General features: G+C 60.9%; 100 protein-coding genes, 2 pseudogenes and 2 riboswitches (1 of these 104 running past the window's edge). Of the genes and pseudogenes, 46 read left to right on the plus strand and 56 right to left on the minus strand.

Going from position 1 to position 115,343, the window contains the following annotated elements:
- The 4 genes and pseudogenes from AC1D17_RS04710 to iolB form a co-directional block, all read left to right on the plus strand.
- Nucleotides 1-215, plus strand: a pseudogene (locus AC1D17_RS04710) (integrase core domain-containing protein); the annotation flags it as partial.
- Nucleotides 216-248: 33 nt separating this feature from the next.
- A pseudogene (locus tag AC1D17_RS04715) lies at nucleotides 249-443 on the plus strand (2-deoxy-5-keto-D-gluconate 6-phosphate aldolase domain-containing protein); the annotation flags it as partial.
- A gap of 1 nt (nucleotide 444) precedes the next feature.
- Nucleotides 445-2,286, plus strand: coding sequence for a 3D-(3,5/4)-trihydroxycyclohexane-1,2-dione acylhydrolase (decyclizing) (gene iolD, locus AC1D17_RS04720; protein ID WP_477564271.1), 1,842 nt, complete (start codon nucleotides 445-447; stop codon nucleotides 2,284-2,286).
- Between the two features lie 61 nt (nucleotides 2,287-2,347).
- Entirely contained in the window at nucleotides 2,348-3,160 is an 813-nt protein-coding gene (gene iolB, locus AC1D17_RS04725; RefSeq protein ID WP_477564272.1) for a 5-deoxy-glucuronate isomerase, read from the plus strand.
- A gap of 207 nt (nucleotides 3,161-3,367) precedes the next feature.
- On the opposite strand, the gene AC1D17_RS04730 is transcribed toward iolB, so the two are convergent.
- On the minus strand, nucleotides 3,368-5,074 hold the full coding sequence (locus AC1D17_RS04730) for an adenylate/guanylate cyclase domain-containing protein (protein ID WP_477564273.1): 1,707 nt from the start codon (nucleotides 5,072-5,074) through the stop codon (nucleotides 3,368-3,370).
- Nucleotides 5,075-5,706: 632 nt separating this feature from the next.
- Between AC1D17_RS04730 and minC the strand changes: the two genes are divergently transcribed.
- From minC to AC1D17_RS04775, 9 genes are all read left to right on the plus strand, one after another.
- Nucleotides 5,707-6,441, plus strand: coding sequence for a septum site-determining protein MinC (gene minC, locus AC1D17_RS04735; protein ID WP_477564494.1), 735 nt, complete (start codon nucleotides 5,707-5,709; stop codon nucleotides 6,439-6,441).
- Between the two features lie 31 nt (nucleotides 6,442-6,472).
- Complete coding sequence (gene minD / locus AC1D17_RS04740) at nucleotides 6,473-7,288, plus strand: septum site-determining protein MinD (protein WP_112839848.1); 816 nt, start codon at nucleotides 6,473-6,475, stop codon at nucleotides 7,286-7,288.
- Entirely contained in the window at nucleotides 7,285-7,548 is a 264-nt protein-coding gene (minE, locus tag AC1D17_RS04745; RefSeq protein WP_056331628.1) for a cell division topological specificity factor MinE, read from the plus strand. The genes minD and minE overlap by 4 nt, the downstream gene beginning before the upstream one ends.
- A 264-nt stretch (nucleotides 7,549-7,812) precedes the next feature.
- Complete coding sequence (locus tag AC1D17_RS04750; protein ID WP_477564274.1) at nucleotides 7,813-8,127, plus strand: hypothetical protein; 315 nt, start codon at nucleotides 7,813-7,815, stop codon at nucleotides 8,125-8,127.
- Between the two features lie 104 nt (nucleotides 8,128-8,231).
- Nucleotides 8,232-8,627 (plus strand): Ohr family peroxiredoxin, encoded by a 396-nt coding sequence (locus AC1D17_RS04755; protein ID WP_477564275.1) that lies wholly within the window; start codon nucleotides 8,232-8,234, stop codon nucleotides 8,625-8,627.
- A 96-nt stretch (nucleotides 8,628-8,723) separates the two neighbouring features.
- Nucleotides 8,724-9,461, plus strand: coding sequence for an SDR family NAD(P)-dependent oxidoreductase (locus tag AC1D17_RS04760; protein ID WP_477564276.1), 738 nt, complete (start codon nucleotides 8,724-8,726; stop codon nucleotides 9,459-9,461).
- A 527-nt stretch (nucleotides 9,462-9,988) separates the two neighbouring features.
- The gene (locus AC1D17_RS04765; RefSeq protein ID WP_477564277.1) at nucleotides 9,989-11,173 is read left to right on the plus strand and encodes a hypothetical protein; all 1,185 of its coding nucleotides are present in this window, start codon (nucleotides 9,989-9,991) and stop codon (nucleotides 11,171-11,173) included.
- A 905-nt stretch (nucleotides 11,174-12,078) separates the two neighbouring features.
- A complete protein-coding gene (locus AC1D17_RS04770; protein WP_477564495.1) occupies nucleotides 12,079-13,440 on the plus strand; it encodes a TadE/TadG family type IV pilus assembly protein in 1,362 nt (453 codons plus the stop codon).
- A 258-nt stretch (nucleotides 13,441-13,698) separates the two neighbouring features.
- Nucleotides 13,699-15,630, plus strand: coding sequence for a DEAD/DEAH box helicase (locus AC1D17_RS04775; RefSeq protein ID WP_477564278.1), 1,932 nt, complete (start codon nucleotides 13,699-13,701; stop codon nucleotides 15,628-15,630).
- A gap of 197 nt (nucleotides 15,631-15,827) precedes the next feature.
- Here AC1D17_RS04775 and AC1D17_RS04780 read toward each other — a convergent pair whose 3' ends face one another.
- Genes AC1D17_RS04780 through pcaD form a run of 5 tightly spaced genes read right to left on the minus strand, consistent with a single transcriptional unit; the run spans nucleotide 15,828 to nucleotide 19,477 of the window.
- Nucleotides 15,828-16,880 carry a 3-carboxy-cis,cis-muconate cycloisomerase gene (locus AC1D17_RS04780; RefSeq protein WP_477564279.1) on the minus strand — a complete coding sequence of 351 codons (1,053 nt, stop codon included), beginning with the start codon at nucleotides 16,878-16,880 and terminating at the stop codon, nucleotides 15,828-15,830.
- Nucleotides 16,881-16,892: 12 nt separating this feature from the next.
- Nucleotides 16,893-17,507, minus strand: a complete 615-nt coding sequence (gene pcaG / locus AC1D17_RS04785; protein WP_477564280.1) for a protocatechuate 3,4-dioxygenase subunit alpha — start codon at nucleotides 17,505-17,507, stop codon at nucleotides 16,893-16,895.
- On the minus strand, nucleotides 17,507-18,256 hold the full coding sequence (pcaH, locus tag AC1D17_RS04790) for a protocatechuate 3,4-dioxygenase subunit beta (protein ID WP_477564281.1): 750 nt from the start codon (nucleotides 18,254-18,256) through the stop codon (nucleotides 17,507-17,509). The genes pcaG and pcaH overlap by 1 nt, the downstream gene beginning before the upstream one ends.
- Nucleotides 18,257-18,267: 11 nt before the next feature.
- Nucleotides 18,268-18,672: a 4-carboxymuconolactone decarboxylase gene (gene pcaC, locus AC1D17_RS04795; protein ID WP_477564282.1), complete on the minus strand. Its 405-nt coding sequence runs from the start codon at nucleotides 18,670-18,672 to the stop codon at nucleotides 18,268-18,270.
- Nucleotides 18,665-19,477, minus strand: coding sequence for a 3-oxoadipate enol-lactonase (gene pcaD, locus AC1D17_RS04800; protein ID WP_477564283.1), 813 nt, complete (start codon nucleotides 19,475-19,477; stop codon nucleotides 18,665-18,667). Before pcaD ends, pcaC begins: the two co-directional genes overlap by 8 nt.
- A gap of 93 nt (nucleotides 19,478-19,570) precedes the next feature.
- Here pcaD and pcaQ point away from each other — a divergent pair, with 93 nt between their 5' ends.
- Both pcaQ and AC1D17_RS04810 read left to right on the plus strand, forming a co-directional pair.
- Nucleotides 19,571-20,518 (plus strand): pca operon transcription factor PcaQ, encoded by a 948-nt coding sequence (gene pcaQ, locus AC1D17_RS04805; protein ID WP_477564284.1) that lies wholly within the window; start codon nucleotides 19,571-19,573, stop codon nucleotides 20,516-20,518.
- Between the two features lie 122 nt (nucleotides 20,519-20,640).
- On the plus strand, nucleotides 20,641-22,578 hold the full coding sequence (locus tag AC1D17_RS04810; RefSeq protein WP_477564285.1) for an adenylate/guanylate cyclase domain-containing protein: 1,938 nt from the start codon (nucleotides 20,641-20,643) through the stop codon (nucleotides 22,576-22,578).
- 141 nt (nucleotides 22,579-22,719) lie between these two features.
- Here AC1D17_RS04810 and AC1D17_RS04815 read toward each other — a convergent pair whose 3' ends face one another.
- A complete protein-coding gene (locus AC1D17_RS04815) occupies nucleotides 22,720-24,507 on the minus strand; it encodes an APC family permease (protein WP_477564286.1) in 1,788 nt (595 codons plus the stop codon).
- A gap of 292 nt (nucleotides 24,508-24,799) precedes the next feature.
- Here AC1D17_RS04815 and AC1D17_RS04820 point away from each other — a divergent pair, with 292 nt between their 5' ends.
- On the plus strand, nucleotides 24,800-27,169 hold the full coding sequence (locus AC1D17_RS04820; protein WP_477564287.1) for a DUF1989 domain-containing protein: 2,370 nt from the start codon (nucleotides 24,800-24,802) through the stop codon (nucleotides 27,167-27,169).
- 58 nt (nucleotides 27,170-27,227) lie between these two features.
- Here AC1D17_RS04820 and AC1D17_RS04825 read toward each other — a convergent pair whose 3' ends face one another.
- The 9 genes from AC1D17_RS04825 to AC1D17_RS04865 all read right to left on the minus strand — a co-directional run bounded on the left by AC1D17_RS04825 (nucleotide 27,228) and on the right by AC1D17_RS04865 (nucleotide 34,953).
- A complete protein-coding gene (locus AC1D17_RS04825; protein WP_477564288.1) occupies nucleotides 27,228-27,494 on the minus strand; it encodes a type II toxin-antitoxin system ParD family antitoxin in 267 nt (88 codons plus the stop codon).
- Between the two features lie 76 nt (nucleotides 27,495-27,570).
- Nucleotides 27,571-28,170: a PAS domain-containing protein gene (locus AC1D17_RS04830; protein WP_477564289.1), complete on the minus strand. Its 600-nt coding sequence runs from the start codon at nucleotides 28,168-28,170 to the stop codon at nucleotides 27,571-27,573.
- 131 nt (nucleotides 28,171-28,301) lie between these two features.
- Entirely contained in the window at nucleotides 28,302-29,639 is a 1,338-nt protein-coding gene (locus tag AC1D17_RS04835; protein ID WP_477564290.1) for an NAD(P)-binding domain-containing protein, read from the minus strand.
- 204 nt (nucleotides 29,640-29,843) lie between these two features.
- Nucleotides 29,844-30,884, minus strand: a complete 1,041-nt coding sequence (locus AC1D17_RS04840) for a heme-dependent oxidative N-demethylase family protein (protein ID WP_477564291.1) — start codon at nucleotides 30,882-30,884, stop codon at nucleotides 29,844-29,846.
- Between the two features lie 18 nt (nucleotides 30,885-30,902).
- Nucleotides 30,903-31,868 carry a PDR/VanB family oxidoreductase gene (locus AC1D17_RS04845; protein WP_477564292.1) on the minus strand — a complete coding sequence of 322 codons (966 nt, stop codon included), beginning with the start codon at nucleotides 31,866-31,868 and terminating at the stop codon, nucleotides 30,903-30,905.
- Nucleotides 31,865-32,470 (minus strand): dimethylamine monooxygenase subunit DmmA family protein, encoded by a 606-nt coding sequence (locus AC1D17_RS04850; RefSeq protein ID WP_477564293.1) that lies wholly within the window; start codon nucleotides 32,468-32,470, stop codon nucleotides 31,865-31,867. Before AC1D17_RS04850 ends, AC1D17_RS04845 begins: the two co-directional genes overlap by 4 nt.
- 4 nt (nucleotides 32,471-32,474) lie before the next feature.
- The gene (locus tag AC1D17_RS04855) at nucleotides 32,475-33,608 is read right to left on the minus strand and encodes an aminomethyl transferase family protein (RefSeq protein WP_477564294.1); all 1,134 of its coding nucleotides are present in this window, start codon (nucleotides 33,606-33,608) and stop codon (nucleotides 32,475-32,477) included.
- A gap of 278 nt (nucleotides 33,609-33,886) precedes the next feature.
- Nucleotides 33,887-34,135, minus strand: a complete 249-nt coding sequence (locus AC1D17_RS04860) for a DUF982 domain-containing protein (protein WP_477564295.1) — start codon at nucleotides 34,133-34,135, stop codon at nucleotides 33,887-33,889.
- A 113-nt stretch (nucleotides 34,136-34,248) separates the two neighbouring features.
- Complete coding sequence (locus AC1D17_RS04865) at nucleotides 34,249-34,953, minus strand: GntR family transcriptional regulator (RefSeq protein ID WP_477564296.1); 705 nt, start codon at nucleotides 34,951-34,953, stop codon at nucleotides 34,249-34,251.
- Nucleotides 34,954-35,222: 269 nt separating this feature from the next.
- Between AC1D17_RS04865 and AC1D17_RS04870 the strand changes: the two genes are divergently transcribed.
- The 4 genes from AC1D17_RS04870 (at nucleotide 35,223) to AC1D17_RS04885 (ending at nucleotide 39,543) form a co-directional block, all read left to right on the plus strand.
- Entirely contained in the window at nucleotides 35,223-36,311 is a 1,089-nt protein-coding gene (locus tag AC1D17_RS04870; protein ID WP_477564297.1) for an ABC transporter ATP-binding protein, read from the plus strand.
- A gap of 48 nt (nucleotides 36,312-36,359) precedes the next feature.
- Nucleotides 36,360-37,649 carry an ABC transporter substrate-binding protein gene (locus AC1D17_RS04875; RefSeq protein WP_477564298.1) on the plus strand — a complete coding sequence of 430 codons (1,290 nt, stop codon included), beginning with the start codon at nucleotides 36,360-36,362 and terminating at the stop codon, nucleotides 37,647-37,649.
- Nucleotides 37,650-37,871: 222 nt separating this feature from the next.
- A complete protein-coding gene (locus AC1D17_RS04880; protein ID WP_477564496.1) occupies nucleotides 37,872-38,720 on the plus strand; it encodes an ABC transporter permease in 849 nt (282 codons plus the stop codon).
- A gap of 1 nt (nucleotide 38,721) precedes the next feature.
- A complete protein-coding gene (locus AC1D17_RS04885) occupies nucleotides 38,722-39,543 on the plus strand; it encodes an ABC transporter permease (RefSeq protein WP_477564299.1) in 822 nt (273 codons plus the stop codon).
- Nucleotides 39,544-39,561: 18 nt separating this feature from the next.
- Here the strand turns inward: AC1D17_RS04885 and AC1D17_RS04890 are convergent, their stop codons facing one another.
- Nucleotides 39,562-39,786, minus strand: a complete 225-nt coding sequence (locus AC1D17_RS04890) for a hypothetical protein (RefSeq protein WP_477564300.1) — start codon at nucleotides 39,784-39,786, stop codon at nucleotides 39,562-39,564.
- Between the two features lie 119 nt (nucleotides 39,787-39,905).
- Here AC1D17_RS04890 and AC1D17_RS04895 point away from each other — a divergent pair, with 119 nt between their 5' ends.
- Nucleotides 39,906-41,207, plus strand: coding sequence for a flavin monoamine oxidase family protein (locus tag AC1D17_RS04895; RefSeq protein ID WP_477564301.1), 1,302 nt, complete (start codon nucleotides 39,906-39,908; stop codon nucleotides 41,205-41,207).
- A gap of 33 nt (nucleotides 41,208-41,240) precedes the next feature.
- On the opposite strand, the gene AC1D17_RS04900 is transcribed toward AC1D17_RS04895, so the two are convergent.
- Complete coding sequence (locus AC1D17_RS04900; protein WP_477564302.1) at nucleotides 41,241-42,038, minus strand: DUF1194 domain-containing protein; 798 nt, start codon at nucleotides 42,036-42,038, stop codon at nucleotides 41,241-41,243.
- 169 nt (nucleotides 42,039-42,207) lie between these two features.
- On the opposite strand from AC1D17_RS04900, the gene AC1D17_RS04905 reads away from it, so the two are divergent.
- A complete protein-coding gene (locus AC1D17_RS04905) occupies nucleotides 42,208-43,497 on the plus strand; it encodes a glucoamylase family protein (RefSeq protein ID WP_477564303.1) in 1,290 nt (429 codons plus the stop codon).
- 23 nt (nucleotides 43,498-43,520) lie between these two features.
- Nucleotides 43,521-44,390 (plus strand): IucA/IucC family C-terminal-domain containing protein, encoded by an 870-nt coding sequence (locus tag AC1D17_RS04910; protein ID WP_477564304.1) that lies wholly within the window; start codon nucleotides 43,521-43,523, stop codon nucleotides 44,388-44,390.
- Between the two features lie 47 nt (nucleotides 44,391-44,437).
- On the opposite strand, the gene AC1D17_RS04915 is transcribed toward AC1D17_RS04910, so the two are convergent.
- Both AC1D17_RS04915 and AC1D17_RS04920 read right to left on the minus strand, forming a co-directional pair.
- Nucleotides 44,438-45,211 (minus strand): CbtA family protein, encoded by a 774-nt coding sequence (locus tag AC1D17_RS04915; protein WP_477564305.1) that lies wholly within the window; start codon nucleotides 45,209-45,211, stop codon nucleotides 44,438-44,440.
- 187 nt (nucleotides 45,212-45,398) lie between these two features.
- Complete coding sequence (locus AC1D17_RS04920) at nucleotides 45,399-45,575, minus strand: CbtB domain-containing protein (protein ID WP_082512317.1); 177 nt, start codon at nucleotides 45,573-45,575, stop codon at nucleotides 45,399-45,401.
- Nucleotides 45,576-45,622: 47 nt separating this feature from the next.
- Nucleotides 45,623-45,892, minus strand: a riboswitch (cobalamin riboswitch).
- 256 nt (nucleotides 45,893-46,148) lie between these two features.
- Between AC1D17_RS04920 and AC1D17_RS04925 the strand changes: the two genes are divergently transcribed.
- Nucleotides 46,149-47,972: a bifunctional diguanylate cyclase/phosphodiesterase gene (locus tag AC1D17_RS04925; RefSeq protein WP_477564306.1), complete on the plus strand. Its 1,824-nt coding sequence runs from the start codon at nucleotides 46,149-46,151 to the stop codon at nucleotides 47,970-47,972.
- On the opposite strand, the gene AC1D17_RS04930 is transcribed toward AC1D17_RS04925, so the two are convergent.
- Nucleotides 47,932-48,786 (minus strand): LysR family transcriptional regulator, encoded by an 855-nt coding sequence (locus tag AC1D17_RS04930; protein WP_477564307.1) that lies wholly within the window; start codon nucleotides 48,784-48,786, stop codon nucleotides 47,932-47,934. The two genes, AC1D17_RS04925 and AC1D17_RS04930, sit on opposite strands and share 41 nt — an antisense overlap.
- Nucleotides 48,787-49,076: 290 nt before the next feature.
- Here AC1D17_RS04930 and AC1D17_RS04935 point away from each other — a divergent pair, with 290 nt between their 5' ends.
- The 3 genes from AC1D17_RS04935 (at nucleotide 49,077) to AC1D17_RS04945 (ending at nucleotide 55,437) form a co-directional block, all read left to right on the plus strand.
- Nucleotides 49,077-51,524: a GcvT family protein gene (locus AC1D17_RS04935; protein ID WP_477564308.1), complete on the plus strand. Its 2,448-nt coding sequence runs from the start codon at nucleotides 49,077-49,079 to the stop codon at nucleotides 51,522-51,524.
- A complete protein-coding gene (locus tag AC1D17_RS04940; RefSeq protein ID WP_477564309.1) occupies nucleotides 51,521-53,968 on the plus strand; it encodes a GcvT family protein in 2,448 nt (815 codons plus the stop codon). The genes AC1D17_RS04935 and AC1D17_RS04940 overlap by 4 nt, the downstream gene beginning before the upstream one ends.
- A 239-nt stretch (nucleotides 53,969-54,207) precedes the next feature.
- Nucleotides 54,208-55,437: an aromatic ring-hydroxylating oxygenase subunit alpha gene (locus tag AC1D17_RS04945; RefSeq protein WP_477564310.1), complete on the plus strand. Its 1,230-nt coding sequence runs from the start codon at nucleotides 54,208-54,210 to the stop codon at nucleotides 55,435-55,437.
- A 15-nt stretch (nucleotides 55,438-55,452) separates the two neighbouring features.
- Here the strand turns inward: AC1D17_RS04945 and AC1D17_RS04950 are convergent, their stop codons facing one another.
- Entirely contained in the window at nucleotides 55,453-55,980 is a 528-nt protein-coding gene (locus AC1D17_RS04950; RefSeq protein ID WP_477564311.1) for a hypothetical protein, read from the minus strand.
- 158 nt (nucleotides 55,981-56,138) lie between these two features.
- Here AC1D17_RS04950 and AC1D17_RS04955 point away from each other — a divergent pair, with 158 nt between their 5' ends.
- Entirely contained in the window at nucleotides 56,139-56,639 is a 501-nt protein-coding gene (locus AC1D17_RS04955; protein ID WP_477564312.1) for a YciE/YciF ferroxidase family protein, read from the plus strand.
- A gap of 43 nt (nucleotides 56,640-56,682) precedes the next feature.
- Here AC1D17_RS04955 and AC1D17_RS04960 read toward each other — a convergent pair whose 3' ends face one another.
- From AC1D17_RS04960 to AC1D17_RS05010, 11 genes are all read right to left on the minus strand, one after another.
- Nucleotides 56,683-57,795 carry an ABC transporter substrate-binding protein gene (locus AC1D17_RS04960; protein WP_477564313.1) on the minus strand — a complete coding sequence of 371 codons (1,113 nt, stop codon included), beginning with the start codon at nucleotides 57,793-57,795 and terminating at the stop codon, nucleotides 56,683-56,685.
- Complete coding sequence (gene fhuF, locus AC1D17_RS04965; protein ID WP_477564314.1) at nucleotides 57,792-58,556, minus strand: siderophore-iron reductase FhuF; 765 nt, start codon at nucleotides 58,554-58,556, stop codon at nucleotides 57,792-57,794. The genes AC1D17_RS04960 and fhuF overlap by 4 nt, the downstream gene beginning before the upstream one ends.
- Nucleotides 58,557-58,560: 4 nt before the next feature.
- Nucleotides 58,561-60,747 (minus strand): TonB-dependent siderophore receptor, encoded by a 2,187-nt coding sequence (locus AC1D17_RS04970; RefSeq protein WP_477564315.1) that lies wholly within the window; start codon nucleotides 60,745-60,747, stop codon nucleotides 58,561-58,563.
- A 236-nt stretch (nucleotides 60,748-60,983) separates the two neighbouring features.
- Nucleotides 60,984-62,411 carry a gamma-aminobutyraldehyde dehydrogenase gene (locus AC1D17_RS04975; protein ID WP_477564316.1) on the minus strand — a complete coding sequence of 476 codons (1,428 nt, stop codon included), beginning with the start codon at nucleotides 62,409-62,411 and terminating at the stop codon, nucleotides 60,984-60,986.
- Nucleotides 62,412-62,531: 120 nt separating this feature from the next.
- Complete coding sequence (locus AC1D17_RS04980) at nucleotides 62,532-63,347, minus strand: ABC transporter permease (protein WP_477564317.1); 816 nt, start codon at nucleotides 63,345-63,347, stop codon at nucleotides 62,532-62,534.
- A complete protein-coding gene (locus AC1D17_RS04985) occupies nucleotides 63,337-64,290 on the minus strand; it encodes an ABC transporter permease (RefSeq protein WP_477564318.1) in 954 nt (317 codons plus the stop codon). Before AC1D17_RS04985 ends, AC1D17_RS04980 begins: the two co-directional genes overlap by 11 nt.
- On the minus strand, nucleotides 64,287-65,285 hold the full coding sequence (locus AC1D17_RS04990; protein WP_477564319.1) for an ABC transporter ATP-binding protein: 999 nt from the start codon (nucleotides 65,283-65,285) through the stop codon (nucleotides 64,287-64,289). The genes AC1D17_RS04985 and AC1D17_RS04990 overlap by 4 nt, the downstream gene beginning before the upstream one ends.
- A gap of 183 nt (nucleotides 65,286-65,468) precedes the next feature.
- A complete protein-coding gene (locus AC1D17_RS04995) occupies nucleotides 65,469-66,629 on the minus strand; it encodes an ABC transporter substrate-binding protein (RefSeq protein ID WP_477564320.1) in 1,161 nt (386 codons plus the stop codon).
- Between the two features lie 129 nt (nucleotides 66,630-66,758).
- Entirely contained in the window at nucleotides 66,759-67,670 is a 912-nt protein-coding gene (locus AC1D17_RS05000; RefSeq protein WP_477564321.1) for a LysR family transcriptional regulator, read from the minus strand.
- A 68-nt stretch (nucleotides 67,671-67,738) separates the two neighbouring features.
- Nucleotides 67,739-68,044 (minus strand): type II toxin-antitoxin system RelE/ParE family toxin, encoded by a 306-nt coding sequence (locus AC1D17_RS05005; protein ID WP_477564322.1) that lies wholly within the window; start codon nucleotides 68,042-68,044, stop codon nucleotides 67,739-67,741.
- A complete protein-coding gene (locus tag AC1D17_RS05010; protein ID WP_477564323.1) occupies nucleotides 68,041-68,301 on the minus strand; it encodes a type II toxin-antitoxin system ParD family antitoxin in 261 nt (86 codons plus the stop codon). The genes AC1D17_RS05005 and AC1D17_RS05010 overlap by 4 nt, the downstream gene beginning before the upstream one ends.
- 129 nt (nucleotides 68,302-68,430) lie before the next feature.
- Here AC1D17_RS05010 and AC1D17_RS05015 point away from each other — a divergent pair, with 129 nt between their 5' ends.
- The gene (locus tag AC1D17_RS05015; protein ID WP_477564324.1) at nucleotides 68,431-69,342 is read left to right on the plus strand and encodes an alpha/beta hydrolase; all 912 of its coding nucleotides are present in this window, start codon (nucleotides 68,431-68,433) and stop codon (nucleotides 69,340-69,342) included.
- Here AC1D17_RS05015 and msrA read toward each other — a convergent pair whose 3' ends face one another.
- Nucleotides 69,343-70,026 carry a peptide-methionine (S)-S-oxide reductase MsrA gene (gene msrA, locus AC1D17_RS05020; protein ID WP_477564497.1) on the minus strand — a complete coding sequence of 228 codons (684 nt, stop codon included), beginning with the start codon at nucleotides 70,024-70,026 and terminating at the stop codon, nucleotides 69,343-69,345.
- Between the two features lie 257 nt (nucleotides 70,027-70,283).
- Between msrA and AC1D17_RS05025 the strand changes: the two genes are divergently transcribed.
- Nucleotides 70,284-70,688, plus strand: a complete 405-nt coding sequence (locus AC1D17_RS05025) for an ACT domain-containing protein (protein WP_477564325.1) — start codon at nucleotides 70,284-70,286, stop codon at nucleotides 70,686-70,688.
- Here the strand turns inward: AC1D17_RS05025 and AC1D17_RS05030 are convergent.
- The gene (locus AC1D17_RS05030; protein ID WP_477564326.1) at nucleotides 70,681-72,681 is read right to left on the minus strand and encodes a CocE/NonD family hydrolase; all 2,001 of its coding nucleotides are present in this window, start codon (nucleotides 72,679-72,681) and stop codon (nucleotides 70,681-70,683) included. The two genes, AC1D17_RS05025 and AC1D17_RS05030, sit on opposite strands and share 8 nt — an antisense overlap.
- 54 nt (nucleotides 72,682-72,735) lie before the next feature.
- Between AC1D17_RS05030 and AC1D17_RS05035 the strand changes: the two genes are divergently transcribed.
- Complete coding sequence (locus AC1D17_RS05035; RefSeq protein ID WP_477564327.1) at nucleotides 72,736-73,071, plus strand: PAAR domain-containing protein; 336 nt, start codon at nucleotides 72,736-72,738, stop codon at nucleotides 73,069-73,071.
- Between the two features lie 50 nt (nucleotides 73,072-73,121).
- On the opposite strand, the gene AC1D17_RS05040 is transcribed toward AC1D17_RS05035, so the two are convergent.
- The 9 genes from AC1D17_RS05040 to bcoG form a co-directional block, all read right to left on the minus strand.
- Nucleotides 73,122-74,753 carry an ABC transporter ATP-binding protein gene (locus tag AC1D17_RS05040; RefSeq protein WP_477564328.1) on the minus strand — a complete coding sequence of 544 codons (1,632 nt, stop codon included), beginning with the start codon at nucleotides 74,751-74,753 and terminating at the stop codon, nucleotides 73,122-73,124.
- Nucleotides 74,746-75,573, minus strand: coding sequence for an ABC transporter permease (locus AC1D17_RS05045; protein ID WP_477564329.1), 828 nt, complete (start codon nucleotides 75,571-75,573; stop codon nucleotides 74,746-74,748). The genes AC1D17_RS05040 and AC1D17_RS05045 overlap by 8 nt, the downstream gene beginning before the upstream one ends.
- Nucleotides 75,570-76,694, minus strand: coding sequence for an ABC transporter permease (locus tag AC1D17_RS05050; RefSeq protein ID WP_477564498.1), 1,125 nt, complete (start codon nucleotides 76,692-76,694; stop codon nucleotides 75,570-75,572). The genes AC1D17_RS05045 and AC1D17_RS05050 overlap by 4 nt, the downstream gene beginning before the upstream one ends.
- The gene (locus tag AC1D17_RS05055; RefSeq protein ID WP_477564330.1) at nucleotides 76,679-78,268 is read right to left on the minus strand and encodes an ABC transporter substrate-binding protein; all 1,590 of its coding nucleotides are present in this window, start codon (nucleotides 78,266-78,268) and stop codon (nucleotides 76,679-76,681) included. The genes AC1D17_RS05050 and AC1D17_RS05055 overlap by 16 nt, the downstream gene beginning before the upstream one ends.
- Before the next feature lie 299 nt (nucleotides 78,269-78,567).
- Nucleotides 78,568-79,350 (minus strand): carnitinyl-CoA dehydratase, encoded by a 783-nt coding sequence (locus tag AC1D17_RS05060; RefSeq protein WP_477564331.1) that lies wholly within the window; start codon nucleotides 79,348-79,350, stop codon nucleotides 78,568-78,570.
- A gap of 5 nt (nucleotides 79,351-79,355) precedes the next feature.
- On the minus strand, nucleotides 79,356-81,410 hold the full coding sequence (locus AC1D17_RS05065; protein WP_477564332.1) for an acetate--CoA ligase family protein: 2,055 nt from the start codon (nucleotides 81,408-81,410) through the stop codon (nucleotides 79,356-79,358).
- A gap of 2 nt (nucleotides 81,411-81,412) precedes the next feature.
- Nucleotides 81,413-82,573 (minus strand): acyl-CoA dehydrogenase family protein, encoded by a 1,161-nt coding sequence (locus tag AC1D17_RS05070; protein WP_477564333.1) that lies wholly within the window; start codon nucleotides 82,571-82,573, stop codon nucleotides 81,413-81,415.
- Nucleotides 82,574-82,745: 172 nt separating this feature from the next.
- Nucleotides 82,746-84,236, minus strand: coding sequence for a carnitine 3-dehydrogenase (locus AC1D17_RS05075; protein WP_477564334.1), 1,491 nt, complete (start codon nucleotides 84,234-84,236; stop codon nucleotides 82,746-82,748).
- A 180-nt stretch (nucleotides 84,237-84,416) separates the two neighbouring features.
- A complete protein-coding gene (gene bcoG, locus AC1D17_RS05080) occupies nucleotides 84,417-85,319 on the minus strand; it encodes a 3-dehydrocarnitine:acetyl-CoA trimethylamine transferase BcoG (protein WP_477564335.1) in 903 nt (300 codons plus the stop codon).
- Nucleotides 85,320-85,430: 111 nt separating this feature from the next.
- Here bcoG and AC1D17_RS05085 point away from each other — a divergent pair, with 111 nt between their 5' ends.
- Entirely contained in the window at nucleotides 85,431-86,402 is a 972-nt protein-coding gene (locus tag AC1D17_RS05085; RefSeq protein ID WP_477564336.1) for a GlxA family transcriptional regulator, read from the plus strand.
- 50 nt (nucleotides 86,403-86,452) lie between these two features.
- On the opposite strand, the gene AC1D17_RS05090 is transcribed toward AC1D17_RS05085, so the two are convergent.
- Nucleotides 86,453-87,673 carry a LysR family transcriptional regulator gene (locus AC1D17_RS05090; protein WP_477564337.1) on the minus strand — a complete coding sequence of 407 codons (1,221 nt, stop codon included), beginning with the start codon at nucleotides 87,671-87,673 and terminating at the stop codon, nucleotides 86,453-86,455.
- A gap of 139 nt (nucleotides 87,674-87,812) precedes the next feature.
- Between AC1D17_RS05090 and AC1D17_RS05095 the strand changes: the two genes are divergently transcribed.
- The 7 genes from AC1D17_RS05095 (at nucleotide 87,813) to AC1D17_RS05125 (ending at nucleotide 96,197) form a co-directional block, all read left to right on the plus strand.
- The gene (locus AC1D17_RS05095) at nucleotides 87,813-89,351 is read left to right on the plus strand and encodes an aromatic amino acid lyase (RefSeq protein ID WP_477564338.1); all 1,539 of its coding nucleotides are present in this window, start codon (nucleotides 87,813-87,815) and stop codon (nucleotides 89,349-89,351) included.
- Between the two features lie 12 nt (nucleotides 89,352-89,363).
- Nucleotides 89,364-90,743: a dihydroorotase gene (locus AC1D17_RS05100; RefSeq protein WP_477564339.1), complete on the plus strand. Its 1,380-nt coding sequence runs from the start codon at nucleotides 89,364-89,366 to the stop codon at nucleotides 90,741-90,743.
- The gene (locus AC1D17_RS05105; protein ID WP_477564340.1) at nucleotides 90,743-92,011 is read left to right on the plus strand and encodes a Zn-dependent hydrolase; all 1,269 of its coding nucleotides are present in this window, start codon (nucleotides 90,743-90,745) and stop codon (nucleotides 92,009-92,011) included. Before AC1D17_RS05100 ends, AC1D17_RS05105 begins: the two co-directional genes overlap by 1 nt.
- Entirely contained in the window at nucleotides 92,011-93,108 is a 1,098-nt protein-coding gene (locus AC1D17_RS05110; RefSeq protein WP_477564341.1) for a DUF917 domain-containing protein, read from the plus strand. The genes AC1D17_RS05105 and AC1D17_RS05110 overlap by 1 nt, the downstream gene beginning before the upstream one ends.
- 12 nt (nucleotides 93,109-93,120) lie before the next feature.
- Nucleotides 93,121-93,450: a TfoX/Sxy family protein gene (locus AC1D17_RS05115; protein ID WP_477564342.1), complete on the plus strand. Its 330-nt coding sequence runs from the start codon at nucleotides 93,121-93,123 to the stop codon at nucleotides 93,448-93,450.
- 101 nt (nucleotides 93,451-93,551) lie between these two features.
- Nucleotides 93,552-95,213 (plus strand): urocanate hydratase, encoded by a 1,662-nt coding sequence (locus tag AC1D17_RS05120; protein ID WP_477564343.1) that lies wholly within the window; start codon nucleotides 93,552-93,554, stop codon nucleotides 95,211-95,213.
- Nucleotides 95,214-95,321: 108 nt separating this feature from the next.
- Nucleotides 95,322-96,197: an aldose 1-epimerase family protein gene (locus AC1D17_RS05125; RefSeq protein ID WP_477564344.1), complete on the plus strand. Its 876-nt coding sequence runs from the start codon at nucleotides 95,322-95,324 to the stop codon at nucleotides 96,195-96,197.
- Between the two features lie 19 nt (nucleotides 96,198-96,216).
- Here AC1D17_RS05125 and AC1D17_RS05130 read toward each other — a convergent pair whose 3' ends face one another.
- The 5 genes from AC1D17_RS05130 to AC1D17_RS05150 form a co-directional block, all read right to left on the minus strand.
- Entirely contained in the window at nucleotides 96,217-96,978 is a 762-nt protein-coding gene (locus AC1D17_RS05130; RefSeq protein ID WP_477564345.1) for an SDR family NAD(P)-dependent oxidoreductase, read from the minus strand.
- Nucleotides 96,975-97,805 carry an ABC transporter permease gene (locus AC1D17_RS05135; protein ID WP_477564346.1) on the minus strand — a complete coding sequence of 277 codons (831 nt, stop codon included), beginning with the start codon at nucleotides 97,803-97,805 and terminating at the stop codon, nucleotides 96,975-96,977. The genes AC1D17_RS05130 and AC1D17_RS05135 overlap by 4 nt, the downstream gene beginning before the upstream one ends.
- Nucleotides 97,805-98,671 (minus strand): ABC transporter permease, encoded by an 867-nt coding sequence (locus tag AC1D17_RS05140; RefSeq protein WP_477564347.1) that lies wholly within the window; start codon nucleotides 98,669-98,671, stop codon nucleotides 97,805-97,807. Before AC1D17_RS05140 ends, AC1D17_RS05135 begins: the two co-directional genes overlap by 1 nt.
- Nucleotides 98,672-98,883: 212 nt before the next feature.
- Nucleotides 98,884-100,044 carry a polyamine ABC transporter substrate-binding protein gene (locus AC1D17_RS05145; RefSeq protein WP_477564348.1) on the minus strand — a complete coding sequence of 387 codons (1,161 nt, stop codon included), beginning with the start codon at nucleotides 100,042-100,044 and terminating at the stop codon, nucleotides 98,884-98,886.
- Nucleotides 100,045-100,086: 42 nt separating this feature from the next.
- Nucleotides 100,087-101,169, minus strand: coding sequence for an ABC transporter ATP-binding protein (locus tag AC1D17_RS05150; protein WP_477564349.1), 1,083 nt, complete (start codon nucleotides 101,167-101,169; stop codon nucleotides 100,087-100,089).
- Between the two features lie 200 nt (nucleotides 101,170-101,369).
- On the opposite strand from AC1D17_RS05150, the gene AC1D17_RS05155 reads away from it, so the two are divergent.
- Nucleotides 101,370-102,173: a helix-turn-helix transcriptional regulator gene (locus tag AC1D17_RS05155; RefSeq protein WP_477564350.1), complete on the plus strand. Its 804-nt coding sequence runs from the start codon at nucleotides 101,370-101,372 to the stop codon at nucleotides 102,171-102,173.
- A 41-nt stretch (nucleotides 102,174-102,214) separates the two neighbouring features.
- Here the strand turns inward: AC1D17_RS05155 and AC1D17_RS05160 are convergent, their stop codons facing one another.
- From AC1D17_RS05160 to AC1D17_RS05185, 6 genes are all read right to left on the minus strand, one after another.
- The gene (locus AC1D17_RS05160; protein ID WP_477564499.1) at nucleotides 102,215-102,688 is read right to left on the minus strand and encodes a 6,7-dimethyl-8-ribityllumazine synthase; all 474 of its coding nucleotides are present in this window, start codon (nucleotides 102,686-102,688) and stop codon (nucleotides 102,215-102,217) included.
- A gap of 93 nt (nucleotides 102,689-102,781) precedes the next feature.
- Nucleotides 102,782-102,946, minus strand: a riboswitch (FMN riboswitch).
- 124 nt (nucleotides 102,947-103,070) lie between these two features.
- Complete coding sequence (locus tag AC1D17_RS05165) at nucleotides 103,071-104,135, minus strand: ABC transporter ATP-binding protein (protein ID WP_477564351.1); 1,065 nt, start codon at nucleotides 104,133-104,135, stop codon at nucleotides 103,071-103,073.
- Nucleotides 104,136-104,149: 14 nt separating this feature from the next.
- Nucleotides 104,150-104,938 (minus strand): ABC transporter permease, encoded by a 789-nt coding sequence (locus tag AC1D17_RS05170; protein ID WP_477564352.1) that lies wholly within the window; start codon nucleotides 104,936-104,938, stop codon nucleotides 104,150-104,152.
- Nucleotides 104,935-105,807: an ABC transporter permease gene (locus AC1D17_RS05175; RefSeq protein ID WP_264221589.1), complete on the minus strand. Its 873-nt coding sequence runs from the start codon at nucleotides 105,805-105,807 to the stop codon at nucleotides 104,935-104,937. The genes AC1D17_RS05170 and AC1D17_RS05175 overlap by 4 nt, the downstream gene beginning before the upstream one ends.
- A gap of 72 nt (nucleotides 105,808-105,879) precedes the next feature.
- The gene (locus tag AC1D17_RS05180; protein ID WP_477564353.1) at nucleotides 105,880-106,983 is read right to left on the minus strand and encodes an ABC transporter substrate-binding protein; all 1,104 of its coding nucleotides are present in this window, start codon (nucleotides 106,981-106,983) and stop codon (nucleotides 105,880-105,882) included.
- Nucleotides 106,984-107,225: 242 nt separating this feature from the next.
- Nucleotides 107,226-108,083, minus strand: a complete 858-nt coding sequence (locus tag AC1D17_RS05185) for a MurR/RpiR family transcriptional regulator (protein WP_477564500.1) — start codon at nucleotides 108,081-108,083, stop codon at nucleotides 107,226-107,228.
- Between the two features lie 289 nt (nucleotides 108,084-108,372).
- Here AC1D17_RS05185 and AC1D17_RS05190 point away from each other — a divergent pair, with 289 nt between their 5' ends.
- The 6 genes from AC1D17_RS05190 to AC1D17_RS05215 all read left to right on the plus strand — a co-directional run.
- Nucleotides 108,373-109,140 (plus strand): N-formylglutamate amidohydrolase, encoded by a 768-nt coding sequence (locus AC1D17_RS05190; RefSeq protein ID WP_477564354.1) that lies wholly within the window; start codon nucleotides 108,373-108,375, stop codon nucleotides 109,138-109,140.
- A 112-nt stretch (nucleotides 109,141-109,252) separates the two neighbouring features.
- Nucleotides 109,253-110,800, plus strand: coding sequence for an amino acid permease (locus tag AC1D17_RS05195; protein WP_477564355.1), 1,548 nt, complete (start codon nucleotides 109,253-109,255; stop codon nucleotides 110,798-110,800).
- Between the two features lie 104 nt (nucleotides 110,801-110,904).
- Nucleotides 110,905-112,275 carry a glutamine synthetase family protein gene (locus tag AC1D17_RS05200; protein WP_477564356.1) on the plus strand — a complete coding sequence of 457 codons (1,371 nt, stop codon included), beginning with the start codon at nucleotides 110,905-110,907 and terminating at the stop codon, nucleotides 112,273-112,275.
- A gap of 88 nt (nucleotides 112,276-112,363) precedes the next feature.
- A complete protein-coding gene (locus AC1D17_RS05205; protein WP_477564357.1) occupies nucleotides 112,364-113,743 on the plus strand; it encodes an aldehyde dehydrogenase family protein in 1,380 nt (459 codons plus the stop codon).
- 3 nt (nucleotides 113,744-113,746) lie between these two features.
- Nucleotides 113,747-114,892, plus strand: coding sequence for an iron-containing alcohol dehydrogenase (locus AC1D17_RS05210; protein ID WP_264221581.1), 1,146 nt, complete (start codon nucleotides 113,747-113,749; stop codon nucleotides 114,890-114,892).
- A 227-nt stretch (nucleotides 114,893-115,119) separates the two neighbouring features.
- A protein-coding gene (locus AC1D17_RS05215; RefSeq protein WP_477564358.1) for an AAA family ATPase crosses the window boundary here: on the plus strand, nucleotides 115,120-115,343 show its 5' portion. It continues 469 nt past the right edge of the window; only the first 224 of its 693 coding nucleotides appear in the window; it begins with the start codon at nucleotides 115,120-115,122; the stop codon falls past the right edge of the window.

Raw genomic sequence — 115,343 nt, forward strand, 5'->3', positions numbered from 1 at the left:
TCGAAGCTCAGGGACGAACTGCTCAACGGAGAAATCTTCTACACGCTCAAGGAAGCGAAGATCATCATCGAGGGCTGGCGGCGACACTACAACACCGTGCGTCCGCACTCGTCACTGAACTACAAGCCACCGGCACCTGAAGCCACCGTGTGGCCGCGCGTCAGAACGGCCCAGCTTCAACGCCAGCAGTGGCGGTCAAACCCAGCATGCACTAACATTAAACCCGGATCACCCGATGGGGGCAGACCAGCTCCTTCGAGGTGGCGGCTTCTTACGATCTGGTGAAGGGATTTGCTGTTGGCCGCACCATCTTCGGCGAGGTGGCGCGCTCCTGGTTAACCGGCGAGATCGAGGACGAAACTGCCGTGGCGGAGATGGCACGACGCTACACCCGGCTTTGCGAGATTTGGGACGCGGCGCGCAAAGCTGCAAAGGAGAATTGATATGACGACGATCCGGTTGACGGCCGCGCAGGCCATGGTTCGCTGGCTTTCGGTGCAGATGACCGAAGAAGGCGATCGTTTCATCGAGGGGATGTGGGCCATCTTTGGTCACGGCAATGTCGCCGGTCTTGGCGAGGCGCTGCAAGGTATCGGCAAAGCGTTGCCGACCTGGCGGGGGCAAAACGAGCAGACCATGGCCCATGCTGCAATCGCCTATGCAAAGGCAAGCAAGCGCAAGCGTGCCCAGGCGGTTACCTCATCTATTGGTCCCGGCGCCACCAACATGGTGACGGCGGCGGCCCTGGCCCATGTCAACCGCCTGCCGGTTCTTTTCATCCCCGGCGATGTCTTCGCCAATCGCCGTCCGGATCCTGTGCTCCAGCAAATCGAGGATTTCGAGGATGGAACGGTCTCAGCAAACGACTGCTTCCGGCCCGTCAGTCGCTATTTTGACCGGATCATGCGACCGGAGCAGTTGCTGAGCGCGCTGCCGCGGGCACTGCGCGTCATGACCGATCCTGCTATCTGTGGGCCGGTCACGCTTGCCTTTTGCCAGGACGTGCAAGCCGAAGCCTATGATTGGCCGGAGAACTTCTTCGAACCGACCGTGTGGACAATCCGCCGACCCGAGCCGGATGCTCGAGAACTCGAGAGGGTTGTAGATATCATTAGGTCTGCGAAAAACCCGGTGATCGTCTGCGGTGGCGGTGTGATCTATTCGGAGGCCGAAGGGGTGCTGGGTGAATTTGCAACGCGCCATGGCATTCCCGTCGTCGAGACGCAGGCCGGTAAGTCGGCGTTGGCGCAGGCACATCCGATGAACTTCGGTGCGGCAGGTGTCGATGGATCCGCCGCCGCCAATGCACTTTGCGAAAGTGCGGATGTTGTCATTGGTGTCGGTACCCGTTTCCAAGATTTTACCACCGGTTCCTGGTCCCTGTTCCGGCAACCGGGTCGTAGACTCCTCTCAATCAATGTACAGGCCTATGATGCCGGCAAGCATGGTGCTGTCGGGCTCGTTGCAGATGCTCGCGTCACACTGGGAAAACTTTCCGCATCGCTCCAGGACTATAAGGCTTCGGCATTCGACTCGAAGTCTCGTGTCGAATGGTTGGCTCGTGTCGATGCCCATTGTGCTGCTCCTGGTGAAAAACCGGAAGGCTATCGACCGACGGATGCGCAGGTCATCGGGGCCGTTCAGCGCATATCCACCGAGAAGACCATAGCGATGTGCGCCGCCGGCACTATGCCTGGCGCTCTAAAATTGCTCTGGCAACCAGCCCAAGGTGGGTACCACATGGAATACGGCTATTCTTGCATGGGTTACGAAGTGGCCGGGGCGATGGGCATCAAGCTTGCTCTGCCCGAAAAGGAAGTCATCTGCTTCGTCGGCGATGGTTCCTACATGATGGCCAACGCCGAGCTTGCAACTGCAGTCATGCGGCGCGTGCCGTTCACGGTCGTCCTCACCGACAACCGCGGCTATGGCTGCATCAATCGTTTGCAGATCGGCTGCGGCGGGGAAGAGTTCAACAACATGTACAAGGACTGCAATATCGAAGAGCAGCCGGAGATCGACTTCGTCTCCCATGCAGCTTCGATGGGAGCTCATGCCGAGCGCGCCACGGGTATTGCCGATCTGGAGCTCAAGATTGTCGCTGCGCGCGCCCGCAACCAACCAACGGTCATCGTCATCGACACCGACGCTACGCATGGTCCCGGAGAAGCAGGAGGCGGCCATTGGTGGGACGTCACAGTTCCAGAGATCGGTCGGACCGACAAAATCGCGGATGCCCGGTCGCGCTATGTCGAGAACCAGGCGCGACAGAACCTCCTCAACTGAGATTGCTTATAGCCCCGCTGCGGTCTGCGGCTGCGGCGAGTTCAATGAGGGAAGAAACCCTATGTCCGATCTGCTACGCAAACCCTTTGGAACTCATGGCAAGATCCATGAGATTACCCCTCAATCGGCCGGCTGGCGCTATGTTGGGCTTTCGCTTTATCGGCTGCGCGAAGGCGACAAAGTCGGTGAAGCGACCGGCACGAATGAAGTGATCCTTGTGGTGGTTGAGGGCAAGGTCGCGTTCGAAGCTGCCGGGAAGGACTGGGGCATCCTGGGGGAACGAATGAACGTCTTCGAAAAAGCGCCGCCACATTGCCTATACGTGCCGAATGGCGAAAACTGGGAAGCTTTGGCCGTGACCGACTGCACCATCGCCGTCTGCGCGGCACCCGGCAAAAGTGGCTACGAAGCTCGCCGCATTGGGCCCCACGGCATCACACTTACCGAGCGCGGCAAAGGTACCAACACGCGCTACATCAACAATATTGCTATGGAGAATGACGATTATTGCGACAGCCTTTTGGTCACGGAAGTATTCACGCCGGCGGGGCATTGGTCGAGCTACCCGTCCCACCGTCACGACGAAGATGATTTCCCTCGGATCACTTATCTGGAAGAAACCTACTACCACCGCCTGAATCCGGCCGATGGATTTGGCATCCAGCGGGTTTATACGGATGATGGCCTACTGAACGAAACCATGGCGGTCAGGGACGGTGACGTCGTTCTGGTGCCGCGCGGTCACCACCCCTGCGGTGCGCCTTATGGCTTCGAGATGTACTATCTCAATGTGATGGCCGGTCCGCTGCGCAAATGGCGCTTTGTTGCCGATCCTTCGGTAAAGTGGATCATGGAGCGTGACAGCAAAGAGTGAGAACCGCAAATTTGGAATGTGAGGGGATATGCATTGGCCACCATGATGCCAGGCGGTCCAGCGGAAAAGTCATGCGAGACTCGGGCTGGGTGATGCGTTTGTGGAGCGTCTGAAGAAGCTTGGCACTACGTTCCAGGCCGCCGTTCTCGCGCAGCGCATAGCCGTTGATCAAGGCCTTCAACGCGTCGCGATTGTCCCCACCCGCTGTCACATCTCCGGCAGGCCGGCCTTTCGGAAGCCGTCGACAAAGTGGTCTCGTACAGATGCATCGCGCAGCGGCTGGGAGCTGAGCCAGTGGCCGATCGTGAAATGAGGGTGGGCGATCAGGAACAATTCTGCTTCTCGCCGCGCCTCCTCACGGTGGCCCAATTGCGCAAGCGTAGCAGCCAGGAATTTGCGTGAGTTGGTACGATACGTGTCTTCCCTGCGGAGTGTAGCGGTTGCCGCCTCATAGTCACGCGCGGCGTATTGCGCCTGCCCAAGATGACAAAGATACCAGCAGGTTGGATAGGGATTGAGCCGTAGAGCTTTTTCGATCTGCGCTAGTCCGTCGGCAACCCTGCCGTCCAGCACGGATATGTCCGACATGGCGGCCCAGGTGTCGGCGTGGTTGGGGTCCAGCTCCAGGGCCTTGGCGAAGGCGGTCTCCGATTCCTCCCATCGCCGCTCATAAGCCAAAATGGTCCCCAGAACGTAACGGCAGCCGGCATCGTTGGGATCTAGTTTGACCGCCTTCTGCGCGAACGTCGCCGCCATCCGACGGTTAGGATCTTCGGGCTCGCCGAAATGAGTCCAGGCAAGCCAACGGTTATACGCGAGCAGACCGAGCGCCTCGGCATATGATGGCTCGAGCTTAACCGCGCGTTGGAGCAGCATATAGGCCTCACGCTCAGTTTGCGGCGACTCTTCCGTCAGGCGGCGGGCGCGTACACACAGATCGTACGCCTCAAAGTTCTTCGGCCGATTGCGCTGCTTCGGGATGGTCAGCCGGCCGACGAGGGCTTCAACAATCTTGGCGTTAACTTCATCCTGTAATTCGAAAACATCTTCCATCGTCCTGTCAAACCGGTCGGCCCACAAGTGCTGGCCACCAAGTGCGTCGATCAATTGGGCATTGATGCGGACACGGCCCATTGCGCGTCTGGCGCTCCCCTCCAGGACGTAGCGGACGCCGAGTTCCTGGGCGACCAGCCGTATGTCGACCGGCTTGCCCTTGTAGCCGTACACGGAATTGCGCGCGATGACGAACAGGCCAGCCGTACGGGAAAGGTCGGTGATCAGGTCTTCGGTCAAGCCGTCGACGAAAGGCGCGTCCGCTTCATCCCCACTCATATTCGTGAACGGCAATACAGCGATCGAGGGACATTCGGGCAGCGGCAACATGCTCTGCAGCGCATCCGGCCAATGCCACACGTGGACCGGGCGGGTCAGGTTCTTTAGGTAGCGTTCGCCTGCATCAAAGAACCGGTCGCCGATCTTGCCGACGATCTCGCCGTGAACTTTGGCTGAAATGCAGATACCTCCCGGTGCGGCCTGCGTCTCGAGGCGCGCCGCGACATTGACGCCGTCGCCGAGGACGTCTGAACCGTCGTCAATGACATCTCCCAGATTGACGCCGACACGCAAAAGCAGGCGCCGGTCTCCGGAAGCCTCAACAGCAGTGGTGGCCCGTTGCATTTCCAACGCTGCTGCGACCGCATCCACCGCGCTACCGAATTCGATTAAGAATCCGTCGCCCATGACCTTGAAGATGCGACCGTTGTGACGCATCACAGCCGGCTCGATAACGCCAGAACGGAGTTCCCTGAGGCTCGCCAGCGTGGCGGCTTCATCAGCCTCCATCAGGCGTGAATATCCCACCACATCGGCAACGACGATGGCGGCAAGGCGACGTTGAAGAGATCGATCCGTCATGTGAGGACAAGCCTAACGACCGAATTAGCAAGTTATTGTTCAACCGCGGGTGAGTCAACAAGTGGTAAGAGGTAATGTCCAGGCGATCTCTACCTCCGTCGAGCCGTCATCCTTCTTTGTAACCGACGGCGTCGAGGTGGACGACTCGGAAATGAGTATCCACGGAAAGCGGGCGGTTCTTGAACGTCTGATGACGGGCGGCGAGCGGGGGCTGCGGCGGAAGTGCCCAGTTCTGTTCGCGAAATGTCGTTCCGGGGGAGACCCGAACTGCAACTGCGCTAAGTCTGCATGTCTGGCTAACTCTCCAGATACGGCCAGTCTCCTTCCGGCCCCCTTCCGATTGAGACGCCACGATTTTTGGACAATACTGCCTCCGGACACGATTTGCGGTCATCCAATCGACACGCCAAGACCGCCTCTTTCCCTGGTCGTGACTCCAATCTCCGCAGGCCATCGCTATCGGGCGAGGGACCACCTCAGAGCGTGTCGATCAATCCTGCGGACATCCGCATGCCCCTCTCGCTCCATCCTCGCGCAAGCTATCTGGGTGACTTTGGGTGGTTACCCAACATGCCGTTAACTCCTTGTTAACCATTCCCTCGCTACAGCCATGCAACGCAAAATTAACAAAGTTGAATGATGTGTTAACCCAACCTCGCCCAATCCGTCTTAAGGGACGATCGTTCCTCGCACTTGCCTTGAACCCCGAGATGCCGGTCGATGATTGGCTGGTCCAGCTGGATAATCTCGCGGCCCGATCGGCTGGTTTCTTCCTTCGGAAACCAATCGTACTCGACTTGACTAACCTCGACATCGGGCAAGACGAGCTTCGAGATCTCGTGGCCAAGCTTGCCACGAGAAAAGTCCGCATCATGGGCATCGAGGGCGCGAAAGCTTCTTTGCTTACTCCCGATCTGCCGCCCGCGTTGACCGACGGGAAAGGTACTTCCGACGTCGAAATACCCGCCGTCGAAGAGTCCTCTGCCCAGGCGGCAGCGGCAAATCTTGCACTTACGGTCTCCGCACCACCACGCGCTAATTCATCCGTGGTCGTAAGCCAGCCTATTCGCTCGGGCCAGTCGCTTCACCATGCGGAAGGGGATGTCACTATCGTTGGTTCGGTGGCGTCTGGCTCCGAGGTGGTCGCGGGCGGCTCTATCCATATCTATGGGGCCTTAAGGGGCCGCGCCATGGCGGGGACTATGGGCAATTCCACGGCACGAATCTTTTGCAGGAAGTTGGAGGCGGAGCTAATCGCGATTGATGGCTTCTATCTGACGGCCGAGGATCTTGAGCCAAGTTTGCGCGGGAAAGCAGTTCAGATCTGGCTTGAGGGCGAAACCATAAAAGTGGCCGCGGTGATCTAAATCGATGAGTTTGGAAAAAAATGGAGATGATATGGGCAAGGTCATAGTCGTTACGTCTGGCAAAGGCGGCGTCGGCAAAACGACGTCCACGGCCGCGTTGGGTGCCGCGCTCGCGCAGAACGGCGCGAAGGTCGTGGTTGTGGATTTCGACGTCGGCCTACGCAATCTCGATCTCGTCATGGGTGCGGAACGGCGTGTCGTGTACGATCTGGTGAACGTCATCCAGGGTGAAGCGAAACTCACGCAGGCCCTGATCCGAGACAAGCGCGTGGAAACACTGTTCCTACTTCCGGCGTCACAGACCCGCGACAAGGACAATTTGACGCCCGAGGGCGTGGAGAAAGTCATCACGGCACTCAAGAATGCTTTTGACTGGGTGATCTGCGACAGTCCGGCGGGCATCGAACGCGGAGCAACGTTAGCCATGCGCCACGCGGATGTGGCCATCGTCGTCACCAATCCGGAGGTTTCTTCGGTTCGTGACTCGGATCGCATCATCGGCCTGTTGGATTCGAAGACGTTGAAGGCGGAGAATGGCGAGACGATGGAGAAACACCTCCTTCTGACCCGTTACGATTCCGCGCGCGCCGAACGAGGGGATATGCTGAAGGTCGATGACGTGCTGGAAATCCTTTCGATCCCGCTTCTTGGGATTATTCCGGAGAGCATGGACGTGCTGCGGGCATCTAACGTGGGCTCTCCCGTCACCTTGGCTGACGGTCGTAGCGCTCCGGCAATCGCGTACTTCGAGGCTGCCCGTCGACTCAACGGCGAGGCGTTGCCGGTCGTTATCCCCGGAGACAAGCGAGGCTTGTTTGGGAAAATTTTCGGTAGGAGAGCTGCATGAATCTCCTCCGAATGTTTTCCCGGCAGCAATCCGGAGCGGCCGCGCGCGAGCGACTTCAAGTCCTTCTGGCGCATGACCGCGCCTCCACGGGCGATTCCGAACTCGTAACAAAGTTGCGCGACGAAATACTCCGCGCGATTTCCAAGCATATGGAAGTCGACGCCGATAAGGTCAGCGTGAAATTAGAACGGGGCATCCCGGTGTCCACACTTTTCGTCGACGTCGAAATCCCCCATGATGCGGAAAGGAAGGCGGCCTAAGAGCCGCCTTCACAACGACAAATTCCTGCTGGCCCTACGTCTTCAAAAGCCTGTCCACGATTGCCGGGATAAGGTGGCGCGGGCCAGGCCCGTCAGGGCAGCGATGTATGCGTCCATCACAATTCTCCTCCCGGAACGAGTGTGGCGTGCCCAGGAAGATGACGAGGCCGCGCGCAGGCAAGCTTCCTGCGCGGCGGGTTCGTCGTCCGTAGGTCTACCCTGCCAGGGGTGGGCCTACCCAGCCTCCGCGCTCAGCAGCTCCTGTTGCGCATCGTCAAGGATCGACAGCGGAACAGCTCCCGACTGCAGGAGCGTCCTTGCCCGGTTGAAAGCCAGTATCCTCTGCGCGAGGACGGCCTGAGCCGACCCCACGGCGGCGCGGGCCACGCTTACATCCGCCTGTTGTTCCGTGTCGTTGAGCCGCGCAAGGATGTCGCCGGCTCTGACATGCGATCCCACCTCCGCCTTTCTCTCAAGCACTCGGCCGCTAACCCGAAAGGAGCGTTCGGTCTGGACCGGCGCCTTGACCTCGCCGGTGATTTCCGCATGCGGTTTTCGGTCGTCGCGCGTGTCACCTAACAACGTCTAACAATGCATAACGTGCGGTTCCGGCCAAGCCGAAGTATCTCATTGGGCAAGCACCGAGGTGCAGACGCTCAATCAGCAACTAAGGGAAATTCGCTATGACCTCCAAGGTTCTCTTTACTGGAAAGACACACAACACCAACGGCCGCGACGGCGGTACGCGCAGCAGCGACGGTCAATTGGACCTCAAGCTCAAGCAGCCGCATCCCGCTGCGGAACACCTCTTCGGCGCCGCCTGGTCAGCCTGCTACATGGGCGCGATAGAGCTTGCCGCAACGGAGCGGCAGATCAAGCTGCCGGCCGGAACATCGGTCGATGCAGAGATCGATTTGAACTCCAATGAGGGCAATTACTTTCTCAGCGCTCGGCTCAATGTCAGCGTACCCGGCATCGATCCTGTCGTTGCGCGCGAATTGCTCGACGCCGCGCACACCATCTGCCCGTACTCCAAGGCGACGCACGGCCACGTCAATGTTGCGACAAACCTCATCTGAACGATTCCCGTCGGGGCCGCCTGTCCAGGCAGACCCGACCATCCAATCGCACGCGAGAGGCTTAAGTCTCACGGCGTATTTTAAAGGAACGGAACAATGACAACGAAGCTTGCAGGTAAGGTAGCAGTCATCACAGGCGGCAGCGCCGGCATCGGGCTTGGCGTCGCAAAGCGCTTCGTGGAGGAAGGCGCACAGGTTTTCATTACCGGTCGTCGCCAGTCGGAACTCGACAAGGCCGTCGAGGAGATTGGAGAACACGCTACGGCAATTCAGGCCGATGCCTCCAAACTCGCCGATATCGACCGGATCTACGAGGTCGTAAAGGCAAAGGCCGGTCGTATCGATATCCTCCTTGCAAATGCTGGCATGTATGAATTCGGGCCACTCGGCGAGATCACCGAAGAGCACTTCGACAAAACCTTCAATACGAATGTTCGCGGTGTTCTCTTTACGGTGCAGAAGGCGCTTCCGCTGCTATCGGCAGGCTCCTCGGTGATCCTGACGGGGTCGGTTGCATCCATAAAGGGCCTGCCGGCCTTTTCCGTCTATAACGCGACCAAAGCGGCGGTCCGTTCGTTTGCCCGTAGCTGGATTGTCGATCTGAAGGGACGTGCGATCCGAATTAACGTGCTGAGCCCTGGCAACACACAAACGCCAGGCCTTTCAGGTCTTGTCGACAAGAGCGTACGCGATGCGATGAAGGAGAACGTGCCGCTAGGCCGCTTGGGCACGCCGGACGATCTCGCCAAGGCCGCCGTCTTCCTGGCTTCCGACGACAGCAGCTATGTTACCGGCATCGAGCTCTTCGTCGACGGCGGGCTAGCCCAAATTTAATCGAGGCGGCGGGTGTACCACCCGACACATTCGCCGCGACGCCACCAGGGAAAAGGATGAACGCAAGATCACTTCTTTCCGAGGCGGACCCGATCGGCGCCCTTGGTGTAGACCTCAGCCTGCTGCGTCGTTGACCACCGAACTGAGCCATCAGTTCGTGCGTCGTTGCGCCGCCGTTTGCAGCGAGGGTAGCTGGCAGCTTGCGGATGCCGTGGGCAGTTGAGTGCGTAAGCAGCGGCCTAGACATTCACAATATTATGGATGGCGATTTGATCCACCTTAATATTATTAATCATGAATATATCGAAGTGTATGCGTCGGGTTTTTCTAGTTGCGTGCGCGAAATCTCTCGACTAATTTAGATTAACAAACAATTAACAACTCTTGGGAGGTCAGACTAAGAAAGGGATTGCGCTCACCTGGCGTGAGCAAAGCAACACAGTACCGACGATGATTAAAATCGTCGCTAAATACATTTTAAATACTAAATTTGAGTTTGCCTTATCAGATGGCATTTGGGGGGAATTATGACTGATACCGTTTTCAATATGTCCGGCAGCATCGCTTCGCAAGCGACGCTGTCAAAAGCCTATGACGCCTGGCTGACCGGGGAGGTCCTCTCCCTATCGGAAAACTTGGCCTTTGATGCCCACAAGGACGGCATGGCCGTCAATGAAGCCGTCGCTCTGCGTTCGGCCATCGAGGCTGGTTCGTTTACCCTCGGCGACGTCTTTACCGCCGCGCAGTCCAAGACTGGCGCTATCGCCGACATTGCCGGCACGCCTGCCCCAAAGGTGACGGTGACTTATCTTGTCGATGGGGTTTCCAAGACGCACACTTTCAACCTCGCCGATTTCATGAGCGGCCAGGCAACCTCGACCTGGAAAGACTCCGGCAAGAACGGGCAGTACCACAGCCGCGAATATCTGACCGACGTCAACCACGATTTGCCTGCGGATTACGACGCGAATTGGGATAATCCGCCGCCGCCCAATCTGGCGCCTGTGGCTTCTGACTTCGATTTCGGCAGCCTTTCCGAGACAGCCGCCAACCCGGATGGCAGCAAGGCCAGCGGTGACTTTGTTTCCGTCGTCGATCTGGACGATCTGGTGACGGACGACCACGATCAGGGCGCACTGACCTTCGCAATCGACTCGCTACCCGCCGGCGTCACCTATGACGCGGACACCCATCAGATCTCCGTGGATCGCAATTCTTCCGCCTTTGATCACCTCAAGCTGGGTGAAACCGAGAGCTTTGAAATAGCGTATACTGCCACGGACAGCGGCGGCCTGTCGGATACGGGTAAGCTCAGTTTCTCGATCGTCGGCACCGCTGATCTGTATCATGAGGAAGACACCTTCAGCTTTGCCAAAACCGATTCATCCGAGCAGGGTCGGGGTTTCACCGAGAACTTTGCCATCGAGGAGGGGTCGAACTACAGCGGCACCGTTACGATCTGGGGTTCTGCCGATCTGAATGCAAAAAATGAAAGCCTGACGGTTACCGTCGAAGGCGGCACCGGTTGGAATACAGTTGGCGCCGATTCGAACTCCAGCGGCACTGAACAACTGACTGGCTACTCGCATGATATTGCCGTCAATAGCGTCGCTTTCACCGATGGCAACGTTGTGATCAGCGGCGAATTTTCCCAGCAGGTCGCCAACGGATCGACGATCAATGTCGAGCTCAACTACGCCTACTGGGCGTGACCTGAAAACAGCAAAGGACCAGGACGCCTTCGAACCGTGACAAACTCTCAAGTCCTCGCGCGGGTGACCACGGATGTACTGGCAGCGGCGGGAGACGACAGCCGATTTCAGACGGGACAGGGGCAGCTTGGCGAAAGGCATATTGCCGATCGTTCCCTCAGACCTTCGATCCGCACTCGAACGTCTGAGCGTGGCCATCTCTCACGCCTGGGGGATGGCCTGCGGCTCTTTGGGCCTCTCGAAGCGTACCGGATATCTCCAATCGGGTAATCTTGCCTCCCGCGTGTGGTCTGCCAACGGTGAGGGGGGCGATTGAAATAGCGAAATGAAAACAATGACGCATTTTAGGGGGGGCTCTTAAGCCTTTGATCTCGGCCAAGACTACGACAACCTCCGGGCCCACCATTTTTGTTCATCGTCACATCAACCCGTGACTGTCGTCGCGCAAGTCTGGATTCGCCCTCGCACAAGTCTGGCCTCGAGAAATCCGACCGACCTCAGAACCAAAGGCAATGCTGATCTAAAATCGGTAATTCGGCAGACGCGGTCGTTCCAACTGCCGAGTGACCGATGCCAGACGCACCGCCTTATAAGTGCCAAGATCAGATCGTCAATCTACGGTTGTTCTATTTAGTTTTATTTGTATTTTTACGTGTATTCTGCATTTCCCGGTATTGTTTCCCGGTTTCGAACCAATAGCGCATAGGTTAAATATCGATGTTGCTTTGCACTCAATAGGTGCGTTTCGCTTTTTTCACTAAAATAACGGTTGCTTGAATTACGTTTCGATTAACTACGGCGCTTTACCCCCGTTTAGAGTTTCGCCCCTACTGTCCGCCCCCTGAGGGAATACATCGGCTCCAGATCATGCAGGTTGTGGAGACAGGGGGATCACAGTGCGCCTATTGAAGAAGCTGTTTGCCGACCGGACGGGCAATTTTGCCATCATGGGGGCCATCGCCATCGTTCCTATTCTTGGCTGTGCCGGCATGGCGGTGGATTTCAGCCGCGCCATGGAACTCAAATCACGTTTGCAGAATGCCGCCGATGCCGCGGTGCTTGGATCGATCGCGGAAAAATCTGCAGGCGTCGCGCAGGCAGTCGGCATGACCTCGGATGGGCCTGTGCCGCTCAGCGAGGCGGAGGCGGTAGCGCTTTTCAATGCCCAAGCCGAAGCCAAAAAAAGCGCGCTGCAGGAAGCGGGTATCGAGAAGGAAAAGGTCGAGGCCGAGGATATGAAGCTCGATCTCGTTCAGGCAAAGGTCACCAAGAACGGCAAGGATATCAACGCCCAGCTGACCTATCAGGCAACGTTGAAAACATCCTTCCTGCGCATCATCGGCAAGCAGAGCATCACGGTTGCCGGGTCTGCCAAAGCGGTGTTCCAATCGCAGTCCTTCATGGATTTCTACATGCTGCTCGACAACACGCCGTCCATGGGGGTGGCCGCGACACCCGCTGATGTCGACAAGATGATACTGGCAACGAAGAGTGTCGCGGATTCCGGTTCCAGGAATTGCGCATTTGCCTGCCATATTGTCTCGGAAAAAGGCGTCATAGATACGACCAGCAATTATTTCGTCGCCAAGGCGAAAGGCGTCGCCATCCGGATCGACGTTGTCGCGAAGGCCGTCAAGGCTCTGACGGATGAGGCTGAACGCCAGCAGAGCTACTCCAATCAATTCCGCATGGCCGCCTATACATTCGGGGAAACGGCACAGGACGTGAAGCTGCTCAAGGTGGCGGACCTGTCGGCCGATCTTTCCAAGGTGAGAACCGGCACTCAGAACATCAAGCTGATGAGCATTCCCTATCAGGGATACAACAACGACCAGCAGACGAGCTTCGACAGTGCGTTGACGAAAATCAGTGCGGAAATCAGCGCGCCGGGCAACGGGACGACGTCGGCCAATCCTGAGAAAGTCGTGTTCTTCGTTTCCGACGGTGTGGGCGACAGCAACAAGCCGAAGACCTGCACGAAGAAGCTTACCGGTACACGCTGTCAGGAGCCGATCGACATTACCTATTGTCAGGCCTTGAAGGACCGCGGCATCAAGATAGCCGTCCTCTATACGACCTATCTGCCGCTGCCGAACAACAATTGGTACAATAGCTGGATCAAACCCTTCCAGTCTGAAATCGGGACGCGGATGCAGGCCTGTGCATCCCCGGGCTTCTATTTCGAGGTGAGCCCGACGGAAGGGATCGAGACGGCGATGAAGACGCTGTTCAACAAGGTCGTGCGGACGCCGCGGTTGACCGGCTGAGCCGTAGCAGCGATCCGCAGCATTAACGAACGGCCATGCATCCTTTGGGGACAGCATGGCCGTTCTGCATTCCATCGCCGTTTTCCAACGCCGTTCCTCAGCGTTTTTGCAGTGCAGCATTGTGACACTCTGTACAATTGGCCTCAGGCGCAGTATGAGGGCGCGCATGTATTGGCTGGCGACGTGCCGGCCGCGGGGACTGCGCTTACCCTCATCCATCGAGGAGCGCACGACATCCGAATTCCGAAAGATAAACATATGGTAGAGTTAGACGGCATCGCTCCGGCGATCGCTCAGGCATTGAGCAAGCGCGGTTATTCCGAGTTGACGCCGGTTCAGAAGGCTGTTTTGGGCCCTGAACTCGAAGGCAGGGACGCGCTGGTCTCGGCGCAGACCGGATCGGGAAAGACCGTCGCCTTCGGCCTGGCGCTCGCTTCCACCCTGCTCGACGGCAAGGACCGTTTCGGCCAGGCAGGCGCGCCGCTGGCGCTCGCCGTCGCTCCGACCCGCGAACTGGCACTGCAGGTCAAGCGCGAGCTGGAATGGCTCTATGAACTGACCGGCGCAACGGTTGCCTCCTGTGTTGGCGGCATGGACATGCGCAGCGAACGGCGCGCGCTCGATCGCGGCGCCCATATCGTTGTCGGAACGCCCGGCCGTCTCTGCGACCATATCCGCCGCAGCGGTCTCGACATGTCGGCGCTGAAGGCCGTCGTTCTCGACGAAGCCGACGAGATGCTCGACCTCGGTTTCCGCGAAGACCTCGAATTCATTCTTGAGGCAGCGCCGTCCGAACGCCGCACCCTGATGTTTTCGGCGACCGTGCCGCGCTCGATCGCCAATCTGGCAAAAAGCTACCAGCGCGATGCCGTCCGCATCACCACGCAGGCCGAGCAGAAGCAGCATCTCGACATCGAATACCGGGCGCTGACGGTTGCGCCGTCCGACCGCGAAAACGCGATTATCAATGTACTGCGCTTTTACGAGGCGAAGAACGCGCTGGTGTTCTGCTCGACGCGTGCTGCCGTCAATCATCTGACCGCGCGCTTCAACAATCGTGGCTTTTCGGTCGTCGCCATGTCCGGCGAACTCAGCCAGAACGAGCGCACCCATGCGCTGCAGGCGATGCGCGATGGACGCGCCCGCGTCTGCATCGCCACCGACGTTGCCGCGCGCGGCATCGATCTGCCGGGCCTCGAGCTGGTTATCCACGCCGATCTGCCGACCAATCCCGACACGCTGCTGCACCGGAGCGGGCGCACCGGCCGTGCTGGGCGCAAGGGCGTCAGTGCGTTGATCGTCCCCAACAGCGCGCGCCGCAAGGCCGAGCGCCTGCTGCGCGACGCAAACATCAACGCCGACTGGGGCCGGCCGCCATCGGCCGACGAGGTGAGCCGCCGCGACGACGAGCGGGTTCTGGCCGACCCGGCGCTCACCGAAGCGATTACGCCGGACGAGGCCGATTTCATCCGCGAACTCTTGGAAAAGCACGGTGCCGAACAGGTGGCTGCGGCTTTCCTCAGGCAGGCGCGCGCCGGGCGTTCGGCGCCGGAAGATCTGATGGATACCCCGTCCTACACCCCGTCGGGTGATCGTCCCGACCGTGGCGACCGCCCGGAACGCGGCGAACCGAGGGCCCCACGTGGCGATTTCGGCGACAGTGTCTGGTTCTCGCTTTCGGCCGGCCGCAAGCAGAATGTCGAGCCGCGCTGGCTGATCCCGATGCTGTGCCGCATCGGCCGCATCACCAAGCAGGAAATCGGCGCGATCAAGATGCAGACCGAAGAGACCTATGTCGAGATCGCTCGCGGCTGGGTGGATCGTTTCGTCGAGGCAATCGGGCCGAAGCGGGCGCTCGAAAAGGGCATTGTCGTGACGCAGCTCGACGGCATGCCGGATCTGTCCGGCGGCTCGCGCGGCGGGTTTGCCGGCAAGAAGCCTTACCCGGCAAAGCAGGCCGACTGGAAGGGCGAAGGCAAGCCGAAGCGCAAGTTCGACGGCAAGCCCGATGCCGCAAGTGCCGATCATCGCCCGGCTGAAAAGACCGACAGCAAGCCTTGGACGAAGAAGGCCGGCAAGCCCGGCTTCGACAAGCCGAAGTTCGATAAGCCGAAATTCGACAAGCCGAAGTTTGACAAGTCCGGAACGGAAGGCGCCAAGCGCAAGCCGTTCAAGAACAAGTCGAACTGAGGCTTGGCGGCTGGGTATATTTCAAATCCAGCTCCGATCTGCTGCATAATTCCTTAAATCGGCAGCAGATTTAAAGTGCTACAGCGACCTTCACCCTAACCTTCTCCCCGCATGCAGGGAGAGGGTGCCCGACAGGGCGGATGAGGGTGGCCGCCCGGCATCGGAATTGCCACTCCTGCCTAGCCGCGACTATTCTTTCAATTGCCAAGCCGCTCGATCTGACCCACAAGCACTGAAGCCAGCCGCGTACTCGCGCCACAGGCAATGACCATCTGCGGCAGGATCATCCATTCGAGTGTCCACGCAGCCCCCGACCGTTCCTGTTCGTGCACCATCGACTGATGGATGCCGGAAAGCTGGACGGCATTGAAGCGGGCGAGGGACACGAGGGCTTCAGCAGCGACCGGATTCTGCTTGTGCGGCATGGCCGAGGATGCGCCGCCGCCGGAAAGTTCGATTTCGGCACCGGCCTGGGCAAGCAGGGCAATGTCCTGGCCGAATTTTCCAAGGCTGCCCGATATCAGCGACAGGATGTGGGCGAGGTCGGCGACCGTTGTGCGCTGGCTTTGCCATTGTGGATGATCGGCGAGACCGAGATATTCGGCAAGGGACGCGCGCACGGCGCTGGCCTTGCCGCCCAGCTTTTCGAGAGTGCCTGCTGCGCCTCCGAATTGCACTGGAAAAGACACGACGTCCATGCGCTCCAGACGGTCCTGGTAGCTGGCGAGCGGTGCACTCCACGCGGTGACGCGATCCGAAACCCGGATGGCGATGGCAGCCTGCATACGCGTTTGCGCCATCAACGCGTTTGAACCCCATTTCCGGTCGATCTGCTCGAAAGCGGAGAGAAGGCCGCTCAAACGGCCGCACAGGAGCCGGCAAACCGATGTCAGGCGCAGCATCAGGCTGGTGTCGATGACATCCTGGCTGGTGGCACCGAAATGCAGCTTTTCGGCAGCATCTCCACCGATCGCCTTGCGCAACTGGCGGACAAGGCCGGGGACGACCACGCCGTCCGTTGCCGTCGCGCGCCGCAGGGCCAGAACATCGGGCAGAAAGTTACTGCAGACGTCGGCGATGCGTGTTGCAGCCGCCTCCGCGACGACGCCATGCGTCGCTTGTGCCTTCGCCAGTGCTGCCTCGAACGACAGCATGGCGCGGATATCCGCTTCCGCCGAGAAGAAGGCGGCAATTTCCTCGTCGCCCAACAGGCCCGAGAGAAACGGATGATCGAAGACGGAGGCGGTCATGTCTGTCTGGGCCTATATATCGAGGAACACGGTTTCCTTCTCACCCTGCAAATGGATATCGAAAGTATAGACCAATCCGTCGCGCTGCGCGACCAGTGTCGCGACGCGGTGGCGGTGCTCGATGCGGGCAAGCAGCGGGTCTTCGCTGTTGGCTTTCGCCTCGTCGGCAAAATACATGCGGGTGTGCAGGCCGATATTGATGCCGCGGGCGACGATCCAGAAGGTGATGTGCGGCGCCATTTTCCGCCCGTCCTTGAAGGGCGCACGTCCGGGCTTGATGGTCTCAAACGTGAAGATGCCGTCGTCGGCGCCGGTTGGGCAGCGGCCCCAGCCGGTAAAATTGGGGTCGGCGGTGCCGCGCAGTTCCGAAGGGCTATTGTAGAGGCCGGCCGCATCCGCTTGCCAGATTTCGACGAGCGCGTCCTTCAAGGGGACGCCGGCGCCGTCGATCACCCGGCCTTTGATGGTGATGCGTTCGCCGAGCGTCTTGTCGTTGACCATCGAGGTGCCGAGGTCGGTGTCGTAGACGCCGGTAATGCCGGCGAAGTTCGGCGTGCAGCCGATATGGACGTAAGGGCCGGCGGTCTGCGACGGGGATTCCTTCAGGTAGCCGAGATCCTGGACCATCAGTTGCCCTCCATCCGGTTTTCAAACAGCGTCGAGCGGCGGCCGCGCAACACAATATCGAACTTGTAGGCGCGGGCATCCATGGGGATGGTATTGGCCCAATCGAGCGGTGCGATCAGCTGTTCGATAGCGCTTTTGTCGGGAATGGTCGTGGCAATCGGACATTTCCAGATCATCGGATCGCCTTCGAAATACATCTGGGTGATCAGCCGCTGGGCGAAACCATGGCCGAAGATCGAGAAATGGATATGGGCCGGGCGCCAGTCGTTGACGCCGTTCGGCCAGGGGTAGGGGCCGGGCTTGACGGTGCGGAAGCGATAGGCGCCGTCCTCATCGGTGATGGTTCGGCCGCAACCGCCGAAATTCGGATCGAGCGGTGCAAGATAGCTTTCTTTTTTGTGGCGGTAGCGTCCGCCGGCATTGGCCTGCCAGAATTCCAGCAGCGCGCCGGGAACCGGCCGCCCGCGTTCGTCGAGTACGCGGCCATGGACGATGATGCGTTCGCCGATGGCGCTTTCGCCCGGTTTGGCGAAGTTATGGATGAGGTCATTGTCGAGCTCGCCGAGCAGGGAATGGCCGAAGACCGGGCCGGTGATCTCGGAAAGCGTGCCGTCGAGCGACAGCAGCGCCTTTTGCGGCGAGCGTAGCACCGAGGTCTTGTAGCCGGGCGTCAGGGCCGGGGCGTGCCAGGCGCGGTCACGCTGGAAGAAGGCGCCGGTCTCGGGTTTTCTGTTGGAAAGATCAGACATGTCGTTCTGCCTCACGCCGCCTTTTCGGCGTCCATCTGTTCGAAAACCTGTTTGGCGATCTTGATCGCGCGGTTGGCGGCGGGGACGCCGGCATAGATTGCCACATGCAACAGCGCTTCGCCGATATCCTCGCGGCTGGCGCCGGTATTGGCGGTGGCACGCACATGCATCGCCAATTCCTCGTCATGGCCAAGGGCGGCAAGCAGGGCGATGGTGACCATCGAACGCTCGCGTTTCGTCCAGGCCGGCCGTGACCAGAGGTTGCCCCATGCGGCTTCGGTGATCAACTCCTGAAACGGCTGGTCGAAATCGGTGGTCGCCGATTGCGCCCGATCGACATGCTGGTCGCCCAGCACGGCCCGGCGGGTGATCAGGCCCTGACGGTAACGTTCGGTGGAAACTGCGGCGTCACTCATGGGCTTTTTCTCCAGACAGGACGATATCGATAAAGGCGCGCAGCACGGCGGTCAGCGCCTCCGGTTGCTCGACGCACGGGATATGGCCGGCATCGCGGATGACTTCGTAGCGGGCGTCGGGGATGAGCCTGGCCATAGACAGGACGACATCCGGCGGCGTCGAGCCGTCCTGATCGCCGACGATGCAGATCGTTGGGACGGCGATGCGCTTGGCCGCTTCGGTAAAATCGGCATCGCGGATCGCAGCGCAGGTGCCGGCATAACCGGTCACCGGTTGGCGGATGAGCATGTTGCGATAGCCGTGATAGGCGTTGTTTTCCGGCCTTCGGAAGGCGGGGGTGAACCAGCGTTCGAGAATGCCGTCGGTAATGCCGGCTATGCCATTCTCTTCGATCGCGGCGATGCGGGTGTCCCACAAGTCTGCCGTGCCGATCTTGGGGGCGGTGTCGCAGAGGGCGAGTGCCCGCACCAGATCCGGCCGTGCGGCATAAAGGCCCTGCGCGATCAGGCCGCCGACCGAAAGACCGCAGATGACTGCCTGCTTGACCGACAACAGATCGAGAAGGCCGGCGAGATCGGCGACATGCAGGTCCATCGAATAGGGCATGTCTCCGACATCGGAGAGGCCATGGCCGCGCTTGTCATAGAGAACCATGGCGAAATCGCCGGCGAACCTGACGATGACGTCGCGCCAGATGCGGAAATCGGTGCCGAGCGAATTGGCAAAGACCAGCACCGGCTTGTCGTTGGCAGCACCAATGACCTGGTAATGAATGGTGATGTCGTTGATACGGGCAAACTGCACTGGAATTCTCCTCAAAACCAGATTGGAACTTTAATCTGGTTCGGTAAAATGACATTTTATTGCCTATCATTAACTCATGAGTTATGAATTGCCATGATCGACGCTCGTGTGAAATTCCGCCATTTACAGACCTTTGTCGAGGTTGCCCGCCAGAAGAGCGTGATGAAGGCGGCCGGCCTTTTGCATGTCAGCCAGCCGGCGGTGACCAAGACCATCCGCGAACTGGAAGAGGTTCTGGGGGTTTCCGTCTTCGAGCGCGACGGCCGCGGGATCAAGATCACCCGCTACGGCGAGGCTTTCCTGCGGCATGCGGGGGCGGCGCTGACGGCACTGCGGCAAGGGCTCGATTCCGTATCGCAGGAGCGGTCCGGCGACGGGCCGCCGGTCAGGGTCGGCGCGCTTCCCACCGTTTCGACACGGATCATGCCGCGGGCCATGGTGAATTTCCTGAAGGAGGAAACCGGCAGCCGGATCAAGATCGTCACCGGCGAGAATGCGGTGCTTCTGGAGCAATTGCGGGTCGGCGATCTCGATCTGGTCGTCGGAAGATTGGCAGCGCCCGAGCAGATGACGGGGTTTTCCTTCGAGCATCTCTATTCCGAGCAGGTCGTTTTCGTGGTGCGGGCAGGGCACCCGCTGCTTTCGGCAAAACAGTCGGTATTCGACAATCTCGGCGTCTATCCCGTGCTGATGCCGACGCGCGCCTCGATCATCCGGCCCTTCGTCGAACGTTTTCTGATTGCCAACGGTATTGCCAGCCTGCCGAACCAGATCGAAACCGTCTCGGATTCTTTCGGGCGGGCCTTTGTGCGGGCGAGCGATGCCATCTGGATCATTTCAACCGGTGTAGTGGCCGGCGATATCGAGGACGGTACGCTCGCGGTGTTGCCGATCGATACCAGCGAGACGAAAGGCCCCGTGGGCCTGACCATGCGTGCCAACGCCATTCCCTCTCTACCTCTGGCCATGCTGATGCAGACGATACGGGAGGCGGCCGCCGAGGTTTCTCCGATGTCCGCGAACAGTGCAGGACGGCCATAGTGTAGCACCGCTGTCGTCAACTGAGGCTTGGTGGCTTACTGTACGAAATTACCACCCGGTGATAATCTCTATTCAACTCCAGGTTTTGGATTCCATTGACGTTTTCGGGGCAGAGGCAAAGCATGACGGAAATATCGATTGCACCTGCTGCAAAAGGCCAGTCCAAGGTCTGGACCAGGTCATTGAGGTCGCTGCTGGGCCTTGCGATGGCAGCCCTGTTGATCGCCGTTTCGGGCACGCTGGTCGGTTTCGGCTACGTGCGGGCGCGCGATGCGGCCATCGTCAATGCCGAGGTCGAAATGCGTGCCTTTTCCGATCGTCTGATCGATCGTCTGGGCATTCTTTCCGGGCGCACGACGGCGCTGGTGGGGTTCACGGCCTCGATCGCCAATTCCATTCTTGTGCCGCCGCCGGAGCGCATGAGCGACAAGATCAAGCTGCTGCGTGAGATCATCGCCCAATCCTCCAATCTGGACGGCATTTTTGCCGGCTATCCGGACGGAGCTTTCATTCAGGCTGTCGACCTCAGAGCGCCGGCGTGGCGCGCGGCTCTCGATGCGCCGGAAATGGCGGCGATGGCGGTTCGCTCGATGCAAATGGAGCCGGCGGGCGAGCCAAGCAACCGCCTGATCTTCCTCGACAAGGACGGTAATCAGATATTGGAGCGGCGTCTCCTGCCTACCGGGTTCGATCCGAGGAAGCGTCCCTGGTATCAGGCTGCGGTCAACGGCACGATGCCGGCAGCGATCGGGCCTTATACGATGGCGACGACCGGCGCTCTTGGCATAAGCATCTCGCAGGCTCACCGCGGCAATGGCGGTATCGTCATCGGCGCGGATATCGACCTTGGTACGATCACCGAATTCATGGCGCGTGAACGTCTGACCCCGGAAACGGTCGCCTTCGTGATGGACGCGGCCGGAAAACCGATCATGCATTCCGATGGCCGGCTGATGGCAGATATGGCAGTGCTGAAGGAAAAAGGCGAACTGGATGTTTCAAGATCTGTCGATCCGTTGCTCGCCGGCATCAAGGCCAACCTGCCAATGGACAATGGCGTGAGTTTCGCCGATATCGGCGGGCGCACCTACGTCATCATGGCGTCCTCGGTGACGTCGGTTCTCCTGCTTTCCGGACATCGCACCGTGGTGGCTGCACCTCTGGACGAGCTGACGGCAACGGCAAATCGCAACCTTTATCAGGGGCTCGCCATTGCAGGCGCCATCGTCATCTTCGGGCTGCTTGCCGCATTGTTCATGGCGCGGCTGGTCACGCAGTCACTTGGCCAGTTGACTGCCAGCGCAAACCGGCTGCAGGATCTCGACTTTACCGCGCCGAGCCAGGTCGCCTCGCACGTCACCGAGATATCGACGCTCGGGCGGGCGATGAACCGCGCGCGCGATGCAATCTTCACTTTTGCGCTCTACGTGCCGAAGGAACTGGTGCGCAAGGGCATTGAATCTGGTCAGTTTGCGGGCAGAGGCGCGCGCCGGCAGGAGGTGACGGCGTGGTTTACCGATATCTACGACTTCACCACGCTGAGCGAGCAGCGCACGCCGGAGGAAGTTGTTGCGCTGTTGTCCGACTATTTCGACATCTTCAACGACACCGTCAGCGCCCATGGCGGCGAGATCATCCAGTTTCTCGGAGACTCGGTGTTTGCCATGTGGAACGCGCCGGTGGCAGACGAACACCATGCGGAAAATGCCTGCCGCTGTGCGCTTGCGGTCGAAAGAAAACTTCAAGTGTTCAATGCCGATCTGAAGGCGCGGGGCCTGCCGGAATTGCGCACCCGGTTCGGCATCCATACCGGCGCGGCGGTTGTCGGCAGCGTCGGGGCAAGGGAGCGGCTGCAATATACGGCGATGGGCGACACCGTGAACGTTGCCTCGCGCCTCGAAGGTATCAACAAGGTCTATGGCACGGCGATCATGGCGAGCAGCGCGGTGGTCGCATTGTGCGGCGACGCGATCATCTTTCACCCGCTCGGCCAGGCGCAGGTCAAGGGCAGGGCGACCGCGCTGGAACTCTACGAGGTTATCGGCGAGAAGACCAACTGAACCGAAACCGTGGTTTCTGTGGAGCGGACCTGACGCCCGGTCGCCTGGTGGCGGTGTTCGCGCCAGAGATCGGCCCGCAACGCAAAAGTCCGCGCACCTGCCGATGCGCGGACCCTGTCGAAGATGACTGCACCAGACCGGTCAGGCCGGCAGCTGGAAGTAGGCGTTTGCGGCCAGAACGACGGCAAGGCCGGCGGCGAGTGCCATGTAGGGCAGGATACCGGCTTTCTTGACGCCCAGATCCTGGCCGACGAGGCCAAGGTCTTCCATCGCGCCTGCCGGGAACTTGCCGCCGTCACGCACATAGTGACGATAGGCAAAGACCGGCAGGATGAGAGCGGCGAAGATGAAGCCGATCCAGAGCGCGTTGGAGTAGCCCCAGACCTTGGCGCCGGCGCCGAGGAACAGCGCGTTGACGAAGGCAAGAACCGTATTGAGGCCGATCAGCCAGGTCGGGGCTTTCCAGGGGCGCTGGACGTGGCTTGAGTCCATGCGATGGATCCAGCCGGCATTGAGGTTGAGGAAGTTGAAGATGATGTAGCCGACATTGGATACGGCCAGCACGAAGAAGTAGCCGGCCACGTCGGAGGCGATGGCGAGCAGGATGAGGTTGAAGGCGAAGTCGGTCCACATGGCGCGGGTCGGAGCGCCGTGCTCGTTGACGTGATCGAGATACTTCGGCAGCCAGCCGTCCTTCGAGCCCTGGTAGAGGGTACGCGACGAACCGGCCATTGCAGTCATGATGGCGAGGAACAGCGCCATGATCATCAGGATGACGAGGATCTGCGTGATGATCCTGCCGCCATGAACGAGGCTTGCCAAGGCTTCCGCAACGCCGGTGCCATCGACGATACCGGGTGCGAGCATGCCCGCATGGCCGAGAACGCCCTGGAAGGTGAAGGGAATGAGGAAGAAGAACAGGCAGCAAAGCAGGCCGGAATAGAAGATCGCCTTGAACGTATCGGTCTTCGGGTTCTTCAGTTCGCGGGTGTAGCAGACAGCCGTCTCGAACCCGTAGGTCGACCAGGCGGCGATATAGAGACCGCCGAGAAACAGCGTCCAGCCGCCATTGCTCCAGAGGCCGTCGACACCGGAGTAACCAGCTGTCGGCGGCACGAGGCTGGTGACATTGGCGCTGTCGATCTGGCCGGAGAAGATCGGGTAGAGACCGATAATCAGGAGCGGCAACAGGACGATGATGGCGAGCCATTTCTGCACGCTCGCCGTGCCCTGAATGCCACGATGCTGGATCGCGAAGATGATCAGCATCAGGATGCCGCCGATGAAGAAAGTGGCGTTCAGGTTTGCCGTTGCAAGAAACGGAATGTCGAAAGTGATCAGCGACCAGCTGCGGATCGCCGGGGTGAGGGCGGCGATGGCATCGGTCGAAAGCAGCGCGGAGATGCCGTCCTGTGACGTCTTGCCGGCATTGGCGGCGAGCCATTCGGCCACGCGCGGGCTATCGGCCGTCAGCGTTGCCATATTGGCATTGATCCACTCCATCACGGCCGGGGAGTCGGCACCGGGAATGGGGAACAGGGCGTTGAGGATATAGCCTGCGGCGATGGCGCAGCCGAGCGACAGCACCGGCGACCAGGCGAACCAGTTGCACCACACCGACAGGGGCGCGATGAATTTCGAATAACGCAGCCAGGCGGTTGCGCCATAGATCGATGCGCCGCCCGATTTGTTGCCGAACATGCCGGCGATTTCGGCATAGGTAAAGGATTGCAGGAACCCCATGACCATGGAAATGATCCAGACCACGAAGGCGAGCTTGCCTGTCGTGCCTGCGATGCCGCCGATGGAGAAGAGCACCAGCGGCGGTACGCCGGCGGCGACCCAAAATGCCCCTTTCCAGTCCAACGCGCGAATCAGCCCGGTGCCTGAGGCAGCGGCCGATCCCTCGGTCTCAACGATTGATGCCATAAACAGTCTCCTCGACCAGTTTTGTCTTGAAGCGCGTTTCCGCGCATCCCCTTTATGATGGTTATCGCTGCGGTATCTTCGCTGGATGGCGCCTGCGTTTTCGCAGTGTCGCCATCTGTTCCCGTTTCAATTTCGCGACCGCAACTTATCTTCATAGTGAATTTTTTTTCTTCTGGGTCAAGTCTCTCTTTACTTTCGGCCGCCTCCCATAGGATAGTTTGGCCATATTGCCGGTGCATAAAGCGGAGCTTGTAGACCGCCACACCGGCTGTGCCCTCGGATGGGAGCTGAGATGACCGATTCCGGACGATTTGCAGGCACATTGATGCCGCCGCGGCCGAGCACGATTCTGCGGCCGGGCATTCCGGTTCTGCCGGCCGGCGTCGAGCGCTACCGCGTCAAGGGGCGCGGAACGACGGTCGTCAAGGTGATGGCGGGCGACCGGATCGCCATCAAGGATGTCGAAGGCGGACAGCTTGGCGAAGTCAGCTTTATCGATGCCGGGGGCCGGTTCAACGCGGCCGGTCTTGGGGTCAGCTTTTCGCGACCCGCCTATGGGCTTCAGGAAATTCTTGCCCGCGACGAAGACAGCGCGCGGCGAACGCTGAGCGCTCTGAAACGGAGAAACGTCAATCCCGCCGGGGCGCAGGCGCTGGTCCTGTTCGGCGAAAGCTCGCCGCCGGGGGCTGCGGCCGAATTGACGATTGCGCTCGACGGACTGCTGATTGTCGCGGCGCCGGCGCCGCCGATGGATGCGGAGGAACAGAACACCGCGACTGCGCTCGAACTGCGCGTGACCCGCTGCAGGATCGAGCGCACGTATGAAGAAATGCTGCCGGAGCCGCTGGCCGATCCGGTGCAGGATCTGCGTATTCAGGCGGCGAGGGCTTCGGCCTATTTCGTGCGGGCCGGCGAGTTCATTCAGGTCATCGATGTCTCCGGCCGGCAATGCACCGATTTTCAGGCTTTTTCGGCCCGCAAGGTCGACAAGGGGCTGGATCTGGCGCTGGATGCGACGGTGACGAGGACCTTGCTCGGGCGTAGCTATCCGACGCCCGGCCTGCCGTCGAAGGCGTTCGACCGGGATTTCGAGCCGCTGGTGGAGATCGTGCAGGATACGGTCGGGCGCCATGATGCGTTCGCCACCGCCTGCAATTCGCGCTATTACGACGACATGGGCTATCCAGGCCATGTCAATTGTACCGACAATTTCAACCATGCGCTGGCGCCATATGGCATTGCACCGCGCAAGGGCTGGGAAGCGCTCAACTATTTCTACAACACCAATGTCGATCACCATAACCAGCTCTATCTCGACGAGCCCTGGTCGCGCCCGGGCGATTATGTGCTGATGCGGGCGCTGACCGATCTGGTCTGCGTGTCCTCTTCATGCCCCGACGATATCGATGCCGCCAATGCATGGAACCCGACCGACATTCATGTCCGCACCTATTCGGACAAAGAGAAATTCTCGCGCGCCGTCGCCATCCGAATGACCCCCGATGCAGAGCCCGAAATGACCCAGGAAACCGCGTTCCACCCCCGCTTCTCAGGCCTGACCCGCAATCACACCGAGTATCGCGGCTACTGGCTGCCGAACCGCTTCAACAATGAAGGGCCGATCGAGGAATACTGGGCCTGCCGGGAGAAGGCCGTGGTCATGGACCTGTCTCCGCTCAGGAAATTCGAGGTGACCGGGCCGGATGCGGAGGCGCTGCTGCAATATTGCGTCACCCGCGATATCCGCAAGCTTTCGCCGGGGCAGGTGGTCTATACGGCCATGTGCTACGAGAACGGCGGCATGATCGATGACGGCACGGTGTTCCGTCTTGGGGACAACAATTTCCGCTGGATCGGCGGCGATGACGTCAGCGGTATCTGGCTGCGCGAGCAGGCCGAGAAAATGGGCTACAAGGCCTGGGTGCGCTCATCCACCGACCAGATGCACAATCTGGCCGTCCAGGGGCCGAACAGCCGCGAGATCATCAAGGAGATCATCTGGACTGCACCGTCGCAGCCATCGATCGGCGAGCTTGAATGGTTCCGCTTTGCCGTCGGCCGTATCGGCCATTTCGAAGGTGCGCCGGTCGTCGTCTCGCGCACCGGCTATACCGGCGAACTCGGCTACGAAATCTTCTGTCATCCGAAGGACGCGCTTGCCGTGTTCGATGCCGTCTGGGAGGCGGGCCAGAAGCATGGGTTGAAGCCGATGGGGCTGGAAGCGCTCGACATGGTGCGCATCGAGGCAGGCCTCGTCTTTGCCCATTATGATTTCTCCGACCAGACCGACCCCTTCGAAGCCGGCATCGGCTTTACCGTGCCGCTGAAGTCGAAGACCGAGGATTTCATCGGCCGCGAGTCGCTGATCAAGCGCAAGGAAAACCCGCGCTACAAGCTGGTCGGGCTCGATATCGACGCCAATGACGCCGTTGGCCACGGTGATACCGTGCATATCGGCCGCGCCCAGGTCGGTGTCGTCACCAGTTCGACGCGCTCGCCGCTCCTGAAGAAGACGATCGCGCTGGCGCGGATGGATGTGCTGCATTCGGAGGTCGGCACCGAAGTCGAGATCGGCAAGCTCGATGGCCAGCAGAAGCGGCTGCCGGCGAGGATCGTGCCGTTTGCGCATTACGATCCGCAGAAGCTGAAGCCGCGGTCATAACGTTGATAGGCCGGGCGCTGTAGGCCTGTCGCAGAGAACACCTTGGAGTTTCAGCAGGCTACTCAGGCACGACGCCCCTTGCCCTTGCAAGGCGTTCGRCATTCTCGAAAACCTCGTCGATGCTCTGCCTGCCGGTGCCGCTGGGCCGTGAGCCGGCAACGATCTGGCGCAACTCTTCGATCGTCAATTCCTGATCCCGGCGGGATCGATCGCGGCGGACGAGATCGCGCACATAGTCGCTGGTGCTCGCATATTCGCCCTTACTGATCTGGGCTTCGATCCATTCTTTCATGGGATCGGGCAGGGATATCGTCATCGTTGCCATGCGGAATACTCCTTTCGGGCATCCTGTCATGGATAAGAACAAATCACAAAAATGCTTATTGCGCGTTATGCAGCCGTCAGCCCGATTTACCCTGCGCAGTCGCAATCTGCCGTGCGACGGCTTCGGAATCGTTGGCTAGCGTGCGCATTTCCGAGGCGAGGACGGCGAAGCCGGCGCCGGCTGTTCCGGCACGTGCCGCCTCGATGCCGGCGTTGACGGCGAGCAGTTTCAGGTAGCGTAGGGAATGGAGGATCTCTGCGGTACGCGAGGCTGTCGCGCGCATGTCGGCGGTTTGTTCGTCGATGCGCTGGTAGAGGGATTCGATGTTGACGATGCTGCCTTCAAGATAAAGCAGTTCGCCATTCTCGTCCCAGACGCCGCCGCCCGTTTCCGTGACCCAGATGAGATGACCGCTATTGTGGCGGATGCGGTATTCGAGCGTCCAGTCGGTGCGGCTTTCCAGCGCCTTGCCGACCACGGCGTCCATCGCAGGCACATCTTCCTCGCACATGATCGAGGTGAAGGTGCGCACACGGTTGCCGACGATCTCGTACACGGGATAGCCAAAGATCCGCTGGATGCCATCGGTCATCTCCAGCATCGTATAATGCTCGTCGGCCCGGCACCGGTAGAGAAACCCGTTCATGCGGCCGAGAACGCTGCTCAGAAAGTCCATGGCTAATCCGGTCATGGCTGGAGGGTGGGCAAAAAGACGAATGAATTTATCTTGGAATATTTCGGCAATCTGAAATCGTTGCGCCGAAGGCCGTCACATGGGCCTTCGGCTGTATTATCGGCAAAGCGCGATCAGTTCTTCAGGTAGACTTCCAGCGTATCATCCATCGCCTCCAGCCAGGGCGTGTGATGCTTGGGCGCCATCGTGCCGGTCATCAGCGATTTGTAGGCATTGTCACGGAAGCCCATGATGTTTTCGGCCTTGTGGTGCTCCCATTCCATGAAGGTCTTGTTGGTGCCCTTGACGTCGAACTTCGGATAGTCGGTGTGCTCCAAAAGCTCGATGACGTAATCGCCCTGGAACCAGATCATCTGCTCGGCATCTTCAAGCGTTTCCTCGCGGGCGCGCCAGGTGTCGAAATGCGCCTTCATTTCTTCCTTCGAGGGCAGCTTGATCCGGTCCATGATCACGTCGCGGGCGAACCAGGCCTGGGCGTCGAACATGTTGAAGGTGTAGAACTGGTCCTGCATGCCGATATACATCAGTTGCGGATTGTCCTCGTAGACGACGCCCTTGTAGAGGTTGTCGGACCAGAGGCGGTTGGCCGTCTTCAGGCGCAGGTCGTCGGGCAGGAACGGGAAGTGGTGGAGATAGCCGGTGCACAGGATCAGCGCATCGACTTCCTTGGTCGAACCGTCGGCGAAATGGGCGGTCTTGTTGACCAGTTTCTGCAACAGAGGCCGCTCCTCGAAGCGCTCCGGCCATTTGAAGCCCATCGGCTTGGAGCGGTAGCTGGTGGTCACGGATTTGGCGCCGTATTTCCAGCATTGCGAGCCGATGTCCTCGGCCGAATAGCTGCGGCCGACGATCAGCACGTCCTTGTCCTTGAATTCCAGCGCATCGCGGAAATCATGGGCATGCAGGACGCGGCCGCCAAAGGTTTTCACGCCTTCGAAATAGGGGACGTTCGGGGTGGAGAAATGGCCGGAGGCGACGACGACATAGTCGAAGATTTCGTCATACATGACGTCGTTGACGCGGTCGTGGGCGGTGACCGTGAAGGTCTTTGATTCCTCGTCGAACCGGACCATGCGCACCGGTGTCGAGAAGCGCACCCATTTGCGCACGTCGGCCTTTTCGACCCGGCCCTTGATGTAGTCCCACAGCACGGCGCGAGGCGGGTAGGAGCCGATCGGCTTGCCGAAATGTTCCTCGAAGGAATAGTCGGCGAATTCCAGGCATTCCTTCGGGCCGTTCGACCAGAGGTAGCGATACATGCTGCCGTGGACGGGCTCGCCATATTCATCAAGCCCGGTGCGCCACGTGTAATTCCACAGACCACCCCAGTCGGCCTGTTTCTCAAAGCAGACCACTTCGGGGATATCAGCGCCCTTCTGGGCGGCGGACTGGAAGGCTCTTAGCTGAGCAAGGCCCGAGGGCCCTGCGCCGATCACGGCTACTCTGGTCATGTCTGTCAGTTCCCTTTTTATGTCGTTGTCAGTGTTCTCGGTCGTTGCCGATCGTCTAGCTTCAAGGACTGCCCCTCACCCTCATCCCGCATGCGGGGAGAGGGGACGGCGGAGTTTGCCGCTTGTGCCTTCTGCCCGTTTACGGGGAGAAGGTGCCCGCCATTCGCCTTGACGGAGAAGGGGCGGATGAGGGGCAGTCGTGTCTCAATCCGGATAGATCCCCGCGCTCGTCGGTGCTCCGTCGTCGTATTTGGCCAGCCAGTCGATCATGATCGGCCGGTTGCGGGTCAGGCCCTTGTAGTCGGCGATTTCCGGCGGCAGGCTTTTGAGCACACGCGGCAGGCGCCGGCCCCATTTGGGAACGGTTACCAGTTCGTCGAGGCTGATCAGGTAGCAGCGGATGACGAAAAGGATGGCGTTGGAGCGCGGCAGGCGCCACAGGCTCTGCAGTTCGACGCGCAGATGCATCTTTTCGCCGACATTCTCCGGTGTCACCGTCGTGCGGTCCGGACCCCATTTGTGGTAGTTTTCCGGCGAGGTATCGAGCCTCGGATTGACGGTCATCGTCCAGTTGAGGCGGCGCGTCGGCTTGCCCTGCTGCAGGTTCAGGAGGAATTTCAGCGCCCGGTCGAACACGCCGATCTGGTGGGCGAGCGGCACCGGGCCGTGCCATTCCATAAAATTCATGCCGATGTCGAAATCGAGCGACCAATCGGCCTGGGTGGTGACCATGCCGGCATCCATCCAGAGATTGTTGTCGCGCTGATCGACGATGCAGAAATCGCCCTGGGCCTGCCTGGTGATATATTCCATCGGCGGATAGGGCAGAGTGGAGGGATCGCCGAAGGTGAAGGTGTCGTCGATGCCCATCGGCCGGTTGATCCAGCGCCAGCGGTCGCCGTCTTTTGTCAGCGTGAAGTGCTCGGGATAATCCTGCGCCTGATGCTCCATCAGGAGTTCCAGCGTGTCCCATTGCGCCGCCATCATGTGCGGCAGGGCCTGGCAGCGCAGCGGATCCTCCTTCAGCACCAGCGCCCGGTCGTGCATCTCGGCGACATAGTGCTCATCGACATCGATCAGGTTTTCAAAAACGCTGTCCGCCTTGCCCCGGATATGCGGCTCCATGTTGACCGAGTACATGTACTCGTCGCGATCGAAGGGGAAGGGAAACCGCCTGATATTGTAAAGGCTGTTGCGGAAGGTGAAGTCGTCGCGGAACGTTTCGCTCTTGAACGTGATGGTCATCTGTCCGGCCCTCCGGTGCTAAAGTTGAAGAACGAGTTGCTGGCCCTTGAAGCGTGACACACAGATCATGACTTTCTTGCCGGACGCCTTTTCCTCGTCCGACAGGTAGATGTCGTTGTGCTCAAGCGTACCGTCGCAGGACGACACTTCGGTTTCGCACTGGCCGCAGGCGCCGCCGCGGCACATGTAGGGGGCGTCGCAGCCATGGGCCTCGGCTGCTTCCAGGATGCTCTGATGCTCGCCGACGGTCATGTGGATGTTAGATTTTTCGAGAAAGACCTGGAACGGCAGGCCGGCGGGCGGCGCAAGGAAACGTTCGGAATGCAGGTTTTCCTTCGGCCAGCCGGCCTTGAGCGCTGTCATCAGCACGCCGTCGATCATGCCGGCCGGGCCGCAGACGTAGAGATGCGTACCGAGCGGTTGGTTTTCGGCGATCTCGGCAACGGGAATGTAGGTTTTTTCCTCGTCGACATAGATCTTGATGCGGCGCGGGCCGTAGCGGTCGAGCAGCTGCTGCCAGTAAGCGCCGTGCGAGCGCGAGCGGATGGCATAGTGCAGTTCGAAGGCGATGTTATCACGGCTGAACTGTTCCATCATGGCGATGAACGGGGTGATGCCGATGCCGCCTGCAAACAGGATGTGCTTGCGGCCGCGATGATCCGGCGCGAACAGATTGACCGGCTGGCTGACGGTCAGCTGATCGCCGGGCCGCACCTGTTCGTGCATGAATATCGAGCCGCCGCGGGAATTGGGAACCCTCAGCACGCTGATTTCATAGGCGCTGTTGTCGTCGGGATTGGACATCAGCGAATAGGGATTGCGGCGCAGCAGGCCGTTGTCGTTCATCGAGACGACGACATGGGCGCCACCGGAAAAGAACGGCATGGGATGGCCGTCCATCCGCTCGAAGCGGAAGCGTTTGACCAGATCGGTCACCTGCGTCACCGCCGCGACCCGGACAGGCATGTCGGTATTGAGGCTCACGGGAACATCTCCTCAGGGGCAGGCGCAGTACCCGGTTCTTCTGCATCGATATTGACGCCCTGGAAGGCGCCGAGGCGTCTGGAATAGTGATCCCGCACCAAAAGCGGCAGGCCGCAGTGGGAACAGGCAAAGGGGCTCGTCGTCACATTGTCGGTGATGCCCTTGCAGTGCACGCATTGCACGCGCCGTGCCGTCGAGCCGCGATGCTCGGTGTGGATCGAGTTGAAATCGATGCCGAATTCCAGCGCAACCTGCATGATCTGGCCGATGAAGCCTTCCGTGCCGGCGATATAGAGCCGCGTTCCCATCCGCGCCTGCTCAAGACAGGCGCGAAGGCGAAACAAAAGCGGCTGAAGCGTCGGCGCCTGCCAGAAGATATCCGGCGACAGCGCCAAAAGCACGGCGTCATAGGCTTTGGGGGCAGCACCGGCGGCAAGATAGAGGATTTCCGATCTTGCAAGGAAATCGCTGCCCTTGGCTTCCACCTGATCGGTAAGGGCTGCTGCCCCTTCGCCCTCAAGGACGAAGAGGTGACGTTTCGCGTGGGGATCGATGTCGAGCCCCTTATATTCCGGCCTGCTTTTGATCCCTTGTACGAGCATGCCGTCAGCCCTGCGCCGTCCGTTTCGTTTTCTTCGGATCGTCGAAGGTGATCGTATGGGCGATCGCCGGCGCGTTGATGGTCTTGCCCTTTACTTCGAGCTTGGTGCCCTGAACGGCATAGGGAACATCGACGCGCATGATCGCCATCGAGCGATTGGTGAGCTTGGAATAGGAGGGGCAGGTGATGACGCCGACCTTTTTGTCGCCGGCCCACACTTCGTCGCCAAGGTCCGTCGGACCGTCTGCATCGACCAGGAGGCCGAAGATCTTGAAGCGTTCCTTGCCCTTCAGGCGGGCATGTTCTTCGGCGCCGCGGAAGCCGGTCTTGCCGGGGCTGACGGTAAAATCGAGGCCGAGTTCCCACAGGCTGTCGCCGGGCTGCTCGTTGGCAAACGGGTACATCTGCGAATTGTCGTAGGGGTAGAACAAAAGGTAGCTTTCGACGCGCAGCATATCCAGGACGCTGAAGCAGACGGGGATGATGCCCATCGCCTTGCCTTCATCGACGATGCGGTCCCAGACCATGCCGGCATCCTGGCCGCGCACGAAGATTTCGTAGCCGCGCTCGCCGGTATAGCCGGTGCGCGAGATCATCACCGGTGCGCCGAACAGTGTCGTCTGCATGTGATGGAAATATTTCAGATCGCGGATGCCGGGCACATATTTTTCGAGGTAGTCGACGGCAAGCGGCCCCTGCAGCGACAGGTCGTGCAGGTCGTCATCGAACAGCACGGCGCAATTGCGGCCCTGCGCCTGCTTGACGATTTCCTCGAAGCCCGAGCCCGAGCCGTGCACCAGCATCCAGGAGTTCGGGCCTGTGCGATAGACGATGCAGTCGTCGGTGAAATGGCCGCGATCATTGAGCATGCAGGCATAGACGGACTTGCCGGGATAGACCTTGGTCATGTCGCGCGTGGTGATATATTCCAGAACGGCGATCGCGTGCGGGCCGACGAGGTGGACCTTCTTCAGGCCGGAGACATCCATGATGCCGGCCTTGGTGCGCACGGCGATATGCTCTTCGTAGATGTCCTTGTCGTAGGTCCAGGCGGTTCCCATGCCGCTCCAGTCCTCAAGGTTGGATCCCAATGCCCGATGTCTGTCGCCCAAGGCGGAAAAACGCCAGCTAAGTGCCATGTTATGTTCCCTTATTTATTTCACTCTGTGGAAATAATTATTCCTGAGTATATTCGCGTTTTTGGGAACGGCAAGCCCGCGATTTGGATTTCTCGCCGGAAATTGCGGTGTCGCGAACGGCGAGTGTCCTGCCGCTTCTGCACTCCGGCGGACCGCGCAGCAGACATTCAACGCGGGGCAGGCGGCATTTTCAAGCGGTAAAATGTTGGAGAATATCCGAAAACGAAAATGCCCGGAGCAAAGGTCCGGGCATCGGGGGCGCTTGAAGAACAGGGGAATCAGGCGAGCAAGCCTTCTTCCTTTACGGCTGCTGTAAATGAGGCCCAGGCCTTTGCCGCACTGAGAATACCGTCGAGTGCATCGAGGCAATGCTGCAGAGCGCGGCGATAGGTAAGGCCGCGCTTGCCGGGCCAGCGGCGCAGGAACTCGACGGCGTCCCAGGCGGTTGCGATAATGTTTTCGTGGCTCTGTTCGATGACCACCCTGACAGGGGTTGGAAAGCGTTTGTAACTCAACGTCGTCCTCATGCTGCTTCTTGAAATTGCAGCACGGTAACGTCTGGTTTCCGGGAAGGTTCCAGCGTTGATGTCGTTTCGGAATCTGCTTGAAAAACGATGTTCGGAAGAACGGGGTACGCAGCCTAAAGCCTGAAAGCCTCCCTAAGGTCGCTGCCCCTGTTTTCGCGCATGTCGAGGTCGGCTTCGATATGGTCGATGTGGTGCACAATCAGTTGGCAGGCGTGCTCGATATCCTTGCGTTCGATCGCCGTGACGATGTCCTGATGTTCCTGATGGCCGCAGCTTGAAGTAGCCGACTGCCCATAGAGCGCAATGACCAGAGAAGAGCGGGCGACGAGTTCGTCCATGAAGCGCTGCATGACGGCATTACCGGTCATCGAGGCGAGCATCAGGTGAAAATCGCCCGACGCCTTGATCTCGGCGCGCCGCGCCGTCTGGCCGCGTTCGTTGATCAGGCGGCCTTCTTCCATCAGCAGTTGCCTCAGGTGCTGGAGATGCGACGGGTCTATATGCTTGGCGGCTTCGCGCAGAATGCCGGGCTCGATCATCCGGCGGGTGGCAAAGATCTGGCGTGCTTCCTCAGGCGAGGGGTAGGCGACGAAAGCGCCGCGGTTCTTCTCGACATTGACGAGGCCCTCATACGACAGTGCCTGCAGGGCGCCACGGACCAGCGTGCGGCTGACGTTGAACAAGGCGCCGACATCGGCTTCCGAAAGCTTGGTGCCGGGCGCAAGCCGGCGATCGACGATCGCATCGCGGATGGTATCGCGGATATAGTGCGTACTGACGTCGATCTGGTTTTCGGCGGGCGTTGCTGTGGTTTCCATCAAGTCTCGTTCCGGGTTCTTGGCGCTTATCCTACCGTTCTTTCCGGGCGAAGTTAACCCGAATTTGTCGGCTTGCGATTGGTGAAATTGTACACAATCAATTGATGGTATTGCAGACGAACGGCTATATTTTGAGCAATTCTCACGCTGTTCGAAATTGCAACCAGTATCTGGCCGAGGAAAATTTTAGTGAGTTTTCAATTGTTTGCTTTCGGTTGGTCCATCTGGCACGCTTGATGCATCGTTCTTCCCGTCACAGGGGAGACAAGATGTCCAAAGCGGCAGAAATCGATATCATATCCGTTTCCAAGGTCTATGGCAGCACCACTGCTGTCCATTCCATCAGCTTGAAGATACCCTCTGGCAGCTATTGCTGCTTCCTTGGGCCGTCCGGCTGCGGCAAGACCTCGACGCTCCGGATGATCGCCGGCCACGAGAGCATTTCCTCGGGCGATATCCGGCTGGGCAACATTGTCGTCACCGATTTTCCGCCGGCCAAGCGCGGCACGGCGATGATGTTTCAATCCTATGCGCTGTTTCCGCATCTCGATCTCATCGACAATGTTGCCTTCAGCCTGAAGATGAAGGGCGTCGATAAGGAAGAGCGCCGGGGCAAGGCGCTTGAGATGCTGAAGCTGATGCAGATGGAGCCCTACGCCAACCGGCGCCCGGCCCAGCTTTCCGGTGGCCAGCAGCAGCGCGTGGCGCTTGCCCGGGCCCTCATCACCGATCCGGAAGCGCTGCTGCTCGACGAGCCCTTGTCGGCGCTCGATCCGTTTTTGAAAATCCGCATGCGCGCCGAGTTGAAGAAGCTGCAGAAAAGCCTCGGCATCACCTTCGTGCATGTCACCCATAGCCAGGAAGAGGCGATGGCGCTGGCCGATATCATCGTCATCATGAACGATGGCCGGATCGAGCAGGCGGCCCATCCGCGCGAAGTGTTCGAACGTCCGGCCACCGCCTTCGTCGCCCGGTTCATGGGCGATCACAATGTCCTCACCGGCCGGGTCGTTGAAAGCGGCGAGGGCAAGGTGACGCTGGAGGTCGCAGAAGGCCAGGCATTCACCGTCGCCGGTCCGGCGCAGCAGCCGGGCGCGCCGATCGATATCGGCGTGCGCACCGATCGTGTCCGGCTTTCAGCGCCAGCGGAGAAAACGCTCGGCTTCAACGGCATCGTCACCAATGTCGAATACCGCGGCGCCTCCGTGAAGATCACCGTCGCGGGTGCCGGCAGCGACGATTTCACCGTTATCGCCACCGATGCCGACTATTTCGAGAAACCCGTCTCGGTCGGCGATGCGGTGCCGCTCAGCTGGGGCCTCGAGGATGCCGTCCTGCTTGGCCGCATCGCTGCCTGATCCTTTCCATCACAAAAACCATCACCATCACAAAAAGAGGGAACTGACATGACCACTGACACCAAGACCCCCAAGGGAATTTCAAGGCGCGGCCTGTTGAAGACCGGTGCCGCCGCGACCGGCGCCGTGATCGGCTCCGGCCTGATCACCGGCTTTCCGACCATCTGGGCGCAGAACCCGATCACGCTGCGCCAGTTCGGCACCGGCGTATCGAACATCAATGCCATCGCCGAGAAGTGCAAAGCCGACCTCGGCATCACGCTTGAAATGACGGCGAYGGATAGTGACGCGGCCGCCCAGCGCGCCGTCACCCAGCCGGATAGCTATGACATCGCCGACATCGAATACTGGATCCTGAAAAAGGTCTTCCCGGCCGGCGTCATCCAGCCGATGGATATCAAGAAGCTGAAATACTACGACAAGATCGTGCCGCTGTTCAAAACCGGCAAGCTGAAGCCCGACAGCGTCATTGCGCAGGGTACAGCGCCACATACGGTCGGCTATGTCGAGGCGCCCGGCGACAAGACCTTCGCCAAAGGCGAAACCCAGTTCTTCACCATGGTTCCGACCATCTACAACGCCGATACGCTCGGCATCCGCCCCGACCTCGTCGGCCGCGATATCACCTCCTGGGCCGATATCATGGACCCTGCCTTCAAGGGCAAGGCCTCGATCCTCAATATCCCGTCGATCGGCATCATGGATGCGGCGATGATCATGGAGGCCCTCGGCAACATCAAATACGCCGACAAGGGGAACATGACCAAGGAAGAGATCGACGCGACGATCGACTTCCTGATCAAGGCCAAGCAGGACGGCCAGTTCCGCGCTTTCTGGAAGTCGTTCGACGAGTCGGTCAACCTGATGGCATCGGGCGAAGTGGTCATCCAGTCGATGTGGTCGCCGGCCGTCGCTGCCGTCCGCTCGAAGGGCATTGCCTGCAAATACCAGCCGCTCAAGGAAGGCTACCGCTCGTGGGGTGGCGGCCTCGGTCTTGCTGCCCATCTCGAAGGCGCGCAGCTCGATGCGGCCTATGAATACATCAACTGGTACACATCCGGCTGGGTCGGCGGCTACCTCAATCGTCAGGGCTACTACTCCGCCGCGATGGACACCGCCAAGGACTTCATGTCGGCCGACGAATGGGGCTACTGGATCGAAGGCAAGCCCGCAACGGGCGACATCATGTCCCCCGAAGGCAAGGTCATGGAGAAGGCCGGCGCGGTTCGCGACGGCGGCTCGTTCGAAGAGCGCATGGGCAAGGTCGCCTGCTGGAACTCGGTCATGGACGAGGACCGCTACATGGTGAAGCGCTGGAACGAATTCATCGCTGCGTAAGGAAAATGCCCCTCACCCTAGCCCTCTCCCCGCATGCGGGGAGAGGGGACTACGGAGTTTGCGGCAGAAGGTGCCCGGCAGGGCGGATGAGGGGCCTTTCGCCCGCATATTGAATGCAGTTCGACGGAACCGGAGACCCACCACGTGACAGCAGCCATCACGGAAGACGACACGCAGATCGACGCTGCCGGAAAGCCGGGGTTCGTCGCCAACATCGGCAAGATGTCATCTCACGTCGCCTCCTACCTGCAGGCAGTGCCGCTGGCGCTGATCCTCGGGTTCTTTTTTCTGCTGCCGATTTTGACGATCGCCGTCGTCAGCTTCTGGGATTATGACTTCGCCGGTCTCTATCCCGATTTCCTGACCATGAACTACACCGATACGCTTGGTTCCTGGGTGACGTGGAAAACCTATCTCAACACGCTGAAATACACAGTTGTGGTCTGGGGCCTGACATTGCTGATCGGCTTCTGGGTCGCGTATTTCCTGGCGTTCCACATCCGCACGACCACGATGCAGATGGTGCTGTTTCTGGTCTGCACCGTGCCGTTCCTGACGTCGAACATCATCCGGATGATCTCCTGGATCCCGGTGCTGGGACGCAACGGCCTCGTCAATACGACGCTGATCGAGATGGGCGTCATTCCGCAGCCGATCGAATGGCTGCTCTATTCCGATTTTGCCGTCATCCTCGCTATGGTGCATCTGAACACGCTGTTCATGGTGACGCCGATCTTCAACACGCTGATGCGCATCGACCGCTTGCTGATCGAGGCGGCGCGCGATGCCGGCGCCAATGGCCGACAGATCCTCTGGAACGTCATCATACCGCTGGCAAAACCCGGCATCGCCATCGGCTCCATCTTCGTCGTCACGCTGGTCATGGCGGATTTTTCCACGGTGCAGGTGATGTCCGGCGGGCAGAGCGCTTCGGTGGCGCTGATGATGAAGAACCAGATGTCGCTGCTGCAATATCCGGCCGCCGCCGCCAATGCCGTGGTGCTTCTGATCGTCGTGCTCCTGATGGTCGCCGCCATCCTGCGCGTCGTCGATATCCGCAAGGAGCTTTGAGATGAGCCACGAAAAACGCACCCTCGAATTCTATGTTCTGGCAGCCTTCTTCACACTCTTTGTGCTGTTCCTCTACGGGCCGCTATCGGCCGTTTTCATCCTGTCCTTCCAGGGGCCGGACGGAGGGCTGACGTTTCCGCTCAATGGCGTGTCCGTGCATTGGTTCTTCAACCTGTTCGAACAGCAGGCCGTCGGCGATTTCGGGGCGTCCTTCAAGCGCTCCTTCACGCTCGGCCTGATGGTGATGATCGTCAACGTCGTCGTATCACTGCTCGCCGGTCTTGCCTTTCGCCGCAAGTTCAAGGGATCGACGGTGCTGTTCTACCTGACGGTCGCCAGCCTTGTGGTGCCGTCGATCATCATCTCGCTTGGCATCGGCGTCGTGTTCCAGCAGTTCGGCCTGAAGCCCGCCTGGTATTCCTCGGCTTTTGGCGCGCACCTGACCTGGACTTTGCCCTTCGGCGTGCTGATCATGTTTGCGGTCTTCAATCGCTTCTCGCCAGCCTATGAGGAGGCGGCGCGCGATCTCGGCGCAACTTCGTGGCAAACGTTCCGTCATGTGGTTCTGCCGATGATCGCCCCCAGCCTGATCGGCGTTGGCCTGTTCGGCTTTACGCTCTCCTATGATGAATTTGCCCGCACACTGATGACATCGGGCACCTACAATACCCTTCCGCTGGAAATCTACGGGATGACGACCAATGTCACGACGCCGGTGCTCTACGCGCTCGGCACGGTCACCACGCTCTTCTCCTTCTCGATCATCCTTTTGGCGCTCGCGATCATTCTGGGGCTGCGCCGCCGCCAGGCGAAAGCGGTCTGATCCCGCATGCGCACCTCGCTAGGCCAGAATATTGCCTTCAATTTCAAGGCCGACGAGCACGTGCTTGAGAGATTGATTCCGCCTTGCTTCAAGCATCGCTTTATGTCCGTCATCAATCCAGCCCGCCGGAATACGGGCATGGCCGGCGCGCGGCGGCGTCTCCGCCGTCGTGAAAACAGCGGCACGATATCCTGCGGCGATGCGGGCTGACTGGTTTAGGACCTTGAAGGCTGCCAGTACCACCTGTCCCGGCAGGAACCCTCACGTCGGGAAAGCCAGGCAGAAGGCTCTTGACACCGGGCAACATTGTCCCGCTCATCTGCCCGCTGAGAAAACCGGGTGGACGAAGATCAAGGCAGGCGATGAGCGGATATGATGCAGATGTGATCATTGTCGGGGCCGGCTTTGCTGGTCTTTCGGCGGCTGAAGCGCTGGTCTCGGCTGGTCTCGATGTCATCGTGCTCGAAGCGCGCGACCGCGTTGGCGGGCGGGTTGAGGCAGACGCTTTTGCCGATGGTGTGTGGATGGACACCGGCGGGCAGTTCATCTGCGACGAGATGCCCAATGTGATGGCACTGACGCGGCGGTTCGGTTTGCCGCTGGCGGAAACGCCGATGGAAGGGGCCTTGCTGGTCCGGCCGCAGGCTTTTGCCGGGGACGGTTCGTCCTTCGCGGAGGCCGGCCGTATCCGTGCCCGTGCCAACAGGATCGACCCGGGCGATCCGGAGATTGCCGGCGTGACTGCGGGCGAATGGCTTGCCCGCCAAAGCGATCCGCCGGGCGCAAAAGCCAGCTATCAGGCGATGGTCCAGGGGCTCTGGTGCCGGCCGATCGGCGAGATTCCGCTCTGGTACCTGATCGACAATGACCGGCGCACGATCAGCAATGGCAACGAGCTGCAATATTTTGCCGAAGGCACGATCCATGCAGCGGCCGTGGCTCTGGCGGCAACGCTTGGTCAGCGCTTGCGGCTGGGAACACCCGTCGTCCGCATAACGCGCGCAGACGGTTCGGTATCGGTAACGACCGGTAAAGGCGAGATGCTTTCGGCGCGGCAGGTGATCATCGCCGTGCCGCCGGTGATGGCGTCGCGCATTGCGCATCGGCCTGATCTGCCCAAGTCGCTTGCCGACGCACTCGGCGCCTGGAAGAGCGGAACGGTGATCAAGGCGCTGGTCCGCTACGAGCGGCCGTTCTGGCGCGATCGCGGTTTGAGCGGAATGGTCGTGTGGCGCGATACGCTCGGGCTTTTTGCCTGCGATGTCAGCAGCGCACAGGCGACGGCGCTGGTCGTGTTCGTAGGCGGCCCGCTCGCCGCCGTATGGAGCGCGAAGGGGAGTGCATTCATCGAGGCCGACATTCGCGCGCGGTTGATCGAAGCCCTGGGTGAATCCGCGGCCGATGTCACCGGTCTGCTGATCCGCGACTGGGTTGGCGATCCCTGGAGCGGCGGGGGCTATAGTGATGTGATCACCGATCTTCAGGCCTATGATGCCGAAGATATTCTCCGCGCCGGTGTGCCGCCGGTTCACTTTGCCTCATCGGAGCTGGCCTCGTCGTTTCCGGCCTATATCGAAGGTGCCATCATCGCCGGCCGTGAGGCGGCGGCCCGTGTGATCGGGGCGGCCCGATCAGCCAGCGCCACCGGCGCATCCGGACGGTAGGCGGCCGCATCGCCCAGCACGAAGGTGATCGTGCTATTTATCCAGTTCCGGATAAACCCGGTCGAGAAAGCCGGGACGCAGTTTCTCGCCTATCAGGCAGTCGGTGGATGGGTTGCTCTGAACCGGGACAATCTGCGCCGCCGGCCTCGCGCGGCTGACCTCCATGACCAGTTTCTGACGGATGGCAACGGCGAAATCTTCCGGCTGATGGACCGGCAGAACGAAAGAGCCGGGGCCGCCRATAACGCAATCGGCATAGTACCGGTCAAGCGAACCCGCACCGCCGGAGGGGCGGATGAGAATGGCAAGGCCGTTGATGGTGATACCACCGGCAACGGCTGCGTCGCGGGCCGGATTGACCGGAGGCCCCAGATTGTTCGGCCCGTCACCGGAGACGTCGACGACGTGGCGCAACGCTTGGTAGGGACTGGCGGCCATGAGTTTCGATGCAAACGAGATGGCATTGGAAATCGACGTGCCGCGGCGGGTAAATACGGGCCGGGAGGCAAGTTGCTCGGCCAGTGCTGCGGCATCATTTGCGTCGTCGATCAGCTGCCAGCCGACCACGGAGGTTTCATTGACGCTGCCGGCCCATTCGAAATAGCTGATAGCGATTCGGCCGTTGAGGCCCGCGGTGACCGCGTTGATGAAATCCGGATGGCGCAAAGCTTCGACATAGCCCATGCGCTGCACGCGCGCCTCTTCCAGATCCATCGAGCCTGACATATCGACGGCAAGCACCAGCGCGACATCGACTGGTGCCGTGCCGGCCGCCGGCGTCGCGACTGGCGTGCTTGAAAGCGCAAAAAGCAGCGCAAGCGTAGTGAGCATCGTGTCATCCAATCACTGCTGCGGATCGTATGAAACTGAAATGTAACATAACTCGGACGTTCCGTGACCGTTCCATAACCGTTCGAGACGCCGACGAGTTCAACAATCGGTGATTTGTATCGGTTGTCACCATGTGGTGAAACTGGCAATTGACTGGAGTGAGCCTGCAATGCTTCTGAAAAATGACACCGACGCGGTCATTCTCGACCGGTTGCAGCAAGCAGCGTTTGGGTACTTTCTTGACTTCGTTAATCCTGAAAACGGCTTGATTGCCGATACCTCGCTGCCGGGTGCGCCATCGAGTATCGCCGCGACCGGATTCGGACTTTCCGCCTATCCTGCCGGCGTTGAGCGAGGATGGATCAGCCGGCAGGACGCCGCGGCAAGAACGCTGACAACCTTGCGGTTCTTTGCCGGAAGCCTGCAAAGCCGCAACAAGGAGGCCACCGGCTACAAAGGGCTCTACTACCACTTTCTCGACATGAAAACGGGTTTGCGGACATGGCGCAGCGAGCTTTCGCTGATCGACAGCGCGCTTCTGGTTGCCGGCATGATAACCGCGGCCGGGTATTTCAACCACGACAATGAAGTCGAGACCGAGATCAGGTCCCACGCCGATATGCTCTATGCCCGGGCTAACTGGACCTGGGCGCTGGACGGCAAGGGGGCCTTTTGGCTGGGGTGGAAGCCGAGGACGGGGTTTCTGCCCTATCACTGGAAATCCTACAGTGAAGCGATCATTCTCTACACGCTCGCTTTGGCCTCTCCGTCCTATCCAATCGACAAGGACAGTTATGACGGCTTTGCGAGCAAGTTCGACTGGATGACCGTGAACGACAAGCCGTTCCTCTATGCCGGCCCGCTCTTCATCCACTTGTTTTCACACGCGTGGATTGATTTCAGGGATATCCGCGATGCCGCCATGGCGGCACATGATACGGATTATTTCGAAAACACCCGGCGCGCCATTGCCGTCCAGCGCGATTATGCGATTGCCAATCCCGGCAACTTTACAGGCTACGGCGCCGACGCATGGGGGCTGACATCCTGCGACGGTCCGCTGCGTCCGCGGCGCCTGCACGATGGACGGCGCCAGCAGTTTGCCGGTTACGCCGCGCGCGGTGCGCCGCTCGGACCGGATGACGGCACGATTGCGCCGTGGGCGCCGCTTGCATGCCTGCCGTTCGAGCCGAGGGCCGCGATGTCGGCAACGCGGCATATCCTCTCAAGCTATCCCGATGTGGTCGCGGCAGGACGTTTTGTCGGCAGTTTCAATCCGAGCGTTCCCGGCAAGACGGCGGAGGGCTGGCTCAACGACCGCAGCGTTGGTCTTGACCAGGGGCTCTTGGTGATGATGATCGAGAACTATCGCAGCGGCCTGTATTGGGACATGCTGCGCCAATCGCCGGTTATCCGGCGCGGCCTCAGACGGGCGGGCTTTTCCGGCGGCTGGCTTTGAGGTAAACGGGCTGCCAGGAGACAATGGGCGCCCCTTTGGACGAGAACCGAGATTCAGGCCGTATTCGAGATGCCGACGGACAGCAGGCAGAGGTTGCCATGGCCTGGCAGGCGGAGCATTTTCCGCAGGTCGCCGTGTCTCTCGGGCTGCAGGACAGCGATTTTCTGCCCGTGACTGACGCATGGCGTCGTGATGGAACTATGGTCGAGTGCCTGCTCGACTATCAGAACCGCTTTGCAACCGGCATGGATGACCGCGTAAGAGGCGCTCATCTGATCGCGTTCTACAGCCACCATCTCAGCATAGCGGCTGCCGCAGTCTATTTGCGGACAGGTCTGGTTCCCGACCTGCGCCCGGATAGTCTGGCGATCCGGTTCGAGCCTTTCGTTCAAAACGGTCTCGTTTCCCCTGGGGAAACCGGCCCATCCGATGTCCGCCGCTTTCATTTCCGCTTCGGGTGCAGTTTGCCCAGTCATGATCGGGCGTCACTCTTTCACGATGTGCTCGTCGAAAGCTTCAATCCGGTGATCGGCGCGCTGCAAGCCCGCACCAGCCTGTCTCCCGGCGCGCAATGGCGGCTGGTGGCCGATGGCATTGCGGGTGCTTTTCTGGAGGTCGGCTCAGCCTTGGGCGAAGAGGATCGCGCGATGACCGCAGCCCTTGCCATCATCAACAGGGCGGGATCGCCGCTCTTCTCCGAGGCGGCGCGCTATACGAAGATCACCGCCGTTTTTAAGGGCGTTCCAACTGAGCGCAACTTCCGTCTAAGGGGTGGCTGCTGTCTCTACTATCGAACAGAGGGCGGGGATTTTTGCGATGTCTGCGTGCTTCTCGATGGTCAGACGCAAAAAGACCGCCTGCGCGCCCATATCGAGCGTGCCGGCGGTCTGTGATGGCGTTGCCGCGCAAAGGTGCCTTGCGCGGCGATGATTGAGGAGGCTCAGGCCGATTTCAAAAACCGCTCATTCAGGTAGCCCGAGATCACGCCGAGCACGATCCAGAACGCCAGCGTGGTTGCCAGGGCTGCGACTGCGAATTCCGCGCCGAGAACGGCCGGAACCGGGCTTGAAATATCCGACGGCTGCGGCGCACCATAGGCATGCGGCGCGGCAAGCAGAGCAAGACCGATGACCTTGGCGGGGATCTCACTACGCAACACGATCAGATAGAGGCCGGCCACGGAGAGTGCGATCGTTGCAATCCACCAAATCTGCCGGTCGTGAAGATCGGCGGCAGGAAAGCCCGGTAATTCCGGCGGCAGGCCGATGGCGGGCAGGAGGTGGACCGCCAGCCAGCCGCAGGCGCCCCACAGCGCGCCGTTGCGCAGGGTAATCGGATGGTTGAAGACAAGGCTGGCGCCCGCGAGCAAGAGGCTAAAGCCTGCGCCCGCCACCAGATTGGCGAACAGCGTACCGGAGAACCGGCTCATGCCGAACATGATGCCGCCCTCGTCTTCGTGCTCGCCCTCATGGGCGTAGGCGGGCGTAATCGGTGAGAGTGCCGACAGCATCTCGCCGATCAGCGAGGAACGGCCGAGTGAGGAGTGCTGCTGCTCGCCTTGCGTGCCGGCCGGTTGTTCAGCAGCGGGTTCCTTTGCTTCATATTCCTCGGCATGAAGGATGAGCGGGACCACCCGCAATTCCTGCGCGGCTGTCATGAAGACGCCCGCGATCAATCCGGCCACCAATGCGGCCAGAAGTGTTTTGACAATCATTTGATACCCCTAAACTCAAGCGGAGCAGATCAGTGCTCGCACGCTTGCTATGTTTCGATTTCCCACGGCAAAGGCCGCCCGATGCCAAGGCATGGGCGCAATCCACCGTCGCGCGATTTCCATAGGAAACCCGCAATGCTACTCGTCGATAGAGTGCGGAAAGCGCAGAGCCTTCCACGGCCCTACATCAGTGGCAGGGGAAGCCGTAGGAATGGCGAACGTCGTGAGCGGTATCGTGCAGCACGGCGGAATTGGCAAGGCCGGCACCGAAAACCAAAAATCCGCCGATCAAAAGGGCGAGAATAGCGGTCGTGATGCGGTCGTTGAGGGAAAGCGGGACGCTCGAAACTGTAGTCGTAGCCATGACAACCTCCGTGATGGCGCGTGGGAAATATCCCACCAATTGGGCACCATGCCCTTCATCAACCGGCAGGTTTCCTGGCTCGCGGCGTCAGGCGCTTTCACGCCAAGGAGCCTGTCTCGCCTTCCCGTGGCAGGGACCCAAGGTCCGTCACCACAGTGGCTTTTACCGGCTCAATGCACCGGCATGACACGCTCTGACCGCTCTACAGTCGCGGGGTCGGCCGTGATAGAGATGCCCAGAATGGGTCCACCCGTCACGTTCCCATTTACTCCCCGAAAGCGCCTCGCTCCCAGGGAACCAATTGATCCGTCAATGATTATGCTGTCGCGCCGGTCATGTCAATTCGGAGCTGCGACGCCCCATGCCGCATTGGCGTTGCTGTTTTTTGGCGTTCGCTCGCACTTACCGTTCCGAATTCCATGCCGCGAATGCAAGCTTTTTGCTTGAAATGACACCGAATGGTTGCTTGCATTACCGATTGCAAGTCGCGATGAGTGAAACAATAGTTCTTTAGGAACCTTGGTGCAGGATAGCGCCAACGCTGATGTGCGAAGTGTCCTCACAGAGAGAACCATGAAGGCGGCGAGGTCCGAACAGGAATTCCAGAATATTCTTCGCCGTTTGGGACTTGCGCTTGATGCATCTCAAATCGGTGTGTGGGAGCACGATACCAAAAAGGATGAAGTCGTCTGGGATTTGCAGATGCACCGGCTTTACGGAACCGGCAAGACGCAAAAACGCGTCAAGGCAGAAGTATGGGTGAATGCGATTCATCCGGATGATCTCGCGCAAGCCCAGGCCGATTTCGATCGGGCGATTGTCGCCAAGGATGTCTATTCTTCGGAATACCGGATCATTCTACCGGATGGCGAAACCCGCTATCTTCGTTCACGCGCGCATTGCTTCGAGGAAGACGGCAACATCACCTTCATCGGGGTCGAATGGGATGTGACGGCGGATGTGCTGCTCAACCGCGAACTGCTGCGGCAGAAGGCGATCGCGGAGGCGCGTGCAGTTGCTCTTGAGGCAAGTACCCAGCGGATCGAATATGCGGCCGAGCACGATTATCTGACGGGGCTTCCCAACCGCCGCTTCTTCGACCGGCGATTGGCGGAGCTTGCCGGGGATGCCGGACCTGAAAAGCTGGCGATCCTGCATATCGGTCTGGACCGGTTCAAGCAGATCAATGACGCCGCCGGCCATGCGACCGGCGACGAGGTTTTGAAATCCTGCGCCAGGCGGATTGAACAAGGCGTGCCGAAGAACGCGTTCGTTGCGCGCGTCAGCGGCGATGAATTCGCGGTTCTGATTGCAAACTTCGTCTCACTGGATGATCTCAAAATCCGTGCCGAGCGGCTGACGAAGCAATTGAAACAGTCGGTCTGGCACGATGACGAGGTCTTGCGCGTCGGGGGGTCGATCGGTGTCGCCGCTGCCAGTGGCCGCAACATAGCCAGCCTGCTGGCGCAGTCCGACATTGCCCTGCACCGCGCAAAGAGGCTCGGCAGGGGACGGGTCGAGGTGTACTCGGCACAGCTGAAGGCCCAGCTCAACAATGAACAGCGCGTTGGCAGGCAACTCGCCCATGGACTGGAGAAAGGGGAGTTCATTCCCTACTATCAGGCCCAGGTCGATGCGCGGACCCGGCGCATCGTCGGGGTGGAGGTTCTGGCCCGCTGGCACCATCCGAAGCGCGGTTTGCTGCTGCCGGGCGAATTCATCAAGGTTGCGGGCAATCTCGGCCGACTGGACGATCTCGATGCTGAAATATTGAAGGCGGCGCTGAAAGATCGCCAGACCTGGATGCGGCAGGGCGTGCATGTTCCCCGCATCGCGGTGAACGTATCAGCCGCCCGTCTGTCGGATCCGCATTTGATCGATGAACTGCGGCATCTGGATGTTCAGCCGGACATGCTGTCATTCGAGTTGCTGGAAACCATTTTCCTCGACGACAGCGAGGATGACGTGTTTTTCAATGTCGCCGGTCTGAAGGCCATGGGCATCGACATCGAGATCGATGATTTTGGCTCCGGTCACGCCTCGATCATCGGGTTGGTGAAGCTGAAACCGCGACGGATGAAGATCGACCGGCAGCTGGTTTTGCCGATCACGACGTCGCGCGAACAGAAGCGCTTGTTGCGCTCGATCATCGACATCGCCAAGGCGCTCAATATCGAGGTCATTGCCGAAGGCGTCGAGACGGTGGCGCACGCCAAACTGCTGACACGCCTCGGCTGCGATGTCCTGCAGGGTTATGCGATCTCCTATCCGGTCCCGGCCGCCGAGATGCTGGCGCAGTTGAGGCAGGACCGGCAACTGGGTCTTGCCGAGCAGCACCGGGAGCGGCGGCCCTTCCTTATCCCGACGGTCCCAAAAGATCCTGCATGGCGCCGATGATGCGGCGGTGCTGGTGGGCGTGGCGTGTGCGGATGCTGGTGGCGGCATAGACCGCCTGTTGGATGGTAGGGGCGTCTGCGACCGGAAAGGCGGCGCGTTCGCCTTCAAGCCGCAAGGCGGTGCCGCCTGTCACGTAGGCAGCGCCTCCCAGCGTTTTCAGGAGCCCGGTTATGGCGATGTTCTGTCCCGATGCCAGCGGGGCTGCCGAAAGCTGCGGCAGGGCCAGCCTGTGCGCGCGATCGAAAGCCGGTGAATAGACGGCTTGAATATAAGTTTCGGGCAGCAATTCGCCGACCGTTTTCGCCGTGGTGGCGACCAGCGTATAGGTCATTTCGCCGATGCGCTCGTAGTGAAGATCCGGCAGGTAGTGGGGCGTGTAGAGGATGGCGAGATCGAGATCGCCGGCGGCGAGATCGCGGTTCATCTGGTTGGAATAATCGGCCTCCATATAGATCGAGGTGGCCGGCAATTCCGCGCGAATGGCTGATAGCCATTTTCCGGCAAAGGCTTCGGCCAGGTCATGCTGGATGCCGAGCCGCATCGAACGTTCATAGGTTCCGGCGTTCTCGACCGCCCGCGTCGCCTCGTGCCACTGATGCTGCAGCGCCTTGGCGTGATCGAGAAACCGCAGGCCGGATGCCGTCGGCACGGTGCCGCCCTTGTTGCGGGTGAAGAGCTTGCGGTTGAACTGTGCCTCCAGCGCCTTGACGCGGTGGGAGACCGTTGATTGCGTGATGTTCAACCGATCCGCCGTCCGATTGAAACTGCGGGTTTCCATAAGGTCGAGGAAGGTTTCGATGAGGTCGATCTGCATTCCCAATTCCCTCATTCACGCCGATGCTTGCCCCTCACCCTAGCCCTCTCCCCGCATGCGGGGAGAGGGGACGACGGATTTTGCCGCAACTTCCGCCGATACCCGATAGACGGATGTGGAAGGTGCGGCATATCCCTTCTCCCCGCGAGCGGGGAGAAGGTGGCCGACAGGCCGGATGAGGGGCTGTTACATTTCAATCTAATCGAATTCTTCGATCAATAAAGCAAAATCTGACCGCTTGATGCCGGCCCGCATCGTTGCCAAAACTGAACCCAAACAAGGGAACAGACATGTCGAATTTGCCGTCTTATGCACGCGTCGTGATCATCGGGGGAGGTGCGGTCGGCGCCTCCGCGCTCTACCATCTGGCCAAGGCGGGATGGACGGACTGCGTGCTTCTGGAAAAGAACGAGCTGACGGCCGGTTCGACATGGCATGCTGCCGGCAACGTGCCGACATTTTCGTCTTCCTGGTCGATCATGAACATGCAGCGCTATTCGGCCTCGCTTTACCGCGAACTGGGCGAATTGGTCGATTATCCGATGAATTATCACGTCACCGGTTCGATCCGGCTTGGCCATTCGAAGGAGCGGCTGCAGGAGTTCAAGCGCGTCGTCGGCATGGGCCGCTATCAGGGCATGGACCTCGATATCCTGTCGCCCGACCAGATCAAGTCGAGATATCCGTTCCTGGAAACCCATGACCTGACCGGCGCGCTCTACGATCCCTATGACGGCGATATCGACCCGGCGCAGCTGACGCAGGCGCTGGCAAAGGGTGCCCGTGACATGGGTGCGAAAATCTTCCGCTTCTGTCCAGCCACCGGCGCCCGCCGGGAAAACGAGGAGTGGATCATTTCCACGCCGCAAGGCGACATCCGCTGCGAATATGTCGTCAATGCCGCCGGTTACTACGCCCGCGAAGTGGGCAAATGGTTCGGCCGCGATGTGCCGATGATGGTGATGAGCCATCAGTACATGCTGTTTGAGGAAATTCCGGAGCTGGCCGCATGGTCGAAGGAGGCAGGGCACAAGCTGCCGCTGCTGCGCGATGTCGACAGTTCCTATTACCTGCGCCAGGAAAAGACCGGGATGAACCTTGGTCCCTATGAGAAGAATTGCAAGGCACACTGGATCACCCCGGATGATCCGATGCCGGAGGATTTTTCGTTCCAGCTTTTCCCCGACGATCTGGAGCGGCTGGAATGGTACCTGAACGATGCCGTCGAGCGCGTGCCGATCCTCGGCACCGCCGGCCTGTCGCGGATGATCAACGGTCCGATCCCCTACGCGCCGGATGGCAACCCGCTGATCGGTCCGATGCCGGGTGTTCCGAATGCATTCGAGGCCTGCGTCTTCACCTTCGGCATCTGCCAGGCGGGCGGCGCTGGCAAGGTACTGGCCGAATGGGTGACTGAGGGGCAGACGGAGTGGGACATGTGGTCCTGCGATCCGCGGCGTTTCACCAGCTTTGCCGATCAGGACTATTGCATCGCCAAGGGCATGGAAATCTATGGCCATGAATATGCCATGCATTTTCCGAAGCACGCCTGGCCTGCCGGACGCAACAAGAAGCTGTCGCCGATCCATGACCGGATTGCAGCCCTCGGTGCGCAGTTCAAGCCTTACAATGGCTGGGAGCGCGCCAATTGGTACGCCAAGCCGGGCGACGACCTCTCGGAGGGGGCGACGCAGACCTGGAACCGGGCAGGACCGTGGCAGAAACGCATCGAAGAGGAATGCCTGGCAGTGACGCAGGCTGCCGGTATTCTCGATCTTCCCGGCTTCTCCCGTTACCGGCTGAAGGGCGAGGGCGCCCGTGACTGGCTGCTCGGCCTCACCACCGGCAAGGTGCCGAAGCCGGGCCGTATCGGCCTTGCCTATTTCTCCGACGACAAGGGCCGCATCGTCACCGAAATGTCTGTTATGGCGCTGGAGGAAGATTTCTTCTTCCTGATCACCGCAGCGACGGCGCAGTGGCACGATTTCGAGTGGCTGAAAAAACACCTGCCGAAGGATGCCGCTTTCACGCTGGATGATATGACAGAAAGTTTCACCTGCCAGATTCTATCCGGCCCGAAGTCGCGCGACATTCTGGCCGAGGTCTGCGATGCCGACCTTGCCAAGGGCTGGCTGACACATCAGTCCGTGCAGATTGCCGGGCGCTGGTGCCAGCTGGTGCGCGTGTCCTTTGCCGGTGAACTCGGCTGGGAAATCCACACCAAGATCGATGACACAGCCGCAATCTTCGACACGGTCTGGGCGGCGGGCCAGAAACATGGCCTCAAGCCTTTCGGCATGGAGGCGCTGGACTCGCTGCGCATCGAGAAGGGCTATCGGGCCTGGAAGGGTGATCTTTCGACCGATTATACCATCCTGCAGGGCGGGCTGGAGCGCTTCGTCGATTGGGGCAAGGCCGATTTCAAGGGCAAGACGGCGCTGGAGCGCGAGAAGCAGCAGGGCGTCACCAAGCGGTTCGTGACGCTGGTCGTGGATGCCGGTGCGTGCGATGCGCCCTACATGTCGACGCTCTGGCATGCCGGCCAGGTGGTCGGCGAAACGACGTCGGGCAACTGGGGCTACCGCATCGGTAAATCGGTGGCGCTCGGCATGTTGCGTGCCGATCTGGCGGAGCCCGGAACCGAAGTCGAAGTCGAAATCTACGGCGACCGCTTCAAGGCAATTATACAGGCCGATGAGCCGTTGTTCGACCCCAAGAATGAAAGACTGCGCGCATGAGCAAGCCGATCCCCACCAAGGCCCGCGCGGTCATCATCGGCGGCGGCGTGTCCGGCTGTTCTGTTGCCTATCACCTGGCGAAACTCGGCTGGACGGATGTGGTTCTCCTGGAGCGCAAGCAGCTGACGTCGGGCACCACTTGGCATGCCGCAGGCCTGATCGGCCAGCTGCGCGCCTCGCAGAACATGACCCGGCTCGCCAAATATTCGGCCGATCTCTACACCAAGCTCGAGGCCGAGACCGGCATTGGTACGGGCATGCGGCAGTGTGGCTCGATCACCGTGGCGCTGACCGAGGAGCGTAAGCAGGAAATCTACCGTCAGGCTTCGCTTGCCCGCGCCTTCGATGTCGATGTGCGGGAAATCTCGCCGGACGAGGTCAAGGCGATGTATCCGCATCTGAATGTGTCGGATGCGGTTGCCGCCGTGCATCTGCCGCTCGATGGCCAGTGCGATCCGGCCAATATTGCCATGGCCTTGGCCAAGGGCGCCCGGCAGAATGGGGCGACGATCCTTGAAGGCGTCAAGGTGACGGCTGTCCACAAGAAGGACGGCCGGGTGTCGGGCGTCACCTGCGAGCAGAATGGCGAGACGTTCACCATCGAGACCGAGAACGTCGTCAATGCCGCCGGCATGTGGGGCAGGGAGCTTGCCAACATGTCCGGCGTCACCGTGCCGCTGCATGCCTGCGAGCATTTCTACATCGTCACCGAGCCGGTCGCCGGGCTGCAGCGCCTGCCGGTTCTGCGCGTGCCGGACGAGTGCACCTATTACAAGGAGGATGCCGGCAAGATGCTGGTCGGCGCCTTCGAGCTCAAGGCCAAGCCCTGGGGCATGAACGGGATCAGCGAGGACTTCTGCTTCGACCAGCTGCCGGAGGATTTCGATCACTTCGCGCCGATCCTCGAACAGGCGGTCAACCGCATGCCGATGCTGGAAACGGCCGGCATCCACACCTTCTTCAATGGCCCTGAGAGCTTTACGCCAGACGACCGCTACTATCTCGGCGAGGCACCGGAGCTGAAGGGTTACTGGGTTGCCGCCGGTTACAATTCCATCGGCATCGTCTCTTCCGGCGGTGCCGGCATGGCGCTGGCACAGTGGATGAACGACGGCGAGCCGCCATTCGATCTCTGGGAGGTCGATATCCGCCGGGCGCAGCCGTTCCAGAAGAACCGCACCTATCTCAAGGAACGGGTGACCGAGACGCTCGGCCTGCTCTATGCCGACCATTTCCCCTACCGCCAGATGGCGACGGCACGCGGTGTTCGCCGCTCGCCCTTGCACGAACATCTGAAGGCGCGTGGCGCCGTGTTCGGCGAAGTGGCGGGCTGGGAGCGGGCGAACTGGTTTGCCAAACCAGGCCAGGAGCGTGAATACAAATACAGCTGGAAGCGGCAGAATTGGTTCGACAACCAGCGCGAGGAACATCTGGCGATCCGGGGTGGCGTCGGCCTGATCGACATGACGTCCTTCGGCAAGATCCGCGTCGAGGGCCGCGATGCGCTGGCCTTCCTGCAAAAGCTTTGTGCCAACCAGCTGGATGTCGCCGCTGGCCGTATCGTTTACACTCAGATGCTCAATGCCCGCGGTGGCATCGAGAGCGACCTGACCGTCACCCGGCTTTCGGAAACGGCGTTCCTGCTGGTCGTGCCGGGCGCCACACTTCAGCGCGACCTTGCCTGGCTGCGCAAGCATATCGCCGATGAGTTCGTCGTCGTCACCGATATCACTGCCTCGGAATCGGTGCTCTGCGTCATGGGGCCGAAGGCGCGCGAGCTGATGCAAAAGGTCAGCCCCAACGATTTCTCCAACGCCGCCCATCCATTTGGCACAGCGCGCGACATCGAGATCGGCATGGGCCTCGCCCGCGCCCACCGTGTCACCTATGTCGGCGAACTCGGCTGGGAGCTTTATGTCTCGACCGACCAGGCGGCACATGTGTTCGAGACGCTGGAAGAGGCGGGGGCGGATATCGGCCTGAAACTCTGCGGCATCCATACGCTCGATAGCTGCCGCATCGAAAAGGCCTTCCGCCATTTCGGCCATGACATCACCGATGAGGATCATGTGCTGGAAGCCGGTCTTGGTTTTGCCGTGCGCACCGCCAAGGGCGAATTTATCGGCCGGGATGCCGTTTTGAAAAAGCAGGAAAGCGGCCTGTCGCGCCGGCTGGTGCAATTCCGCCTCACCGATCCGGAGCCGCTTTTGTTCCACAACGAGGCGGTGGTCCGCGACGGCAGGATCGTCGGGACGATCACCTCGGGCAACTACGGTCACCATCTCGGCGGCGCGATCGGCCTGGGCTATGTGCCCTGCAGGGGCGAGAGCGAAGCGGATGTGCTGGCGTCGAGCTACGAGATCGAGATTGCCGGAACGCGGGTGAAGGCTGAGGCGTCGCTTGTGCCGATGTATGATCCGAAGTCGGAGCGGGTGAAGGCCTAGGCCTTTCGCTCTTGGACAAGAGTTGCCCCTCATCCGCCCTGTCGGGCACCTTCTCCCCGTCAGGACGGGGAGAAGGGACAAGCGGCAAACTCTGTCGTCCCCTCTCCCTGCTTGCGGGGAGAGGGTTAGGGTAAGGGGCTTTTGTCCTCCCGGAAAGAGGGAGCAAAATGTGCTCCCGAGCATTGAGTGCGCGCGCCGGAACGCGATTTTTCCGGTGAAGTCCTTCAGGAGATAAAAGCATGCTCGCGCCCGAACTTTCCAAAAGTGTTGCCGAGGGCGACCGCATCGGCCGGCTCGTCGCGGCCCGCAAGCAGGGTCACGGTCTTGCCCGGCCATTCTACCTGGATGCGGACATTTACGAGCGCGATCTCGAGCGGGTCTTCCGCCGCCACTGGCACTGCGTCGCGCACGAAAGCGTCATCCCGAAGCCGAACGATTTCGAAGTTTTTCGCATGGCCTCCGAGCAGGTGATCCTGACGCGGCATGCGGATGGAACCATTCACGCCATTCTCAATGTCTGCCGCCATCGCGGCGCTGAGGTGTGCACCAAGGACAAGGGCAATGCCCGTGTCTTCGTCTGTCCCTATCATGCCTGGACCTATGGCAATGACGGGGCGCTGAAGGCTGCGCGGCTGATGCCGAAGGACTTCAAGCGCGAGGATCATGGGCTGAAGAAGCTGCATGTGCGTGTGGTTGAAGGTCTTGTGTTCATTTCCTTTGCCGAAAATCCGCTGGATTTCACGGAAGTCGAAAATCTGCTGCATGCCACTTGCGGCCAGTATGGCTGGGGCCAGGCCAAAGTCGCCTACCGGCAGAGCTATCCGGTCGACGCCAACTGGAAGCTGGCGGTCGAAAATTATGTCGAGTGCTATCACTGCGGCCCGGCGCATCCTGAATATTCGCAGACCCATGCGCTGGAACAGCCTTTGCACATGATCGAGGCACTGAATGCGGCGATGGAAGAGCGCACCTGCGCGCTCGGCATTCAGGTCGGTTCCGGCGACCATTGGCAGACGTCTGAAAACGGCAAGGAAACCATCCATGCCTTCCGTTATGCGCTCTATGACGGTGTCAAGACCGGCAGCCAGGACGGGTCGCCTCTGGCGCCGTTGATGGGCCGCTTCACTGAATATGACGGCGGTGTCACCTCCGTCCATCTCGGCGGTACGTCCTTCCTGGTCTGCTATCCGGATCACGGCATGATCTACCGCTTCATTCCGAAAGGGCCGGAAGCCTGCGAGATGGAGCTGATCTGGCTGGTCAATGGCGAGGCGGAAGAGGGCGTCGATTACGACCTCGAAAAGCTGAAATGGCTCTGGACGGTGACCACCGACGAGGACAAGTCGATCATCGAACACACCTCGCGCGGCGTGCGCTCGCATTATTTCGTGCCAGGCCCGATCGCGCCGATGGAGCAGAACGAGCTGCGCTATATCAACTGGTATCTCGACGAGATCAGCCGGGCCTGACGGAGACGCGGCGCGTTACTGCGCCGCGACACCGTGTACGTTGGATATCCGCGTCGTCCATTTCGGCGCTGAAGGTTCGATACCGAAGCGGTTCGGGAAAGTGAAGAAGGTGTCGAACGCCTGCTGCCTGCCGGCAGGGACGCGCGCAAGGATCAGGGCCGTGTCTTCTCCGACGGTCTTGCACGTCTCGTTCGGACAATCTTCAAGCCTCACCGTCAGATTGAAATTGGTGAGGTTGGCGGCGCTCCTGTTCAGAACCGTACCGGTGACGCGATAGCTGGTGTCCGGCCGGTTGCGGGTGAACTGCAGTCCTTCCAGCGCTATTTCCTCCGGCAGAATGACCGGACGGTTTTGGGTGAAAGGCGGCGGATCGTTGACGTTACTTTCTGCACCACCTTCCCTCATCCAAATCACGAAAGCCAAAACAAGCCCCAATGCGACGAGAATGCTGAGCACCGGTTCTGCAAAGCGCCGGAAGCGCGACGAACGCATGGCGAAATACACGATCAACAGACCGGCAACCGCAGGAAATATCCAAATCATCGAAGCCCTCCGATTCTCTATATAGGCGGGGCGATGGCGGGAGGGAAGCGGTTCGAATTTGATCCAGCGATTGCCGCGGGTGGCGGAACAAAGCGCCAGATCACCCGTTACTTGCCCGTCGTCCCCGACATGGTTCAATTGTGGAAAGGAAGAGACCAATGGCAGGAAAAGCCCTGGAAGACCTGTTTCACGACATACTCAAGGATGTCTACTACGCAGAACGCAAGATACTGAAGGCTTTGCCGAAAATGGCTAAGGGCGCGCAGAGCCCGAAGCTGAAGGCGGCTTTCGAAAAACACCGCGATGAAACCGAAGGCCAGATCGAACGCCTGCAGCAGGTGTTTGAAATCTTCGGCAAGCGTGCCGTCGGCAAGACCTGCCCGGCCATTGACGGGATCATCGAGGAAGGCGAGGAAATCCTCGATGAATTCAAGGGTTCTCCGGCACTCGATGCCGGCCTTCTGGCCGCAGCGCAGGCCGTGGAGCACTATGAGATGGCCCGCTACGGCACATTGAAGACCTGGGCAACGATGCTGGGCCTCAACGATGCCGTCAAGCTGCTTGACGAAACCCTGCAGCAGGAAGGCAAGACCGATCACGCGTTGTCGGCACTCGCGCAAGCCTCCGTCAATGCGACAGCCCTCAAGAAGGCCGCGTAATAACTCCCTCAAAATGGCCGGATATCGCATCCGGCCATTTTTGTTATTTCAGGCTGATCCAGTAGGCGCCGTTGAACGGAACGGCGGCAAAGCGCTCGTTGATTTCCTTCAGGCTCTGATCCGGATCGATATCGGCAAACAGCTCCGGCCTGAGCCAACGGGCAAAAGCCTCCGCTGCCAAAATGTTCAACGGCACGGCGTTGAAGAAATTCCACAAGCCATGCGCCCGGCCTTTCTGCACACCCGACAGATTGGCGAGCACCGGGTTTCTCACGGCTTGGCCAAGCGTCCTGCGGGCCTCCTCGGCGGGAACGCCGGGGCCTACGGAGAAAATGCTGTAGGTGCCGCCGGGCGAGGCCGTGGCGATATAGACGTCCGGATCGGCCTTAATCAGATATTCGCTGCTGACGATACCGCCTTGGCGCGGCAGGTTCTTATTCGCGATGTTGCGGCTGCCGGTGATGCCGATGAATTCTCCAAGCCCCCCTATGCCATAGGCGTAGCAGCAGCGATCCGGATTGGGGAAGGCATCCATCAGCACCGTGGGGCCGGGCTCGGGATTGGCTGCCACGCGCTCGGTGATGCGCTTCAGATGGTCCTCGTAGAAATCGGCAAAGGCGTTTGCCTGTTCCTCCCGTTCGAAGATCCTGCCAAGCAGCCGCATGTTGTCCGGCGTGTTCTTCAAGGGATCGCTGTTGAAATCGACGACGAAGACGGGAACGCCGGTGCTTTCCAGATAGTCGATCGCCCGCTTGCCGAGTTCGGTATCGGCCTGCCAGTTGGCCATGATGGCAAGATCGGCTTTCAGGGACAGGATGGTCTCGAAGGACAGGCCGTCGCCGGTACCGTCGCCAATGATCGGCACATCCGCGAGCGCTGGAAACTTTGCGGCGAAATCCTTGTAGATTTCGGGATTGTCGCCCTTCATATCGCCGGACCAGCCGGCAAGCAGGCTGATCGGATCGGGGTGGATGAGCGACAGCGCGACCAGATTGAAACCGCTGCCGAGCAGGACTGCCTTCGGCTTGGCCTTGATCGTCACCTGGCGGCCGATGCCGTCGGTGAGCGTCATCGGCCAACGCTCCTTGGCAACGGCCACGGAGATACAGGCCAGAAACAGGCAAAGGGTCAGAAGAAGAAGGCGTTTCACGATCATTGCTTTCTTTGGGCGGGAAGGGCGCAAAGTTCGCCGCAGCTCGGAATGCCCGGCAGAAGGTAGCGCAGGCAGCAGACCTTGCGTCGGCAGACGGTTTCTTCGCCATTAATCTCGTGACGAAGACAGCCGAGGAAGGGGTTGGCCGAACCATCAGGCAGTTGCGGTTGCGAAAACAGGGAACGCGAGGCCCAGGCATCGCCATCGGCCGGGCGCTCCTGCTCGGTCGCATTGAAGGCATAGTCGATATAGACGGCCGCGTTGTTCCAGGCGAGTTTTGGGGCAATGCCGCCCAGCGCCTTCAATTGTGCGACGATTTCGGCCAGGTGCTGGCTGACCAGAGGCATGACGAAGGACAGGAGGTCGGTGCCATTGCCCTCGCTCCAATCGCCTTCCCGGGCAAGCCCGAGCGCGCGCGGCAGCCCGTCTTCGGCAAGCGCGATCGTCATGTCGCCGGCAGCAACCGGCAGGGCGTGGCCGGCCCGGCGGGCGACGATGTAGGGGATGGTCAGCATCGAGAAATAGTAGAGCGACCACATGGAGGCGACCGCGCGCCGGTCAGTGCCGCCATGGGCGCTTGCATAGGTATCGAGAGCTGCGGAAAAACCGCCAGAACCGAAGAACTCCGACAACGGAACGGCCCCGTCCAGCTCCGATGACAGCATCATTTTCTCGCCGCACCAGGCATGTTCACCGGAAAACACCGCCTTCAGCCCGGATGGACCGACGGCGGTGTTTGCGTCGTGACGGGTGGAGGGGCTCAACGGATCACCAGCTGTATTTCAGCGAACCGATAACGGCGCGGCCCTGGTCGCGGTAGCAGAAGCCTGCCGAGCAAACGGTATCGCGCCGGTCAAAGACGTTGGTGGCGTTGACCTGTAGGCGCAGGCCTTCGTACTTCTTGTCGATGGCCGCGAAATCATAGTGGGCGGCGGCGTCGAAAAGCACGCGCGCGGCGTTGCGGGTCGTGTTCTGGTCGTTGCCGTAGCTCGATCCGAGGAAGCGTGCGCCGGCACCGAAGCCCAGGCCAGCTGCCGGGCCGTCCTCGGGCATTGTATAATCCGCCCAGATCGACGCCATGTGGCGCGGTACCGACGACACATAGTTGCCGACCGTATCGGCCGGGCCCTCGGTGATCTTAATGTCGGTATAGGTATAGGACGCGATCAGTGAAAGGCCGTTTTCGAGGCTGGTATTGGCCTCCAGTTCGAAACCGCGCGACCGTACCTTGCCGCGCTGAACCTGGATGTTCTCCGGGCCTGTCGGCAGGTCCACGACCTCATAATAGAGGCTGTTCTTCTGGTCGATGTTGAAGAGAGCCGCGGTGATCATGGTATTGCTGTTGGGCAGCAGATACTTGACGCCGACTTCCTCCTGCTGGCTTTCGGTCGGCTTGAATGGCTGTTCGGTCTCCTTGTTCCAGCCGGCATTGGGCGAGAAGGCGGTGGAGTAGCTGATGTAGGGCGCAAGGCCGAAATCGGTTTCGTATGTCAGGCCGATACGGCCGGAAAATGCCTTGTCCTTCTGCGATACAGGATCCACGACGCCGGTGGCCAGATCGGTCTTGTCCGTGTCGGTGGAGACCCAGTCGTACCGTGCGCCGGCTGTCAACGTCCAGGCGTCGTAGCGAATCTGGTCCTGAATGTAGGTGCCAAGCTGCCACTGGTCCTGGACGACACGCTCGTCGAAATCGATCGGATCGGTCGGGCGGCCTTGCGTCGGGTTCCTGGTGTCGAGCGGCGGTGTGAAGCCGGTGCCGGCCAGCGACTTGAACCGCAATTTTGTGTAGTCGATGCCGGTGAGCAAAGTGTGGTCGAGCGCGCCGGTATCGAATCTGGCCTCCATCTGATTGTCGATCACCACGGAGCTCAGGCGCTCGTCGAATGTACCGGCGCTGCTGTCCAGCAATGCCGGGTCGATGGCGTTGGGCGCATAGGCAAAGGCCCAGTCGGTGTCGATATGCAGCGTCGAGACGCGCATGTTCTGACGGAAGGTGAAGACGTCGTTCAACCGGTGCTCGAATTCATAACCGAGGCGGGCTTGCGTCTGCACCGAGTCATTGAAGTCGGGGTTGCCAGCGAAGATGTCCGTGACTTTGCCGGTCAGCGGGTCATTGTAATAGGCTGCAGAACCGCCTGTCTTGGTTCGGGAATATTCACCGAGGATCGTCAGCTTGGTGTCTTCGTCCGGCTTCCAGGTCAAGGCTGGCGCGATATAGGCGCGGTCGTCAGGCACACTGACCTGCTCTGTGTCGGCGCTGCGCAACAGACCGGTCATACGATAATAAAGCGGATCGGTATCGTTGATCGGACCGGAAAAATCGAACTGTCCCTGATAGCGGTTGTTGGTGCCGTATTGCAGCTGCAACTCGCGCAGCGGTTCGTCGGTGGGGCGCTTGGTGATCAGGTTGAAGAGGCCTCCGGCACCGGAAGCGCCGTAGAGAGCCGACGACGGACCGCGCAGAATGGAGACGCCTTCAAGGCCATAGGGCTCATTCTTGAACAGCGAGGAGCTGGCACCGGGCTGACGCAGATTGTCGCGGAACATGCCATTATAGGTGACATCGAAGCCGCGCACCGTGAACGAATCGAAGCGCGGATCGAAACCGTAGGCGCCGATGCGCGATCCGGGCGTATAGGCCAGCGTCTCGAGAAGCGTCTGCGGGTTGCGATCCTTCAGCTGCTGTTCGGTCACGGACGAGATCGATTGCGGCGTCTGCAGGAAAGGCGTGTCGACCTTGGCGCCGGTGGCGCTGCTGGTGCCGACGTAACCATCGGCCGTGATGACGCCGCCGCTGCCGCCTGTCACCGTCAGTGCCTCAAGCGCCGTCGCTCCGTCGGTCGTCGTGGACTGCGCCGCGTCCTGCGCAAAAGCCGTCAGCGAGAGGGCAAGCAGCGAGGTGCCGGCAAGGGCAAAACGGACGGTGGACCGGGTGGTGCGGCGAAGATGGGGCATGTCATGCACTTTCTGGATAGGCGAGAGCTATAAGATGACTCTTTCTATCAAGATTATCTTCGCAGAAAAGCAGAATCTATGAGTTAAATACTCATGTTTTACGGCGTGTGGGATTTGCGCAACATTTCGGAAAATCCCGTATGTTTTTCCATCGGTTAGCATAAAACTCGCAACGGCCGCGCTTTGGGCGCGGCCGTTGCAGGTCCGGTTCGATGTTTGTGCTGCTGCTGCAGCTTCTATCCGTGATTGATCATCACATGACGAACGGCGGTGTAATCCTCGAGCGCGTAGATCGACATGTCCTTGCCGTAGCCGGACTGCTTGACGCCGCCATGGGGCATTTCGTTGGTCAGCATGAAGTGGGTGTTGATCCAGGTGCAACCATATTGCAGGCGCGACGCAGCCTTCATCGCCTTGGAGATATCCTTGGTCCAGACGGAAGACGCGAGGCCATAGTCGCTATCATTTGCCCAGGCAACGGCCTGGTCGTTTTCCGTGAAGCGGGTGACGGAGACGACGGGGCCGAAGACTTCGCGCCGGACGATCTCGTCGTCCTGGGTGGCGCCGGCAACGACCGTCGGCTGGAAGAAGAAGCCGTCCTTGCTGCCGAGGTTGCCGCCGGTGGTGATCTCGATGTGTTTTTGCTCGGTGGCGCGCTCGACGAAGCTCGCCACGCGGTCGCGCTGGCGCTTGGAGATCAGCGGGCCGATCTCGTTTTCGGTATCGTCTGTACGGTTGTACCTGATCGTCGAGACGGCGGAGGTCAGGTCGGCAACCAGCTTTTCGTAGATGCCGTCCTGCGCGTAGATGCGGCAGGCGGCTGTGCAGTCCTGACCGGCATTGTAGTAACCGAAGGTACGAATGCCGTTGACGACGGCGTCGAGGTCGGCATCGTCATAGACGATGACCGGTGCCTTGCCGCCGAGTTCGAGATGGGTGCGCTTGACGGTCTTTGCAGCCGCCTGCAGCACCTTCTTGCCGGTGGCGATATCACCGGTGATCGAGACCATGCCGATCTTCGGGTGGTTGATCAGTGTGTTGCCCACCGTTTCGCCGCGCCCGAGAATGACGTTGACGACGCCTTCCGGCAGGATACCGGCCAAAAGCTTCGCCATCTTGAGCGCCGTAAGCGGCGTCTGTTCGGATGGCTTGAAGACGACGGTGTTGCCGCCGGCGATCGCTGGCGCCAGCTTCCAGGCCATCATCATCAGCGGGTAGTTCCACGGCGCGATCGAGCCGATGATGCCGACGGGATCGCGCCGGATCATCGAGGTGTGGCCGGGCAGGTATTCACCCGCCACCGTCGCATGCAGCGAGCGGATGGCACCGGCAAAGAAGCGCCAGCAGTCGACGATCGCCGGCAGTTCGTCATTGCGCACGGCATTGATCGGCTTGCCGCAGTTCAGGGCCTCGAGCGCTGCGAACGCATCGGCATCCTTCTCGATCGCATCGGCGATCTTCAGAAGGTAGCCGGAGCGTTCGGCAGGCGTCGTCATCGACCAGCTGGAAAAAGCCTTCTCGGCTGCATCGACGGCACGCTCGATCTGGGCTTGCGAGGCCTCGGCGAGATCGATGATCTTGGCACCGGTGCGTGGGTTGAGAATCAGTTCCTCGGCTTCTGTTCCGGCCTCGAATGCCGATCCGATCAGCAATTGTGTGTCCATGTTCGTTCTCCGTTGTTTTGACGGAGCGAATAGTGAATAGCGAATAGCGAATAGGGCATTATAACCACTCGTGGACGTCACATCCTATTCGCTATTCGCTACTCCCTATTCGCTCGATGTTCATTTTCCCGCACCGGCGATCTGGTCGCCGTCGCGGGTGAGGTAGTAGGCGGCCAGGATCGGCAGGAAGGTGACAAGCATCACCACCATGGCGACGACATTGGTGACCGGCCGCTGGCGCGGGCGGATGAGTTCTTCGAGCATCCAGATCGGCAGCGTCGACTGCTGGCCGCCGGTGAAGGTGGTGACGATGACCTCGTCGAAGGACAAAGCGAAGGCGAGCATGCCGCCGGCCAGAAGTGCGGTACCGATGTTCGGCAGGATGATGTGGCGAAAGGTCTGGAAACCGTCGGCGCCGAGATCCATGGAGGCCTCGATCAGCGAACCGGAAACGCGGCGGAAGCGGGCGACTGCATTGTTGTAGACGACGACGATGCAGAAGGTCGCGTGGCCGAGAACGATGGTCCAGAACGAGAAGGGGATATCGGCAAAAGAGAAGGCCGAGCGCAGCGCAATGCCGGTGATGATGCCGGGCAGCGCAATCGGCAGGATGACCAAAAGCGAGATCGTTTCGCGGCCGAAGAAACGCGTCTGGCTGACGGCGGCAGCGCAGAGCGTGCCAAGCACCAGCGCGATTGCCGTGGCGATGGTCGCGACCTTGACCGACAGGGCAAGCGCTGCCCAGACGTCCGGCCGGTTCCAGGTCACAATGAACCATTGCAGCGTCAGGCCGGGCGGCGGGAACTGGTAGCTCTTTTCCTCTGTGGTGAAGGCATAGAGGAAGATCAACAGGATCGGGATATGCAGGAAGGCAAGGCCTCCGATGGCGGCGAGCTTCAGGCCAAGCGGAGCGGACGTGGAGCGGTCAGAGCGCATCGAAGGCTCCCATGCGTTTGGCCATCCAGAGATAGAGGCCCATGATGACGATCGGAACGACGGTGAAGGCAGCCGCTAGCGGAATGTTGCCGGCCGTGCCCTGCTGGGCATACACGGCCTGGCCGATGAACAGGCGCGACGAGCCGACGATCTGCGGGATGATGTAGTCGCCGAGCGTCAGCGAAAACGTGAAGATCGAGCCTGCGACGATGCCGGGCAGGGCGAGCGGAAAGAGCACGTGGCGAAATGTCTGCTGCGGCGTGCCGCCGAGATCGGACGAGGCTTCGATCAGGTTGCCGGGAACACGCTCCAGTGCTGCCTGGATCGGCAGGATCATGAACGGCATCCAGACATAGACGAAGACGAGGAAGGTGCCGGTATAGCTGACCGAGAGCGAATTGCCGCCGATGATCGGAAGTGCCAGCCAGCCGTCGAGCAGCCAGAGCAGATGAAGCTTGGTGAAGGCCCAGGTGAGGATGCCTTCCTTGGCGAGGATCAGTTTCCAGGCGTAGATTTTCACCAGATAGCTCGACCAGAGCGGCAGCATGATGCCGAGATAGAACACGGCCTTCCACTTTCCCTTGGCATAGCGCGCGGCGTAGTAGGCAATCGGGAAGGCGATCAGCGCCGAAAACAGTGTGACCGTGGCGGCCATCGTCACCGTGCGGACGATGATATCGAAATTGGCGTCCGACAGCAGCTGCCTGTAGGTCGCCAGCGTGAACTCGTAATTGATCAGGCCGGAAAAATCGTCGATCGAGAAGAAGCTCTGCAGCAAAAGCGCAAACAGCGAGCCGAGATAGATGATGCCGAGCCAGAGCAGCGGCGGGCCGAGCAGAATCGCCAGAAGAACGTGCGGGTGCTTCCACAGGAAGTCCGATACCCGTCCCATCGGGCCGGGCCTGTTCGGCAGGATTGCGGCTGGAGTGACGAGCGCGCTCATGCTTCCTCCATCAGATGAAGGTCGTTGCGCGAAAAGGCGAGCTGCACCGCAGCGCCGAGGTCGGGAACCGGCATGGCGGCGGGGCTGGCGACGATGATCTTTTCGCCGTCGCAGTCGATACTGATGCGATTGGTTGCGCCAAGGAAGCTGCGAGCGGTGACGGTGCCCGGCAGGCTCAGCTGCTCGGCCCAGGAGGTCCCGATGGCAATGGCTTCGGGCCGCAGGCTGGCGGCTTTCGCGGCAACGCCGAGCTTGGCGCAAGTGACGCTGGAGAGCACATTCGACGAGCCGACGAAATCGGCGACGAAACGGGTCTGCGGGCGTTTATAGATGTCTTCCGGCGTGCCCAATTGCTGGATCTTGCCGTCGTTGAACACGGCGATCCGGTCGGCCATCGACAGGGCTTCGCCCTGGTCATGAGTGACGAAGACGAAGGTGATGCCGAGTGATTTCTGCAGGCTTTTCAATTCCTCCTGCATCTGCTCGCGCAGCTTGAGATCCAGCGCGCCGAGCGGTTCGTCGAGCAGCAATACCTTGGGTTTGTTGACCAGAGCACGGGCGAGCGCAACGCGCTGGCGCTGGCCGCCGGAAAGCTGGCCCGGCCGCCGCTGGCCATAGCCGGGCAGCTTGACCATGGCGAGCGCATCTTCCGCTGCTTTCCGCCTCTCCTCCTTGCCGATGCCCTTGACCATCAGGCCATAGGCGACATTGTCGAGAATGGAGAGGTGCGGGAAGAGGGCATAGTCCTGAAACACCGTATTGACGCTGCGGCGATAGGGCGGCACGCCTTCGGCGGTCTCGCCGAAAATCTCGATATGGCCATGGGTCGGCTGCTCGAAACCGGCCATCAGCCTGAGGCAGGTGGTCTTGCCCGAACCGGAAGGGCCGAGCATGGCAAAGAACTCGCCGGCCGCAATTTCAAGGTCGACCGCATCGACGGCTTTGACGAGGCCAAAGTGGCGCGAAACGTTTTCGAACAGGACGGCGGCGCTCATGGGGTACTCCGTGGGTAACGACGATCAATCCTCATCAGCGATGAAGAATGACAAGTAAGTGGCTGCTGGCTCAGATAACTCCATCCCCTTGTGGGGAGGGTTGGGGAGGGGACTTCTCAAAGAAAAGAGCCCTCCCGGCCCTTCGGGCAACCCTCCCCACAAGGGGGAGGGAAAAATCAGCGCTCAACGCCCGCCGATGACGCCGATATAGTCGGAGACCCAGCGGTGATAGGGCACGCACTCGCCCTGGCTTTCGCATTTCGAGGTCGGCGTCTTCCAGAACTTCACCTTGTCGAAGTCGTCATAGCCATTGGCCTTGCAGCCGCCGTCGGTCAAAAGCTCGTTGCCCTTGCAGGCGGCTCCAACAGACGGGTTGGCACCGAACCAGGCGGAGACATCGCCCTGGACCTTGGGGGACAGCGAGTGTTCCATCCACATATAGGCGCAGTTCGGGTGCGCGCTTTCGGCATGCAGCATGGTCGTGTCGGCCCAGCCGGTCACGCCCTCCTCCGGAATGGTTGAGGCGATCGGCTGTTTTTCGGACTGCAGCAGATTGACCTGGAACGGCCAGGAGCCGGACGCGACGACGCCTTCGTTCTTGAAGTCGTCGATCTGGATCATCGCATCATGCCAGTAGCGGTTGGCGAGGGTGCGCTGGGTGCGCAAGACGTCGAGCGCTGCCTTGTACTGGTCTTCGTTGAGTTCGTAAGGGTCCTTGATGCCGAGTTCCTTGTTGTGGAACATCAGGTAGTTGGCGGCATCGGCAACATGGATCGGGCCGTCATAGGCCTGGACGCGGCCCTTGTTGGACTTGCCGTCCGGCAGCTTCATTTCCTTGAAGACGACGTCCCAGCTCTTTGGCGCCTCGTCCTTGAAGGCCTTTGTATTGTACATCAGCACGTTCGGTCCCCAGACATAGGGAACGCCGTAGTGGACGCCCTTGACGGTGTACCAGGGCGACGATTGCATGCGCTCATCGACGGTCTTGAAGCTCGGGATGAGGTCGGTGTTGATCGGCTGGACGCGCTTGCCGGCAACCAGGCGCAGCGATGCGTCGCCGGATGCGGTGACGAGGTCGAAACCGCCTTCGTTCATCAGCGCGACCATTTCGTCGGAGGTCGCTGCCGTCTTGACGCTGACCTTGCAGCCGGTGTCCTTTTCGAAGCCGGTGACCCAGTCATAGGCCTTGTCGGACTCGCCGCGCTCGATATAGCCGGCCCAGGCGACGATCGACAGTTCGCCTTCGCCCTTGCCGAGTTCCTTCAAGGGTTCTTGAGCGAAAGCGTGGGTGGCGAAAGCGAGCGAAAGGGTGAGCGCGGTGCAGGATTTCAGAATCTGCTTCATCTTCAGTCTCCCGGTTTGGTGTCCGAATTTTTCGGTCTTGTTCCCAGAATGAAGGGTGCCTCTATTTCGCCGCTTTCGCAAATTCATTAATCAGAATGTCGCTATCGGTTTTTCCGATATCGCTCGGTTTTATCGCGAACGGCCGCTGCGCAAGGCCTCGGCAACCCCGATGAAATCCTTTGCCGCTTGCGGCAGGCCGGACCCCTTGCGCCAGACCATGCCGACTTGAACGACGGGCAGGGCGCCGGAGACGTCGCGGCTTTCGATACGGTCGCCTTCCAGTGACCAGGGCCGATAGACGAGGTCAGGCAAGAGCGCGATACCGGCGCCGGTGGCGACAAGGCTGCGGACCGCCTCGACGGATCGCGTGCGGAAGGCGACATGCGGGCGGGCGCCGAGCGCAGTCAGGAGCTTGCCGGTGTTCTCCTCGATTTCATCGACCGTCAGCATGATCAACGGCTCCTTGGCGATATCGGCAACCGAGATGATATCGGCCGAGACCAGCGGATGGCCGAGCGGCAGCCAGAGGCGGTAGGGCGAGGTTTCGATGATTTCGGCCTGCAGCGCCATGCGGTCGCGCAGATTTGAAATGACCATGACGGCGACATCGAGCTCGCCGCCAACCAGCAGGTGCTCGAGATAGGAGCCGTTGTCCTCGATGGCGCTGACCTCGACGCCGGGGCAGGCGCGGCGATAGCGCGCGAGCAGGTCGGAGAGCACGTAGCCGGCAACCAGCGAGGTGACGCCGAGATTGAGCTTGCCGCCGGTGCGCGCCTCCCGCTCCTGCGAGAAGGAACGGCGGGCATCGGAAACGCCGGCGAGAATCTTGGTCGCATGGCGCAGGAACTGGTGGCCGTTATGGGTGATATGCAGCCCGCGCGGATGGCGCTCGAACAGCTCGACGCCAAGGTCGGTCTCTAGCTCCTTGACGGCTTCGGTGATCGACGATTGCGAAATCGACAGGTTCTGCGCCGCGCGGGTGACGGACCCCTGTTCGGCGACGGCGACGAAATACTGGAGCTGACGGAGTGTGAAGGCCATGGCCTAGCTAACATGGCAAGAGGGGGAGATGGCAAGATGCAGGGCGGTTTAGTCGGAAGCCAACGTGATCAGGTGTCGTTCCAATCCTCGGGAAAGTCTCGACCTCCATAGAAAATGCGCAGGATGCGAACGCTCTCGCCGTCGACCACGAACGCGATTGATACACGCCGTTCGAAGCCAAGGATGCGCAGGCCCGGATGAAGATCATCGCGCTGCGTGCCGCGAAAGGGAAAATCGGCAAGGGCCATGCATGCTTTTTCGATACGATCAATATAGCCGCCGGCTCGATCACGGCCGCTGTTTTCGGCAATGTATTGGTAGACCGCGACAAGGTCGTTTTCTGCGATGGGACGCAGGACGACCTTATGAGTCATTCTGACTTGTCTTCCATATGGCGTGCGCGAAGGCGTGAAAAGACCTCCGCCGCAGGAACGTCAGGCCGGGGATCGTCTATCGCATCCCGAATTTTGGAACGCATGATCTCGCTCAGAGCTGCCTCTTCACGGTCAAGGGCGCGTAAGCCGGCGCGGATGACTTCGCTGGCGGACTCGTACTCGCCTGACTGCAGACGACTGTCCAGCAGTGCCTGCTGTTTACCAAGGGTGACAGTGATGGGTTTGCTCGTTCGCATATGCAGAGATTAACATGGCGCATGACATTGTCATACTCGAAAAGCTGGAGAATTTCGGGGATGTCGGATTGAGAACAGAGCGGGCTACAAATCCGTTTATGTTCGGGTATCAATCAGGATCGTTTCTCGATGACAAACCCAATCCCCACCGAGCCCGGCATTCTCGCCTTTCACAACCGCTGCGAGGCGTTCTATCCGGCGGATGCCGTCGATGCGTCGATTGAGCAGCAGCGCGCATGGTATGACGCGCTCTGCGCCGAGTTCGATGCGCCGTCGCCCGAAGGGCTGACGCGGCGAGATGAGATCGTCGGCGGACGGGTTCCGGTGCGGCGGTACAGGCCGGCCGAAATCGCGACGCAGACTCGTCTTTTCTACATCCACGGCGGCGGCTTTGTCGTCGGATCGTTGCAAAGCCATGATGCCATCTGCGCTGAAATCAGCCATGCGGCAAAGGCCGAACTGGTGTCGATCGATTACCGGCTGGCGCCGGAACATGTCTGGCCGGCGGCGTTCGACGATTGTTACGAGGTGCTGGCTTGGCTACTGGCTGATCATCGGCCGCTGGTGGTTGTCGGTGACAGCGCCGGCGGCAATCTGGCGGCGGGCATGGTGCTGAAGGCCAAGGCGGAGGCGCTGACCGGAATCGTCGGGCAGGTGCTGATCTATCCGGGCTTGGGCGGCGATCTCGTCTCCGGTTCCTATGCACAAATGGCCGAGGCGCCGGGCCTGTCGACGGCCGATGTCGCCTATTACCGGGATGTCCTGAAGGCGCCTGGGGAGAATGCTCTTGCCCATCCGTTGAAAGCGGCTGATTTTTCCGGACTGCCGCCGGCCTATATCACGTCAGCGCATTTCGATCCGTTGCGCGACGATGCGGCGCTCTATGCGCAGCGGCTGATTGCTGCGGGTGTCAGCGTCACCTATCGCGATGAGCCGCAGATGATCCATGCATGGCTGCGCGCCCGTCACATGAGCGAGGGCGCGCGGGAAGGATTTAAGCATCTGTGCCGCGGTGTCAGCGATCTGGTTCGAACGCTGTGATCAGCCCTTGGCTTTCAGGACGAGGACCGGATCGGCACTGAATTCCGCCGGGAACAGCGCCTTGAGGTTCTCGATCTTCGGCATGTCGTTGTAGACGATGTAGGGATAGGTCGGGTTGAGCGTCAGGAAATCCTGGTGGTATTCCTCGGCCGGGTAAAAGGCGGTCATCCCGGACACCTTGGTGACAACCGGTTCGCCATAGACCTTCGCCTTGTCCAACTGGGCGATGTAGCTTTCGGCGATCTTCTTCTGCTCGCTGGTGGTCGCAAAAATTTCCGAGCGATATTGCGTGCCGTGGTCCGGGCCCTGATAGTTCAGCTGGGTCGGGTTGTGCGCGACCGAGAAGTAGATCTGCAGCAGCCGGCCGTAGGTGACTATCTTCGGATTATAGGTGATTTCGACGGTTTCGGCATGGCCCGTGTTGCCGCCGCTGACGGTCTCGTAGACGGCGGTATCCTTGGCGCCGCCGGAATAACCCGAGACTGCGTTCTTGACACCTTTCACATGCTGGAAGACACCTTGCACGCCCCAGAAGCAGCCGCCGGCAAAGACAGCCTTCTCGGTCGTCGCGCTGGCTGTTTCGTCGATGGCCGGAGGGGGAATGACCACGGCATCCTCGGCGGCACTGCTGAATGTCGAGGACATGGCAAACAGGGCGGCGGCAATGGCCGTCATGCCGGCCATTCCGAAAACGAAAGGTCGTTTGGTTGGAAGCTTATGGAATGCGCTCTGCGGCATGGTATTGCTCCTTCAATGGCCTTGGGCACAGGTACGGCACCCCGCTGCCGATTGTAGCGGCTGCGCCCTTGCTTTATCAGCAACCTGTGGCCAACACCGGCTTGCGGTCAAATCGCAAATGCGTGCGTAACGCCAAAGTGAGAGGCCACAGACCGGCATACACGTCCGTGTGATCGGGAGATCGAGGCAGGGAGTTGGAGAACATGACTGGGATAACCGATCTCGCAACGCTCTTGCGCGAGATGCGTCCGCACTTGCGTCCGGGCGACTATGTCTATTGCAGCGTTCCGGCGCATGAGACCGGATGGCCTTCACTGGAGCCGCTCGGGTTCTTCCGGGAGGAAGAGGGCCTGACTTTGGTTCTGGAAAAAGCGGCTGCCGACAAGGCCGGGCTGGCCTATGGCCCGGTGATGCGCTGCATCACGCTGACGGTTCATTCAGCGCTTGAGGCCGTCGGGCTGACGGCGGCGGTTGCCGTGGCGCTGACGCGGCATGGCATCAGCGCCAATGTGATCGCGGCCTATCACCACGACCACATCTTCGTACCTGCGAAAGATGCGGAGCGGGCGCTTGCCGCCCTGGCAGAGGTCTCTCCCGAAATCACATGAAGTCGCGGGCCACGCGCTTCTCGAAGGTTTTTTCGAAGATCTGTGTATCACCTTCGAAGGCTGTCACCGAGGCAGAGGTCAGCCACTCCGTCGCGGTGCAGCCAATGCGTGAGATTGAAACGGTTTTGACCGACCAGTTTTCGCGTTTGGCAATGCAGGTCCAGGTCGAGACACCGGTCATCGACAGCGGATCGTCGGTAGCGATGGTCCAGATCTCGTTGCGAATCTCCTGCGTGGCAAGACCGGTATCCGGATGCTCGAAAAGGCCGGTATCCTCATAGATGTAATAGTGCGTCCTGCCCGTCGTCATGTCGCGCTCGACCCGGCGGCTGGAACTGCCCGGCGCAAGCTCGGTATATTTCGGCAGCGGGTCGGGGTTTTCCGGTTCCGCCATCGTGATCGCCTGATACTCGCCAAGTTTCGGCAAAGCGAGCCCCAGTGAAGCGAGATCCAGTGTCAACCCTGGATCGGACGGGGCGGGAAGGACCATCGGCCAATAGGCGGTCGAGAGCGACAGCCGGATGCGGTGACCTGCACCGAAGCGGTAGCCGCAGGCGTCCAGAACCAGAGTGATCCGGGTCTTCTTGCCCTTTTCCAGCGGCTTGGGCTCGGCATTGCCGTCGCGGTGGGCAAGGTTCAGCACGCCGAAGGCGACGCGGGTGGCGCTGCCGTCCGGATGGATATCGACGAGGCGGGCAACGAGATTGGCCCAGTCGGCATCGCAGGCAAGCTCGACCGTCAGCACTGGCTGACCGAGATAGTCGGCCGCCTGTGCCAGCGGTGCGGTTTCGAAGGTCAGCGAGCCGGCATCGTCGATGCGCTGGTCGCCGGCCATTTCGGCGTCTGGCTTTAGCGTGAACCATTCGCCGGAGGAAGTGCCGGTGTCGAGCGGCGATTTCAGGTAGACATTATGGTCATGGGCGCCGGCGATCAGCGGACCTTCGTTGAGGCCGCCGAACTGATCGACATACAACGTCTGCATCTGCGGCGGCTGCCACCGGTCCTTTGCCACCCAGAAGCCGGGTTCGACATTGCGGCGCAGCGCCGGTTTAGGCCCATCGAGGATGAAGGCGCGCATCTGCGGCAGGTTTTCGACGCCGGTTTCTTCGTCGCGCAGCCAGCGGTTCCACCAGGCGATTGCTTCGCCATGGAAATCGGCGCGGGGCTTGGGCCAGGCGAAATGCGGATATTTGTGCACCCAGGGGCCGATCAGGGCCTTGGCCTTTTCGCCGAGGCCCTCGATGGCCTTCATCGGCGTGTTGCGATAGCCGTCGGCCCAGCCGGCGATGACCATGGCAGGCACGGGGAAGCCATCGAAATCCTCGCAGATCGATCCGTGTTCCCAGAACGCATCGCGGCGCTGATGCTCCAGCCATTCCTCCATGAAGAAGGGTTCGTTTTCCAGCCGTTCCAGCCACATCTGCTTCCATGCATCGCCGACCAGCGCCGGATCGGGCGAGCGCGACTGATAGGCGAGCATGGTCGCGGCCCAGGAGAGCTGTGCGGAAAGATGCGTGCCGTTCTTGTAGTGAATGTCGTCATTGTAGCGATCGACGGTGGAGGCGATCGAGATCACCGCCTTCAACGCCGGTGGTTTGAGCGCCGCCACCTGCAGGCAGTTGAAGCCGCCCCAGGAAATACCCATCATGCCGACCTTGCCGTTAGACCAGGGCTGCGCGGCGATCCAGGCGATCAGTTCGCAGCCATCGCCAAGCTCGCGCGGCGTGTATTCGCCGTCGATGACGCCGTCGCTTTCACCGGAACCGCGGATGTCGACGCGGACGCCGGCGATGCCTGCCGCCGCAAACACCGGATAGGTGGATTCGTCGCGCGGGCTTGTTCCGTCACGCTTGCGATAGGGCAGATATTCGAGCACAGCCGGAACCGGGTTCTGATCCGCGCCGTCCGGCATCCAGATGCGGGCGGAAAGCCGTGTGCCGTCGGAAAGGACGATCCATTGGTTTTCGATGACGGTGACGTTGCGTATGGTCATATCCTGGTCTTTTCTGCATGCTGGCGACGCTCTTTAACGTCGCGGGAGGCGATGATGTTCGGAAGAAATGTTTCTGCTGCCGTTTTGATCCTCGGATTTACCGGTGTTGCCGGAGCGAGCGACACGGCACCGCTGCCGGCCTGCGCGCTGTCCGGCGCCACAAGCGTGATGATCGGCGGCCAGCCGGCGCTGAGAATGTCTGACGTCGCCAATTGTCCGCCGGAACTCTACGAGATTGTGCCCAGCATCTTCATCGAAGGCCAGCCTGTCGTGCATTTCCGCTCCGGCACCGGTGCCAAGGGCGACTGTTTCGCCAAGGGCGATCCGTCCGTCATGCTGGAAGGCGAGGCAGCGCAGCGAACCGGCGACGTTGCTTGCAGCGCGAAATAACATCATAGCCCGAGGCGGCCAGCGACGGGCTACACTTTCGCTCGGCATCGTCAATTGCCGGCGCTTTCCATCCGGCGCGTCGTCAGCACCTTTTCCAGCCATCCGATTTCCATTTCCGGAACTGACTTCAAGAGCAGGTCGGTATAATCGTCGAAGGGTGGCGAGAGCACCTTGGACTTGGGCCCGAAGCGCACCAGCTTGCCGCGATGCATGACGGCGACAGAGTCTGCGATGGCGCGGACAATGGCGATGTCGTGGGTGATAAAGACATAGGAAACAGCGGTTTCCTCCTGAAGCTTCAGAAGCAGATTCAGGATGCCTTCGGCCACCAGCGGGTCGAGCGCCGAGGTCGGTTCGTCGCAAAGAATCAGTTCTGGTTTTGCCGCGAGCGCTCTTGCGATCGCCACGCGCTGCTTCTGGCCGCCCGACAGTTCGGCCGGGTAACGGTCGAGAAAACGATCGCCCATTTCGATTTGGTCGAGCAGCTGCTTGACCCGCTCCGTCTTTCTGGCCCCATGCAGGCCATAGTAGAAGGAGATCGGCCGGCCGATGATGTCGCGCACAGTCTGACGCGGGTTCATCGCTGTATCCGCCATCTGGTAGATCATCTGCACGCGGCGCAATTCCTCCTTGCTGCGCCCGCTCAGAGCTTTTGGAAGCACCTTGCCGTCGAAGGTGATTGTGCCTTCCGACGGCGGCAGAAGACCAGTGATGACGCGGGCCAGCGTCGACTTGCCGGAACCGCTTTCGCCGACGATCGCCAGCGTCTGGCCCTTGGGCAGATGCATGGACACGTCGTGCAGCACCTTGAAGCCATTGGCGTAACCGGCACTGACATGCTCGATCTTCAAGAGGGTGTTGCTCTGGTCGCGGGCTTCCTCCCGCTTGCTCTGGCGGACGCTGACCAGCGCCCTTGTATAGTCCTCGTTCGGAGCCTCGATGATCTGCCTGGTTGTTCCATATTCGACGGTCTTGCCGTGACGCAGCACCATGATGTCGTCGGAAATCTGGGCAACCACGGCAAGGTCATGGGTAATGTAGAGCGCTGCGGTATGCGTTTCCTCGATCGCGTGCTTGATCGCCGCCAGAACGTCGATCTGCGTGGTGACATCAAGCGCGGTCGTCGGCTCGTCGAAGACGATCAGTTCGGGATTGGGGCAGAGCGCCATGGCTGTCATGGCGCGCTGCAACTGGCCGCCGGAGACTTGATGGGGAAAGCGGTCACCGAACGTTTCAGGGCTCGGTAGGCCAAGCACCTTGAAGAGGTAGAGCGCCCGCTTTTCCGCATCCGCCCGGCTCATGATCTTGTGGCGCAAGGACGCCTCGATCACCTGTTCGCCGAGCTTGTGGGCTGGGTTGAAGGCGGCTGCCGCAGACTGGGCGACATAGCAGACCTTGCAGCCGCGGATGGTGCGCACACCGTCACGGCCGAGCGTCAGGATATCCTTGCCGTTGAGCAGGACCTGCCCGCCGGTGATCGATGCACCGCCACGGCCATAGGCAAGGGCAGAGAGACCGATCGTGGATTTGCCGGCGCCGGATTCGCCGATCAGGCCAAGCACCTTGCCCTTCTGGACATCGAAGGAGACGTTTTCGACCAGGGTCACGGTTTTCGGCGGTTCGCCCGGCGGATAACTGGTGGCCTCGATCTTCAGATTTTTGACAGACAACAAATCAGGCATCGCCGCGCCCTCCCTTGAGGCTCGAGGTTCGCTTCATCAGCCAGTCGACGACGAGGTTGACGCAGATGGCAAGGCCGGCGATCGCGCCGCCCGGGACGAGGGCCGCCGAGATGCCGAAGATGATGCCGTCCTTGTTGTCCTTGACCATGCCGCCCCAGTCGGCGGCCGGCGGCTGGATGCCGAGACCGAGGAAGGAGAGGGTGGAGAGGAACAGGATGGAAAAGGCAAAGCGCAGGCCGAATTCGGCCAGAAGCGGCGACAGTGTATTGGGCAGGATTTCCCGGAAGATGATCCACCGCGTGCCTTCGCCGCGCAGGCGCGCCGCCTCAACGAATTCCATCACCGCCACATCGAGCGCGACGGCACGGCCGATGCGGAAGACGCGGGTACTGTCGAGGATCGCCATGACCAGAATGAGGATCCAGAGCTGTTGCGGCAGGACGGCAAGGACGACGAGGGCGAAGATCAGCGTCGGGATGGCCATCATCAGGTCGTTGAAACGCGAGAACAGCTGGTCGATGAGCCCACCTGTGACGGCTGCCGTGAACGACAGCAGCATGCCGAGCGAGAAGGATATGACCGTTGCGGCAAGGGCGACGAAGATCGTCGTTCTCGCTCCGAAGATCAGGCGGGACAAAAGGTCCCGGCCGAGATTGTCGGTGCCGAGCAGGAAGTCGCCGCCCATCGGCAGCCAGATGTCGCCGACGACGTCGCGTTCGCCGAAGGGCGCGATCCAGGGCGCGAAGATGGCGCATGACAGCGCAAGGACGATACCGGCGATGCCGACCCATGCACTCAAGGGGATGGAGCTCAATCTCATCGTGGATGCCTCAATCTCGGATTGGCGAGGATGGCGAGAATATCCGCGGCCATGTTGAGGAAAATGTAGAAGGCGGCAAAGATCAGACCGCAGGCCTGGACCACCGGCATGTCGCGCACCGTGACGGCATCGACCATGTACTGGCCCATACCCGGATAGACGAACACCACTTCCACGACGACGACGCCGACAACGAGATAGGCGAGATTGAGCGCGATGACGTTGATAACCGGGGCGACGGCATTGGGAGCGGCGTGCCTTGCAATGATGCGGAAGGCGCTAAGGCCCTTGAGTTCTGCCGTCTCGACATAGGCCGACGACATGACGTTGAGGATAGCCGCGCGCGTCATGCGCATCATATGGGCGAGAACGACCAGCACCAGCGTTGCGACCGGCAGCGCGATGGCCGAGAGCCGTTCGCCAAAGCCCATGCTGTCATAGACGGTGGCGGGGAAGGTCGCCACGCCCAGCTGGACGGCGAAGAACAGGATCAGGAGATAACCGACGAAGAACTCGGGCAGCGAGATGGCAGCCAGGGAGACAACGTTGATGATCTTGTCCGGTAACCGGTTGCGGTATTGCACGGCAAGCATGCCAAGTGCGACGGCCAGCGGAACGGAGACAATAGCAGCGAAGAAAGCAAGAAACAGCGAATTGCCAAGCCGTTTGCCGATCTGCTCGCTGACGGAGTTCTTGCTGGCCCAGGATTTGCCGAAGTCACCCTTCACCGCGCCGCTGAGCCAGGTGATGTAACGCTCGGTCAGCGGCCGGTCGAGGCCAAGGTCCTTGCGAATGTTTTCCACCGCCTGCGGCGTTGCCGACTGGCCAAGATAGGTGGTGGCGAAATCGCCGGGCAGGGCTTCCACGCCGCCGAAGATCATCAGCGACACGGCAAAGAGCAGGCCAACGCTTAAACCCAGACGCTGGACGATGAGGGCCGCCAAAGGACGGCGCAGGGTGAAACGGCGCCAGAACGTACCGGTGACGACGCCCGCCGGGGGCGTCATCATCGTTCCGGAAACGGGCGCCGATTGCGAGAGGCTTTCGCCCCCCGCAGCCGGACCCGCCGTCAACGCCGGACCCTTGTTCGGTCCGTCGCCCGTCATCAGGCGTCGAGCCAGACGCGGGTTGCGACGTAACCGTTCGACATGTCGTTGCCAATGTCGTGGACGTAGCCCTTCACCTGTTTGGTGGAGGCATTCACGAAGTCGTTGAACATCGGCAGGATCAGGCCGCCTTCGTCGCGGACCATCATGGCCATCGAGCGGTACATTTCCTTGCGCTTGGCTTCATCCAGTTCCGAACGGGCTTCAAGCAGCACCTTGTCGAAATCGGGACGCAGGAAGCGCGTGTCGTTCCAGTCGGCGGTCGAAAGGTAAGCCGTCGAGTACATCTGGTCCTGGGTCGGACGGCCGCCCCAGTAGGATGTCGAGAACGGCTGGACGTTCCAGACGTTCGACCAGTAGCCGTCGCCGGGCTCGCGCTTCACTTCGATCTCGATGCCCGCCTTCTTGGCGCTCTCCTGATAGAGGACCGCCGCATCGACGGCGCCAGGGAAGGCGACATCGGACGTGCGCAGAAGGACCGGACCGCTATGGCCGGACTTCTTGTAGTGGAAGGCCGCCTTGTCCGGATCGTAGGCGCGCTGCTCGATGCCTTCCGGGAAGAGAGCGTAGGTCGAGTTGATCGGGAAATCGTTGCCGACCTTGCCGTAGCCGCCGAGGATGGTCTGCACCATGTTCTCGCGGTCCATCGAGTATTTCAACGCCATGCGCAGGTCGTTGTTGTCGAACGGCGCGGTATTGCAGTGCATGATGAAAACGTAGTGGCCGCGGCCGGAGGTCGAGAGGATCTCGACGGTCGGCGCACGCTTCAGGAGTGCTACGGTCTTCGGATCGACGCGGTTGATGTAGTGAACCTGGCCGGAGGAAAGCGCGGCGATACGGGCCGTCGCGTCGTTCATGTTGATGATTTCAACGCTATCGACGTAACCGCGATTCGGATTCCAGTCGTTCGGGTTCTTTTCGAAGGTGGCGCGCACGCCGGCTTCAAAACTGGTCAGCTTGTAGGGGCCGGTGCCGATCGCCGCATTCGGATTGTCGTAGCCGCCACCCGGCTGGATGATCAGGTGGTAGTCGGACAGAAGCAGCGGCAGGTCGGCATTGCCCTCCGTCAGTGTCAGGACGAGATCGCCGCCCTTGTCCTCGATCGTCTTGATCGACTTCATGACGCCGAGGGCACCCGATTCCGACTTCTCGTCGGTGTGGCGCTGCAGGGTCTTGACCACGTCGTCGATCGTCAGTTCCTTGCCGTCATGGAACTGGACGCCCTTGCGGATCTTGAAGGTCCAGACGGCAGCATCCGGCGAAGGCTCCCAGCTTTCGGCCAGTGCGGGCACAGCGGCGCCCGTCAGCGGGTCGGATTCGACCAGCATGTCGCCCCAGTTGCGGCCGACGACGAAGAGCACCTGCGACAGTGCCTTGGCCGGATCGAGCGCGTCGGTGGCCGAGCCGCCTTCGAGGCCGAGTTTCAGGTGACCGCCCTTTTTCGGCTCCTGCGCCGAGGCGCTGGCCGCAAACAGCGTGCTTGCGCTCGACAGCGCGACGCCTGCGGCCAAGGTCCGGCCCATGAATTCGCGCCGGTTCATCTTGCCCATCGTCACCTGATTGGCGAGGTAGTTCTTGTAATCGCTCATTCCCCTGTTCCCTATGTTGATGGCTTTTCGCCGTTTTTGATTATTGTTTTCGATCATGATTGATCGGGGTGTTGTATGCCCGAGGGCATGTAGGTCAGTCACTTCTGCGGTTTGGTTTGCCGCAATCGAGCCTTTCATGAAATGGGCGCCCCGATTCCGGAAAACCCGTTGAAAATCATGGTATCTTCAGAGTTGGCCTCTGTATTCACATAAAAATTTCGCAGTTATCATAAATCTGACTTATGGTGCCAGGGCGCAGAAAATCGTTGTGCGCCTTGCCGTCATGCGCTGCCCGGCAGCTACTTTCCCTTCCAGACCGGGTCGCGTTTTTCCGAAAACGCCCGCGCGCCTTCCAGCTGGTCGTCGCTCGAATAGAGGATATCGACCGTCTTGAACTGGCGCTTGGTGATCTTGTTCATCGTCGTCTGGAAATCCTCGCCTTCGGCAGCGCGGACCACTTCCTTGATCGCGGCATAGACCAGCGGCGGGCCGCTTTCGAGCAGGCGGGCGAGCGCCCAGGCGCGCTCCATCAGCTTGTCGGCGGGCAAGATCTCGTTGACGAAGCCCCAGCGGTGCGCCTCAGCCGCATCCAGCCAGCGGCCGGTGAACAGCATGTCCATGGCGATGTGGTAGGGGATGCGCTTTGGCAGCTTGATCGAGGCGGCATCGGCGACCGTGCCCGAGCGGATTTCCGGCAGGGCGAAGGTCGCGTGTTCGGCAGCAAGGATCATGTCGGTCGACAGGGCGATTTCCAGACCGCCGCCGCAGCAGATGCCATTGATGGCAGCGATGACCGGCTTGTTGAGATCGCGCAGTTCCTGCATGCCGCCGAAGCCGCCGATGCCGTAGTCGCCATCGACCGCGTCGCCGCCGGCGGCCGCCTTCAGATCCCATCCCGGACAGAAGAATTTCTCGCCAGCACCGGTAATGATCGCGACGCGCAACGTCTCGTCGTCGCGGAAGCCGGCAAAGATTTCGCCCATGATACGGCTGGTCACCAGATCGATCGCATTGGCTTTCGGCCGATCGATGGTGACTTCGAGAATTCCGCCTTCGCGGCGCGTTCTGATAGGTCCGGTCATAGGCGTTATTTCCTTCGACGGATCAGGGCATCGGCCGCAACGGTTCCAGACCCTTGCGGCAAGACCATGATAGGATTGATATCGAGTTCTTCGAGCTTTGAAGCGTTTGCAGCGACATAGGATGCCACGGCAGCGACAGCTGCAATGAGGGCCGGAATGTCGCCTTTTGGGCTGCCGCGATATCCGTCGAGCAGCTTTCTGATTTTCAGGCCGGAAATGGCCTCGCCGATAGCCTCAGGCGTCGTCGGAAGGGTTAAATTCGCCGAATCGTCCAGCAATTCCACCAGAATCCCGCYGGCGCCAATGGTCAGCACCAGACCGGCGACGGGGTCACGAAGCGCGCCGACGATGATTTCAGCGACGGGTTTTGCAATCATTTTTTCGACAAGATAGCCGGACGCGACGCTTCTCATGGCCTCTGCTGCATCAAGAACCGACTGCCGGTCGGCAAGGTTGAGCTTGACGGCACCTGCTTCGGTCTTGTGGGCAACGCCGAGACCCTTGAGGACCACCGGAAAGCCCAGCGTTTCGGCGGCATCGGCAGCTTCATCTGTTGTGGACGCAGTCCTGCCTGCCGGGACTGCGAGGCCGAATTTTGCCAGTTCGGCTTTTGCCTCGCTCTCGCTGATCACAACGATTTCTCCGCCTTCCGACTGTGCGGACAGGAGCGGTGCCGGAGCCGGTTTCGCCCAGATGGCGCCGATGCCGGCCGAAATTTCGGCGGCGGCCAGCGCTTCGTCGATGCCGGAGAAGGCAACGACGCCGGCGGCCATCAGCGACAGTGCGGTGTCTTCCGGCATGTTTTCACCGAGGCTGGCGACGATGCCCGCAACGGCGCCCGTCGCCTTGGCCGAGGCGATGACGGCCTCGCAGGTGGTGTTCCAATCGGCTGCATCGCAGCGGTCCTGCCGCGGGAAATCGAGGACGACGAGGTTGAGCGCATAATCGCCCTTCATCATCGCCGTAAACGCCGTCGTCTGCTTTTCCAGATTGCCCCAGACGAAGGTGTGATAGTCGAGCGGGTTGGCGATGGTGACCATCTCGCCGAGGCTTTCGCGCAAGGGCTGGCGCTGCGCGTCCTTCAGGGCCCGGAACACAGTCTTCCGTTTCACGCCGGCATCAGCCATCAGCGAGGCCTCGCCACCGGAGCAGCTCATCGAGGAGATGTCGAGGCTTTTCAGCGGCGGGTGGAGGTGGAGCAGCTTCAGCGTTTCCAGCAGTTCCGGCAGCGTATCGACGCGGCCGATCCCGAGGCGTTCGAGCACGGCGCTGGAAACGGCGTCGTTGCCCGCGAGCGATGCGGTATGCGAGACCGTCGCCAGCTGCGCGGCTTCGGACTTGCCGACCTTCAGGGTGACGACCGGCTTTTTCAGTTCACGCGCCCGCGCCGCCAGCCGCTGCAGCGCCTCGATGCTGTCAAAGCCTTCGATGTGCAGACCGACGGCGGTGACGCGCGGGTCTTCGAGAGCGGCGATGGCAAGCTCCGAGAGGCCGGTCTGCGCCTGGTTTCCCGCCGTCATGATATAGGCGAGCGGCAGGCCGCGCATTTGCATGGAGATATTGCAGGCAATGTTCGACGACTGGGTGAGAACCGCGACGCCGCGTTCGACACGCTGCATACCGTGCTGGTCCGGCCAGAGCAGGGCGCCGTCGAGCGCGTTGATGAAGCCGTAGCAATTGGGGCCGACGATCGGCATGTCACCGGCCGCTGCGACCAGCGCCTCCTGCAGATCGTTGCCGTCGGCAAGCTCGCTGACGGCCTCGCGGAAGCCGGAAGCGTAGCAGATGGCACCACCGGCGCCGCGGGCAGACAGATCGCGGATGATCTCGATGGTGAGCTGACGGTTGACGCCGACGAAGGAAGCGTCGGGTGCGCCCGGAAGCTCGGCCACAGAGCGGTAGCACCGGCGGCCGAGGATTTCGTCCTCCCTGGGATGCACGGGCCAGATATCGCCCCTAAACCCCATCTTGTCGCATTGTTCGATAACCCGGCGCGCTTCCTTGCCGCCGAAGACGGCGATGGATCTGGGCCGGATAAGGCGGGTGAGAGAGCGGGTCATGCTCATGCTCCAAGCGGCCGGAGCAGGTCGCGGCTGATGATGTGCCGCTGGATTTCGGACGTGCCGTCCCAGATGCGCTCGACCCGGGCGTCGCGCCAGAAGCGGGCAAGCGGCAGGTCGTCCATCAGGCCCATGCCGCCATAGATCTGGATCGCCTCATCGGTGACGCGGGCGAGCATTTCCGAGGCATAGAGCTTGGCGGATGCGATCTCTCGGTTGGCCGGAAGCTTCTGGTCGAGCCGCCAGGCTGCTGCCAAAGTCAGATAGTCTGCCGCGTCGATCTCGGTGATCATGTCGGCGAGCTTGAAGGAAACGCCCTGGTTGGCGCCGATCGGCTTGCCGAACTGCTTGCGCTCGGCTGCATAGGGCAGGGCGTAGTCGAACACCCGGCGGGCGCGGCCGACGCAGGTCGCGGCAACGGTAATGCGCGTGGCGTAGAGCCAGTCATTGGCGATGTCGAAGCCCTTGTGGACTTCGCCGAGGATGGCGGAGGAGGGCAGACGGCAATCGTCGAAGGAGAGGATGCAGTTCTTGTAGCCACGGTGAGAAACCGAGTCATAGCCGTTGCGGATTTCAAAGCCCGGTGTGCCGCGATCGACGAGGAAACAGGTGATCTTTTTCTTCGGGCCGCGCGGCGTCTCTTCCTCGCCGGTGGCGATGAAGACGATGACGAAATCGGCGATATTGGCATGTGAAATGAAATGCTTGGTGCCGTTGACGATCCAGTCGTCGCCATCCTGACGCGCGAAACACTTCATGCCGCGCACGTCGGAGCCGGCATCCGGCTCGGTCATGGCCAGCGCATCGAATTTCTCGCCCTTGACGGCGGGGATCAGGTATTTTTCGCGCTGCTCGTCATTGCAGGCCATCAGGATGCCCGAGGGGCGGCCGAAGAACACGGTGAGGCCCATGGAGCCGCGGCCGAGTTCGCGCTCGACCAGTGTGAAGGTCTGGTGATCGAGACCGGCGCCACCGACCTCTTCGGGCATGTTGCAGGCGAAGAAGCCGAGATCCTTGCACTTTTGCGCAATCTCCTGACCAAGTTCCTTCGGCACGGTACCGGTCCGTTCGACCTCGTTCTCGTGCGGATAGATTTCGGTCTCGACGAAGCCGCGAACGGTATCGACGATCATCTGCTGTTCTTCGGTCAGTGCGAAATCCATGATGTGTTCCCTCGTATTCTTGTTTTGGGTTCGGCCCAAGCCCTGCCCCTCACCCTAGCCCTCTCCCCGCAGGCGGGGAGAGGGGACGACGGAAGTTGCCGCTTGTCCCTTCTCCCCGTTTACGGGGAGAAGGTGCCCGACAGGGCGGATCAGGGGCAGCCTTGCCGTCCGCCTATCGTTTCTGCCCCACAGCACGCCCAACGCCCTCAGGCTTCGGCAATCCAGCATGCGCCTCGGCAATCGCCTTGATCCTGTCGAGAACCGAGGCGGGAGCCGGAACGGCCTTGCTCTCCTTGGAGGAGACATGCAGCATCATCTGTTCGGCGGTTGCCACCGCTTCGCCGGAGGCAGCGTTGTAGATGGTCGAGAAGATATGCAGGCGCTTCTCGTCATAGGAGAGGATCTGGCAGGTCGAGTAGAGCGCGTCGCCGAGCTTGGCTTCGCCGAGATTGCGGATGTGGGTCTCGACCGTGTAGTAGCTGTGGCCGTTCTTGACGTAGTCGAGGTCGACGCCGATCAGGCGCAGGACGCCGTCCGACGTGTCGCCGAACACCTGCAGGTAGCGGTGTTCTGTCATGTGGCCGTTATAGTCGACCCAGGCGGCGTTGACCTTGGTGTCGAGAATGCGGATCGGCTGTGCCTGGCCCAGATCGGTCTTGGGCTTTTCGGCGCTGGCCCAGAGACTGTCCTCGAAATCGGCGAGCAGCTTGCCGGCTCCCCAGCCCTTGCCGCCATCGCCGCTCTTCAAGGCATGCATGATGCCGACGAGGTTTTCGTCGCGGATGCGTTCCAGCTCGCGGATGCCGCGGGCGCCGGACTGCGCGTCGGACTGGCCGGCGATCTTGTCGACCAGTTCGTCGTCGAGATCAACGACGTCCATCAGCTTGGTCCAGGGCCAGGACAGGCAGGGGCCGAACTGGGCGAGGAAATGGCGCATGCCGGCTTCGCCACCGGCAATGCGGTAGGTCTCGAACATGCCCATCTGCGCCCAGCGCATGCCGAACGAATAGCGGATGACGTCGTCGAGCGTTTCTGTATCGCAGATGTCGTCCTTGATCAGCCACAGGCCTTCGCGCCAGACGGCTTCGAGCAGGCGGTCGCCGACGAAGGCCTCGATCTCCTTGTTGATGATCACGCCCTTCATGCCGATCGGCGCAAGCTTTGCCTTGGCATCCTGCAGCGTCGCCTTGGCGGTCTTTTCGCCACCGACCAGTTCGGCGAGCGGCAACAGGTAGACCGGATTATAGGGATGGGCGACGAACATGCGCTCGGGATGCTTCATGTCACGCTGCAGGTCCGTCGGCATGATGCCTGATGTCGAGGAGCCGATCAGGGCTGTCGGCGAGGCGGCCGCGTCGATCTGGGTGATCACGTTGCGCTTCAGGTCGATCCGCTCGGGAACGCTTTCCTGAATCCAGTCAGCGCCTTGCACAGCTTCTTCGATGCTCTTGACGAAGGTGAGCCTTCCCTTCTTCGGCAGGGGCGCCATAGTCAGCATGGCATAGGCGCGCTCGGCATTGGCGAGCACTTCGCCGACGATGCGTTCTGCCTCCGGATGCGGATCGAACATGTTGACGTCGATGCCGGCGAGAATGAAGCGCGCCGCCCAGGCCCCGCCGATAACGCCGCCGCCGATGCAGGCTGCCTTGGTGATTTTGGTCATGCTTGTTCCACCTTTGTTTGTCTTAAGACCCCGCCCCAACCCCCTCCCACAAAGGGGAGGAGCTTACCTCGCCGCTCCAACATCAATCTCATCAACGTTTCAGCTTGCGGTGCGCTCAGTTTTTGGCGGAAGCGGTGCCGCAGATCAGGCCCTCCCGCTTGTGGGGAGGGTTGGGAGGGTCTATCTTTTTGTGAGCTTCAGCTTCTCGCGCACTTCGGCCGGGCCGATAATCCGGGCGCCCATGCCTTCGATGACGCCGACGGCCTTTTCGACGAGCTGCGCGTTGGTGGCGAGCTGGCCCTTGCCGATATAGAGATTGTCTTCCAGCCCGACGCGGACATTGCCGCCGGCAAGCACTGCCGCTGCCGGATAGGCAAGCGCATTGCGGCCGATCGAGAAGGCAGAGAATGTCCAGTTCTTCGGGACGTTGTTGACCATCGCCATGAAGGTGTTGAGGTCGTCGGGCGCACCCCACGGAATGCCCATGCAAAGCTGGATCAGGACTGGGTCTTCGATCAGGCCTTCCTCGACCAGCTGCTTGGCGAACCAGAGATGACCGGTATCGAAAGCCTCGATTTCCGGGCGCACGCCAAGATCGGTCATCAACTTGGCCATGGCGCGCAGCATCGACGGCGTATTGGTCATGACATAGTCGCCGAGCGAGAAGTTCATCGTGCCGCAATCCAGCGTGCAGATTTCCGGCAGGCATTCGGCGACGTGGGAAACGCGCTCGGTGGCGCCGGCCATGTCGGTGCCGTTGGGATTGAGCGGCAGCGGGCTTTCGACATTGCCGAAAATCATGTCGCCGCCCATGCCGGCCGTCAGGTTGAGCACCACATCGACATCGGCGGAGCGGATGAGATCGGTGACTTCCTTGTAGAGGTCATTGCGGCGGCTCGGTGCACCCGTATCCGGATCACGCACGTGACAATGGACGATGGCAGCACCTGCCTTGGCGGCGTCGATGGCCGAGGCTGCAATCTGTTTTGGCGATCGCGGCACATGCGGCGACTTGCCGGCGGTATCGCCGGATCCGGTGACGGCACAGGTGATGAAAACGTCGCGGTTCATGCTCAGTGGCATAAAAGCCTCCCCTTGTTCTTGACCGGCATTACGAGCTAAGAATGCCGGCTCTGCTTTCCTTTTGCGGATGTGTGTTATACATTTTCGGAATTAGAAGCCGGAGATGGACGAATGCTCGTTCCAGCGGATGGGACCCAGCATATCGATCTGCTGGTGTTGCCGGAGACCAATCTGATCCTCGTTGCGTCGGTGATCGAACCGCTTCGTGCCGCCAATCGCATTGCCGGAAAGGTGCTGTACGACTGGGCGATTTTCAGCCCGGACGGCCAGCCGATCGAAACCAAGAGCGGAATTCCCATCCCCGTTGCCGGGCCTTTCCGGCCACAGAATGAAACGGCACCGCTGTTTATCCTGTCGAGCTACAACTGGAGGGCCTACGCGACGATGCAGTTGAAGATGCTCCTGTCGCGAACGGCCCGGCATCGCGAGGTGATGGCCGGGATCGAGGCCGGCACATGGTTTCTGGCCGAGACCAGCCTGCTCGACAATTTCTCGGCAACCAATCACTGGGAAGATTTCGAGGATTTCGCTGCCGCCTATCCGCACATCACCGTGGTGCGCGAGCGGTTCGTCATCGACGGCAAGCGGATTACCACCGGCGGTTCGCTGCCGACGCTTGACCTGATGCTGGAGCTGATCCGCCGCCAGCACAGCTATTCGCTGGCGCTGGAAGTATCGCGGCTGTTCATCTACGAACAGGAGCGCACGCGCGGCGACCTGCTCCAGGTTCCCGCCATCGGCAACATGCGCATCCTGGATGCCCGGGTGGGAGCAGCCGTCAAGCTGATGGAAGAGACGGTTGATGCCCCCCTGACGCTGGCCCGTCTCGCCCGCCGGGCGGGTGTCAGCGCCCGCCACTTGCAGGACCTGTTTCAGGAGACCATGGGAGTGGCGCCGCATGCCCATTACCTGGCACTTCGGCTGAATGCGGCGCGGCGCAAGGTGATCGAGACCCGTGCCGATTTCGCCGATATCGCCGCCGCTACCGGCTTCAATTCATCCTCGGCCTTTTCGCGCAGTTATCGCGCCCACTACCGCGAAAGCCCGAGCGAAACGCGAAGGCGCGTCAAGCTCAAGAGTTGATTCAAGTCCTTCGCGCGTCGATTCAAGGGGTGGTGGATTCCTGAGTCAGATCAGGCGTTTGGCGTCCATTGTGCAGGAGGTGATTCAAGCATGGGCTGGCCCAATGTCCTGTCCGTTGTCATCATGCCCAGCATGGCTTCCGCCACCTGCCGGGAGAGCGCGTTTTTCTGCCATGCCAGCGACAGGCTCTGCATATAGCCAGGCCCCAGCCTTAGCATCGCCGGGGCATTTCGCATGCGGGCGGCGGAGCTTTCCGGCAACACCGAAAGATAACCGTGGTCCATCACCAGATTGAGGATGACGGGGATGGAATCGACTTCGGTCAATGTCAGCCTGCTGCGTTCCTGCTCGCTGAGCGTTGCCTCGATGAAATGGGTCGCCTGCTGGCGCAGCCCGCTTTTGACGCTCGGCACGGCGATGGGATTGGCTTGCAGCAATCCACCGATATCGCTGCCGTGCCTGGCAAACAGCGACGGGTGGCCGGCGAGCGCCAGCGGCGTGCGCGAAATCAGCCTGCCTTCGAATTCCAACGGGAAGGTTTCGAGGTCAAGCAGGACCACGTCGAAACGACGGTTCTTCAGGCCGGCGATCAGTTCGTCGGCGGTCGTGCTGGACACGAACAGCGGCTGACGCGGGCGGGCGCGATGCCACTGCGCCGTCAGCGCCGCCAGCATGCGGGCGATCTCGCTTTCCGGACCGAGCGGCATTACCGAGCCGAAACGCCAGGTCGCAGCCGCCCGGCGGAAGCGGTCGCCGGAGGCGCGCGACAGCCGCCGCCAGATTTCGAGCAGGTTTTCGACGATCGGGATCGCCGCCAGGCCTTCGGCCGTGCAGGCGATACCGGATGGCGAACGGATCATGAGCGCGTAGCCGAGGTCGCGCTCCAGGTCGTTCATCTGCCGCGTCAGCTGCGGCTGTCCGGTCGCCGACATCTTCGACGCGCCGCGGATACTGCCGCTGCGGGCGACGGTGACGAAGCGTTCCAGCGCGGTCAAGCTGATCGATGGTGTGGCATCCGGGTTTTTGCCGGGGGACAGGAGCAACCTGATGGCCTCGCTTGCGGCTGCAAGGTCAGCCATGCGGCTCTGCGCCTCCAATGTCGGCACAAGATTGGCGCGCTCGCGCCGGACCAGCGGCACCGCGATGGCTGCCTCGAAGCGTTTCAAGGCGGCGCTGACGCTTGCCGGCGGCCTGCCGCTCACCTTCGCTGCCCGGCGGATTCCGCGTTCGTCGAGGATCGCGTGAACAAGGGCGAGCGTGGCAATGTCCATGGGCGGTGACGATCCTCTTCAGGCGGATTGCGGGGTAGCGCCGATATGTACAGCCATCGGCATCAGGTGTTTCATTTTTGGGATATAACACAAACCGGGCTGTTGGGCATAGCATGTCGCCAACAAGGTGAGTCAAAGCATGCATGCATCGGTGAAAACCATTGTCCTGAACGGTAACCCGCTCGACTTCTCCTCATTGGAGAAAATCGGCTCCGGCCTGTTCGTGCCCGTCGTTGCCGAGCAGTCATTCGAACGGGTCGATACCGCCCACAGCGTCATCGCCGGTCGTATCGCCATGGGCCTGCCGGTCTATGGCGCCAATACCGGCGTCGGCTCGATGAAGGATCGCCTGTGGACGGTCGATGACCTGGTGGAATTCAACACGGCACTGGTCAAGGCCCACCATTTCGGCACCGGTCCATTGTTTTCCGCAGCCATCGTGCGCAAGGCCATCGCTATCCGCATCAACACGGCGCTCGCCGGCCATACCGGTTGCAGCGTCGATCTCGTCAAGGCGTTCCTGGCTCTTCTGGAGCGCGGCGTCGTGCCGGCCGTCCATCGCCATGGCTCGATCGGCTGTGCCGATATCGGCCTGATGGGGCAAATCGCCTCGGTGCTGACCGGTACGGGCCAAGCCTTTTTCGAGGGTGAATTGCTCGACGCGGTGGAGGCGCTCCGCCGCGCCGGGCTTGAACCCTTCGTCATGCTGCCGCGCGATGCGCTGGCAGCGCTCAGCGTCAACGCGACGGCCTTTGCCGCGGCCGCCGACGTCTTGCGCGAGGCGGCATCGGCCGTTCGCGTGCTGATGACCACTGGCCTGATGTCGTCGCTGGCGCTCGGCGCCTCTGCCGACCCGTGGCGGGTTGCCGCAACCCTTGGAACACGCGGCGAAGCGCTGGTCGGCTCCTGGCTTTATGGCCAGTCCGATTGTGTCGACTGGCCGCTGCCGACGGCAATCCATGATCCCTTGAGCCTGCGCATGACCGCGCAGGTGTTTGGCGCAGCCGTCGATACGCTTCTGGTCGCGGCCGAACGGCTGGTCGATGCGACCTATTTGTCCGACGATAATCCGGTCGTGCTGGGCGGGCAGGTGCATTCGTCCGGCGCGTCGCTGCCTTTGACGACGACGCTCTATATCGAGACGGCGCAGATCGCCTTTTCGCATGTGGCGCGCAATGTGCTGAACCGCTGCATCCTTCTCTCCAACGGCGTGCGGCGAAACCTGCCGATCAACCTGGTCGCACCGGGCGAAGTCGCGAGCGGCCTTGGCCCGGTGATGAAGCTGGTGGTGGAACTCTACATGCGCGTTCAGTCGCTTGCTGTTCCCTTGTCGGCGCAATCGATCGTCGTTGCCGGCGGTCTGGAGGAGGAGGCGACCTTCCTGCCGCTGATCGTTGAGCGCATGGAAACGCAGGTGCGCGATCTCAGGCAGATGGCGGCGATCGAGGCCATGCTATCGGCCCAGGCCATCGATCTTTTGGGCGATGCACCGCACGGCGTCACCCGGATTGCCTATGACCGGGTGCGGGCCGTCAGCCCGGTCTATCTCAAGGACCGGCCACTGTCGAAGGAGATCGAGGTGCTGCATCACGATTTTGCCTGCGGGCGCCTGCTTGAGGCGATCGTGGCGGCCGCGCCGATGCCCGAATTCGACGATTTCTTTGCGCTTGGACAGTAAGGGAGGCAGGGGATGTCTGACTTCGATCTGGTTCTGAAAGGGACGGTTGTTCTGGCCGATCGCATCGTCGAGGGCGGGTTCGTCGCTGCGCGCGACGGCAAGGTGGCGTTTGTCGGGCAGGGCGCCATGCCGGGCGCACGCGAACGCCATGATCTTGGAAGCGCGCTGATCCTGCCCGGAGCCATCGATGCGCAGGTGCATTCGCTGAGCCAAAAGGATCAGGAGGATTTCATCTGGTCGACGCGCTCGGCGGCGGCGGGCGGTGTCACCACCATCGTCGACATGCCCTATGACGAAGGCAATCTTGTCTGCTCGGCGCAGGCCGTGCAGCGCAAGATCGATCATGCCGGCAAACAGGCGCGCGTCGATTTCGCGCTCTACGGCACGATTGATCCGGAGGAAGGTCCGGCACGTATTCCCGAGATGGTCGAGGCGGGCGTCGCCGCGTTCAAGTTCTCGACCTTCGGCACGGATCCGAAACGTTTTCCGCGCATTCCGGCCGGTTTGCTGGAGGATTGTTTTGCGGCGATCGCGCCAACCGGCTTGGCTGCCGGTGTGCACAACGAGGACGACGAGGCGGTGCGGGCCGCGATCGACAAGGTCAAGGCGGCCGGCATTACCGACTACCGCGCCCACGGCCTGTCACGCCCGCCGCTGACGGAGCTGCTGGCCACCAATCAGATCTACGAAACAGGGGCGGCGACAGGCTGTCCTGCCCACGTCGTCCACTGCTCGGTCGGGCGCGGTTACGATATCGCCGCCGCCTATCGGGCACAGGGTTTTCGCGCCACCATCGAATGCTGCATCCACTATCTCGTTCTCGATGAGGAAAACGACGTGAAGCGGCTGGGCGGCAAGGCGAAGATCAATCCGCCGATCCGGCCGCGCGCCGAGGTGGAAAAGCTCTGGCGGCATGTGGCTGACGGCAAGGTGACGCTGGTTTCGACCGATCACGTCAGCTGGTCGGAAAACCGCAAGACCAATACGGACATGCTCGCCAACGCATCCGGTGTTCCAGGGCTGGAAGTGATGATCCCTCTGTTTGTCAAAGGCTTGCTGGAGCGCGGCATTCCCTTGACGCGCGCCGCCGAACTGATGTCGCTCAACCCGGCCCGGCATTTCCGGCTGGATCACCGGAAGGGTGCGCTGGAAGCCGGAAAGGATGCCGATATCGCCGTCCTGACGCCGGAGCCCTACAGCTATGACGCGGCGGCAAGCGGCAACAATGTCGTTGGCTGGTCGCCCTATAATGGCATCCGCCTGCCCTGGCGGGTGGCTGCTACCTATAACCGGGGCGTACAGGTTTTCGATGGCAAGGCGGTGTTGGCAGCGCCCGGCACTGGCCAATTCGTCCGGCCGCTGCCAAGCCTTCCGTTGCGCGAGGCTATCTGATGGCCACGGTCGAAACCAATCTTCCTGTCGATATCAGGCGCATTGCCGATATTATCAAGGGCCTTGCCCGTATCACCGAGCCGGACAAACCCTATACGCGCCGTGCCTTCACGCCACTGTTTCTCGAAGGGCGGGGCTTTCTCGAACAGCGCTTCAAGGCGGCCGGACTGGAAACCCGCATCGATGCGTCCGGAAACCTGATCGGCCGCCGCAAAGGGCGTAAATCCACGCTCGGGACGATCATGCTCGGCTCGCATTCCGATACGGTGCCGGAAGGCGGCCGCTTCGACGGTATCGCGGGCGTGGCTGCGGCGCTCGAAGTCGCGCAGGCGTTGGGCGATGCCGGCATCCGGCTCGATCATGATCTGGAGGTTGTCGATTTCCTCGCCGAAGAAGTCTCGATCTTCGGCGTGTCCTGTATCGGCAGCCGTGGTTTGGCGGGCCTGATCCCGGACGGCTGGCTGAGCCGCACGCAAGGGGAGCTCACTCTGCGGCAAGGCATGATCGATGCCGGCGGTGACCCGTCGCGGCTGGCACGGCAGAAGCGCTCTGATATCAAGGCATTTCTGGAATTGCATATCGAGCAGGGTCCGGTGCTGGAAGCCGAGCGCTGCGATATCGGTATCGTCACGGCGATCGCCGGTATTACCCGCATCGAAATTCTCTTCGAAGGCCAGGCGGACCATGCCGGCACGACGCCGATGGGGCACAGGCGCGATGCGCTGGTGGCTGCCGCGCGCATGGTCGGCGAGGTCGAACGTCTGGCCATGGATTTTGCCAAAGGCGAGGGGCATTTCACCGCGACGGTCGGCGAATTCTCGATCGCGCCGAATGCGGCCAATGTCGTGCCGTCACGCGCCCGCATCCTGATCGATGCACGCGCGGAGCTGCGGCCCGACATGGAACGGTTCATTGCCGAGATCGATCAGCTCGCCGTTGATATCCAGCGCGAAACCGGTGTGTCGATCGCCTCGCCAAAGCTGATTTCGGACAATTTTCCGACACCCGCTGACCCCTTGGTGATGCGCAATCTCGAACAGGCCTGTGACCGTGCCGGGGCAACGCGCCGTCGCATGGCGTCCGGTGCCGGTCACGATACCGCCTGGATGGCACGGATTTCCAAGTCGGCAATGATCTTCATCGCTTGCCGCGAGGGACGGTCGCATACGCCGGACGAATGGGCCGAGAATGACGACATCGCGCTTGGCGCGGCGGTTTTGTTCGAGGCCGTCCGGCAACTCGACGCGGATCTACAGGGAGAGCAGTGATGGGCCGGATACTCACGGAAAAGGACGTCGAAGCGGCGGTCAAGGGCGGCTCGGTCTATGCGGCTGGCGGTGGCGGCTGGGCCGATCATGGGCGAATGCTCGGCTATGCCGCGGTGTCGATCGGCAAGCCGGAACTGGTTTCCATCGACGAACTCGACGCCGATGATTGGGTAGCGACGGCTGCGGYCATCGGCGCACCGGCCTCGACGACGCCCTGGGAAATGCGCGGTGTCGATTACGTCAAGGCGGTCGAGCTGCTGCAGGAGGCGCTTGGCGAAAAGGTCTCGGCGCTGATGGTCGGGCAGAACGGCAAGTCCTCGACCCTGAACGGCTGGCTGCCATCGGCGATCCTCGGCACCAAGGTTCTCGATGCCGTCGGCGACATGCGGGCGCATCCGACCGGCGACATGGGGTCGATCGGCATGGCGGGCTCGCCCGAGCAGATGATCCAGACCGCGGTTGGCGGCAATCGCGAGGAGAACCGCTATATCGAGCTGGTCGTGCGCGGCGCGACCGCCAAAGTCTCGCCGATCCTGCGCACCGCATCCGACATGTCCGGCGGCTTCATCGCATCYTGCCGCAACCCGCTACGCGCGTCCTATGTGCGCAGGAACGCAGCACTTGGCGGCATCTCGCTGGCCTTGACTCTGGGCGAGGCGATTATCGCAGCGGAAGGCAAGGGCGGCAGCGCCATCATCGACACGATCGCCAAGACCACCAACGGTACGATCCTTGCGGAAGGCGTCATCACCGGCAAATCCGTCGTCTACACCAAGGAAGCTTTCGATATCGGCACGGTGACTCTGGGGAAGGGCGATGACTCTACGGTACTGCATGTCATGAACGAATATATGGCTGTCGAGAATGCCGGCGGCACGCGGCTTGCGACCTTCCCCGACGTCATCACCACGCTATCGCAGGAGGGCGAACCGTTGAGTGTCGGGCAATTACAGGTCGGCATGACAATCTTCGTGCTGCATGTGCCCAAAACCGTCATCCCTCTGGCGTCGAGCGTGCTCGATCCGTCGGTCTATCCGCCTGTCGAGAAGGCGATGGGCATTGACATCGCAAGCTACGCTTTGTCCGGCCGGATGTAGGGAGAATGTGCCATGTCGCGCGATGCCGGTCTTGAGGAACTGATCAGGCAGGAGCTCGGCGAGAGATCGGGGCTTTCCGAGAAGCCGATGTTCGGTGGCCTTGCCTTTCTCCTCGACGGCAATCTTCTTTGCGGCGCGCGCAACGACGGCATGCTGGTGCGCCTCGGCAAGGGCAATGATGGCTGGGCGCTGGAGCTCGATGGCATTGAGCTCATGGTGATGGGTGACCGTCGGATGAATGGCTGGGTGCGCGCAGGTGCGCAGGCCTTTGGAGACGACGCACTGCGCAAGCGCCTGCTTGACGCGGCACTCGCCTATGTTCTCTCGCTGCCGCCAAAATGAACAAAAAACGGTGCCGTGCCTCCTCCCTACACCAACCCTTTACGGGAGTGGCGTGAAGGCGGCCGGAACGCGATCGCAGACAAGAAGAAGGAAAGACCAAGATGCCGAAGGCCAACCCCCGTCACCCGAACTTTCCCATCCCCGGCGGCCCGGAACTGCGCGCAAAGGGCTGGCGGCAGGAGGCATTGCTGCGGCTGCTGGAAAACGTCCTTTCGGTCGGCGAGGATCCGGACAATCTGATCGTCTATGCCGCACTCGGCAAGGCGGCGCGCAACTGGGCCTCCCACAAGGCCATCGTAAAGACGCTCATGGAGATGGACGAGGACCAGACGCTGGTGATCCAGTCCGGCAAGCCGGTGGGGCTTTTAAAGACCCATGCCAAGGCGCCGCTGGTGATCATGGCCAATTGCAACATTGTCGGCCAATGGGCAAAGGCCGAGGTATTCTACGAGCTGGAAAGGCAGGGCTTAATCTGCTGGGGCGGGCTGACGGCCGGCGCCTGGCAATATATCGGCAGCCAGGGCGTCATTCAGGGCACCTACGAAATCTTCATGCGGATCGCCGAAAACCGGTTCGGTGGCGATCTCGCCGGGCGCTTCATCCTGACCGCCGGCTTGGGCGGCATGGGCGGCGCGCAGCCGCTCGCCGGCCGCATGGCGGGGGCTGCGATCCTGTGCATCGACATTGATCCCGTCCGCGCCGAAAAGCGAAAAGCGATCGGCTATCTCGAACATGTGGCGCCGGATCTCGATACGGCGCTGGCGATGATTGATCAGGCGGTCAAGGAAAAGCGCGCCACCTCCATCGGCCTTGTCGGCAATGCGGCCGCACTCTACCCTGAAATCGCCAGACGCGGCATCGTGCCGGATATCGTCACCGACCAGACCTCGGCCCACGATCTCGTTTACGGCTATGTGCCGAAGGGCATGAGCCTTGAGGAGGTCAAGCGGCTGCGTGTCGACGGGCAGGGGCAGCTGATGGCCGCAAGCCGCGCCTCGATCGTCGATCATGTGAAGGCCATGCTGGAGTTCCAGGCCAAGGGCGCAGAAGTCTTCGACAACGGCAACCTGATCCGCACCCAGGCGCGCGAGGGCGGCGTTGCCAATGCCTTCGATATCCGCATCTTCACTGAGGCCTATCTCAGGCCGCTGTTTGCCCGCGCCATCGGCCCCTTCCGCTGGATGGCGCTGTCGGGCGAGGAGTGCGACATCGCCCGCATCGACGATCTTTTGCTCGAAATGTTCCCCGACAACAAGATCGTCACCAACTGGATACGCCTTGCCCGTGAAAATGTGCCATTCGAAGGGCTGCCGGCCCGCATCGCGTGGCTCGGCCATGGCGAGCGGACGGAGCTGGCGGTGGCAGTCAATGCGCTGGTCGCATCCGGCGATCTCAAGGGGCCGATCGCCTTTTCCCGCGATCATCTCGACGCCGGCGCCATGGCGCATCCGAACATCATGACCGAACGGATGAAGGACGGTTCCGACGCCATTGCCGACTGGCCGTTGCTTGACGCCATGCTGCTTTGCTCATCGATGGCCGATCTCGTCGTCGTCCATTCCGGCGGCGGCGGTTATGCCGGCTATATGACCAGCTGCGGCGTGACGGTCGTTGCCGACGGCACGGAGGAGGGGGCGGAGCGGCTCAGTCATGCGCTGACCAACGACACGTCGCTCGGTGTCATCCGCTACGCCGATGCCGGTTATGAGGAGTCGGTGGACGAAATCGGCAAAAAGGGGATCGGTTATATCGCTCTGGATTGATCGACGGTGAACGCTTCATCGAAGCCTTGAAAATTACTCCGCCTGAGCGGTTCCGTTTGTTCTGGAACAACACTAGTGTGCCCGCGAACAACGCGGAGAACCCAGACCATGCCAGCTTCTGTGCGGATCGAAAACGAGCATCTGGCCGTCGATATTTCGTCGCTCGGTGCCGAAATGCAGGCGATCACCAGCCGGGACGGGCGTGCGTGGCTGTGGAACGGCGATGCGGCCTTCTGGAGCGGCCGTTCGCCCATTCTCTTCCCCATCGTCGGCAAGGCGCCCGGCGATACGATTTCGATTGATGGCAAGACCTACCCCATGGCGCAGCATGGGTTTGCCCGCCGCAGCGAATTCTCGCTTGCCGTATCGACACCGGCGATGTGCCGGTATGAATTGGCGGCATCGGAGACGACGCGATCGGTCTATCCCTTCGAGTTCGCTCTTGCCGTTGAACATCGGCTGGACGGCCATAGGCTGACGGTGGCGGCCGAAGTCGGCAATCGCGACGTCAAGGCAATGCCGTTCGGGATCGGGTTTCACCCGGCCTTCGTCTGGCCTTTGCCCGGCGCTGCGGGGCAGCCGCATGCCGTCACCCTGGACAACGGCGCCGAGCCGCCGCTTGTTCGCGTCCAGGCCGGGCTTCTGGACCCCACTGTCTTGCGCTCACCGTATCATGGCGGGCGGCTGGAGCTCGATCCGGCGATGTTCGATGCGGATGCGATGATCTTTCCTGAAGGTGCCGGAACCGGTCTTGCCTATGGCGCGAAGGGCGGTCCGCCCCTGCGGTTTCAATTCGACAACCTGCCCAATCTGGCACTCTGGACCAAGCCCGGGGCGCCGTTTCTTTGCATCGAGCCCTGGCATGGAATGGCGGCGCGTGCCGGCGGCTCCAATGCGCTCGATGAGCGGCCCTACACCGTGACGCTGGAGCCGGGTGCGACGGCACGTTTCGCGTTTTCCGTCGAGATACCGTCTGAAGAATAGGCAGCCAGGCGGGCGCGTTTCACACGACGGCTTCGCCGCCATCGACAACTAGGATCTGTCCAGTCATGTAGGATGAGCGGCCGGAAACGAGGAACAGGATCGATTCCGCGATCTCGCTGACATCTGCCCATCGTCCCATCGGCACCTTCTCGCGCACATAGGCCTCGATCGCGGCGCGTCCGCCCATCTGGGCGATGAAAGGGCTGTTAAAGGGCGTATCGACCCAGCCGGGGCAGAGCGCGTTGACGCGGATGCCGAATTTCGCGTAGTCGCCGGCCATCTGTTTGGTCATGGCGATGACGGCGTGTTTTGTGGTGGTATAGGCAATCATCTCACGGTCGTAGAGCACGCCGGAAGAGGACGACGTGTTGAGGATGACGCCGGAACCTTGGCGCTTCATCGCCGGTATGACGAAGCGGGCGGCCATGAAATGGGCGCGGACATTCAGGCTCCAGGAGCGGTCGAAGCCTTCGATTTCCACCTGTTCGAGATCGCCGGCCACCTGAGCTCCCGCGTGATTGTGCAGGATGTCGATGCGGCCATGGCGCTCAAGCACGGAAGCGATGCCCGCCTGAAGCGATATGTCGTCGGTGACGTCGAGGACGAGGCTTTCGGCACTGCCGCCGGCGTTCTCAATCATCGCCACGGTCTCTGCGGCACCTTCGGCACTGCGATCGGCGACGGCGACATGGGCGCCTTCGCGCGCCATGATCGCAGCACCCGCCTGGCCGATGCCGGAACCGGCGCCGGTGACGATGGCCACCCGGTCTTTCAGGATCATTGTCTACTCCCGGCCTGCACTTTTGTTGTCTTGTCCCGCATCAGCACGCGGGCAATCAGGATCATGAACAGCGAGGCGACCAGGACGATGGTGGCGATCGCGTTGATCTCCGGCGTCACGCCGCGCCTGATCGAGGCGAAGACGTAGATCGGCAAGGTCGTCTTCGAGCCCGCAACGAAGAAGGCGACGATGAAATCATCAAAGGAAAACGTGAAGGCGAGCAGGAAGCCGGCAAGCACCGACGGCAGGATCTGCGGCAGGACGATCTGGCGGAAGGTGGTGAACGGCGTCGCATAGAGATCGCCCGAGGCCTCGACGATATCGCGGCCGAGGCTGGCAATGCGGGCCTTGACGATCATGGTGACCAGCGCCAGCGAAAACAGGCCATGCGCGGCGATGATCGAGCCGTAGCCGAGGCCGAGCTGCGGCGGCTTGTCACCGGGCCAGATCGCGGCGAGCGCCGGGTTGACAAACGAGAAGACCTCGACCAGCGCCACCAGGGTGGCAATGCCGATGACGACGCCGGGCACGACGATGGCCGCGGCAAACAGGCCGTCGAAGATGGCGCGGCTGCGGCTGTTCAGGCGCTGCATGCCGAGCGCTGCCATGGTGCCGAAGACGGCCGCCAGAACGGCGCTGGTCAAGGCGATCATCAGGCTGTTCTGCAAGGCCGTGATCAGGAACGTGTTTCCAAGCGCCTTGCCGTACCACACAGTCGAGAAGCCGGTGAACTCGCTGGCGCTGCGCCCTGCATTGAACGAGAACAGCACGACCAGCGCGATCGGCGCATAGAGGAAGAGATAGACGGACGTGACGAGAGCGCGCATCAGACGAGATCCACCTGTCTTGAGCCGGAGACTTTCCAGGCAATGCGCATCGCCACCGTCAGCACGATGACGACGACCACGACGAGCGTCACGGCGATTGCCGAGCCGAAGGGCCAGTTGCGCGATTGCAGGAAGAGATCGACCAGCGCATTGCCGATGAAGAACACCTTGCCGCCGCCGAGCAGCTGCGGGATCAGATATTCGCCAAGCAATAGGATGGTGACGAGTGCCACACCGGTCATGACGCCGGGTAGCGACAAAGGCAGGGTAATGCCGAAGAAGGTCGAGACCGGCCTGGCGCCGAGATCGGCGGAGGCTTCGAGCAGGCGGCGGTCGAGCTTTTCGAGACTGACATAGATCGGCATGATCATCAGCGGCAGGTAGCCATAGACAATGCCGAGCAGCACGGCGCCAGGCGTATTCAGGAGCCGCACATCCTCGATGCCGATCATGCTCAGCAGGTTCGGGATGCCGCGTGAACCCAGAATGTACATCCAGGCATAGGTGCGCACGAGCAGGCTTGTCCAGAAGGGCACGACGACGAGGGAGACGAGCATCAGCCGGTACTTCGGATTGGATTTGACGGCGAGATAGTAGGCGACCGGATAGGCGACGATCAGACAGAGGAGGGCGCCGGCGGGCGCGATCATCATGGTGTTCCAGAAGGCGGCCGCGCGCGACGGGAGATTGGCGAATTGCGCGAAGGTGAAGGCAGGCTGATAACCGCCCTCCGGTGCGCGCTCGCCGAAGGAAAAGACCACCATCGCCATGAACGGCAGGACGAGGAAGACGAACAGCCATAACCCGGCAGGCGCCACAAGGGCCGCGGTCAGCAGTTGCCGTTTTCGGTCGGTGGTCATGGGCATGCGGGTTGGTCCTGTCTTATGCTTCGATGTGTGAGGCTTTGCCCCTCACCCTAGCCCTCTCCCCGCAGGCAGGGAGAGGGGACGATCGGGGGCGTGTTACGCTTCACTCGAAAACGATGGGTTTTCGCGGGAGCGGCCGCTCCTCCCTTCTCCCCGCTTGTGGGAAGAAGGTGGCCAACAGGCCGGATGAGGGGCTATACCGTCCGGAAAGATCAAGCCGACTTGAAGCGTGCCATCAGTTCGGCACGGGCCGGATCGGTCAACGTCACGGCCGCGCCGAATTCCAGCTTGGTCAGCGACGTCTCGTCCGGATAGACGATCTTGTTGGAGGTGACCTCGGCCGGAAGCAGCGCCAGCACCCGGCTGTCGGTCGTCGGCGCGCCGTTGGCGATGTGTTCCTTGACGGCATGGTCCGGCGTCATCAGATAGTCGAGCAGGGCGTAGCCGGCCGGCTTGTTGGCGGCGCTTTTCGGGATGGCGTAGAAATCCGTCCAGATCTCGCCGCCGTCGGTGCCGAGGGTATAGGCGATTTCCGGCATGTCGCGGTTGAGCTGGGCGCCGTCATTGGTCCAGCACATGGTCATCCAGGCGTCGGTGGCGCGCATGCCGGGCTGGTAGTCGCTGTTGATGCCGTAGAGATGCGGCTTGACCTTGATCAGCAGTTCTTCGGCCTTGGCGAGCTCTTCCGGCTTGATCGAATTGAAGGAATAGCCAAGCGACACAAGCGCGCTGCCGATGGTCGTCAGCTGATAGTCGTGGACCATGGCGCGGCCGTCGGCCTCGGTCATGGCGACCTCGAAGAAGTCCTTCCAGGAGGCGACCTTCGTCTTGATCTTCGAGGTGTTGACGGCCATGCCCGTCGTGCCCCAGTTCTTCGGCAAGGCGTAGGTCGTGCCGTCGATGGCGCCTTCGGAGGTGAAGCGGGCCGATTCCGAGGCCTGTGAAAACGCCGGCAGCTTTGCCATGTCGAGCGGGTCGATCAGGCCGAGCTTGACATAGGTGGAGATCGTATAATTGGTCGGAACGAACAGGTCCCAGCCGGTGCCGCCAGCCTGGAGCTTCGCCAGCATTTCCTCGTTGGAGCCGAAGACGTTGACTTCGACGGCAACGCCGGTCGCAGCCGTGAACGCCTCGAAGCTGGCCGGATCGTGATAGTTCGGCCAGGTCGCCAGCGACATGGTCTTGCCGAGGTCGTCGGCATAGGCGGTCGCGTTGAAGACGCCGGGCTGGCGGGCGAGAACGGCTGCGGCCAGGCCAAGGCCGGTGACGCCGAGGAAGTGGCGGCGGGTGACCGAGCCGCGCTTCAGGCGCATCCATTCGTCAGTCAGGCTTTCGGCAGTGATCGGGGCATTTTCTCTGTACCACTTTGTCATGACGCTGTTCCCTTTTTTGTCTTGACGTGTACGGCCTTGTCCTCAGGCCGGAAAAACATGCACTTTGCCGGGATCGAAGTTGAGCACGACCCGTTCGCCCGGTTCGACGAGATCGCTTTCCTGCACGCTGCGCCGGTCGGCGGTGACGAGGAAATCGCCAAGGCCATCGACGTTGATCTGGTATTCGGCGGTCGAGCCGAGGAAAATTCGGTGGGTGACTGTGCCGGTAAGCTGGCTGCCGTTGCCGTTTGACTGCCGGACAAGCTCGATCGCTTCCGGCCGCAATGCCACAGTTGCCGCACCCGGTTTGAGGCCGGACCGAGCCGCAAGCTCCGTTCCGTTCGGTAGCCGCAAGGTCGTGCCGCCGGCTTCGACGGTTGCCGCAATCCGGTTGGTCTTGCCGACGAAATCGGCGACGAAGAGATCGGCGGGCCGGTCGTAGATTTCCTGGGGCTTGGCCATCTGCACGATACGGCCGGCATTCATGACGCAGACCATGTCGCTCATCGACAGCGCCTCTTCCTGATCGTGGGTGACGAGCACGAAGGTGATGCCGAGTTCGCGCTGCAGCGTCTGCAGTTCGATCTGCATGGCGGTGCGCAACTTCTTGTCGAGAGCCGCCAGGGGTTCGTCGAGCAGAAGCACGGACGGCTTGTTGACGATGGCGCGGGCCAGCGCCACGCGCTGCTGCTGGCCGCCGGACATTTCATGGATGCGGCGTTTTTCGAAACCGCCGAGGCGGACCATCTCGAGGGCCTGTCGTGCCCGGGCGGAAATTTCGGCGGCGGCCAGCTTCGGCCGAGCCTGTTTCAGGCCATAGGCGACGTTCTGCTCGACATCGAAATGCGGGAAAAGCGCATAGTGCTGGAAGACCATGTTGACGGGGCGCCGATAGGGCGGGACGCCGTTCATCTCGCGGCCGTCGATCAGGACCGTGCCATGGCTCGGCTGTTCGAACCCGCCGATCATTCGGAGGCATGTGGTCTTGCCGCAGCCGGACGGCCCAAGCAGCGCCACGAAAGCGCCTTTCGGCACCGCAAGGTTTATGTCGGAAACGGCGGTCACGCTGCCATAGAGCTTGGTGACCGAACGGAACTCGATGTCGTTCGCTGAAACGGATGTCACTTAAAAATTCCCCGCGGTTGTTTTTCAGAATACCGGGCTTTCTTGCGGCCGCCCCGTTTCTCACCGTCTGGCCAATAGCCTATTCAAAACGGCCATGGGCGGTATATACCCCGAAAGAGGTATTTCAAGTTATTCACCGGTATGGAAGGTGTATACCCTGAGGGCAATTGCCGTTCTTTTTTGCAGGCTGGACGGGACATATGAGCATTGATCTGGAGGCACTGTTCAGGACGCTCGGGCCGATGATTGGCGGCGCGTCCATCGGTGACGGCGAGGCGGGCAACCGTTTCCGTGCGCTGATGCACTCTCTGGTCAGCTTCGATTATGCCGTCATTTTCGCCTATCGCGAAAAGGAGCGGCCGATCGATCTCTACAGCACCTTCACGCCGGATGAACATGTGATCTTCGTCAGCCTGTATCAGGCCGGGCCGTTCCTGCTCGATCCGTTCTATCTTGCGGCGTGCGAGCCCAGACCCGGTGTCTGGCGGATGCGCGAACTTGCTCCGGACCGGTTCTTTTCCAGCGAATATTTCCGCAGTTACTATACCCAGACGGGACTGGCGGAAGAGATCGGGTTCTTCATCGCACTGGAGGAGGGCATCACTGTCGTCCTGTCGCTGATGCGGCGGGAGCGGTCGGGCGGGTTTCCGGCAACCGAATTTTCGCTGTTGAAAAAGGCCGAACCGGTGGTGGCCGGTCTGGTTCGCCATGCCTGGCCGGATCTTGGCCGGCGCTTCGATGCGGCTTTGGCCAAAAGGGAAAGGGGCGGGCGCAAGTCTGCCCATCCGGCCGCCGATCGGGTGTGGCGCAATCTCAATCTGACGGAACGGGAGGCATCGATCGTCGAACTGGTGCTGCAGGGCCATTCATCCGAATCGATCGGACTGAGGCTTGGCATTTCCACCGGAACGGTGAAGGTCCATCGCCGCAACGTCTACCGCAAGCTCGGCATTTCCTCGCAKACGCAGCTCTTGTCGATCTACCTGAAAAATCTCGGACAGTAGAGAGGCACGGCCCCTTACGAGGATGCCGTGCCGCCATTGGATCAGGCGTTGATCAGCGCCAGCTGCGCGCGGGCATGAAGGATTTGCGAGCAGGCATTGGCAGCTTCCACACCCTTGACGACAAAATGGTCGCGGAAGAAGCGGATATGCTGTTCGGATTCCTGGAAGTTGTGCGGGGTAAGCACGGTCGACAGCACCGGCACGCCGGTATCGAGCTGAACCCGCATCATGCCGTCGAGCACGGTGGAGGCGACGAAATCGTGACGGTAGATACCGCCATCGACGACGAAGGCGGAACCGATGATCGCCGAGAAGCGGCCGGTTCTGGCGAGCGTCTGGGCATGCAGCGGGATTTCCAGCGCGCCGGGCACGTCGAAGATCTCGACGTCCGATGCCTTGCCGCCGAGCTTTTCCCAATGGGCAACGAAGGCGTTGACGCATTGATCGACGATATCGGCGTGCCAGCGCGCACGGATGATGGCGATTGTCTGGGTGGGATGGGAAGCGATTGTCATGTCAGTCTGGCCTTTCAAGGTTGCCATTTTTCAATGATCCCCTTGGGCGAACACGCAGGCGCGGCGACCCCTTGGATGGAGGTCTCCTGATCTGCTTGCTCTCTTTCATCCGGACTTTAACCGTCGGCTCCGGAATTTAACCGGATCTGCTGACCTTCATACCTCTATGCAGGCATAGGGATATGAAGCGCTCGCGGGCTCCGGGAACGTCGTCCCGTTACCGCCGGTGGGGAGTTTCACCCCGCCCTGAGAACGTGCGATGCCGACTATAGACAATGGCAGGCGGCCGTCAAATGCGGTGAGCGACGCCTACAACGAAAAAGGCGACAGATTTTTTCTAAAAAATCCGTCGCCTGAAACACGTTGTTCCGGATGCCCGTGGTTATTCGCGGATGATCAGCAGGTCGCTGGCCGTGAACCGTAGCGTCGCGACCTCGCCGACGGCCGGCGGCGTCAGGCCCGGCGCGTTGAACATGTCGAAGGAGATGACGGCATCGCCGACCTTCATTCGGGTGCGGATGACGGAGCCGAGGAAGTTGCTGGAAACGACTTGGCCGGTCAGCGCCGTGTCGCCCTTGGCACCTTCGGCGATCGAGCCCGCCTCCGGCCGCAAGGCAAGCGACAGCTTGTCGCCAGCCTTGAGCGTGGAACCGAGCGGTTCGCGCAGCGTGATGCCCTGATCGCCAATCGTAATCCTGTTGGTCGCAGGATCGGCAACCTTGGCTTCGATCATGTTCAGCGTGCCGACAAAGGAAGCGACGAAGCGGGTGGCCGGCTTGTTGTAGATGTCGAACGGCGTGCCGATCTGGTCGGCACGTCCACCGTTCATGACGACGATGCGGTCCGAGATCGACAGGGCTTCTTCCTGGTCATGGGTGACGAAAACGGTGGTGATGCCGAGTTGCTGCTGGATCGCCCGAATTTCCTCGCGCAGCGACACGCGGATCTTGGCGTCGAGGGCCGACAGTGGCTCGTCGAGCAGCAGAACCTGTGGCTTCGGAGCAAGGGCGCGGGCGAGCGCCACGCGCTGTTGCTGGCCGCCGGACATCTGATAGGGGAAGCGGTCGGCGAGGTGGCCGAGATGGATGAGGCCGAGCATCTCCTTGACACGGGCATCGACTGCCGACTTTTCCATGCCGGCGATCTTCAGGCCGAAGGCGACATTGTCGTGCACCGTCATGTTCGGAAACAGTGCATAGGCCTGGAAGACCATGCCGATATTGCGCTGGTTGGGTTTCAGTTCATTCTGGTTGCGGCCGTTGATGATGACCGTTCCGGCCGACGGCGTTTCGAAGCCGGCGATCATTCTGAGAATTGTCGTCTTGCCGCAGCCAGACGGTCCGAGAAAGGAGACGAATTCTCCCTTTTCGATGGTCATGTCGAAATCCTTGACCACCTGTACGGGGCCAAAGCTCTTCTGAATGCCGGCGAGTTCGAGAAAGGACATGGACGATCAATACCTCAGGGCTTGGAAGGAGCCGATTTGCTGAAACGGGAGACGAGCTGCAGAAGCACCATGCATCCCCAGGTGATGGCGAACGCGATGACCGCGAGCGCCGGCGGCTCATAGGCGCGGTTGGCGCCGATCAGCTGTAGATAGGGACCGAAGGCCGGGCGGTTGAGCAGCGACGGCATGGTGAACTCGCCGATGACGATGGCAAAGGTGATGAAGGCGCCGGAGAGTACGCCGCTCATGACATTGGGAAAAATGCACTTGAACATGATGGTCGGCCAGGATGCGCCGAGGCTTTGTGCGGCTTCCGTCAATATGCCGACGTCGATGGTGCGCATGGCCGTGTCCACCGAGCGGTACATATAGGGTAGCGACAACGTCATGAACGAAAACATCAGCAGCAGGTCTGTGCCGCGTGCCGAGCCGGTGAACGGAATATAGGAGGACGAATTGTAGAGCCGTAGATAGCCGAACACGATGACAATGGCCGGGATGACCAGCGGCATCAGCGTGATGAACTCGACCACCGGCCGCATCTGCGGCAGGCGCAGGCGAACCCAGTAGGCCGTCGGTACGACCAGAAGCACCCCGAAGATGATTGTCAGGATCGCCATCACGATCGAATAGCTGAAGGATTCGCGGAACTGGATATCGGAGAACACCGAGCGATAGGCATCGAAGGAATACTCGCCACGGCGCATGCGCAGCGAGAACTCGAACGTGGCGATCAGCGGAACGATGAAATAGGACGCACCGAACAGAACCGCGATCCAGGCGCCGATTTTTTGTGTCTTCATTTCTGCCACCGTTCGGCGCGCATGCGGAGCCAGATGTAGATGAGGTTGGAAATCCCGGTAATGACGATCATGCCGAGCGCCAGGGCGTAACCGAGATTGGGATTGTGCAGAACGTCGCCGCGGATCTGGGCATAGAGCTGGATCGGTACGATGTTGAAGGTCGAGCCGGTCAATGAATAGGCGGTCGCGATGGCGCCAAAAGCGTTGGCGAACAGAAGCAGCGTCGTGCCCAGAATGCTCGGGAACAGGATCGGCAGGGCCACCTTGGTCCAGTACTGCCTGTTTGTCGCGCCAAGGATTTCGGCAGCTTCGCGCCATTCCTTCTTCAGACCGTCGAGGGCCGGGGTGATGATCAGCACCATCAGCGGGATCTGGAAATACATGTAGGTCAGCGTCAGGCCGACGAAGCTCAAGAGATTGAAGCCGGTGGCATAGAGATTGATGCCGAACCAGTCGCGCAGGATCATGGTGACGAGGCCGGTACGGCCGAGCGTCGCCAGAAAGGCGAAGGCAAGCGGCACGCCGGCAAAGTTGGATGCAACGCCCGAGAAAGTCAGAAGCGAAGACCGGATCCAGGACGGCAGGCCGCCGAGCACCACGGCCCAGGCGAGGAAGAAACCGATCAGGGCACCGCCGATCGACGATGCCAGGCTGACCTTGATGGAAATCCAGTAGGAGGCGAGAATCTTGTCGGTGAACAGGCCGCCAATGTTCTCGAACGTGAATTCGCCGGCCGGGTTGAGAAACGCGCCGGTGACCAGATAGAGCGTCGGGGCAATCAGGAACATCACTGCAAACAGCAGGAACGGCGTAATGCCCAGCCAATCGATGGCCGTCTTCTTCAAATCAATGGCCCTGTTGGCGCTCATCCGGAAACCGTCTGTCAAGAATTGAAAAATAGCCTTCCCGCGCGGTTGCGGGAAGGCCTTGTTGCGACAGTCTTACTGTACGTTGGCGCCAACGACTGTATCCCAGCCCTTGGTGATGACTTCCTTGTAGGCTTCCTGCTGTTCGAGCGTCGGGAACACGGCCTTTTCATAGGCAGCGGCCGGCGGCAGCTTGTCGAGCAGTTCCTTCGGGATCTTGTTGTTCTTGGCAAGATCGTTGAAGCGGATCGGGTGGCAATAGCCCTTCAGCCAGCCGAGCTGACCTTCGTCGGAATACAGGTATTCCATCCACAGCTTTGCAGCATTCGGGTGCGGAGCGAAGGCCGAAATCGCCTGGACGTAGACGCCGGCAACAACGCCCGAAGCCGGGATCACAACGTCGACCGGCGGGTTGCCGGCAAGCGTGTCACGGTCGGACAGGGCGTTGTAGTCCCAGCGCAGGATGATCGGGGTCGTGCCCTGGGCAAGCGGCGCGGACTTGCCGATGACCGGAACGAAGTTGCCCTTGGCATTCAGTTCCTTGAAGAAGGCAAGGCCTGCTTCGCCGGACTTGGCAACGTCACCGGCCGCAGCCGAAAGGCCAGCGGCGAAAACACCGGAGATGGCCTGGTTTGCGGTGCGCGGGTCACCGGCGAGAGCCACCATGTTGGCGAATTCCGGCTTCTGCAGGTCGGCCCAGTCCTTCGGGCTTTCCTTGACCAGATCCTTGTTCACTTCGAAGGCCATGACGCCGTAGTAATCGCCGTACCAGAAGCCATCAGCGTCCTTGGCGGTGTCGGGGATCGAATCCCAGGTTTCAACCTTGTAGGGCTGGATCAGGCCGTCGGCCTTGGCGGACGGGCCAAAGGAGAGGCCGACGTCGACAACGTCTGGGGCCTGGTCGCCCTTGTTGTCCTTGTTGGCCTTGATGGCTTCGATTTCGTCGCCCGAACCGGCGTCCGGGTTGAGTTCGTTGACGGTGAGGCCATATTTGGCCTTGAAGCCTTCGATGACGCCGCCGTAGCCGCACCAGTCGTGGGGCAGGGCGATGGTTGTCAGCGTGCCTTCTGCCTTGGCAGCGGCGATCAGCTCGGCGCTCGGTTCGGCAGCGGCAATAGCGGTCGATGCCATGACCATGGCGGTCGAAAGCGAAAGCAGGCGGCGCATATGTGAAATCACTGGTCTTCTCCTTGTGGTTAATTCAGTCAACTTCGAGGAAGCTGATACTGGGGTCCGATGAAGCTTATGTGACAGGTATTGTCCCCTTTGCGACCAGACGTTCGCAGCCGGAACACCTTCATTTTATTTTAAAAATTTACATCCGCCCGGGTGCCGGCGCCACTAGTTTTATGTCTGACTTGCGGATCGTAGCGTCCCCCGTACCGGTTACCCGGCGCCACGTCCCGTACCACTTGCTCCTCCTAAAGCGGCTTTCGAAAAAGCCTTGTTGAATCGAACAGGCCTTCGAGCGTTTTCATGCGGTCATGCGTCTCGTCCCAGATGGAACTCTGCACGGCCTCGATCAGCGCTTCGACGGCAAACAGGATGACGACCGAGCTATCCCAGGCGGACGGCGCTTCGATCTGGATGCGGAAGACGCGCCGCGCCGATTTGGCGATGGGTGAACTCCACTGGTCGGTGAACAGGATGATTTCGACGCCGCGTTCGCGGGCGATGCGCGACAGCGTTTCCATTTCCTGCTCGTAGCGGCGGATGTCGAACATGATCAGGACGTCGCCCTTTTTCATGTCGAGCACGTAGTGCGGCCACGAACTGGAATTGGAGGCGATCTGGGTGACGCCGGAGCGAACGACCTGAAGATGGGTGAAGAAATAGTCGGCCAGGGCCCGGGTGATGCGTCCGCCGACCAGGTAGATATTGCGCTTGCGGTCGGCGATCATCGCTGCCGCGCCGTCGAATTCGGCGGTCTCCAGCTGCGCCAGCGTCTCGCGCATATTGTTCATCGTCGCATCGGCGAAACGGTTGAGGATATGCGTGCCCGGCGCATTGGCCGCCCAGCGGTCATGTTTGCTGATCGGATTGGAAATGGTCGCTTCGAGCTCCTGATGAAGCCGCGACTGAAAGTCGGGAAACCCGCGAAATCCGATCTTCTGTACCATGCGGGCGACCGTCGGCGTCGACACGCCGGCATTCTCGGCCACAGTCGTGATGCTGCCGAGTCCGGAAACCGGATAGTTGTCGAGAAGCGTCGCTGCCAACTGTTTTTCCGCGCGGGTGAGCACGGCAAAATGGGCGTTGATCACATCCGACACCGTCATAGTGCCTACGGTATTGGTCAAAATTCATCCCCTGCGCCGGTCTCTGCCAGCTTTGTGACAGAGTAAACATCGCTGTCACAATTCGAGTCAATGGATTTTTTGAAGAGATCGTTTCAGATTCCGGTTGACATGGGTTAAAACGTGAAGAATTCTTTTCAGTATCGGCAGTCAAGCGTGATTTGAGGAAATCACCGGCTGTTCGATTCTTGCTTCCACGTATGATTTCAGCGGCTTCCAGCCCGACCGGGAAATGCGTGGTGCCGATCAGGCAACCGGAAGGGGACCGGATTTGACGAGGCTTTTGACAGAGGCGGATGGATCGCCCGTAGCAGTGGAAAACGCAGAAGCGCCAAGCCCGGTGCTTTTGGTCTGCGAACACGCCTCGCGCCGCCTTCCTGAAAAAATGGGTTCTCTCGGCCTTTCACCCGAAGCGCTGGTCAGCCATATCGCCTGGGATCCCGGTGCACTTGCGGTGTCGCAACTGCTGGTCAAAAGCCTCGATGCCGCTTTGATCTACCAGCGTTTTTCCCGCCTGGTCTACGATTGCAACCGTCCCCCGGAAGCTGAAGCGGCCATGCCGCCGGTCAGCGAAGTTTTTGAAATACCCGGCAATGCAGCCATTTCGGCCGCTGAGCGGCTGGCCCGGACTGAGGCGCTCTATGTGCCTTTCACCGACGCCATCTCGGGCTTCATCGCCACGCGAAAGGCCCATGGCCGTCCACCTGTCATGGTGACGATGCACACATTCACGCCGGTCTATCACGGCAAGAAACGCGACGTCGAAATCGGCATCCTGCACGACGAGGATAGCCGGCTGGCGGACGCGATGCTGGCCGCGGCCGGGAAATCGGCACGTTATGCCGTGCGCCGGAACGAGCCCTATGGACCGGCCGACGGCGTTACGCATACTCTGATCAAGCACGGCTTGAAGAATGGCCTGCTCAACGTAATGATCGAGATCCGCAACGATCTCGTTTCGGATGAAATCGGTCAAAGGGTCATGGCCGATTATCTGACGGGCCTCCTGGGCGAAAGCCTGGCTGCACTGTCACAATAAAAAGACCTGGGGAGCGGCATGTCCGCGGAGACTGGTCCATGGGCTTCCATGGACAACGGCACTTCAGCCGGCCGGCAATAAAGCCGGAGGCTGGTCGATACAGGGGAAAAAAATGTCAGAATATACAGATACCGATAAACACGAGGACATGCAGGTCCTCCATTCGATGGGCTATGCGCAAGAACTTGAACGGCGCATGAGCTCCTTCTCGAACTTCGCCGTTTCCTTCTCGATCATCTGCATCCTTTCGGGCGGCATCAACTCGCTCGCCCAGGCAACCTCGGGTGCCGGCGGTGCCGCCATCGGCATCGGCTGGCCGGTCGGCTGCTTCGTTTCTCTCGTCTTTGCCGTTGCCATGGCACAGATCAGCTCTGCCTATCCGACGGCCGGCGGCCTCTATCATTGGGGCTCCATCCTCGGCAACCGTTTCACCGGCTGGGTCACCGCCTGGTTCAACCTGCTTGGTCTCGTCACCGTTCTCGGTGCCATCAATGTCGGCACCTATTACTTCTTCATGGGATCTTTCGGCACACCTTACTTCGGCCTGGAAGATACCACGACGGTCCGCATCCTTTTCCTGGTCGTGATCACCGGCCTGCAGGCAATCGTGAACCACATGGGCATCGGCCTCACGGCCAAGCTCACCGACTTCTCCGGCTATCTGATCTTTGCAACGGCGATCGCGCTTTCGGCCGCTTGCCTTGCGGCGGCGGATACCTACGAGTTTGGCCGCCTGTTCACCTTCTCCAACTATTCAGGCGAAGCCGGCGGCAACGTCTGGCCGGCAACATCGGGCACCTGGGTCTTCCTGCTGGGTCTGCTTTTGCCGATCTACACCATCACCGGTTACGACGCCTCCGCCCATACGTCCGAAGAAACCGTCAAGGCCGCAACGTCGGTTCCGCGCGGTATGGTCTCTTCGGTTCTGTGGTCGGCTCTGTTCGGCTACATCATGCTGTGCAGCTTCGTTCTGATGCTTCCCAGCATGGACGATGCCGCCAAGCAGGGCTGGAACGTGTTCTTCTGGGCGATGGACACGCAGGTCCATCCAGTTATCAAGGACATTCTCTATCTCGCTATCCTGGTCAGCCAATGGCTGTGCGGCCTGGCCACGGTGACGTCCGTGTCGCGCATGATCTTCGCCTTCTCGCGTGACGGCGGTCTGCCGGCATCGAAGGCTCTGGCAAAGGTCAGCCCTGCCTATCGCACGCCGGTCGCAGCGATCTGGACCGGTTCCATCCTCTCGGTTCTGTTCGTTTGGGGCTCGTCGCTTGTGACGATCGGCGAGACGCCGGTTTACACCATCGTCGTGTCCTGCACGGTCATCTTCCTGTTCTTCTCCTTCGCGATCCCGATCACGCTCGGCCTCTTTGCCTGGGGCACATCGAAGTGGGACAAGATGGGGCCGTGGAACCTTGGCGAAGGCATGTTCAAGCTGTTTGCCGTGCTGACGATCCTGGCCATGGTGCTGATCTTCGTGCTCGGCGTTCAGCCTCCGAATGATCCTGCCCTCTACGTGACCGTCGGCTTCCTGATTCTGACCGGCATCGTCTGGTTCGGCTTCGAAAGCCGCCGTTTCAAGGGCCCGCCGATCGGCGACGAAGTTGCGCGTCGCGCAGCTGAAATCGCGGCCGCCGAAAAGGCTGTTGGACAGAAATGATCCGATAAAAACAGTGCGGAAGCCGCGTCGGTGCGGCTTCCGCCAGTCGTCCAGCAAACGGGGCCGCGCAAGGCTTCGGTATGATCAAGCACGGGATTTTTGCAATGAGCGCGAGCTATTCGTTTGAAGAATTGAAGAAGGATGTCGCCGAAGGCCGCATCGATACGGTTCTGGCCTGCCAGATCGACATGCAGGGCCGCCTGATGGGCAAGCGCTTTCACGCGCAGTTCTTCGTCGATAGCGCATGGGAAGAGACCCATAGCTGCAACTATCTCTTGGCGACCGATCTCGAAATGGAAACGGTCACCGGCTACAAGTCGACGAGCTGGGAATCCGGCTACGGCGACTATACGATGAAGCCGGACCTTTCGACGCTTCGCCGCATTCCATGGCTCGAAGGCACGGCGCTGGTTCTCTGCGACATGCTCGATCACCACACCCACAAGGAAGTGCCGCATTCGCCGCGCGCCATTCTCAAGCGCCAGATCGCCCGGCTGGAAGCCATGGGCCTCAAGGCGTACATGGCGACCGAGCTCGAATTCTTCCTGTTCGACCAGAGCTATGACACCGCCCGCGAGAGCGGATACCGCAATCTGAAGCTCGCCAGCGGCTACAACGAGGACTACCACATCTTCCAGACGACAAAGGAAGAAGACGTGATGCGGGCAATCCGCAACGGTCTGCAGGGTGCCGGCATTCCGGTGGAAAACTCCAAGGGCGAGGCGTCCGCCGGCCAGGAGGAGATCAACGTGCGCTACGCCGATGCTCTGACCATGGCCGACCGGCACGTGATCATCAAGAACGGCTGCAAGGAAATCGCCTGGACCAAGGGCAAGGCGATCACCTTCCTTGCAAAGTGGAACTACAATGCCGCCGGTTCGTCGTCGCATATTCACCAGTCGCTCTGGAGCGCTGACGGCAAGACGCCGCAATTCTTCGACAAGGAAGCCACATACGGCATGTCGCAGATGATGCGCCACTACGTCGCCGGGCTTTTGACGCATGCGAGCGAGATCACCTATTTCCTCGCGCCCTATATCAACTCCTACAAGCGGTTCATGGCAGGCACCTTCGCGCCGACCAAGGCCGTCTGGAGCAAGGACAATCGCACCGCCGGCTACCGCCTGTGTGGCGAAGGTACCAAGGCAATCCGCATCGAGTGCCGCGTCGGCGGCTCCGATCTCAACCCGTATCTCGCAATGGCGGCGCTGATTGCGGCCGGTATTGCCGGGATCGAAGGCAAGCTGGAGCTGGAAGCCCCCTTTGTCGGCGACGCCTATGGCGGCAAGAATATCCGCGAAATCCCGGGCACGCTGCGCGACGCAACGCGGGCGATGAATTCGTCGAAGATGCTGCTCGACGCCTTCGGCGAGGATGTCATCGAACACTACACCCGCGCTGCCGAATGGGAGCAGGAAGAATATGACCGCCGCGTGACCGACTGGGAAGTTGCGCGCGGTTTCGAGAGGGCGTAACGCCGTCGGTCTATAACGGCTCCGGTCCGGCACGCCCGAACAGGCGGTGCCGGATCATAATTTTTGACGACAGAACAGGAAGACGATCATGACCATGATCCAATGCATTTCCCCGGTGAACGGGGAGGTTTATGCGGAGCGCCCGGCGGTTGACGCCGTTGTCGCTTCGGCAGCCGTTGCGCGTGCGCGCGCCGCGCAGAAAAGCTGGGCCAAGCGCCCGGTCGAGGACCGCGTCAAGCTGGTGCTCGCCGGTGTCGCGCGCCTCAACGAAATGGTCGACGAGGTCGTGCCGGAACTGGCCTGGCAGATGGGCCGTCCCATTCGCTACGGCGGCGAGTTTCGCGGCTTCAACGAGCGCTCCAACTATGTGGCGACCATTGCTGCCGATGCGCTGGCACCGATCATCGTCGAGGACAGTGCCAGTTTCGAGCGCCGGATCGAGCGCGTCGCCCATGGCGTCGTCTTCGTCATCGCGCCGTGGAACTATCCCTACATGACGGCGATCAACACGGTCGCGCCGGCTTTGATGGCGGGCAACACCGTGATCATCAAACATGCCAGCCAGACGATCCTTGTCGGCGAACGCATGGTGCGCGCCTTTGTCGAGGCCGGCGTTCCCGAAGACGTGTTTCAGAATATCTTCCTCGATCACGCGACGACGTCGCAGCTGATCGCGGCCAAGAGCTTCGATTTCGTCAACTTTACCGGCTCCGTCGAAGGCGGCCGGTCGATCGAGCGGGCTGCAGCCGGCACCTTCACCGGGCTTGGCCTCGAACTCGGCGGCAAGGATCCGGGCTACGTCATGGAAGACGCCGATCTGGATGCTGCTGTCGATACGCTGATGGACGGCGCGATGTTCAATTCCGGGCAATGCTGCTGCGGCATCGAACGCATCTACGTCAATGAAAACCTCTATGACGATTTCGTCGAGAAGGCCGTCGCCTTTGCTTCGGCCTACAAGCTCGGCAATCCGCTGGAACAGGAAACCTCGCTCGGGCCGATGGCGCACAAGCGTTTCGCCGCCGAAGTGCGTGCACAGACCGCCGAAGCTGTCGCCAAGGGCGCCAAGGCGCTGGTCGATCCGAAGCTGTTTCCGCAGGATGACGGCGGCGCCTATCTCGCCCCACAGGTTCTCGTCGACGTCGATCACTCGATGAAGGTGATGACCGAAGAGAGCTTCGGCCCGGTCGTCGGCATCATGAAGGTGAAGAACGATGCCGAGGCGCTGGCCTTGATGAACGATTGCAAATACGGCCTGACCACATCGCTCTGGACCAAGGACGCAGAGCGCGCCGCGCGTATCGGCCAGGACCTTGAGACCGGCACCGTGTTCATGAACCGCGCCGACTATCTCGATCCGGCGCTCTGCTGGACCGGCGTCAAGGAAACCGGCCGCGGCGGCTCGCTGTCTGTCATCGGTTTCCAGAACCTGACCCGCCCGAAATCCTACCACTTGAAGAAAGCCTGAACGATGACCATCACAGCCAACTGGAGCTACCCGACATCCATCAAGTTCGGCGCGGGCCGGATCAAAGAGCTTGCCGACCATTGCAAGGCGCTCGGCATCAAGAAGCCGCTGCTGGTCACCGACCGCGGCCTGGCGCCGATGCCGATCACCCAGAACGCGCTCGATATCCTGGAAGCCGCAGGTCTTGGCCGCGCGCTGTTTGCCGATGTCGACAGCAATCCGACCGACGTCAACCTCGATGCGGGCGTGAAAGCCTTCAAGGCCGGCGGCCATGACGGTGTCATCGCCTTCGGTGGCGGCTCCGGCCTCGACCTTGGCAAATGCGTTGCCTTCATGGCCGGCCAGACCCGGCCGGTCTGGGATTTCGAGGATGTCGGTGACTGGTGGACACGTGCCAGTGTCGAGGGTATTGCGCCGATCATCGCCGTGCCGACCACGGCAGGCACCGGTTCGGAAGTGGGCCGGGCCTCGGTCATCACCAACTCGCAGACGCACACCAAGAAGGTGATTTTCCATCCGAAGTTCTTGCCCGCAGTGACCATCTGCGATCCGGAACTGACGGTCGGCATGCCGAAGATCATCACCGCCGGCACCGGCATGGATGCCTTTGCCCATTGCCTGGAAGCCTATTCCTCGCCGTTCTACCATCCGATGTCGGCTGGTATCGCGCTCGAAGGTCTGCGCCTCGTCAAGGAATACCTGCCGCGCGCCTACAAGGACGGCACGGACATCGAAGCCCGCGCCCATATGATGTCGGCTGCCGCCATGGGTGCCGTCGCCTTCCAGAAGGGGCTTGGCGCCATCCACTCGCTGTCGCATCCGGTCGGGGCGATCTACAACACCCATCACGGCATGACCAACGCCGTCGTCATGCCGCCGGTTCTACGCTTCAACCGCCCGGCGATCGAGGCCAAGATCGCAATGGCTGCCGCCTATCTCGGTATTTCCGGCGGCTTCGACGGCTTCTATGACTATGTGCTGAAGCTGCGCGAGGAACTGGGCGTGCCGGACAAGCTGTCGGCGCTTGGCGTCGGTACCGACCGCATCGACGAAATGGCCGCGATGGCGATCGTCGATCCAACAGCCGGTGGCAATCCGGTCGAGCTGACGCTCGAAGCCGCCAAGCAGCTTTTCCGCGATTGCATCTAGTCTTTTCAGTTCCGTCACGTTGATGTCGAAGAGCCCGGAAAGCTTTGGTTTTCCGGGCTTTTTCATGTCCGCTGACACGTCTGGAGACCGGCTTGTCAATTCTCGGGAGGGCGGCGTTCAGTCTTTGTTAACCACGATCTGAAAGGTTTGGTTAACCGAGGCGCAATTGATTTTGCGCTTTGCCGTGAGCCATGCCGGGGCTCTGGCCTTTTCAGACAGGAACAGACATGCCAGTCATTACATTCGCAAACACCAAGGGCGGAGCGGGCAAGACGACCGCAGCGCTTATCCTGGCGACCGAGCTTGGGCGCAATGGAGCCCGCGTCACCATTCTCGACGCCGACCCGCAGCACTGGATTTCGCATTGGCACGATATTTCGGGAAAGGTCGCGAATATCGAGGTGATTTCCTCCGTGACGATGGCGTCGATTCAGACGCATATCCACGACAA

Source organism: Pararhizobium sp. P1_E7 (genome assembly GCF_056405855.1).

Coding starts and splice junctions, on each gene's coding strand:
- iolD (WP_477564271.1), top strand. CDS start 445: ATGACGACGATCCGGTTGACGGCCGCGCAGGCCATGGTTCGCTGGCTT.
- iolB (WP_477564272.1), top strand. CDS start 2,348: ATGTCCGATCTGCTACGCAAACCCTTTGGAACTCATGGCAAGATCCAT.
- AC1D17_RS04730 (WP_477564273.1), bottom strand. CDS start 5,074: ATGACGGATCGATCTCTTCAACGTCGCCTTGCCGCCATCGTCGTTGCC.
- minD (WP_112839848.1), top strand. CDS start 6,473: ATGGGCAAGGTCATAGTCGTTACGTCTGGCAAAGGCGGCGTCGGCAAA.
- minE (WP_056331628.1), top strand. CDS start 7,285: ATGAATCTCCTCCGAATGTTTTCCCGGCAGCAATCCGGAGCGGCCGCG.
- AC1D17_RS04755 (WP_477564275.1), top strand. CDS start 8,232: ATGACCTCCAAGGTTCTCTTTACTGGAAAGACACACAACACCAACGGC.
- AC1D17_RS04760 (WP_477564276.1), top strand. CDS start 8,724: ATGACAACGAAGCTTGCAGGTAAGGTAGCAGTCATCACAGGCGGCAGC.
- AC1D17_RS04765 (WP_477564277.1), top strand. CDS start 9,989: ATGACTGATACCGTTTTCAATATGTCCGGCAGCATCGCTTCGCAAGCG.
- AC1D17_RS04775 (WP_477564278.1), top strand. CDS start 13,699: ATGGTAGAGTTAGACGGCATCGCTCCGGCGATCGCTCAGGCATTGAGC.
- AC1D17_RS04780 (WP_477564279.1), bottom strand. CDS start 16,880: ATGACCGCCTCCGTCTTCGATCATCCGTTTCTCTCGGGCCTGTTGGGC.
- pcaG (WP_477564280.1), bottom strand. CDS start 17,507: ATGGTCCAGGATCTCGGCTACCTGAAGGAATCCCCGTCGCAGACCGCC.
- pcaH (WP_477564281.1), bottom strand. CDS start 18,256: ATGTCTGATCTTTCCAACAGAAAACCCGAGACCGGCGCCTTCTTCCAG.
- pcaC (WP_477564282.1), bottom strand. CDS start 18,672: ATGAGTGACGCCGCAGTTTCCACCGAACGTTACCGTCAGGGCCTGATC.
- pcaQ (WP_477564284.1), top strand. CDS start 19,571: ATGATCGACGCTCGTGTGAAATTCCGCCATTTACAGACCTTTGTCGAG.
- AC1D17_RS04810 (WP_477564285.1), top strand. CDS start 20,641: ATGACGGAAATATCGATTGCACCTGCTGCAAAAGGCCAGTCCAAGGTC.
- AC1D17_RS04815 (WP_477564286.1), bottom strand. CDS start 24,507: ATGGCATCAATCGTTGAGACCGAGGGATCGGCCGCTGCCTCAGGCACC.
- AC1D17_RS04820 (WP_477564287.1), top strand. CDS start 24,800: ATGACCGATTCCGGACGATTTGCAGGCACATTGATGCCGCCGCGGCCG.
- AC1D17_RS04830 (WP_477564289.1), bottom strand. CDS start 28,170: ATGGACTTTCTGAGCAGCGTTCTCGGCCGCATGAACGGGTTTCTCTAC.
- AC1D17_RS04835 (WP_477564290.1), bottom strand. CDS start 29,639: ATGACCAGAGTAGCCGTGATCGGCGCAGGGCCCTCGGGCCTTGCTCAG.
- AC1D17_RS04840 (WP_477564291.1), bottom strand. CDS start 30,884: ATGACCATCACGTTCAAGAGCGAAACGTTCCGCGACGACTTCACCTTC.
- AC1D17_RS04850 (WP_477564293.1), bottom strand. CDS start 32,470: ATGCTCGTACAAGGGATCAAAAGCAGGCCGGAATATAAGGGGCTCGAC.
- AC1D17_RS04855 (WP_477564294.1), bottom strand. CDS start 33,608: ATGGCACTTAGCTGGCGTTTTTCCGCCTTGGGCGACAGACATCGGGCA.
- AC1D17_RS04860 (WP_477564295.1), bottom strand. CDS start 34,135: ATGAGGACGACGTTGAGTTACAAACGCTTTCCAACCCCTGTCAGGGTG.
- AC1D17_RS04865 (WP_477564296.1), bottom strand. CDS start 34,953: ATGGAAACCACAGCAACGCCCGCCGAAAACCAGATCGACGTCAGTACG.
- AC1D17_RS04870 (WP_477564297.1), top strand. CDS start 35,223: ATGTCCAAAGCGGCAGAAATCGATATCATATCCGTTTCCAAGGTCTAT.
- AC1D17_RS04880 (WP_477564496.1), top strand. CDS start 37,872: ATGTCATCTCACGTCGCCTCCTACCTGCAGGCAGTGCCGCTGGCGCTG.
- AC1D17_RS04885 (WP_477564299.1), top strand. CDS start 38,722: ATGAGCCACGAAAAACGCACCCTCGAATTCTATGTTCTGGCAGCCTTC.
- AC1D17_RS04895 (WP_477564301.1), top strand. CDS start 39,906: ATGAGCGGATATGATGCAGATGTGATCATTGTCGGGGCCGGCTTTGCT.
- AC1D17_RS04905 (WP_477564303.1), top strand. CDS start 42,208: ATGCTTCTGAAAAATGACACCGACGCGGTCATTCTCGACCGGTTGCAG.
- AC1D17_RS04910 (WP_477564304.1), top strand. CDS start 43,521: ATGGGCGCCCCTTTGGACGAGAACCGAGATTCAGGCCGTATTCGAGAT.
- AC1D17_RS04915 (WP_477564305.1), bottom strand. CDS start 45,211: ATGATTGTCAAAACACTTCTGGCCGCATTGGTGGCCGGATTGATCGCG.
- AC1D17_RS04920 (WP_082512317.1), bottom strand. CDS start 45,575: ATGGCTACGACTACAGTTTCGAGCGTCCCGCTTTCCCTCAACGACCGC.
- AC1D17_RS04925 (WP_477564306.1), top strand. CDS start 46,149: ATGAAGGCGGCGAGGTCCGAACAGGAATTCCAGAATATTCTTCGCCGT.
- AC1D17_RS04930 (WP_477564307.1), bottom strand. CDS start 48,786: ATGCAGATCGACCTCATCGAAACCTTCCTCGACCTTATGGAAACCCGC.
- AC1D17_RS04935 (WP_477564308.1), top strand. CDS start 49,077: ATGTCGAATTTGCCGTCTTATGCACGCGTCGTGATCATCGGGGGAGGT.
- AC1D17_RS04940 (WP_477564309.1), top strand. CDS start 51,521: ATGAGCAAGCCGATCCCCACCAAGGCCCGCGCGGTCATCATCGGCGGC.
- AC1D17_RS04945 (WP_477564310.1), top strand. CDS start 54,208: ATGCTCGCGCCCGAACTTTCCAAAAGTGTTGCCGAGGGCGACCGCATC.
- AC1D17_RS04950 (WP_477564311.1), bottom strand. CDS start 55,980: ATGATTTGGATATTTCCTGCGGTTGCCGGTCTGTTGATCGTGTATTTC.
- AC1D17_RS04955 (WP_477564312.1), top strand. CDS start 56,139: ATGGCAGGAAAAGCCCTGGAAGACCTGTTTCACGACATACTCAAGGAT.
- AC1D17_RS04960 (WP_477564313.1), bottom strand. CDS start 57,795: ATGATCGTGAAACGCCTTCTTCTTCTGACCCTTTGCCTGTTTCTGGCC.
- AC1D17_RS04970 (WP_477564315.1), bottom strand. CDS start 60,747: ATGCCCCATCTTCGCCGCACCACCCGGTCCACCGTCCGTTTTGCCCTT.
- AC1D17_RS04975 (WP_477564316.1), bottom strand. CDS start 62,411: ATGGACACACAATTGCTGATCGGATCGGCATTCGAGGCCGGAACAGAA.
- AC1D17_RS04980 (WP_477564317.1), bottom strand. CDS start 63,347: ATGCGCTCTGACCGCTCCACGTCCGCTCCGCTTGGCCTGAAGCTCGCC.
- AC1D17_RS04985 (WP_477564318.1), bottom strand. CDS start 64,290: ATGAGCGCGCTCGTCACTCCAGCCGCAATCCTGCCGAACAGGCCCGGC.
- AC1D17_RS04990 (WP_477564319.1), bottom strand. CDS start 65,285: ATGAGCGCCGCCGTCCTGTTCGAAAACGTTTCGCGCCACTTTGGCCTC.
- AC1D17_RS04995 (WP_477564320.1), bottom strand. CDS start 66,629: ATGAAGCAGATTCTGAAATCCTGCACCGCGCTCACCCTTTCGCTCGCT.
- AC1D17_RS05000 (WP_477564321.1), bottom strand. CDS start 67,670: ATGGCCTTCACACTCCGTCAGCTCCAGTATTTCGTCGCCGTCGCCGAA.
- AC1D17_RS05005 (WP_477564322.1), bottom strand. CDS start 68,044: ATGACTCATAAGGTCGTCCTGCGTCCCATCGCAGAAAACGACCTTGTC.
- AC1D17_RS05010 (WP_477564323.1), bottom strand. CDS start 68,301: ATGCGAACGAGCAAACCCATCACTGTCACCCTTGGTAAACAGCAGGCA.
- AC1D17_RS05015 (WP_477564324.1), top strand. CDS start 68,431: ATGACAAACCCAATCCCCACCGAGCCCGGCATTCTCGCCTTTCACAAC.
- msrA (WP_477564497.1), bottom strand. CDS start 70,026: ATGGCCGGCATGACGGCCATTGCCGCCGCCCTGTTTGCCATGTCCTCG.
- AC1D17_RS05025 (WP_477564325.1), top strand. CDS start 70,284: ATGACTGGGATAACCGATCTCGCAACGCTCTTGCGCGAGATGCGTCCG.
- AC1D17_RS05030 (WP_477564326.1), bottom strand. CDS start 72,681: ATGACCATACGCAACGTCACCGTCATCGAAAACCAATGGATCGTCCTT.
- AC1D17_RS05035 (WP_477564327.1), top strand. CDS start 72,736: ATGTTCGGAAGAAATGTTTCTGCTGCCGTTTTGATCCTCGGATTTACC.
- AC1D17_RS05040 (WP_477564328.1), bottom strand. CDS start 74,753: ATGCCTGATTTGTTGTCTGTCAAAAATCTGAAGATCGAGGCCACCAGT.
- AC1D17_RS05045 (WP_477564329.1), bottom strand. CDS start 75,573: ATGAGATTGAGCTCCATCCCCTTGAGTGCATGGGTCGGCATCGCCGGT.
- AC1D17_RS05055 (WP_477564330.1), bottom strand. CDS start 78,268: ATGAGCGATTACAAGAACTACCTCGCCAATCAGGTGACGATGGGCAAG.
- AC1D17_RS05060 (WP_477564331.1), bottom strand. CDS start 79,350: ATGACCGGACCTATCAGAACGCGCCGCGAAGGCGGAATTCTCGAAGTC.
- AC1D17_RS05070 (WP_477564333.1), bottom strand. CDS start 82,573: ATGGATTTCGCACTGACCGAAGAACAGCAGATGATCGTCGATACCGTT.
- AC1D17_RS05075 (WP_477564334.1), bottom strand. CDS start 84,236: ATGACCAAAATCACCAAGGCAGCCTGCATCGGCGGCGGCGTTATCGGC.
- bcoG (WP_477564335.1), bottom strand. CDS start 85,319: ATGCCACTGAGCATGAACCGCGACGTTTTCATCACCTGTGCCGTCACC.
- AC1D17_RS05085 (WP_477564336.1), top strand. CDS start 85,431: ATGCTCGTTCCAGCGGATGGGACCCAGCATATCGATCTGCTGGTGTTG.
- AC1D17_RS05090 (WP_477564337.1), bottom strand. CDS start 87,673: ATGGACATTGCCACGCTCGCCCTTGTTCACGCGATCCTCGACGAACGC.
- AC1D17_RS05095 (WP_477564338.1), top strand. CDS start 87,813: ATGCATGCATCGGTGAAAACCATTGTCCTGAACGGTAACCCGCTCGAC.
- AC1D17_RS05100 (WP_477564339.1), top strand. CDS start 89,364: ATGTCTGACTTCGATCTGGTTCTGAAAGGGACGGTTGTTCTGGCCGAT.
- AC1D17_RS05105 (WP_477564340.1), top strand. CDS start 90,743: ATGGCCACGGTCGAAACCAATCTTCCTGTCGATATCAGGCGCATTGCC.
- AC1D17_RS05115 (WP_477564342.1), top strand. CDS start 93,121: ATGTCGCGCGATGCCGGTCTTGAGGAACTGATCAGGCAGGAGCTCGGC.
- AC1D17_RS05120 (WP_477564343.1), top strand. CDS start 93,552: ATGCCGAAGGCCAACCCCCGTCACCCGAACTTTCCCATCCCCGGCGGC.
- AC1D17_RS05125 (WP_477564344.1), top strand. CDS start 95,322: ATGCCAGCTTCTGTGCGGATCGAAAACGAGCATCTGGCCGTCGATATT.
- AC1D17_RS05130 (WP_477564345.1), bottom strand. CDS start 96,978: ATGATCCTGAAAGACCGGGTGGCCATCGTCACCGGCGCCGGTTCCGGC.
- AC1D17_RS05135 (WP_477564346.1), bottom strand. CDS start 97,805: ATGCGCGCTCTCGTCACGTCCGTCTATCTCTTCCTCTATGCGCCGATC.
- AC1D17_RS05140 (WP_477564347.1), bottom strand. CDS start 98,671: ATGCCCATGACCACCGACCGAAAACGGCAACTGCTGACCGCGGCCCTT.
- AC1D17_RS05145 (WP_477564348.1), bottom strand. CDS start 100,044: ATGACAAAGTGGTACAGAGAAAATGCCCCGATCACTGCCGAAAGCCTG.
- AC1D17_RS05160 (WP_477564499.1), bottom strand. CDS start 102,688: ATGACAATCGCTTCCCATCCCACCCAGACAATCGCCATCATCCGTGCG.
- AC1D17_RS05165 (WP_477564351.1), bottom strand. CDS start 104,135: ATGTCCTTTCTCGAACTCGCCGGCATTCAGAAGAGCTTTGGCCCCGTA.
- AC1D17_RS05170 (WP_477564352.1), bottom strand. CDS start 104,938: ATGAAGACACAAAAAATCGGCGCCTGGATCGCGGTTCTGTTCGGTGCG.
- AC1D17_RS05175 (WP_264221589.1), bottom strand. CDS start 105,807: ATGAGCGCCAACAGGGCCATTGATTTGAAGAAGACGGCCATCGATTGG.
- AC1D17_RS05185 (WP_477564500.1), bottom strand. CDS start 108,083: ATGACGGTGTCGGATGTGATCAACGCCCATTTTGCCGTGCTCACCCGC.
- AC1D17_RS05195 (WP_477564355.1), top strand. CDS start 109,253: ATGTCAGAATATACAGATACCGATAAACACGAGGACATGCAGGTCCTC.
- AC1D17_RS05200 (WP_477564356.1), top strand. CDS start 110,905: ATGAGCGCGAGCTATTCGTTTGAAGAATTGAAGAAGGATGTCGCCGAA.
- AC1D17_RS05205 (WP_477564357.1), top strand. CDS start 112,364: ATGACCATGATCCAATGCATTTCCCCGGTGAACGGGGAGGTTTATGCG.
- AC1D17_RS05210 (WP_264221581.1), top strand. CDS start 113,747: ATGACCATCACAGCCAACTGGAGCTACCCGACATCCATCAAGTTCGGC.